We start from the raw sequence: 103,004 nt of genomic DNA on the forward strand, positions 1-103,004 counted from the left end.
GATAAGCGACGCCTGTCGCGTCAGAGGGATGGTGTCGGCAACTTCGCTGCTGTAGTTGGCGCTCGTTGGTGGAGAGACCCTAAGTCGTATCTCACGCAATTCGTGGCGTCGAACTGTGTCGGTGGATNAGTCCAGGAAATCAGGCGCGAGTCGATAAATCTACAAAGACTTCAACTGAACCGAAGATCGAGTAGAGCCCGATTGGGAGTGCGTGAACGTCCGTTAAGGCTTGCGAAGCAGCCGACTATGTTTTTTGGCTCTAACGTCGCTTCCTGGCCGACTACGGACCGGCGTGGCGGGCAGTAGCGGATACAGGTACGGCAACTGTCACACCACGAAGGGGCAGTGGAATTACGCTGAATATCCAGCGGACTCGCAGACTGAGGGAAGCTACCTCTATGAACCCGGTGGGTCGGTTCATATGTTCACCGTCCCGGAGAGCGCAACGGAAACCGCGGAGGGCTTCATGGTCGTTTGTGGCGCGAACGTCATTTTCGAGAATGGCGAATACCAGGCAGTCCGGGACACAGGCGCAATCGAGGAGGGAATCCTTGCTGCAGCAAAGCGCGCAGGACGACCCATCCCGAGGTATATCCGGCCGGCCGGCGGCGATGGCCACCGTGCGGACGCTCGACGATCTGGCGATCTGGGACCGCAATCCGGAGACGGCAAACCGGTGCGCGCAAGCATGGAGCGATGCTGGATTGCCCGCGCGTCCGGTTACGGATCTCGGGGAAGCGGTACGCGACGCCGACATCGTGAGTTGCGTAACGCTTGCGAGCGAACCGCTCATTCGCGCCGACTGGCTTTCGCCGGGAAGCCATCTCGATCTCATTGGCAGTTTCACCCCCGCGATGACGGAGGCTGAGCCTGCCCGTTTCAGCCAGGCGGCGGTTTGGGTCGATACGCAAGAAGCATTGATGAAATCGGGCGATTTGCTGAACGCAATCGAATGCGGCGCCTGGAATCGTGGCCCGCTATATGGCGATCTACAGCAACTTTGCCGGGGGAGCGTGAAAGCGCGAACGACGCCGCAGCAGCGAACCGTCTTAAAGGCAGTGGGTTCAGCCCTCGAAGATCTTGCGGCTGCGAAGCTCGCTTATCGCGCGACTCGCTCACGCTGAGACGGTAGCAACAGCCGGGCGTGCGGTTCGCGGCGTTCCAGCGCCAGTTGATCGACAAAATGGCTGAGGCGGCTCGCGTCTGAAGGCGCTTCTAAAGCGCATCTTGCGGACCGCGCGTCTTGTCATCCTTCTGGTCGATGCCGCGCGCGCGTCCGTCTTCGTAAAGTGAGTGTCGCGCCGCCCGGCCCACTGGCCCGAGGTGTGGCGCGCCACTTCAACGAATCAGTCAGGAGTTCAACCCACCATGTCCCAACCGGTGTTCATTCAGGTCGGCGCGCTTGCCGAAGGTTTCGCGCCCGCGAGCCATATTCTTCAACCCGTGAGCGAGCTCGAAGGCCGCGAGTTCGCGCTGCACTACGAGGACGGCACTGTGGACTCGCTGCGTTTCGCGGGCCCGGATAGCGTCGAAGTGGAGCGCACTCGGGCGGGGGCGGCCTCGCCCGTGCAACCGCGCGAGCGCCACGCGTGCCGTGTCACCTCCGTGCGCGACGGTATTTATTTCGTCGATTACGTGGGCGCGGCCGTGCGCCTGCTCGACGACGAGGGCAAGCCGCGCCCGGCCGCCACGAGCTACGTGCTCGACGTGCGCAGGCAGCTTTGCACAGCCGTGACCGGTACGTTGCCGAGCGAAGCGGAGACGCATATCGACGCGTTCACGCGTGTGGAACGCGGCCTGGAGCTGACGGGCGTACAGGTGCAGTTGCGCCATGGCCGTATCGGTGCGCCCGCTGCCACGGCCGAGGCGCCCCAAACGCGAGCGCCGCTGCATGCCCCGACGCGCGAACTGATCGGCATGCGCAATCTCTACACCTACAGCGTGACGGAGCGCTACGAGCACATCTATCTCAACGACAATTTTTACGCGTGGCAATGCCTAACCGGCGTCGAGGCGGGGCTCGCCGACGTGGACCGCTGCCACATGATCGCCATCGACGCAAAGCTGTACTTGTTCGTCTGGCGCGAAAAGATCGTGCCGACGCTCGGCGTGGTGATGATCGACCTCGAACGCATGAAGACCGACGGCAAGATATTCGGCTACCAGGGCAGCCGTTTCGATGCGCTTTCGAATTTTCCGGTTGGCGCGCATGCGCAGGTGCTCAACGTGACGCGGTATCCGTCATGACGCACGCCACGCTTTATGCGCGCGCCTTCGAAGGCCGGACCGTGCTGGTGACGGGCGGCGCGCAGGGCATCGGGCGGGGCATTGCCGAGGCGTTCGTGCGGTGCGGCGCGAACGTGGCCGTTGCCGACCTCCAGGCGGATGTCGCGCGCGATTGGCTCGCGCAGGAGTGCGGGGGTGGGGCTGAGTCCGGTACGCATCGTGCCTACGCCGTCGACCTCGCGCAGCACGGGGAGGCCGTGGGCCTGGTCGAACGCGTCGAGGCCGACTTCGGCCGCCTCGATGTGCTCGTGCACAACGCCGCGTATTTCCCGCTCACGCCCTTCGATGCCATCACGCCCGCCGTGCTCGAACGCACGCTTGCCGTGAATCTCTGTGCGTTGTTCTGGCTCACGCAGGCCGCCACGCCCGCGTTCGTGCGTCAGGGCGGCGGCCGCGTGCTCGTCACGTCCTCCGTGACTGGACCGCGCGTGGCGTACCCTGGACTCGCGCATTACGCGGCGTCGAAGGCTGGCGTCAACGGCTTTATCCGCGCTGCTGCGCTCGAACTCGCGCCGCAGCGCATCACGGTGAACGGCGTCGAACCCGGCATGATCCGCACGCCTGCGATGGAAAACCTCGGCGACGCCGCCTTGAACGCGCGCATTGCGGCCGCCGTGCCGCTCGGGCGGCTTGGCGAGCCGTGCGATATTGCGGGTGCGATGCTGTATCTGGCTTCGGAGCATGCCGCCTATGTCACGGGGCAGACGATCGTGGTGGACGGCGGCGCGACGCTACCGGAGGCATCGGCGGCGTTTGCGTGACGTCTCGCAGATTCAAGGCGGCTTGCAGGCCGCCTTCAGACGCTTCAGACGCGCCTCAGATGCGCTTCACAGGCGGTCGAAGGCGAGCGTCGGCACATCGACGATCGAGGAGCCGCCATCCGCGACGATCGTCGCCCCGGTCACGATCGACGCAGCGGGCGACGCCAGAAACGCGCAGACGCTGGCGATCTCGGTCGGGCTTGCTGCGCGCCGCAACGGCACATCGGCGCAGACGCGCGCGTAGGCTTCGTCGAGCGTATCGCCGTAGTGTGCAATGAGCGGCTGCATTTCGTCATCGGCCATTGGCGTGCGGACCCAGCCGGGGCATACGGCATTCACGCGCACGCCATGCGGGCCGTAGTCGCGCGCCAGCGAGCGCGTCAGGCCGAGCAAAGCGTGCTTGGCCGTGGTGTAGCCGCAGACGTCCGGGCCAGCCGCGAGCGACGCGATCGAGGCGACCAGCACGATCGCGCCGCGGCGCGCAATCAGTTGCGGCAGGCACGCGCGCGCGCTGACGAACGCAGTGTCGAGATTCGTCCGCATCGCGGCGGCCCATGCCGTGTCGTCGGTTTCGGTGGCGCGGCCCGCGCCGAGGCCGCCTGCGCATGCGATCAATGCGCCGATGCCGCCTTGCGCATCCAGTTGCGCGGTCATGCGCGCCCAGTCGGCGGCTCTCGCGGCGTCGCCGTCCAGGACCAGGCCGCCAGTCTCGGCTGCCACGCGCTCGAGCGGTGCACGCCGGCGTCCGACCAGCGCGACGCGCGCGCCCTGGGCGGCGAAGAGCCGCGCACACGCTTCGCCGATGCCGGTGCCGGCGCCCGTGATGACGACGTGGCCCGGGCCGGCGGTGGAGGGGTGGTTCATGGGGTGTCTCCTGACTGTGTCGATGAACATGGGACGAGCATAGGCCGGGCGCGTCCGGCGGCCTATCGAGCAAAAGGATGACAAGGCGCCCCGCTTCACTCGCGCGGCGTTTGCCGAATAGCGCTCACGCCGTGCAAACGCTTGTGCGTAGCATCGAATGTTGGTCGCACAGCAACAGGAGGACCGATCATGCAGAGGGATACGCAAAGCCATGCAGCGCTCCAGGCGGCGGTCGCCACGCTCGCGGGCATCGTGCGCCCCGGCGCGACGGTTTTCTATCGTATCGGCACCGATCATGCGCCGTCCGGGTTCGAGCTGTTCGGGCTTGCGGAGGCGATGCACCGAACCTGGCTGCAACGCTATTGCTTGCTCGATCCTATGCATCCGTCGCGCTGTGCGCAGCAGCGCGGCAACGTGCTCATGCTCGACTGTGAGTTGCCCGAAGCGCTGCGCGAGGCTTCGGTCTACTGGCTGCGCTTTCTGAAGCCTTACAGGGTTGTCGACGTCATGGAAGTGCTGCTGCGCGAGCAGGGTCGCGTGGCTGCGGCATTCTCGCTGCTGCGCTTCGCACCCGACGTACCCTTCAGCGCCTGCGATATTGAGCGCGCGAACGTGCTCCAGCCGCTGCTCGAAGTCGCGTTGGCCGCTACATGGGGCAGCGAGCCCGCCATGCACGCGCCACAACACGGGATGAACGTTGCGCCGCGCCTCACGCATCGGGAGGAACAGATTGCACGGCTGGTGCGCAACGGTCTTTCCAACAAAGCAATTGCGCGCGACCTCGACCTGTCGCAACCCACGGTCAAGACCCACCTGCTGAGGATGTTTCGTAAAGTGGGCGTGTCGAGCCGCACCGAACTGGTCGGCGCGTTGTTTCTGTAAAGGCAGACTTCCGCTTCGCGCATTGACGTAGTGTCTCCGCACAAACCCTGGCTTTCCCCCTTTGCCCGCGCGGGTTGCCAATTTGTGCTGCCGGACTTCCTTTTTGGCCTCCTACATTTCGTCTCAGCGGCGTGTTGTCGCATACGTCTTCCGCGTATGGCAGCAGCCTGAACGGACACGAGAACGGCTTAATGGAGAGAGATCGAATGAACGTCATAGCGGAGCCTTCAACCTCGACCGAATTGCGTAAAGGCGCACTCGGCTTAGGTTTTATCGTCTTCTTCGTGATTTCCGCAGCCGGACCGCTGGTGGCGATCGCGGGTGGCTTTCCGATTGGCATCATGCTCGGCAATGGCGCCGGCACGCCCGCGCTCCTGATCGCGACGGTGGTGATCCTGCTGATGTTCGCGGCTGGCTACACGGCGATGTCCCGTCACATCACTAATGCGGGCGGCTTTTACGCGTTCACAGCGCGTGGTCTAGGCGGCACGGCGGGCGGCGCTGCGGCATTGCTGGCGCTGCTCGGCTACAACACAATGCAGATCGGTCTGTATGGCATGTTCGGCGCGGTCTCCGCGGGCTTTCTCAGCATGCATCTGGGCATCGACGTGCCATGGTGGGCGTGTTCGCTCGTAGCGATGGCGAGTATCGCCGTGCTGGGCTATCGTCAGATTGATCTCTCCGCGAAGGTGCTCTCGTTGCTGGTCATGGGCGAATACGTGGTCGTGCTGATTCTCGATATCGCCATTCTTAAAGCGGGCGGCGCGCACGGCATCGACGCGGTTTCCTTCAAACCGCATGTGTTCCTTGCCGGGTCGCCTGCGATCGGCTTGCTCTTCTGCTTTGCGAGCTTCATTGGTTTTGAGGCCACGACGATCTATAGCGAAGAGGCGAAAGATCCGAAGCGAACTGTGCCTCTGGCGACGTATATTTCTGTACTCCTGATCGGTGCGTTCTATGCATTTTCTGTTTGGTGCATGATCATTGGCGCAGGCAGCGCCGACGTGGTGAAGACGCTTACCGCACTCTCCGACCCCACGACCTTCCTTTATTCGCTGTCGAGTCGCTACGCCAACGCAACGCTCACCGACGCGATGAGTGTGCTCTTCATCACGAGCGTGTACGCCGGTTTGCTGGCCTTCCATAACTCCGCGTCGCGCTACTTCTACGCAGCGGGCCGTGAAGGTCTGTTGCCGGCCCGGCTTGGCCGCACGCATCCGGTCCATAGCAGCCCGCACGCCGGATCGGTGGTACAGACTGTGCTGGCAGCGGTTGTCGTCCTGATCTTTATCGTCGCCAAGGCCGATCCTGTGCTGACGCTCTTTTCGTGGCTCACGAACGTCGCGACGTTGTGCATCATCGCGTTGATGGCATTGTCTTCTGCGGCGGTCATGGCGTTCTTCAGCCGGCAGCCGTCGAGGGAGGAGAGCGCCATGCGCGTGTGGTTCCTGCCGCTCTTCTCCGGTGTTGCGCTGGGCGCGGTACTGGTTCTGGCCATTATCAATTTCCCGATGCTTACGGGAGCGGGTCCGCTGCTTTCCTACTCTCTCACGGCGCTGCTGCCTGTATTCGCCGTGCTTGGTGTGGTTGCCGCCTCCCGTCTGAAACGACGCGACCCGCGCGCATTCGCGCAACTCGGCAGCTCGAAGCTCTGATTCACACACTCGCCTGGGGGCGCCGGCGTGCGCACCCCGGCGACGTCAACTAACTACAAAATGACCATGAAACGCAAAATCTCCGTCAATGCATTAGCACTACTTACTGTGGGCGCATGCGGCAGTGCCTACGCGCAAAGCAGCGTAACGCTTTATGGAACCGTTGACGCCGGTGTGATCTATTCAACCAACCAGCAGGTGACGCATGCGGACGGCTCGGTGAGCGGAGGGCATGCGGTTCAGATGAGCGGCGGCAATCTCGTGCCGTCGCGTTGGGGGCTGATGGGTTCCGAAGACCTGGGCGGCGGTGTCAAGGCGACGTTCGACCTCGAAAACCAGTTCCTCACCGGAACGGGCGCCATGCTGCAAAGCGGTTCGCTATTCAACCGGCAAGCATGGGTAGGTCTGGGCGATGATCGCTTCGGCACCCTCACAGCGGGTCGCCAATACGATTCGTATTCGGATTTCCTCGGCGTCTATGCATCGAGTAATAGCTGGGCCACGCTCTACGGTGCCCACTTCGGCGATGTCGACAACCTGAACGAGGCGTTCAACTTCAACAACGCGCTCAAATTCACGAGCGCGAACTTTGGCGGATTCACGTTTGGGGGCACGTTCAGCTTCGGCGGACAGGCGGGGGATTTTTCGGCGAAGCGCGGTTACGCGCTTGCCGCCGCCTACAATCACGGCCCGTTTTCGCTCAGTGCCGGCTATCTGTCGTTGAACCAGCCTCTCGATGCAGCATTGGGCGGGCAAACCGGCTACGTCGGCGATTTCGCCTGCACCAACGCAGCCGCGCAGTACTGCCAGTTGCAGAATGCCGAATCGCTGAAGGCATGGGGCGTTGGCGGCTCGGTGGCGATCGACAAGCTTACGCTGGCGGTCGTGTATACGCACACGCGCCTTGAAGACAGCCAGTATTTCGCCAGTGCGACGAATCCGGTTGGCTCCAATGTTTCCTTCGATATCGCCGAACTGAATGCCGTCTATAACCTGAGTCCCGAATGGACGTTGGGCGCGGCATACATCTTCAACAATGCGAAGGTAAGTGGCGGGGGATCGACGCACTTCCACCAGATCAACCTTGGCGCGAACTACGCATTGTCGAAAAGAACGGCATTGTACATGGTGGCCATTGCCCAGAAGTCGTCGGGCGACGGCCTCGGTGTCGACCCGGCGACCGGCGCCAATACCAATTACGCGCAGATCCCCAATCTTGTGAACAGCAATTCCGACCGGCAACTGGCCGTGATGGCTGGTGTCCGCGTGAACTTCTAAGCGGAGCGGTTTGGCCATGCGACGCCCGCGCTGGGCGGGCTATCGCTGCGTGAGGCCACGTGAGGCCACGTCAAGCACGTGAAGTCACGCCGTGCAGCGGTCGCAGGCGTGTTAACGGAATGAGGACCATGCAGGGAGCAACTGCCAACGAACGGGTCGATCGCGCACCGCGCGACGAACTCGGCATTATGCACAGCATCACTGGCCGAATGAGAGGGTTTCTCTACCGACAGCTCAACGATGCGACCTACACCGTGGTGTACGCAACACCGTCGATTGCAGCGCTGACGGGTTATCCGGCATCGGATTTCGTCAATAATGCCGTGAGGACACTGCCTTCGCTGACCGAAAGGGAAGACGAGGCGTACGTGGTCGACATCGTTCGAAAGGCGCTGGCAAACCGGGAACCCTGGACCATCGACTATCGGATCAAGCCTGCCAGTGGCGGCCCGGTGTGGGTGCGCGAAGTGGGGGGCGGGGTATTCGCGGAGACGGGCGAGTTGCGGTACCTGGAGGGGTTCGTCATGGAGGTGCAGGGGGAACGTGCCGCTCGCCTCGCTTCGGAGAGCCGCCTCGCGTCGATGACCGCGGCCACCAATCCGATTCTCGCCGACGTCGACGAAATCCTGAAAACGATCCGCACGCTCTCGATCCTTTCGTTCAACGCAAGAGTCGAGGCCGCGCGTGCGGGCGACGCGGGACGTGGATTTACAGTAGTGGCGTCGGAGATGAAGAGGCTGGCGGACGATACGGACAAGCTCGCCAAGCGGATCTCCGAACGTGTGACGGTGGCACGGCAAGTCCTTGCCACCTCGGTTTCAAATGGCGCTTCGAGATAAAAGGCCCAAGCCGACGTTGGCACTGGCAATTGCCGACTTGTGCTCACGCCCGATGAGCGAGCGGCGCGATGATGGCAGGCGACGCGCTTGAGGTTGAGCGATGGCGCGATGTTCCAGCATCGAGGCGGCACAATGAACAAGGCTTATGGTCGCGTGCAAACGGATGAAGCGTCGGTAGAGGCTGGAATCGTCGATGACGACCTGTTGTTGCACGCTGTTGCGCTCCTGCCCGCCGCTCAAACGGCGATCCCCGGCTGGTTCACCCGGCAGTTGTGCGCCACGCCCGTCATCATCTCCTGGGAAGAAGACGTACCAGACATCCTCCTCAGGTTGCCGCCGAGCTGGAATCTGGTGGAGCCCGCATTCTTCAGGGGATTGCACGACGACGAAGACATCGTCTCAGTCGATCCCCGTTTCTGCAATGGCGTCGACCGGTGCTCCTACGCGGTCGTCGCGCACGACGACGGTGAGCGCTTTGCGCTCCTGATGCTCGTGAACGCCGCCGAGGCTGCGCTGATGACGCATCGGCTCTTCCGCGGGGAACAGCGCTTCGATGCGTGCTTTGGCTACATCAGGTGAGTTGGCCCCTTCGTTGCAGTGCCGGAGTCAGTCCCATCGGACTGCACGGTATCCGCACTATCCCTAAGACCGCGATTGCTTGCCGATCTGTGCTGACGGTCGCCATTTCTGGGCGCTTAAAGTACCTCGAAGGGTCGCGATAGAGGCGACGGGCACTGAAGGAGAAACAGGATGTACCGCATCAAGCGCGGCGAAAGCATCCCGGAAATGGAAGCACTAGGCACGGTCGCTGACCTCGGCGCGACGGTCGTGGAAGGCGACGTTCGGGTATTCGGACTGCTCACGCACGGCTCGCACGACTCGGCGGTGAGTGCCGGCTGGTTCGGCTGCACAAAAGGGCGGTTCGACATGGTGTACCCCTGCACCGAGCAGGCGATCGTGGTGGAAGGCGAAGTCACGCTGCGCAATGGACTCACGGGCGAAACCATGCGCTACGCGCCCGGCGACAGCTGGTTCGTTCAGAAAGGCACGCCGGTTTCATGGGAAGTTCACAGCGAGCGCTTCGTCAAGCACTACTTCGCTGCGGCCTGAACCGGTTCTGTTGGAAGACAGGAGCAGACGAAGGGCTGCTCTGGTTGATTAATGAAATGCGTTTTGACGCTGCAACGCGCGAGCGGGAACTACGATGCACAATGACGAAACTGCTACGTACTATACGGCTACGAAGAAATACGATCTGAGCTTTCCTTCGCTGGAAAACGATATCGAAGCCGACGTTGTCATCATCGGGGGCGGCTTTTCAGGCATCCACACTGCGCTCGAACTGGCCGAAAACGGCGTGACGAACACGGTGGTGCTCGAGGCGCGTTATCTCGGCTTTGGCGGAACCGGCCGCAATGGCGGCCAGGTGATGGCGGGCATCGGTCACGACCTCGACGCCATCAAGAAGGACGTCGGCGAAGACGGTCTGCGCACCATTTTCGAGCTCAGCGATCTCGGGCCGCAGATCATGCGCGAACGCATCAAGCGCTACAACATCGACGCCGATTTTTGCAGCGGTTACGGCTATCTTGCCTACAACGCACGTCAAGCGAAAACGCTGCGGAGTTGGGAAAAGGAATTCAAGTCGCTTGGCAGCCCGTATGAAATTCGCTATGTCGAGGGCGCGGACGTCAAGCAGATCATCGGCTCGGACGTCTATCACGCAGGTCTGCTCCATATGGGCGGCGGCCACGTCCATTCGTTGAACCTGCTGCTCGGCGAAGCCAAGGCCGTGTCGGAAATCTACGGCGTGCGCATATTCGAATACAGTCCCGCGCTGCAGATCACCTATGGCAGTACGGTCCATGTGCGCACCGCGAAGGGCAGCGTCAAGGCGAAGAAGATCGTCTGGGCCTGCGATGGCTTCAACAACAACATTGAGCCGGAACTGCACAAAAGCACGATCAATGTCTATGCGTTCAACTCGATGACTGAGCCCCTGAGCGACGAACTGATCGAGCGCATCAGCCCGATTCGCGGCGCTTATAGCGACATCCGCCCGGTCATCAACTATTACCGCGTCACGAACGAGAACCGGCTGCTGTTCGGCTCGTCCACGTCGCTCGTCGAGCACATTCCCGCCGACCTGAAAACGTGGAACCGCAAGCTGATGCTCGAAGTGTTCCCCTATCTTCAGGACGTCAAGATCGATCTGGCGTGGGGCGGCCCGATGGCTTCGACGCTCAATCTGTTCCCGCAGATCGGCACGCTGCCCGACCGACCCAATGCGTTCTTCGTGCAGGGCTATTCGGGATTCGGTGTTACGCCGAGCCAGATTATCTGCAAGATCCTCACGGAAGGCATTCTCGGCGGGTCGGACCGTTATCGCCTGGTGAGCTCGATCCCGCGCGCGTCGATACGCGGCAAGGACCAATATCGCGCGCTGCTGGTCACGCTGGGCAAGGTGATGCATCAGAGCTCGGGCTACTGGCACGGCCGCCGTTGACCGTCGCCGCAAACATTTACTTTAGAGGAGTCTTTGAACATGAGTCTTGGCGCAATTCAGCAGGGCATCAAAATTTCGGAACTCGAAGCGTGGGGCAAGTTGAGCGACCTCGGAGCGCAAATCCTGGAGGGCGGCGACATCGCGGCATTCGGCAAGATGACCCATGGTGCGCCGACCGATCCCATTTCGGCGGCCTATTTCGGCACGACGAAAGGCAAGTTCCGCCTCGTGTATCCGTTCTCGGAGCAGGCAACCGTAGTCGACGGCCGCATTCGCATCACGGACGAATCGACGGGCGAAACGCGCACGTTCGGGGCCGGCGATTCGTGGTTCGTGACCAAGGGGACGTCGACCGTTTGGGAAGTGCTCTCCGAAGGCTTCGTGAAGCACTACCTCGCATTCGCGTGATGTCCCCTCGGCTGCGTTCAATCTGACACATGGTGCAAGCAAACATGACGAATAACGCCACGGAAGCGGCACGAGCCGCTATCGAACAGTTTCTCGACCGCGACCTCGGTCTCTTCGTCAATGGCGGTCCGCAGCGCGCGCACTCTGAGCGCTGGCTCGACGTTTTCAATCCCGCTACGGGCGAGCGTATCGCGCGCGTGCCCGACGCCGACAGCGTCGACGTGGACCGCGCTGTCGCGAGCGCGCGTGAAGCGTTCGAGCAGCGTCGCTGGAGCGGCTTGCGCCCCGCCGACCGCGAGCGCATCTTGCTGCAGCTTGCCGACGTACTCGAACGGCACGGCGAGGAACTCGCCCAGCTCGAGACCTTGAATCAAGGGAAGTCGATCAACGTTGCGCGCGCAATCGAAGTCGGGGCGACCGTAGAGTACGTGCGGTACATGGCTGGGTGGGCGACGAAGATCCACGGCGAGACGCTCGATGTATCGATTCCGTTCCCGCCGGGCGCGCAATACACGGCGTTCACGCGCAAGGAGCCGGTTGGCGTGGTGGCCGGTATCGTGCCGTGGAATTTCCCGTTAATGATCGCAGTGTGGAAGCTGATTCCGGCGCTCGCCGCGGGCTGCACGGTGGTCATCAAGCCGTCGCCGGAGACGCCGCTCACGGCGTTGCGCCTTGCTGAGCTGGCCATCGAAGCGGGCATTCCGCCCGGTGTATTCAACGTCGTGACGGGTGGGCGCGAATGCGGCGCTGCGCTTGCCGCGCATCCCGGCATCGCCAAGATTTCCTTTACGGGTTCGACGCCCACCGGGAAGCTGGTCGGCGCGGCGGCGGTGCAGAACCTCACTCGCTTCTCACTCGAACTGGGCGGAAAAAATCCGGCGGTGATGCTGGCCGACGTGAACGTCGAGCAGGCCGTTCAGGGCGTGCTGGCTGGCGGCTTTCTCAATCAAGGCCAGGTTTGCGCGGCGGTGTCGCGCGTATACGTACATCGCAGCAAATATCGCGCGATTGCCGATGGCCTCGCCGACATTGCACAGCAGATGAAAATCGGGCCCGGCAGCGATCCGGACGCACAGATCAATCCGCTCGTGTCGGCGGCGCATCGCGACCGGGTGGAACGTCATATCGCGGTCGCGAAGGAAGCAGGTCTTCATTTCCTTGCAGGCGGCGCGACCGTTGAGGGTCCGGGCTACTACGTGCGCCCGACCGTGATTGCCGACGTGCCACCGGATGCTGCGATCATTCGCGACGAGGTTTTCGGTCCGGTAGTCGCGCTCGTTCCGTTCGACGATCCGCAAGATGCGCTGCGGCTTGCCAACGCGTCGCCTTACGGCCTCGCGGCGAGCCTATGGACCAACGATCTGCGCGCTGCCATGAACATGGTGCGGGAGATTGATGCCGGCACGGTATGGGTGAACGCTCACGTGCCGCTCGATCCGAGCATGCCATTCGGCGGGATGAAGCAGTCCGGCATGGGCCGTGAATTCGGCAAGGGCGCTGTCGAGAGCTTTACGGAGACGAAATCCATCTGTATCGCGCACTAATTGTTGCGGACCGACTCTCCCTGGTTTTTTTAGAACTACAATATTACGTTAGCGCTGGCGCTTCAGTGCACTCAGCGTGGATGGGCGCGAAGTGAGCCTGTGGGAGAGTGGGGATGGAATTCAGGGTTCGGGCAACGTCCGATGTGCATGATCATTCATTCGCGGTGAATGGCTGGGAGCAGGTGTACAACCAGCTCACGCCGGGGCGTTTCGAGAGTGTCGTCATGCAGGCGCAGGCGCCCGATTTCCTGTTTTTTCGCGAGTCGACCAATCGGCGGGTCGCGCAAAATGGCGTCGCGCCGCGCGGGCTCTCGTCGTTGGCACTGCCGCTCCAAAGCCCTGTTTCCGGGACGTTCCAGGGGTGCCGGCTCGATGGCTACGCTCTCTGGTTGCTCGGATCCGGCGAGGAGTTTCGCTTCTATACGCCGGAGACGATGCATTATCTCGGCGTTAGCATTCCCACCAGCGACCTGCGCGCGCTCGCGGCAGCGGTGCTAGACGAGAAAGCGGTCAAGCTGCTTGAGCGCAACGTGGTGCCGGTGCCGACCGAAGAGGGCGAACGGGTTGGCGCCGAACTCTCCCGTTTCCTCGATGCATTCCAGCGGCAGCCCGACGCTTTCGAGAATCCCGCAGCGGGCAAGCGGTTTCGCGATGAAATCCTGAGCATGCTGCTGGAACTGTTCAATCCCCATCACGCCGACAAGCGCGACGTCACGCACGCAACTTACACTGAAATTGTTCAGCGCAGCGAGCGCATCCTTGAGGAGCGCGTGGAAGAGCCGCAGACGGTGCTTGATCTGTGTGTGGCGCTGCGTTGCAGCCGCCGTACGTTGCAGACCAGTTTCCAGCGCGTTGCCAACGTGACTCCCATCGAGTATTTACGCTCTGTGCGTTTGAACGGCGTGCGCCGCCTGTTGCGCTCGACCAGCCAGGACGAGCTCATGGTGGGGGATGCTGCGGCGCAGTGGGGTTTTACGCATCCCAGCTACTTCGCGCGCGAGTACCGCGATCTGTTTGGCGAATTGCCGTCCCAGACGCCTCGCAAGGGCTAATCGCCCCGCGAGCGTTAGCTTGACAAAGTTCTATGAGTTGCTTGGCATAACTGATTATCTGGTGGCCGGCCGGGGTCAGCGTAATGAAGCAGCGCTCGCGGCGGACTGCGAGACGAGTGCCGAAGGACCTCTCGAGTGCGAACAGGCAGCCTCGCACCTGCCACTCGGGAATATCAAGCTGACGGGCCGCGACACGCAGGTTGCCCAGTCGTGCTACAGAGAGAAATACCACGAAGTGCTTGATGTCCATTGCGCGCGCTAACGATTTTCCGATGGCCATACTACCTGTGTACTGGTGATCGGTATAAGCACGAATTGGCAATTGGACGCCATAACGATAACGCGGGAGTCGTCAACACATCTCATCACCGTGATCAGCGACACTAGCACGCGCAGAGGGTACGCTCGCCACGTTTCGTCTCTCTTGCCTTTAACATGGCCAGCGTCCTGCCAGCGGTGGAATTGTCCGCGGTCGAGTCATCGGGACGCCTTCCAGTTGACTGAGATCGACCCTTGTCTGTCACTCATTGATTGTCAGCGACTGGCCGCTGTGGATACAAATTCGGACGGACATCTGGCGGGATACACGGCAATAGACGAATGAGTATGATCAAAGCGGCAAGCAGCGTGCAGTCGCACGATTCTGCTCAGAACGCGGCGTCAATATTCAGGTATTAATTCAGCCGCTATCGCATTTTTTCCACGCGATGCCCTCATTTTTTCACTACGTTTACGCGGCATGGCTTACCCTGACACAGGGTTGAAACCGGAGGGACATCTGGACGCTGCTGATGGGTTCGTCTGTATGGCGACGCGTCGCAGCTTCAACTCGCGGCTACGCTCGTTCGCGCTCGTGCGAGTCGTTCGCCGCCGAGCGCGTGAACAAGCACGCACGGTCAGTCGTGCGCATCAACACCGATAAGGAGTCGAAATGTCGGGCCCTGACAGTTATCCCATATGCCGCTCACCTCTGCCTTTGTTTTTAAGTGAGGAAAGCAGGTAGACCTCTGTCGCCGCGCCAATGATCCGCCCGGTCTTCCGTGTCTACTGGCTTTCCACAATAACGCGTCAAGCCAGACGCACGGAGCACAATCATGAACTTCGGCCTCCTCCTGTCGAACCTGCCGCACGTCGACGAAGCACGTGTCCAGTACGACGCGATACTTTCGCTGCAAACGCGGGAACAGCACCGGTTCGCAGCCTTCTGGCGCCGCCTGAAAGCCCTCATGTCCTGAGCAACTGCGGGGCTTCCCACCATACGCGAACTACGCCGTCGGTCAACGACATACATCCCTGAAGCTCACCGCTTTCGGGCGATGGATCAATGCGCTCGCGACGCGCAAAACGCTTAGTCGGATAGTGCGACGACGCCCGCGGCTTCGCCGCACGTAGTCCGCCCAATTGTATGGCTCTTGTGGAGTGAACTGCGGTCATTCGCACTGGACTCGCGCACGAATGTTGATGGCCGAACTCGGAAGGTCGTCGCCCAACGCTGCTCGTCCATCCTACTGCCGCTCCGAACTTCCGCAGTCGACCCGAAGCGGTCCTTCGCGAGCGCCCAAAGCAGTCATTCACCTCGCTCGACGGCGCGTTGTATTTGGTTGATCAGAGTTGCAAGCTCTGGCTTGTCTCCCCACATGTCAAATTCCCGAGTCGCAATCACTCCCATCGTAAGCGGTCCCTGTTTATGCTCCGACGGCTCGCCGGAAATTTGAGCGCGGCACCACCTCAGTTGACGGTAAATGCTCTGCACATTAGGCCATGTAGGGGATAGCATGGGCCCGATGACTGATAGCGCTTCGTCGATCTTGAGCAACAACTCGGTGTTCATCATGTCGGTCAATAAACGCGGGCGCTACTTTACGAAGATACTCGCCGAGCTATCCACATGCAGCGGAAAGCCGTGACTCGCGCACCACGTCGCCAATTGGACGTAGACTGAGTTCCAATACGGACGCGCCCATGTTGGCGCTAGGTCCAGCCAAGCGGGTTCCGTGGGAATGTACACAGAGGGGACCCCCATTGGCATCTCAAGGACGAATTCGCCCAGCGTACAGGAGCAGACTAATTCTTCTTTCCATCGAGGTTGAAAGGTGAAGTCCAAACCTCATTCTCCAGAAATCACGCGGTCAGAACGATTTCAGGCGCAGCCGATTGAGCACATTGAATACGATGTCCGGATCGATTTGCGCGTGGTAGTTGAAGTGCACATATAGCACGTCGGAACGAGAGTCAAGGTCCGAAAGTGTAATGGGCGACACACTTAGCGGTTTGGGGGCGGGCCATTGCTGCGCAATGACGGCGAGTGGACGCCCCGACACGGCAGACCAAGTCGCTTTCCCGCCGGCTACCGAAGGTAGGTAGCTCAATTGCGAAACGTATCGAAGAATGTCAGCGATTGTCCGATCGCTTGAAACACCAAACTCCAGGCGGTGAGGAGCGTCAATATCGTCTCCGGCTGCAACGCTGTCGCGTGTGACGACGATTTTTTTGTTGGGGCCACTGTCAGAGTGCGTCATTTCGACTGAGTTCAATTGTCCGAGAGGCACGCGAAGGTTTTCAAGATGGCAATTGCCTCGGTGAATGTCAAAAAATTCTCCACACTTCGGAGCCAATGAACGAAAAGGGGGCCTGCGAAGGTGTCGTCACATCCAGAATTGAGGGCCATTCGATGCACGGATTGTAGATGTATCGCGGCAAAACGAAGTATCGGGAATGTCTCACATCGACAATAGTCGTCAGTCTTTCGAATTTCCTCTCCATCCAACTGAAGGCAATGAAGTTCGAGCAGTTTGACATCGAGAACATGCAACCCCACGCATAGCCCGGAAACCGGCGACCGGCCACATCGACAACGTGATATGAATCCCCGTGCGGAGGTTCGCCCTGATATCGCAGAGTGATCTCATAGCTGCGATCAGGCGGAGTGAGCAGATAGTCGCCCATGCCAGCCCAATGGCAAAGGTTATCCGCGGTAAACTGGATCTCGCAAGGTTCCATCTGCCTGATTTCCGTCGAAAGCGAAGGTGTTTCACCGGATTGTCGACGATTCACGCCGGTATGTCGAACGACCGGTAGTGGCCGCACTGGGTCCCACGACCGGGCACGCCGCTCGCCTCGGCCGCATCTCACGCAATAGGCATAACCAACCCCAAGCGGTCAGTTAGAATCCTCGAAAGCGGTCGTTCGGTGAAGCACACTGTACGGATAATCAAACCATGTTCACCCCAGAGTTTTCGGCCCGTGATCGACCTGAACATGCTTTGGTCGTCAATCATTTTATCGAGACGGAGGAAGCGCTCAAGCTGAGTCTCGCTTTCGTTCGTGCTCGTATCCACTACGGACGCCAACACGTCCCATCGCCCACAGTGCGTTTTGTGGCGTACTACGATGTGCGCGGGCAAAAGGTTGGGGGCGACCTCGAAGCGCGCTTGACTAACGCTCTTCAGGACATCGCTGAGGTTAAGGTGAAGCGATCATGAGTCTTCAGCTCATAGTTCACTGCGGCAGTGTCGCCGAAGTAGAGACCATGCTTTCTGCGTCCTGCGGCAGCGCTGCCGAAGTATTCGCTATCGATACGGACAACATTGGGGTTTCCATTCCAACGTTGTTGCTGGACTCTGTTGGGGAAGAGAGGATCCGAGCCGCGCTCAGTCATGCACGCGTTTACGATCTCTACTCTGGCATTTGGAATGACGCCACGTGACCGGACATCACATACACCCCGATCTGGATCGTCCCATGGCTGACCGTTCCTAGCCGAGCACAGTCCGGTTGCCGTAAAACAGCCCCTAGCTTGACTATGAAGCGGTATCCCGTTGCACGTAGAAACCCCACACGCCGTTGGAAAGCTCAGTGGCTGCGAAGCAAACTGCCTTTCCAGGAATTGTGATTTCATAGACCCATGCACGATGACGTTCGCTGGGATAAGCAGGGTGCGGAACGACAATGTGTTCCTGAGACACCCGTCGCCAGTTGCTGGCGTGCAACCACGGATTGATGCCATTGATCGAGAGAGGTGCGCCCTCAAATCCAACATGAATTGGCTTCCAGCCGTCGGTAAATTCTTCGGTTAGCATCTTGGTCTTCTGGATTCTCGATTATCTTGCCGACTATCTCGAACGACCGGTTGTGGCCGATCGCGGAAGTAGCCGTCGCGATGTGCCCGGAGGGCCGCATGGGGGAGCGCGCCGGCGCTGACCTGGAGAGACGGCGGCATGACGGGGACGGCCATACGCATTCAGCGGTCTCCGCAGGAAACAGGCGACGCCAGGTCGACCTTCCCGTGATAAGCGGCGTTCTCGAGTCCAACTCGCGTTTTATAACGCTTCGATAAAGTTGTTCTCGGCCACGAACGGGAGAGTGGTACAAGTGTTTATGCGGAGGCACGCGGGCCAGCTTTCGGACGGCTGGTTCCCAAAGCACTACCTCAGTTTCACGGCTCCCGAGAAATGAGGTCGTCCTGCCACAGTCATGCGTCGCACCATGAGCATGACACGTTCGAATTCTGCTGCGTGCTAGGCAAATCTCCGGCGGTCTCACGCGTGAGTTCTGGATCCGGTAGCGCTCGCAGGCATAGATTTCTCGCCTGACAAGCCGGTTACCTTAGTCAATGCTTCGCCTTCCATATCGGGTTCGCCCCGTGTGGACAACATCGCTGTACACAGGACAGGCCTGTGTACAGCGATGTTGTCCACACTCGAGAATTGACGCGCCCGCGTTGCGGGCTTGCCCAAATTAAAAATAAGAGACAAGAGGTTCTGCTACGGGTCGATGGTCTGGCCCTGGCCGCGCGCGGCCGGAGCGTTGGGGTGTGCGGCTGTGGGTGTGGATGTCATTCGGCGGCTCAGTTGCGCTGATCAGCGCCCAGTTGTGGATATTGACGAAGCCGAGGGTACGCCGCTTTAGCGGCGCGTGTCTTGAACGATCGTGACGATGCTGTGCGTCGCCCGCAGCTACACAGCGCGCGCGATCTGCTCGCGCAGCCAGCGATGCGCGGGGTCGCGATGCGGGCGCTCGTGCCAGAGCATGCACATTTCGTAGCCAGGTACCTCGACAGGCGGTTCGACCACGCGCAGCGCAGCGCTTTCGCGTACGAGCCTCCACGGCAGCATCGCCACCAGGTCGCTGCGTTCGAGTACTGAAACGACAAAAAGAAAGTGCGGAACGGAGAGCACGACGCGCCGCGTGAGTCCGGTTTGCGAAAGCGTTTCGTCGGTGATGCCGCGAAATCCGCCGCCATCGGGCGAGACGATCACGTGCTCCAGTGCGCAGAACTGCTTGACGCTCGGACGGCGCTTGAGGCGCGGATGGTCCGCGCGGCCCGCAAGCACGTAGCGCTCGGTGAAGAGCGCGCGCCGGCGCAGGTTCTCGGGTGCGTCGCTGGTGGTATGGAAGGCCAGATCGATTTCGCCCTGCGCCGCCTGCTTCGCGACGCGCGCGGGCGCGAGTTCGACCACGGCAAGGCGCGTATGCGGCGCGGCCTCGCGCAAGCCACGCAGCGCCGGCAACGCGATGGTGGACTCGCCATAGTCGCTCGCGGCCACGCACCAGGTATCGCGGGCGCTGGCCGGATCGAACGGGCTCTCGGGCGCAATTGCCCGCTCGAGCGATTCGAGCGCCTCGCGCAGGGGCTCGCGCAACGCCAGCGCGCGAGCCGTGGGCTGCATGCCGCGTGGGCCTGGCAGCAGCAGTGGATCGCCCAATATCTCGCGCAGCCTCGCCAGATGCACGCTAACCGAGGGCTGCGAGAAGTTCAGGCGTCGCGCCGCGCGTGTGACGTTGTGCTCGGCGAGCAGCACGTCGAGCGTGACGAGCAGGTTGAGATCGAGGCTGCGCAAATTAGCGGACATAATGGCTGGTATTTTCGTTATTCATTTCCACTATAGCAGCCGGGAAACTAAGCTGGGTTCGTACCCGATCACGGAGCCCTCCTATGAATATCCTGCTCGTCTATGCGCATCCCGAACCCAAGTCGCTCAACGGCGCGCTCAGAGACTTCACCGTGCGGCGTCTCGAGGCGGCGGGTCACGCCGTTCAGGTGTCGGACCTCTATGCCATGAACTGGAAAGCGACGCTCGACGCGCAGGACAGTGTCGAGCGCCGGGGCGGCGCGCCGTTCGATCCGTCGCTCGATTCGAAGCACGCTTTCGAGAACGGCCTCCAGGCCGGGGACATCGCGCGGGAGCAGGCCAAGCTCTTGTGGGCCGATACGCTCATCCTGCAGTTTCCGCTCTGGTGGTTCTCCATGCCTGCCATCCTCAAGGGCTGGGTGGAGCGTGTATTCGCGTACGGCTTCGCCTATGGCGTGGGCGAGCACTCCGACGTGCGCTGGGGAAACCGTTACGGCGAAGGTACGCTGGCCGGCAAGCGCGCGATGCTCGTCGTGACGATGGGCGGCTGGGCGTCGCACTACGGGCCTCGGGGCGTGAACGGCCCGATCGACGACATTCTGTTCCCGATCCATCATGGCGTGCTCTATTACCCGGGCTACGACGTGCTGCCGCCGTTTCTCGTGTATCGCACGGGACGCATGGACGAGGTGCGCTATGCGCAAACGCGCGACGCGCTCGGTGCTCGCCTCGATGCGCTGGCAAAGACCGAACCCATTGCGTTTCGCAAGCAGAATGGCGGTGCGTATGAAATCCCGGCGCTCACGCTGCGTGAAGGCGTTGCGCCGGAACGCACGGGGTTTGCCGCGCACGTAGCGTAAGCGTGGGCGGTGGCGCTTGCGGGCTCCGCGAGCGGCCGGGAGACGATCCGCCTAGCGCCCCATGCGCCGGTCGTAGCTGCTCACGACCCGGTGAATCAGCGTGGGGTCGCGTGCGTCGGCGGTATCGAACTTCACGACCACGCTGCCGTCGGATTGCTGGTGCACGTTCGCCGTCACGGTGCCGCCGTCGAGTGTTCCTGCAATCGTGCCCGTGCCGGGGTCCTGCATGGTGATCGTGAGTCCCTCGTCGCGCATCGCGCCCGCTGCGGCGGCGAATGACCGGTCGTAGCTGGCGGGCGTCATGACCACGGTGCCGGGCGGCACCGCATAGTAGGGACATCCCGCCAGTGGCAGCAGGCAGGCACAAACCCCTGCGAACATGAGACCCCTCACGACTGAACCTGCTGTTGAGGAACATTGACGCTCGCCCCGTAGACTCATCACAGTTCTCCCCAATGCGAAATATCGTTCGACATCCTAAAAGCTGACCGCCAGGCCAAACGACACGCCGTGCACGTTGTGGCCAAACACATAGCGGACCATTGCCCGTGTACGGGTGATGATGATGGGATACGTGCTGCTGTCGAGTTCCAGCCCCACCCCCAGCGAGGTCAGTTCGTTGAAGCCGAGCACTCCGGCGCTGTCGCCGAAGTAATGCGAGTAGGCGAACTCCAGCACGTAGCGCACCGGTTTGTCGAGCGCGTGCCAGCCCGTTGGCGCGCGCCAGCGCGTCCAGAGGCTCACTTGCTGCGCCATCGCAGAACCCTGAACGGCTTGCGAACTCCCGCCGAAGCTGCGCAGGTAGATATCGGTTGCGCGCAGTTCCGCATCGATTTCGTAGTTTTCGCGGTAGTGCTCATAGTCGAGCATGAGCGAGCCGCCGTAGCCATACGCGTCCAGATAGCCGTTATTGAGGAACTGGAGATTGCTGTCCGTGACATGGTTGAACAACGTCTGTCCGATTCGCAGATCGCTGGAAACACGGCCAATCGTGCCGTTGATGATCGGGCGAAACACGAGTTCGTTGGTGATGCGGAAGTCCCAGCCAAGCCCCACCGTGCCGCTGAAGGTATTCCACCTCGTGGGCACCGCCCGCGTCTGAGCGCCGTCGGTCGCGATGAACGTCGGGTCGTAGCGGCTATAGGCGAGCGTGCCTTCCATGTACAACGGAAACGACCGGCTCAGCGTGAAGCCGCCGCCTAGCTGTGTCTGCCCGAAGCCCGGGTTGCCGGTGGTGCCGTTGTTGATCGAAAGGGAACTGGTGGTGACGTCCGGCACCGTGGTGTAGGTCATGATGGACAGCACGGCGTCCGCATGCTGCTTGATGTTGCCGCCTATCACGGTCTGGTTGGACAGCTGGCCCGGTACGCTCTGCGCGTGCGCTTGCCACGGCAGCACTGCGGCGAGCATCGCCGCGCCAGTCTTCACTAGCGCTATGCGCAGTGGCAGCCAACGGACGGTGGTGTTCGTCATGTTCGATCCTGCCGGTTCCCTATGCTCGATGGGGTCTGATTGCACCTGTTCGAATTTGCTTAAAGCCTTCTCACGCCCGATTGCGCGCATGGCGTGAGGCCTCCTGCACGCCGCGTACGGCGGCGGCCACGATCAATCCGGTAAACACGAGGCCGATCAGTCCGAGCAGCACCGCGTCGATACGGCCGAACGCGGTGGTCGGCACCACATCGCCGTAACCGATGGTCAGCGCCGTGATCGCGCAGAAGTACACGGTCTCGCCCATCGGAGAAGGGGTGCGGTTCAGCGTCTCCACGGCGCCGCCGAAATAGAACATGCCGATCGTCAGGACGACGAATATCAGTAGCAGCCCGCCCAGAAGCAGACGCATGTACCAGATGGTCCGGCCCGATTCCAGCAGGATTTCGCGCGCTTTCGGGGCATGGTCCGCGCTTGTTGGCGCATTGTTCATGGCGTATTCCTCCTGGGCGTCGCGGTGCCGCGCTGTGCGAGCCGCTCGACTATCTGCAGCATCAGGCACGCGTAAGCGGTAACGGCAAGAAAGAGCGCCATGCGCACGGCGAATGCGCGGTACACATCCTTGCCCGCCACGCTGTCCTGGACCGACTGACCCAGCAGAATGATCATCGTGACGAGACTGTTCAGCCAGAAGCCCGGCGAGTAACGCGTGGGGCGGATGCGATAAAGATTGCGCGCCACGAGCAAGCCGAACAGCAGCATCCAGAGATAGAACATCCAGATATTCACGAAGAGCCTGAGCGCAAACCAGAACGCGACGGCGAGCAGTCCGCCGAGCGCCGTGGAGCCGAGCAGTTCACGCGCCGCGCCGCGTGCCGACGTGGTGCAGCTTTGTCTGCCGAGGCTCACGGACTTCATGATGATCGGCATGTAGCTCGCGGGGTCGTTCATCGCCAGCAGCCAGGCGGGCATGACCACGAGCGCGGCCTGCAAGGCGATGCGCGATGCCATCTCTTGCGGCATGACGCGGGCAGCGGGTTTGGCGCCCGCCACCGCGGCACCGGGCTCGGGAAACAGCGCGTGGCTCACGACCGAGACGAGCACGGCGAGGAGCAGTCCTTTGACGAGCGCACCGACCACCGTGGCGGCGAGTTGCTGGTCGGCCACGCCGGCCGCGGTAATCATCGTGAGGCCTGCCGCGAGGAACGTCGCCACGAGATTGTTGCCGCCGCGCAGGCCGACGCGAAACGCGAGGAAGAGACAGAGGCCGACGAGTAGCACACCCGCGAACGCGTAATCGCGCAGCACTGGGACGAGCAGCAGGCCGCTGCCCGTCGTGAGCGCGACGACCAGTGCGAGAGCGAGCGCCGCCTTGAGCGAAAGCGGCCGGTTTTGCGTCCCCAGCAGAAATACGGCGAGCACCGGCGCGATCACTGGAATCGGAAAGGCGAGCGCGAAGCTGATCGCAAGCGTGAGCGCCGTGCCGGTGGCAACGCGTAGCGCGCGGCGGCCGGGAATCGATGGGCTCGTTTGCATGGACGCCGCTCAGTAGAGGTAGGAGAGCCAGCTCATCACGCGCAGGAACACGCGGCCGAGCGGATTGAGCGGGTTGCCGGCGCTCGGAAACGCCATCACTTCGGCCTGCCCGCCTACGCGAACGTTGTGCAGCCGTGCGCGCTCGTCGCTGTCGAACTCGACGATCACGGGAAAGCGTTGCGCGGGCCGCAGCCAGTCGCGGCTATTCCGCACGGTGGGCAGGGTGCCGGGCGGCGTGCTCTGTCCGACGCTCACGCCATAGCCGATGCTGCGGACGCGTCCGGCGAACACTTCGCCCGGCAGCGCATCCAGCGCGATGGCGACGGGCGTGCCCGCATGGAGGCGGCCCAGATTGTTCTCGGTCATGTCCGCGCTGACCCAGACATCGTGAATGGCGATGAGCGTCATGACCGGATTGCCCGCTGCCGCGAACTGACCGACTTCGGTGCGCAGGTCGGTGATGACGCCGGCCGAACGCGCGCGAATGCGCGTATTGGCGAGATCGAGTTCGGCCTTTTCGAGTGCGCCCGCCGCGCCGCGCAACTGCGCGTTCTCCGCTTCGTTGCCGCCTTGCTGTTCGCGCGCGCGTTCGACTTCGGCCCGGGCGGCTTCGACCTGGCTTTGCGCCTGCTCGTGCGTGGCGCGCGCCACTTCGAGCCGCCGCAGCGAGACCGTGCCCTCGTCTTCGCGGTACAGCCGTTCCAGCCGGTCGCTGTCCTGGCGCGCCTTGACCTCGTTGGCGAGCGCCGCGCGCAATGAGGCTTGCGCCGAATCGATACCGGCGGTGCTCGCGCCGATTTGCCGGCGCGTGGATTCGAGGTCGGCGCGCGCGCGGTCGGCGGCAATGCGGTATTGCTCGTTGTCGATCTCGAACAGCACGTCGCCCGCGTTGACCTCCTGGTTATTGTGCACGAGCACGCGCGTCACGCGTCCCGACACTTCCGCCGCAACGGGCACGACGTAGGCCGCGATGCGCGCCTGTTGCGTATAAGGCGTGAAGCGATCGGCAAGCAGGTACCAGACCAGGCTTGTGACGATCAGGACGACGATCCACTTGAGCGCCTTGCCCGAGGAGTCGGAAGCCGGCGGCACCTCGCGCGGGCTGGAAGGTTCGGACGCGCTGCTCATCGTGTCGGCCCTTGCGGTTGATTGCCAGGACTCTGCGCGGCAGAGGGCGATGCCGGTTCGTCGAGCAGTTCGCCCCAGTCCGTGCGTCGCTGCATCTGGGCGCGGGTAGCAGGATCGATGAGCGGCTGATCCAGATCCCAGCCGCCGTCCACGGCCTTGTACAGCGCAATCAGGCTGCTCACGGCGTTGCCGCGATTGACGACGAATGCGTCCTGCTGCGCAGAGAGTGCGCGCTGCGCGTCGAGCACGCGCTGGAAGTCAGAGTACCCTTCGCGGTAGATCGTATTGGCGAGCGTGAGCGAGCGCTGCGCCGCGCCTTGCGCATCGTGCAGGATGGTGTCGCGCTGCAGTGCCGCGTTCAGCGCCGTTGCCGCGTCGTCGGCCTCGCGCGCCGCGTCGCGCACGGTGTCCTGATACGCAACGATCAATTGCTGCAGGCGGGCATCCTGCACGCGCACATTGTTCGTGATGCGGCCGTGATCGAACAGGTTCCATGTGACGCTCGGGCCGCCCACCACGGCGAGCGTGCTCGGCGCGCCGGTGAGCGAGCTGGCGCTCCACACGAGCGAGCCGACCAGCGAAACGGATGGGTACAGATCGGCCTTCGCCACGCCGATCAGCGCCGACTGCGCGGCCATCTGCTGCTCCGCGGCGCGCACGTCCGGCCGTCGCAGCAACAGCTTCGCGGGCACATCCTGAAGCACGGCGCGGTCGATGAGCGGGACGAAGCCCGCCTTGGCCGGCTGCACGTCGAGCTCCGGCAGCGGGCCGGGCGGGCGCCCGAGCAGCACGCAGAGCGCGTGACGCGCCACCGCGATCTGGCTTTCGAATACGGGAATGCTGCTCAGCGTGCCGAGATACTGGGTTTTCGCTTGCTGGAGATCGAGCTCGTCGGTTTCGCCGCTCTTGAAGAGCTTTTGCGTGATGTCGTAGCTGCGCTTTTGCAGTTGGGCGTTTTCGCGCGCAATCCGCAGGCGCGCTTCGGTCGTGCGCAGCGTGTAATAGGTGTCCGCGACCTGCGCGTGAACGAGCACTAGCGCGTCCTCGCGGTTGTCCTGGGCGGCGAAGAACGAGGCGTCGGCCGATTCGATCGCGCGGCTAAAGCGTCCCCAGAAGTCCAGTTCCCAGCCGATGCTGAAGCCAAGACCGTATTGGAAGTACGCGCCCGAACGCGGGTCGAAACCGTCATGGCGCTTGCGCGCCGAGGCCAGCACGTCGGCGTTGGCCTGCTGCACCTGCGGGTAACGCCCCGCGAGCGCGATGCCGAGCTGGGCGCGCGCCTCGATCACGCGCAAGGCGGCGATCTTCAGGTCGCCGTTGTCCGCGTCGGCCGCGGCAATCAGCTGTTCGAGATTGGCGTCCCCGAATACGCGCCACCATTGCCGCGCGTCGGGTTGCTCGTTGGCTCGTGCCGCGATCGACGTGACCTGCTCGATCGACGCGCTGCTCCAGTGGTCGCTCCAGCTCTCGCGTTGCGGCTGAAAGTCGGGGCCCACGCGCATGCACGCGCCCAGTAGCGTGCTCAGGCAGCAGGCGCCGAGCGGGAGCCAGTAAGGGCGCTCGCAGAGGATCACAGGGCGGCCTCGCGGCTCAAGCCTGCTGCTCTTCTCGTGCGCGTTCGGGTTGAGGCTGGTCTTTCACCCAGCGCCAGAACAGTTGATAGCCAACGGCGAGCATCACCGGACCAATGAAAAGGCCGATCACGCCGCCCGTGACCATACCGCCAATCGCGCCGATCAGCACCACGGGCATGGGCACTGCCACGCCGCGGCCAAGCAGCAGCGGCTTGAGCACGTTGTCGGCGAGACCTGCAACGAACTCGTAGACGGAGAAGACGATGGTCGCCGTGGTGACACCCTGCGTCATGATCACGAAGATAATGACGGGCACGGTGATGAGCGTGGCGGGCAACTGCATGATGCCGATCAGCAGCACGGCCAGCGCGAGCAGGCCTGCGCCGGGAATGCCCATCACGATGAAGCCAACGCCGATCAACACCATCTGGATGAACGCGATGCCGACCACGCCCTGGGCGACCGCGCGAATTGTGGCGGTGCAAAGCTCGGCGATTTGCGGGCCGTTTTCCGGGCCGGAAACGCGCGAAGCGATCAGCACCGTGCTGCGATGGCCCTTGTCGCCATGCGCCATGAGAATGCCCGCAACGATCAGGGCTACGAAGAAAACCAGCAGTGCGGCGCCAAGACCGGTGACCGTGCCGAGCAGCGCGAGACCGGCCGCCTTCAGTTGCGGCGCGAACCGCTGCACGAGACCGGTGATGTCGGTCGACGCCTGCATCCAGAAGTCGTAGACGCGCTGACCGACGATTGGCCAGTGAGCGATCGAGTCGGCGGGAGGCGGGATATGAAACGTGCCGCTCTTCGCGACGCCCATGACATGCTCGATCGAATCGGCCACGGCGACACCGAGCAACCAGGTGGGCGCGAGGATCACGCCGAACGCCACGAGAATGATGAGCGTGGCGATGAGTCCATCCTTGTGAGGGAAGCTGCGCTGCAGCTTCATTTGCAGCGGATAAAGCGTGACCGCGAGAATCACGGACCAGACCATGAGGTCGAGGAACGGGGCGAAGATGCGAAAGCAAAACATCGCCAGGACGGCAATGAGCGCGGCGCGGATCAGGACATCGAGTAAATCCCGGGACTGCGCCTTCGGCGCTGATGTAGTGGGCAGCAGCATCGTCTGTGTCTCCTCGCAGGCCTGGGCGCGCAATTCAGACGCGCCCAGGCTCCTATCGCGCTCCGGCGAGGACCGCCAGAACTCCAGGTATTACGAGAAACTGTCCGCCGACGTCGCGTTCTTTCCTGGCATGACCCCGTGACCGGGAGCACAACTCGATGTTTGCAGTCGCCTGTGAGTTGTGCGGAGCGCTCCGTCGAATTGAGTCTATTACACGCACTGAAAAGGGACAATGAACGTGCGGTCCGCTTTGGACCAGCGAGAAAAGTGGTTAGCAGTGCGCTGAAAATGCCGTCATGCGCGGGCTGCGATGCTGATTCTGATTCCTGTTTGCAGATCTCAATGCCCCGGACCACTCGAAGGCACGCAACTGAGAACGAGCCGATCGCCGTTGCCCGCACCGGGAGCCAGTGCCGCGTTGTGGAATTCATGGCCGCCGCAGCGCCATTCGGCGAGATAGTCGTTGCGACAGCCGCCCGATTGCGCGGCGATCATCGACACCGGATAGCTGCAGGTTCGCAGACCGTCACAGTGCGCGGCGAGATCGCGTGTGACATTGCCACGTGGCGCGCCGCAGTTGCTGCCGTAGGTGCCGGAGACGATAGCGATCGTCGCTTCATTCGCGGCGCTCGCCGCTGAAGCGATGACGCCGCCGCCAGGCCCGACGGTGACCCATGCGAGCGCGAGGGCGATTGCGGCTGGCTTCATGACGCACCTCCCAGGCCGGCGTTAACGCATGCGCGCTGGCGCGGCCCTCAAATCCATGTTTACAGATTAGTGCGGTCGCGCCGAAGGGCAAGACGGTGCCCGGCCATGGTGCGGGGCTTCGCTGCAGTGCACCAGCAGCAGCCACCTGAAGCACACGATTGGTGGCGCGCAGCCGGTTACGGTTTTTCGGGCCGCGCGCGCTGCGTGAACCGTGAAACCCGCGCCAGACGGGCGTTGCGCGGGGCGCGCGGGCTGCCTGCGAGCGGGTGGCATACCTATTGCTTTATGGCTACTGGGGCCAATGAAGGCTCCAATGAATTGCATCATCGTCCCGCCATGCGCGGGATCTTTTGATCGTGCGGGGCAACGGCGTCCCGAAGTGGCACTCCACGGCACAGCGTGCGTGGCGGGTGCGCTTCGGGACGCTTTTTTTATGCGCATCGCGATCGCCGTGGTCTGGCAAACCCCTGGCGACGCGATTTGTACTACTAAAGATGACCATGCGGGAAACGATACCTGACATCTCTGCGGAAATCGTCGGCGAGCTCATCAATCTGGCCGGGCGCCAGCGCATGCTCTCGCAGCGCGTGGTCCTCCATGCGCTGCTCGGCTTGCACGGCGACATGGCCGCGCTCCTCGTCGCGCGCGAATGCCTCGACACGTTTGCGGCTTCGCACGCACGACTGGTCGAGGGTGACGATCATTTTCCCGGCGTGTTCTCGACGGCATTGCGCGAACTCTATTTCGGCGCACGCAAGGCCGACGAGCGCATTCGCGCGTTCACGAAACTCGCCGCGCACGCGTGCGTGTGCCTCGAGCGCTCAGTCCATGCATCGACGGCCGATAGCGGGTGCGAGGCAGCCGTGACGGAACTCACCGCCGCCGCCACGCCGCTGCTCGAACTGCTGCAAGCGCTGACCCAGGCGTACCAGGACGAATTGCGCAGCGTGGAAGCCGCGGCGGCGAAGCGCCAGGCCGGCATCGTCGATGAACTCGCCGCCATTTCCCTGCGCGCGAACATCGTCGCGCTCAATGCACGGGTGGCTGCCGCCCGCGCCGGCCAGTTCGGCCGCGAATTCGCGGTGATCACGGCGGAACTGGCGCACGTGATAGGCGAAATGGACAGGCTCGTGCAGGGCGTGGTCGGCAAGCCCGAAACGCGCAATGGCGCGCCCGAAAGACATTCTGGATTCCGAAATCAACGGATGCATGCCCGCATGGCGGGTTGAGATCCATTACTGGAGAGAACCTCGTGAAAGACCTGGTAAGCTCGCTCAAGAGCGGTAACTGGCGCGCGCTGGTCGCGTGTTTCCTGTATTTCGACACTGGCTTCACGGTGTGGGTGATGTTCGGCCCGCTCGCGCCGTTCATCCAGAAGGACATTGCGATGACGCCGGCCGAACTGGGCCTGCTCGTGGCCGTGCCCGTGCTCGGCGCGGCGATTCTGCGCGTGACGCTCGGCAATCTGTACCAGGCCTACGACGGCCGCCGTGTCGCGCTGATGGGCATCGCGCTTTCCGCCATCCCCGCTGCCGTGCTGTTGATGATGCCGGGCACGCCGTCCTATACCTTGCTGCTCGTGCTCGGCGTGCTGCTCGGCGTGGGCGGTGCCAGCTTCGCCGTGGCGCTGCCGATGGCGGGCAGCAACTATCCGCCGAAGGTGCAGGGCCTCGTGCTCGGCCTCGCCGCGGCCGGCAATATTGGCGCCGTGCTCGACGGCTTCCTCTTCCCGGGCCTCGCCAGCCACTATGGATGGGCGCGCGCCACGGGCGCGGCGCTGCCGCTGCTCGCGCTCGCCGCGACGGCCGTGACCTTCTGGGCCCGCGATCTCGGCCAGAAGTCCGGCAGCGCGCCGCAGGCATTGCGGTCGTTCGGCATCACGCTCGCCGGCTTGATCGCGCTCGTGCTTGCCGTGCATGCCGGCGTGTTCGGCGCGGGCAAGACCGGTGTGCTGCTGCTGCCGGTGTTCGGCGCGCTGCTCGCCATTGGGGTGTTGCCGCGCCACTATCGCGCGGTGCTGACCGAAGGCGACACGTGGGTCGTGATGCTCGTGTACAGCATCACGTTCGGCGGCTTCGTGGGCATGTCGTCCTATGTCTCGACGCTGCTGATTTCCCTCTACCAGGTACCGAAGCTCGAAGCCGGCGTGGTGATGTCGCTGCTCGCACTGACCGGCGCCATGGTGCGCCCGCTCGGCGGCCTTGTCGCGGATCGCATCTCGGGCGTGCGCGCGCTGGTGGTGCTGCTTGCCGCGATCTCGGTGTGCGACTTCGCGTTCGCGCTGTGGATGCCGCCGTTCGCCGCCGGCATTGCGCTGCTCGCGTTCACCTACGTGTGCTTCGGTCTCGGCAACGGCGCAACGTTCCAGCTCGTCCCGCGCCGCTGGCAGGGCCGCACCGGGCTGATGTCGGGCATCATCGGCGCGGCGGGGGGGATCGGCGGCTTCTATCTGCCGGTCATCATGGGCATCGCCAAGGAGAGCACCGGCAGCTACCAGATGGGCTTCGCGACGTTCGGCGTGATCGCTGCGGCCGCATTCGGACTCGTGGTGCTGCATCGCGCACGCTGGCTCGAATGGGCGCTGCCTCAGGAGCCGGAGATGGCAACGGCCGTCGTGCAGGGCGCTCAGGCGAGCGCTAGCAACTGAAGACCTGGGTACTTAGCAGGATGCGGCCCGCGCGCGAGCGACGGGCCGCTAACGCGTTTACGCGCGGCGACGCAGGTCCGCGATACTCGCTTCGCGCGAATGCACGCCGAACGACGCAGGCGAAATGGCGAACGCAGCCGCCTCGCCAATCGCGTTGCCCACGAGGATGATGGCGGGGCTGCCAAGGCCTGCTGCACGCGCGTGCGCCGCAATCGTGCCGAGCGTGCCCGTGACGCGCCGCTCGTTCGCGCTGCCCGCCCACTGCACGACGGCGGCGGGCGTCGCCGTGGGGAGCGCGGCCACGAGCGTTGCGCACAGCGACTCGATGCGGCTCATGCCCATATAGATGGCGAGCGTCATGCCCGTCGCGGCGAGCGCCTGCCAGTCCGGTTCGCTGTGGTCGCGCAAGTGTGCGGTCACGAAGATCACGCCCTGGCAATGGTCGCGATGCGTGAGCGATACGCCGAGTCCCGCGGCGGCCGCGAACGCCGAAGAAATGCCGTTCACGATTTCCACCGTCACGCCCGCGCGGCGCAACGCCGCGAGTTCTTCCCCTGCACGGCCGAACAGCAGCGCGTCGCCGCCTTTCACGCGCACCACGTGCAAGCCGCGGCGCGCGTAGCGCTGCATCAGCCGCTCGATGAACGCCTGCGGCGTGGAGCGGCAGCCGCCTCGCTTGCCCACGCGGATCACGCGGGCCTGCGGCGCGAGCGTGACGATTTCCGGATTCACGAGATCGTCGAGCAGCACGACGTCGGCGCTCGCGAGCACCTTCGCCGCCTTCAGGGTGAGGAGGTCGAGATCGCCCGGACCTGCGCTCACCAGCGTGACCTTGCCTTCGTTGCCCGTCGTCATCGTCGTCTTCCTTTGTATTGCGCGCACCCACGTGGGGAGCGCCATAAAACAAATGGCGTCCGCTCGCCGCTTGCGACGAGGGGACGCCATTGTCCGGTGTGTTCGAAAAGAGGGGCGCGGCGAGCGGTGCGCGAAGCGCGGCCCCAGGGTTGCATGCCCGGCAACGCTGCCGGGCGTCCAGACTCACGCAAGTTCCAGACCAACTTGCACGCGTTCGCGCCGCCCGCCCGCTGGCGGGGCGCACCTGGCCGGGCGCCCCTGGCCGGGCGTACCTAGCCGGCTGCCCCCAATTAACCACGCTGCAACCTGCACGCCCAGGGCGCACAGCGAATGTGCTGCACGGCACCAATCTTGTGCTGGCCTGCATCACGATGCGCGCGCCAGCGAATTGCCAGACGCCCCGTTCGCTAGCCGCCGAAGTCCGCCGGACGGGGCGTTGCGCGGGATGCGCGCAGATTGGCACAGTGCTTGCGTATTGCTTCGCAGCAAGTGCCACGCGAATCAATGGGGATTCGGCCGCAAGCAGTAGCGCGGCGCACAAGGGTTTCGTATTCAGGGCAACGGCGTCCCCCGAATCTGGCTTCGCGCAAGCTGGAATCGCGGGACGCCTTTTTTATTGGCAGGGGCTCATGGTGCAAGCAACGAACGAAGTGAACAGCTCGGCGGCGATGGAGATCGTCGTCGTCGGCCATGGCATGGTGGGCCACAAATTTCTCGAGTGCATCCTTGCGGACGGCGCGCCCAATGCGCGCGTGACCGTGCTCTGCGAGGAGCCGCGTCCCGCCTACGACCGCGTGCACCTCTCCGAATTCTTCGCGGGCAAGTCGGCGGACGATCTCTCGCTCGTGGCGCCTGGCTTCTTCGATCGCGAGAACGTGCGTCTCGTGCTGGACGCCAGGGCGGTGTCGATCGATCGCGAAGCGCGCACCATCGAGGTGTCCAACGGCCAGACGCTTTCGTATGACAAGCTCGTGCTGGCCACCGGCTCCTCGGCGTTCGTGCCGCCCATCGCGGGCAACGATCGCGCCGATTGCTTCGTCTACCGAACCATTGCCGATCTCGAAGCGATGCAGGCGCGCGGTGCGCACGCGAAGTCGGGCGTGGTGGTGGGTGGCGGCCTGCTCGGTCTCGAATGCGCGAAAGCCCTGCGCGACCTGGGCCTCGACACGCACGTGGTGGAATTCGCGCCGCGCCTCATGGCGGTGCAGGTGGACGACGACGGCGGCCGCATGCTGCGCGGCAAGATCGAAGAGCTCGGCGTGAGCGTGCACACGCAGAAGAGCACGCTGGCGATCGTGGACGGAAAAAAGGTGGACGGCGCAACGGCCGCCAACCGCATGCAGTTCGCCGACGGTACGCACCTCGACGCCGACATGATCGTGTTCTCGGCCGGCATTCGCCCGCGCGACGAAATCGCCCGCGCCTGCGGCCTCGAAATCGGCGCGCGCGGCGGCATCGTGATCGACGACCAGTGCCGCACGAGCGACGCGAACATCTACGCCATCGGCGAATGCGCGCTCTGGCAAGGGCAGATCTTTGGTCTCGTCGCCCCCGGTTACGACATGGCGCGCATCGCCGCCAGGGCGCTGGCGGGCGAGGCGTCGAGCTTCGCGGGCGCCGACATGAGCACCAAGCTCAAGCTGATGGGTGTGGACGTGGCGAGCATCGGCGACGCGCACGGCAAGACCCCCGGCAGCCGTTCCTACCGCTACGCCGACGAGCGCCGCCAGGTCTACAGGAAGATCGTGGTGTCCGATTGCGGCAAGAAGCTGCTCGGCGCGGTGATGGTGGGCGACGCGAGCGAATACGGCACGCTGCTGCAAATGATGCTCAATGGCATCGAGCTGCCCGAGTCGCCCGAATTCATGATCCTGCCGCAGGCCGACGGCAAGGCCAAGCCCGCGATCGGCGTGGAAGCGCTGCCCGACGCCGCACAGATCTGCTCGTGCAACAACGTTTCGAAGGCCGAAATTTGTGCGGCCGTGCGCGACGGTGCGACGACCATCGCCGCGGTGAAGGGGGCGTGCAACGCCGGCACGTCGTGCGGCGGCTGCGTGCCGCTCGTCACGCAGGTCATGAAGTCGGAGATGAAGCGCCAGGGGCTCGCCGTCAATAATCACCTTTGCGAGCACTTCCATTACTCGCGCCAGGAGCTGTATCACATCGTGCGCGTGGAGGGCGTCAAGACCTTCGGCGAACTGCTCGCGAAGCACGGCAAGGGGCTGGGCTGCGATATCTGCAAGCCGGCCGTGGGCGGGATTCTGGCGTCCTGCTGGAACGAATTCGTGCTGAAGAAGGAGCACGCGAGCCTGCAGGATTCGAACGACTACTACCTTGCCAACATCCAGCGCGACGGCACGTATTCGGTGGTGCCGCGCATGCCGGGCGGCGAGGTCACCCCGGAAGGCCTCATCGCCGTGGGGCAGGTGGCGAAGAAGTACGGCCTTTACACGAAGATCACGGGTGGCCAGCGCGTGGACCTCTTTGGTGCGCGCGTCGAGCAGCTGCCTTTCGTCTGGGAGGAGCTGATCGCCGCTGGCTTCGAATCGGGGCACGCATACGGCAAGGCCCTGCGCACCGTGAAATCGTGCGTGGGCTCGACGTGGTGCCGCTACGGCGTGGGCGACTCGGTGGGCTTCGCGATCGAACTCGAGAACCGCTACAAGGGTCTGCGCGCGCCGCACAAGATCAAGTTCGGTGTCTCGGGCTGCACGCGCGAATGCGCGGAGGCGCAAGGCAAGGACGTCGGCATCATCGCCACCGAGAAGGGCTGGAACCTCTACGTGTGCGGCAACGGCGGCATGAAGCCTCGCCATGCGGAACTGCTCGCTGCCGATCTCGATCAGGCCACGCTGGTGCGCTACGTCGATCGTTTCCTCATGTTCTACGTGCGCACGGCCGACCGCCTGCAGCGCACGAGCGTGTGGCGAGACAACCTCGAAGGCGGCCTCGACTATCTGATCGACGTGGTCGTGCACGACAAGCTGGGCCTCGGCGCCGAACTCGAAGCGGAAATGCAGCTCGTGGTGGACACCTACGAATGCGAGTGGAAGAAGGCCGTAAGCGATCCCGAAACGCGCCGCCGCTTCCGCCACTTCGTCAATAGTGATGCCGGCGACCAGCACGTCACCTTCATTGAAGAGCGCGGCCAGATTCGCCCGGCTACGCCCGAGGAGCGCACGCAGGTCCCGCAGGCGGCGCCGCAATTCAAGCGACATGAAGCGCTGTCCGGCATTCCCGTCGTCGTCGAAACCGTCTGATTCCCTTTCATCGAACCGAGGAGTACGTAATGAGCAACGAACATAGTCAAGGCAACTGGGTTCCCGTCTGCACGCTCAACGACATCGTGCCGAACACCGGCGTGTGCGCGCTCGTGAAGGGCGAACAGGTCGCCGTGTTCCATGTCGACGACGGCGACGCGCGGGTGTATGCCATCGGCAACTACGATCCGAACTCGCACGCAGCGGTGCTCTCGCGCGGGCTCGTGGGCAGCTTCGGCGAGCGCGTCGTGGTGGCCTCGCCCATCTACAAGCATCACTTCGATCTGTCCACCGGCGAGTGCATCGAAGCGCCGCAGCATTCGGTCAACGCGTTCCCCGCACGCGTGGAAAACGGTCAGGTGTGGATTGCCGCCTGACATGCCGACTGAAGTGACAAAGGTAGTGACAAACGCGCGGCGCGCAGGATGCGCCGTGCGCCCCGAATCTGTTTCTAGCTGATATCGATCGACCGCATGAGCAGCGAGAGCGTAAAGAGCGTTTGCCCGTACTGCGGCGTAGGCTGCGGGATGATCCTGCACGTCGAGGACGGCCAGGTCGCGAAGATCTCCGGCGACGCCGAGCATTCGACCAACTTCGGCCGCCTCTGCACGAAGGGTTCGTCGGCGCACGTGGCGCTGCGCAAGTCGGGGCGCCTCGAGCGCGCCTTCGTACGCCACGCGCGCGACGAGGACCCGGTGCCGCTGCCGCACGCGCAGGCGATCGCCGATACGGCGCGCCGCCTGCGCTCGACGCTCGACGCGCACGGCCCCGACGCGCTCTCGTTCTATGTTTCCGGGCAGATGTCGATCGAGGCGCAGTACCTCGTGAACAAGCTCGCCAAGGGCTTCGTGCGCACCAACAACATCGAGTCGAACTCGCGCCTGTGCATGGCGAGCGCGGGCAGCGGCTACAAGCTCTCGCTCGGCGCGGACGGGCCGCCGGGTTCGTATCAGGACTTCGACCGCGCAGACCTCTTCTTCGTGATCGGTGCAAACATGGCGGACTGCCATCCGATCCTGTTCCTGCGCATGATGGACCGCGTGAAGGCGGGCGCGAAACTCATCGTCGTGGACCCGCGCCGCACGGCGACCGCCGAGAAGGCGTCGCTGTTCCTGCCAATCGCGCCGGGCACCGATCTCGCGCTGCTCAATGGCCTGCTGCACCTGTTGCACAAGAACGGCCACACCGATGCGGACTTCATTGCACAGCACACCGAAGGATGGGACGCGATGCCCGCGTTCCTCGACGACTACACGCCGGAAAAGGTCGCCGAAATCACGGGTCTGTCCGTCGACGACATTCGCCGCGCCGCGCAGATGATAGGCGAAGCGCCCGAGTGGATGAGCTGCTGGACCATGGGCCTGAACCAGAGCACGCATGGCACGTGGAGCACGAACGCGATCTGCAACCTGCATCTCGCGACGGGCAAGATTTGCCGTCCCGGCAGCGGACCGTTCTCGCTCACGGGGCAGCCCAACGCAATGGGCGGGCGCGAGATGGGCTACATGGGGCCCGGCTTGCCCGGTCAGCGCACGGTGCTCGCGGAAGACGACCGCGCGTTCGTGGAAGCGGCTTGGGGTGTCGCGCCCGGCACGCTGCCCGTGAAAGTGGGCGGCGGCACCATCGACATGTTCTCGCGCATGGCGGCGGGCGAGATCAAGGCGTGCTGGATCATCTGCACGAACCCGGTGGCGAGCGTCGCGAACCGGCAAACGGTGGTGGCGGGCCTGAAGGCCGCCGAACTGGTGATCGCCCAGGACGCCTTTCTGGACACCGAAACGAATCAGTACGCCGACGTGCTGCTGCCCGGCGCGCTCTGGGCCGAGGCCGAGGGCGTGATGATCAACTCCGAGCGCAACATGACGCTCATGCAGCAGGCCGTCGAGCCGCCGGGCGAGGCGCTGCCCGACTGGCAGATCATCGCGCGCGTGGCCTGCGAGATGGGTTTTACCGAGGCGTTCAGCTACGCGAGCGCCGCCGAGGTGTTCGACGAGATCACGCGCTTCGCGAACCCGAAGACGGGCTACGACCTGCGCGGCGCGAGCCACGCGAAGCTGCGCGAAACGCCGCTGCAATGGCCCATCGCACCGGATGCCGCGAGCGACCGCAACCCGCTGCGCTATGTGAACGACGGCGTGAGCCAGACGTTCAAGGAAAGCGCCGACGGCACGCGCCCCCGCATCGCTTTCGCCACGCCGCACGGCAAGGGCGTGTTCTTCGCGCGTCCCCATGTTGCCCCTGCCGAGTTGCCCGATGGCACGTTTCCGGTCGTGTTCAACACAGGTCGCCTGCAGCACCAGTGGCACACCATGACGAAGACCGGCAAGGTGCCGATGCTCAACAAGCTCAACCCGGGCCCCTTCGTCGAGATTCATCCCGAGGATGCCGCCGCGCTCGGCATTGCCGCGAAGGATCGCGTGGAAGTGCGCTCGCGCCGCGGCCGCGTGGTGCTGCCCGCCGTGGTGACCGAGCGGGTGCGGCCCGGCAACTGCTTCGCGCCCATGCACTGGAACGACGTGTATGGCGAGGAGCTTTGCGTAAACGCGGTCACGAGCGATGCGGTCGACCCGATTTCCCAGCAGCCCGAATTGAAATTCTGCGCGGTCGCGCTCACGCGCGTCGGCCCGCAAGCCGCGCCGCGCGAGACCGCGCGCGTACCGGACGCCGCCGATGCCGCCGATGCCGCCGATACGCCGGCCACGCTCGACGCCAGCGCGCCGCAAGCCGTCAACCCGTCTCAGGAACTCGACATGTCCCGTATCGATGCCTTTTCGACGCTACTCGGTCTCGACGACGTCGCCGCGCCACAACTGGGCGACGCGCAACGCCAGTATCTCGCGGGCTTTGTCGGCGGCCTGCGCTCGTTGCGGGCGGCCGAGCCCGTTGGCGTGCCGATGCTGCCCGTGCACGCGCCGTTTCCCGCCGACACGCGCGTATGGCTGGACGGCCTGCTGGCGGGCCTGTTCAGCCGCGGCGAGCCCGTCGTGCGTACGCCTGCGCTCGCCGTGCCGGGCGCGCCCGAAGAAAAGCCGCATGGCGTGCGCATCGCCCACACGCGCCCCAAGGTCGTGCTGCTGTGGGCCTCGCAAACAGGCAACGTCGAATCGCTGGTCGAGCAATACGCAACGCAACTGATGGAGTCGGGCTTCGAGATTCGCACGGCCTGCATGGCGGACTACCCGCTTGCGAGCCTCGCCAAGGCGCAATACGTCCTATTGATGACGAGCACGTTCGGCGACGGCGACGCGCCGGACAACGGCGAAGCCTTCTGGAACGCGCTCGCGGCAGACAACGCGCCGCGCCTTGCCTCGCTGCGCTTCGCCGTGCTCGCCTTCGGCGACCGCAACTACGACGCGTTCTGCGGCCATGGGCGCAAGCTCGACGCGCGCCTCGAAGCGCTGGGCGCCACGCGCCTCATGGAGCGCGTGGATTGCGACAGCGAATACCAGAGCGCCGCCGACGCATGGCTCGAGCGCATTGTCGTGCGCATCAAGCAGGAGGACGCGGCGCTGCACGCGGTGCCCGCCGACGGTTCGATTCCCGAGGTGCTACCCGGCTGCGCGGCGACGAAGGCACGTCCAGCCGCCTCGAAGCTGCTCAAGAACGTGCGTTTGAACATGAAGGGCGCGACGAAGGACACGCGCTACTTCTCGCTGGCAACGGGCGAGGCGGGCCTCGACTATGAGGCGGGCGATGCGCTCGGCGTGTGGCCCACCAACTGTCCCGCGCTCGTCGACGAGTTGCTGGACCTCACGCGCCTCGCCGCCGATACGCCGGTCGCCGTGAGTGGCCACGGCGAGATGCGCCTTGGCGAGGCGCTTGGCAAGCACTACGAGATCGCGCGCCCGAACCCCGATGCGCTTGCGTTCATTGCGTCCCGCACGCGCTCACGGGGTCTCGCCGAGATGCTCGACGAAACACGCAAGGGCGATCTGCGCAACTGGCTCTGGGGCCAGCAGTTCGCCGACGTGCTCCACGAATATCCCGTCGACATGAGCGCGCCGGAACTGCTCGGTATGCTCAAGCGCCTGCAGCCGCGGCTCTATTCGATTTCGTCGAGCCCGAAGGCCCATGCGGGCGAAGTGCATCTGACCGTTTCGGCCGTGCGCTACAGCAACGGCCGCCGCGAGCGCAAGGGCGTGGCCTCGACCTTCCTCGCCGACCGTGCGCAGGAGGGCAGCGTCCCGGTGTTCGTGCAGAAGAGCACGCATTTCCGGCCGCCGCGCAACGGCGACGCGCCGATGATCATGGTCGGTCCCGGCACGGGCGTCGCTCCGTTCCGCGCCTTCCTGCACGAGAGGCAGGCGCGCGGCGACACGGGCCGCAACTGGCTTTTCTTCGGCGAGCAGCACGCGGCCACCGACTTCTACTACCGCGACGAACTGGAGCAAATGCGCAAGGACGGCCACCTCGACCGGCTCGACCTCGCGTTTTCGCGCGACCAGAGCGATAAGGTCTATGTGCAGGACCGCATGAGGGAGCAGGGGGCGCAGCTATGGGCGTGGCTGCAGGAAGGGGCGCACCTCTACGTGTGCGGCGATGCGAGCCGCATGGCGAAGGACGTGGATGCGGCGCTCAGGGAGGTGGTGGCGGGCCATGGCGGCATGAGCGCCGAGGCCGCGCACGACTACGTCAGTGCGCTCGGACGGGACAAGCGCTACCTGCGCGACGTCTATTGAAGGGGCGCGGCGCGGCTTCGGTGCGGCTCTGCGAGGAACGGCCGCCTGCGCGCCACGTTTGCAGCGCGCGAAAGCGGCGCGTACGCGCCTGGTCCGTGCGCGCGACGCTTTCATCTTCTTTGCCGAGCCCGGCATACAGGCCGCCCCGGGCGCCTTTGGCCACGACGGGTTCCGGCAGCAGGATGGCGATGAGAAACGTCAGGCACGAGCCTGCGCACACCGCCACCACGCTCATCGAGATCGACTCGAACATCCGTTTGTCCCCCGGTAGAATGGAGTCCGGCGGCCGATGCCGCGCGTACTGCGCACCGCATCGCCGCCATCGCAATCCATTTTGCGCAGGGCGCGCGTCCACGTCCAAGACGATATTCGGATCGTCACGATAAGCGCGCCTTATGAAATAAACCGGAGACACTCGGGAGGCAGCCATCTTGATGCTTCGCTCGATACGCTACGTGCTCACCGTGGCGGAGTTGAAGAATTTCACGCGCGCGGCCGAAGTGCTGCACGTCTCGCAGCCGGCGCTCTCACAGCAGATTCGCCAGCTGGAAAACGATCTCGGCGGCGCGCTGTTCGACCGCAGCGGCCGCGCCATCAGCCTCACCGAATTCGGGCGCGTGTACATCGAACACGCGCGCCAGGCGCTCGCGCATCTCGACGCCGGCAAGCGCGCGCTCAACGAGGTGCGCGATCTCACGCGCGGCCTGCTGCGGCTCGCCTATACCCCGACCTTCGCGGAATATCTGATCGGCCCGGCGCTGCGCGGCTTTCGCGAAGCGCACCCGGCTATCGCGCTCGAGGTGAGCGAGCGCCCGCTCGAAGATATCGAAGGCGGACTCGAGCGTGACGAACTCGATCTCGGCATCGGCTTCACGGATGTGCGCTCCGACGAAATCGAAGTGCGTCCGCTCTTTGCCGAGCACATGGCGCTGCTCGTGGCCACGCGTCATCCGCTGGCGCGCCGCCGCGCGGAGGTGACGGCGGAGCAGCTGGGGGCGATGCCGCTTGCGCTATTGAGCCCCGACTTCGTGGTGCGACGCTTCGCCGATGCCTATTTCCGCGCGCACCAGTTGATTCCGCGCGTGATGCTGCAAGCCAATTCGGTAGGCACGGTGCTCAAGCTCGTGAAGGACGGCACGCTCGCCACGCTGCTGCCTTCGGCGGTGCTGCGCGAGCATCGCGGGCTCGTCACGCTGCCCGTCACGCCGGCGTTGCCACAGCGCACCGTCGCGCTGCTCAAGCGGCGGCGGGCATCGAGCACGCTCGCCGCCAACGCGTTTTCGGACGTGCTGCTCGCGTTGATTTCGCAGGAAGGGCTGGGCGAAGCCTGAGGCGGCCTTTGTTCCTTTCGCTTGCTCAGGGTTGGTCAGACGAAAGCAGGTTGTGGAAGAAGTCCACTGCGTGCTGGCGGGTCGGCATCGTCCCGAGCGTGGCTGCCGGGTCGAGCCCCGAGCGCCGCGCCGCGCCGCTCACGAGACTCTTTTGCAGGTCGTTGAGCGGGCGGGCGAGATTGGTGGCGATGAATCCGGAAGCGGGCGGCGCGGCGATAGCCGGCAGATCGGTGCGCGGCGTGTCTAGCGTGAGCAACGGAGCGAGCGTGGGCGCGGCCGCGACGCGCCGGCTCGCGAGCATGTCGGCGGGCGCGATGCCGAGCCAGTCGCGCAGCGTGGCGAGAATCGACGTGTGATCGTAGGGTGTGGCGCCGGGTGAGCGGAACACGGTGCCCGGTGCGATATACGGCGACACCACGACCGCCGGCACGCGCACGCCAAAGCTGTCGAAGGCGAAGTTCTGGTCGCCCGGGTTGCTCGCGGCATCGGGCGCCACGGCGTTGGCGGGCGGCAGCACGTGGTCGTAGGTGCCGCCGTGCTCGTCGTAGGTGATCATGAGCAGCGTTTCGGGCCATGCGGGCGACGTGCTCAACGCGTGCCAGATGTCGTAGAGAAAGCTCTCGCCCGCATAGACATCGTGTGGCGGGTGCTGGTCGTTGGGATCCAGCAGAAAACGCGGCTCGATGAACGAATACTGCGGCAGCGTGTTGCTCTGGCAGGCAGAGACGAAGTTGCTGAAGCGCTGGAAGTTGGCCTTATATTTCGCATCCCATAACGTCGGGAACATCGTGAGCGTGAGCGAGGGCGCGACGAGCGCAGCGCTGTACACGGCCCAGCTCGCGCCCGTGTCGCCCAGCACGTTGAAGATAGTGCGCACTTGCCAGTCGAACGGGTCCGGCGGCGCGCCGTTGTCGACGTGGCCGTTCGACGTGCCCGCGTGGGCGAAGGCGCGGTTCGGCCAGGTCTGGCTCGGCACAGGGGCGAACCAGGCGTCGCAGACGGCGTATTCGCGCGCGAGCGTCGAGAGCACCTTCAACTGATCGGGGCTGTGGCACTGCATGACCTGGCTTGCGTCCGTCGTCGCGGTCGTTTCGTAGTCTTGTACGAAGCCGGACATGGGCGTTGCGCCTGCCGCGTTGCCGAGCAGTTGCACGCGCACGTTTGCGAACGTCTCCTGCGGATCGGGGTCGGGCAGCGTGGCCGTGGTGGCCGGCGTGGTTGCGGCGATGGTGCCGCCCGCCTTCGTCGGGTTGCTCAGGCCCGCCTTGAGCCCGTCGAATGGCTGTTCCGCGCTGGCGGCGGGCAGGAAATGCGTGGGGCTGCTGCCGTTCGTGTACAAGCCGCCAAGCATTGTGTCGAACGAACGGTTTTCGAACATCACGACAACGACGTGTTTGATGTTCTGCAGGGACATGGGCTCTCTCCGTCACGCGGGTCTGACGCAGAATAGTGGTGCAGGCGGGTGGATTCGGCAAGGTTCGGCAACCCTGAGAAAACGGCCGATGCTTCTCCGGGCGTACCGACTGCCCGCTACGACCGCCGTCGGCCGATCCGGCGGGGCGCCCATGCGTGTGGGATAATCGCAAGCTTTGCCCAGAGCGCAGCTCAAGAGGTTGTTCGCAAGGGCGTGCGTGGGGCCTTTATTCCCGTGGCCCGCTTCCTTTCTGCGATTTTTCTCCTACAGCCACAATGCCCGCATACCGTTCCAAAACCTCCACCGCCGGCCGCAACATGGCAGGTGCGCGCTCCCTCTGGCGCGCCACCGGCATGAAAGACGAAGACTTTGCCAAGCCGATCATCGCGGTCGTCAACTCGTTCACCCAGTTCGTGCCCGGCCACGTGCACCTGAAAGACCTCGGCCAGCTCGTTGCGCGCGAAATCGAAGCCGCGGGCGGCGTGGCCAAGGAATTCAACACGATCGCCGTCGATGACGGCATCGCCATGGGCCACGACGGCATGCTGTATTCGCTGCCGAGCCGCGACATCATCGCGGATTCGGTCGAATACATGGTCAACGCGCACTGCGCCGACGCCATGGTCTGCATCTCGAACTGCGACAAGATCACCCCGGGCATGCTCATGGCCGCCATGCGCCTGAACATCCCCGTGATCTTCGTCTCGGGCGGTCCGATGGAAGCGGGCAAGACGCGTCTCGCGAACCCGGTCACGAAGGCCATCGAGGTCAAGAAGCTCGACCTGATCGACGCCATGGTGATCGCGGCCGACACCAAGTACTCCGACGCCGAAGTGGCCGAAGTCGAGCGCTCCGCCTGCCCGACCTGCGGTTCGTGCTCGGGCATGTTCACGGCCAACTCCATGAACTGCCTGACCGAGGCGCTGGGCCTCTCGCTGCCGGGCAACGGCACCGTGGTCGCCACGCACGCGGACCGCGAACAGCTCTTCAAGCGCGCCGGCCGCCGAATCGTCGAACTCGCGCGCCAGTACTACGAGCAGGAAGACGAGCGCGTGCTGCCGCGCTCGGTGGGCTTCAAGGCGTTCGAAAACGCCATGACGCTCGACATCGCCATGGGCGGCTCGACCAACACCATCCTGCACCTGCTGGCCATTGCGCAGGAAGCGGGCATCGAGTTCGGCATGACCGACATCGACCGCCTTTCGCGCGTCGTGCCGCAGCTGTGCAAGGTCGCGCCGAACACGAATAAGTACCACATCGAAGACGTGCACCGCGCCGGCGGCATCATGGCGATCCTGGGCGAACTGGAGCGTGCCGGCAAGCTGCACACCGACGTGCCGACCGTGCACACGCCGACGCTCGGCGACGCGCTCGCGCAGTGGGACATCACCCGCACGCAGGACGAAGCGGTCAAGACGTTCTACATGGCCGGCCCGGCTGGCGTTCCCAGCCAGGTCGCGTTCAGCCAGAACACGCGCTGGCCGAGCCTCGACTCGGACCGCGCCGAAGGCTGCATCCGCTCGTATGAGCACGCGTTCTCGAAGGAAGGCGGCCTCGCCGTGCTGACCGGCAACATCGCGCTCGACGGCTGCGTGGTGAAGACCGCAGGCGTGGACGACAGCATCCTCGTGTTCGAAGGCACGGCGCACGTAACGGAATCGCAGGACGAAGCGGTGGAGAACATCCTCGCCGACAAGGTCAAGGCCGGCGACGTGGTGATCGTGCGCTATGAAGGCCCGAAGGGCGGCCCCGGCATGCAGGAAATGCTCTACCCGACGAGCTACATCAAGTCGAAGGGCCTCGGCAAGGCGTGCGCGCTGCTGACCGACGGCCGCTTCTCTGGCGGCACCTCGGGCCTCTCGATCGGCCACTGCTCGCCGGAAGCGGCGGCGGGCGGCGCAATCGGCCTCGTACGCGACGGCGACAAGATCCGCATCGACATTCCGAATCGCACGATCAACGTGCTGGTCCCGGACGAGGAACTCGCGCGCCGCCGCGAAGAGCAGAACGCCAAGGGTTGGAAGCCGGCGAAGGCGCGTCCGCGCAAGGTGTCGGCGGCGTTGAAGGCCTACGCCAAGCTCGTGATGTCGGCAGACAAAGGCGCCGTGCGCGATCTCTCGCTGCTGGACGATTGAGATTGCGGGCTTCGCGCCCGTTGATCGGCAGATCAGCATAAAAGCCGCTCCTCGGAGCGGCTTTTTCTTTGGGCTGGCGCATCACGGATTCGCGGGGAATGGGACAGGGGCGCCGGGATTCGGCCACGCCCTGGACTGGACCGTACGTTTGCTTGAAGGTTTCATAACGTTTACGAAAATGTAACGATCGTGCCCTCGGTTGAAAAATTCTGTAACGCTTCGTAATATTGTGATATGTTTCATGACCTCGACCGCTGGTCGAATGCTCGCAAGAGCGTTCGCCTCGGCTGACCGAATGACTGCTCCATGACGTCCCGTGTATCGAAGATCGGTGAGTGAGTTAATTTTTTCTAAGGACTGCGATGCATCTGCGCAGCAAATTCCACCCTCCAGCATTCGGATCGTCATCGGGCGCAAATCGCAACGCCGTCACGGTTGCATCGGTTGCCTCCGCGTTTGGGCCATTCACGAAAACGGATCGCGGTCAATGACACCGATTCCCGAGATTTTCCGCCTGCTGTCCAGGGCTATTCCTGGGAGAAGTCCCGATGCCCTGTTCCGGAAGGGGCGCGTGCTGATGTACGCACTGCTTCACCCGTTTGCAGCACGCGTCTGGTTGAGTGCACTGGCGGCGAACTCCCTGCTTGCCGAGATTGTCGTCCGTAACCGCCGCTATCTTGAACGTCCCTTTCGTCGCTTCGTCCAGGCGGACATGCGTGCCTGCGCGCGTGCCGAGTTACTGTGCGGACATTTTCGGGTCGTGCGGGAACGCTTCGGCGACGATTTGGTGCGCAGTCTTTACCTGAATTCGAAAGACGTGACGTTGGCATCGAGCGGAAGGTACGCCATCGTCGTGAGCGAGCCGCTACGTTGTTGGCGCGAAGGGTTGCTGAGCGTCGCCTGGCGCGACGTGGTCGATCGCGTCGATCTTGCGTGGGCGACTATCAGTTTCGAGTGGCACGCCGAAGCGGGGCAAATCGGAGCGCTTATCGGCGGCTTGCAAGGGCCAGCCGGCGCGGATAGGGAGCGGGTGCGCGAGGCGACGCGCGCATGCCATGGATTGCGGCCCAAGGCTGCTGTCATGGAGGCGGTCTGCGAATTGTCCAGGATGGCAGGGGTAGACGTGCTGACTGGCGTGACGAAGAAGACGCACGTCTCCGATTCCAGGCGGGCTCAGATACACGCGGATTATGATGGCTTCTGGCAGGAACTGGGTGGCGTCGAACGCAATGGGCGCTACGTGCTGCCGCTTCGCCTGCATCACCGTGACCTCAGCGAGGTGCCGTCGAACCGGCGTGCTGCCTTCCGCAGGCGACAGACGCTGATTGCAGATTTACTCGCGCAGATCCCTCGGGCCGTCGACACGGACCGGATTGACGAGGTCACGCCGCCTCATCAGGGTCATGCGGATTCGAGCAAGCAACTTCTGGATCTTGCTGTCGCTCTGGCAACCGATCGTTGTGACCTGGAGCCGGGCATTGCTCTCGAGCAGTGCGAACCGACGCAGGACGATCGGCCGGTTGAGCAAAAACTCGCCGCCTGATATCGGCCGTCACAATCATCAGGGCAAAAAAAATCGAGCCTCCCACAGTAATGTGGGAGGCTCGATTCGTTTGGTGGAACGTCCCCCGCGCAACGCACGGGGGCGGGTTCCATCCCTTACTTCGCAGCGGCTGCGAGTACGGCGTTGAACGTCGCGCTCGGGCGCATGACTTCAGCGAGCTTCGCGAAGTCCGGCTTGTAGTAGCCGCCGATATCGACCGGCTTGCCCTGAACCGCGGCCAGCTCGCCCACGATCTTCTGCTCGTTCTCGGCCAATGCCTTCGCCAGCGGCGCGAAGTGTGCCGCGAGTTCCGCGTCGTCCTTCTGTGCGGCCAGCTCTTGCGCCCAGAACATCGAGAGATAGAACTGGCTGCCGCGGTTGTCCAGCTCGCCGGTCTTCGGCGACGGGCCCTTGTTGTTGTCGAGCAGCTTGCCGGTGGCGGCGTCGAGCGTCTTCGCGAGCAGCTTGGCGCGCGCGTTGTTCGTCTTGATGCCGAGGTCTTCCAGCGAAACGGCCAGCGCGAGGAATTCGCCGAGCGAGTCCCAACGCAGGTGGTCTTCCTGCACCAGCTGCTGCACGTGCTTCGGCGCCGAGCCGCCGGCGCCCGTTTCGTACATGCCGCCGCCGGCCATCAGCGGAACGATCGAGAGCATCTTCGCCGAGGTGCCCAGTTCCATGATCGGGAACAGGTCGGTCAGGTAGTCGCGCAGAATGTTGCCGGTGACCGAGATCGTGTCCAGGCCGCGGATCACACGCTCGAGCGTGTAACGCATGGCGCGGACTTGCGACATGATCTGGATGTCGAGGCCGTTCGTGTCGTAATCCTTCAGGTACGTCTCGACCTTCTTGATCACTTCGTTTTCGTGCGGACGGTACGGGTCGAGCCAGAACACGGCCGGCGTGTCCGAGTTCTTCGCGCGCGTGACGGCGAGCTTGACCCAGTCGCGGATCGGCTCGTCCTTCACGAGGCACATACGCCAGATGTCGCCCTGCTCGACTGGCTGCGTGAGCGCTTCGAGCACTTCGCCCGTGGCGTTGTCGACGATGCGCGCCGTGCCGTCCTGCGTGATCTCGAACGTCTTGTCGTGCGAACCGTACTCTTCAGCCTTCTGCGCCATCAGGCCGACGTTCGGCACCGTGCCCATCGTGCGCGGGTCGAATGCGCCGTTGGTCTTGCAGAAGTTGATGATTTCCTGGTAGATGCGCGCGAACGTGCTTTCCGGAATCAGGCACTTCGTGTCGGCCGGGCGGCCGTCGGCGCCCCACATCTTGCCGCCTGCGCGGATCATGGCCGGCATCGACGCGTCGACGATGACGTCGTTCGGTGCGTGCAGGTTCGAGATGCCCTTGGCCGAGTCGACCATGGCGAGCGCCGGACGGTGCTCGTGGCATGCGTGCATGTCGCGGATGACTTCTTCGCGCTGCGATTCCGGCAGCTTTTCGATCTTCGTGTGGAGATCGACGAGGCCGTTGTTCACGTTCACGCCGAGTTCTTCGAACAGCTTGGCGTGCTTGGCGAACGCGTCCTTGTAGAACGTGCGCACGGCGTGGCCGAACACGATGGGGTGCGAAACCTTCATCATGGTCGCCTTCACGTGCAGCGAGAGCATGACGCCGGTCTTGCGCGCGTCTTCCATCTGGTCTTCGTAGAAGGCCAGCAGGTGCTTCTTGCTCATGAACATGCTGTCGACGATTTCGCCGGCTTGCAGCTTGACCTTCGGCTTGAGCACGATGGTTTCGCCGGCCTTCGTCACGAGCTCCATGCGGACTTCGCGGTCCTTGTCGTTCGTGATCGACTTTTCACCGTGGTAGAAGTCGCCGTGCTTCATGTGCGCGACGTGGGTGCGCGAAGCCATGCTCCACTCGCCCATGCTGTGCGGGTGCTTCTTCGCGTAGTTCTTGACCGCGAGCGGTGCGCGGCGGTCCGAGTTGCCTTCGCGCAGCACCGGGTTCACGGCCGAACCGAGGCACTTCGAATAGCGCTTCTGGATAGCCTTTTCTTCGTCGGTCTTCGGATCTTCGGGGAAATCAGGGACCTTGTAGCCCTTGCCCTGAAGTTCCTTGATCGCGGCGACGAGCTGCGGCACCGATGCGCTGATGTTCGGCAGCTTGATGATGTTCGTTTCCGGCAACTGCGTGAGACGGCCCAGTTCGGCCAGATTGTCCGGCACGCGCTGTTCTTCCGTGAGGAATTCCGGGAACTCGCCGAGGATACGGCCCGCAACGGAGATATCGCTGGTCTCGACGTTCACGCCGGCCGGCGCAGCGAAAGTGCGGATGATCGGCAGAAACGCGCTGGTGGCGAGCAGCGGCGCTTCATCGGTCAGGGTATAGATGATGGTGGGTTGCTGGGTACTCATCGGCTTCTTGGCGGGGTTCAAAAACGGGGTGATAACACCACCGGCTGCGCGCAGTCGGCGAAACACCTGGATTTTGCCTGAATTTGCAGCGGGCCGGGGGCCAAGCGTGCAGGTATTTCATATCGTGGAAAGCGCTTGCGCAATGTTAATTGACCGGAAAGTCGGCGCGTTTGCCTTGATCGGCGGCCCGCGCGCTGAAAACGTTTCCGCGCCGGAGCCCCGTTGCATAAGGCTTTGCGCCGCGATACAGGCGATTCGGTATCGGCTCAGTAGTTTTATGGATCGTACCCTTGATTGACTGTCAAGCTGGTAAAGACCCTTGTGAAAAGAGAAGTGAATCGGGGAGTCTTATATAAGAATTTTGTCCCGCAAGGCTCGCCGACGCCCATCATAATGGTTGCCTTGCTAATCAATTCGTGGTCTCATTCCTCTATGTTCGATCACTGCCTTTACTTCAATTCGTCGGCGCTCGCGCGGCTCGTGGAGCGCGAGTGGAGCGCCGCCTATGCGACGTTCGGCCTCACGCCCGCGCAAGGCTTCGTGCTTCGCGTCGTGCTGGCAAAGCCCGGATGCCTCGCGAGCGATGTCGCGCAGACGCTCGGCATCGCGCGGCCCACCGCGACGCGTCTCGTCGACAACCTGTGCGAGAAGGATTTGCTCGAGCGCCGCCAGGGCGAGGCCGATGGCCGCGAATGGGGACTCTTTCCCACGGCGGGCGGCACGGCGCTCGACGGCCCGATCAACGGCGCGAGCGCCGAAGTCGCGCGGCGCCTGCGTGCGCAAGTGGGCACGGACCTGTTCGAGTCGACGGTCACCGGCATGCGCAAGATCCGCAAGGGACTCGGGTAAGGCGCTCGCGCCTTTTCTAAACATCCAATGATTGTCTTGCTAATCAATAAGGAGAAGAGCGATGAACGAAGCGGCGCTAAAAGGGACGGGGGAGGAAGCCTGGCGTTGGGCGATTGGCGTGGCGATCGCCGGGCTGGCGGTGGGCGGCGTGGTGGCGGCGATTCTCGTCATGCCACGCGCCGTGGAGGCGAACAACCGCGCGTGCGTGAACGCCTACGCCAACGACCTGCACGCGGATCTCGCGGCGTTCGCCCAAGACCCGGCGTGGCAGGCGCAATACGTCGAGGCGCTCACGGCGTGCGCGCGCTGAACGGGCACGCCGCGCGCCGCCACGTTACTTGCGGTTCAGGAACGCGAGCAGGTCGGCGTTGACCTGACCGGCCATCGTCGTGCACATGCCGTGCGGGCCGCCCGGATAGATCTTGAGCGTCGCGTCCTTGACGATCTTCGCGGAGAGCTTGCCCGCATCGTCGATCGGCACGATCTGGTCGTCGTCGCCGTGCAGGATCAGCGTGGGCACGTCGAACTTCTCGAGGTCTTCCGTGTAATCGACCTCGGAGAACTCGTGCACGCAGTCGTGCAGCGCGAGGATGCCGCCCCACATGCCCTGCTGCCAGAACGAGTCGATCACGCCCTGCGAGACCTTCGCACCGCTGCGGTTGTAGCCGTAGAACGGCACGGCCAGGTCCTTGAAGAATTGCGAGCGGTCGTCGATCACGCCCTTGCGGATGCCGTCGAACACATCCTTGGGCAGGCCGCCCGGATTCTTTTCGCTCTTGATCATGATGGGCGGCACCGCGCCGATCAGCACCGCGCCCGAGACGCGCTTCGTGCCGTGGCGACCGATGTAGCGCGCGACTTCGCCGCCGCCCGTGGAGTGGCCGACGAGCGTGGCGTCCTGTACGTCGAGCTTGTCGAGCAGGTCGGCCAGGTCGTCGGCCCAGGTGTCCATGTCGTTGCCCTTGGCGGGCTGATCGGAGCGGCCGTGGCCGCGGCGGTCGTGCGCGATCGTGCGAAAGCCGTTTTGCACGAGAAAGAGCATTTGAGCGTCCCAGGCGTCGGCGGTAAGCGGCCAGCCGTGGGAGAAAACGACGGGCTTGCCGCTGCCCCAATCCTTGTAATACATCGACGTGCCATCGCGGGTGGTGAAGGTGCTCATGGAAACGCTCCAGTTTCTTTTACAGCATCACAAAGCAGGCAGACGCCGGCGCGTCGGCGCGCGCGGTCGCGCTTCGCGCGGCGGTGTGTGGCGGCGTCCAGGGAGGGGCGATGCGGGTGGAACGTGCCGGCACCTGCGCGTCGCGGAAAGAGGCAGGGGGCACGCGGGTCAGTATAGAGAGAACGTCATAGCGATGCCGCGAAGCTGTGCGGCCTGAAATCGGCTCTGCGCCGCGGACGTTTGCAGACGGCTTGTCAGCTTCAACCTCGCCGCGCCCGGCTAGGCGATTTCCGCGCCGACTGCATCGCGCAGATAGTCGCCGAGGAACTCGACAAAACTGCGCAGCTTCGCGGAGAGCTTGTTGCGCTCGAGATAGATCGCGTGAATATCGGCGTTCGGCAGCGCCCAATCCGTAAGCAGCGGCACGAGTTCGCCGCGCTCGACAGGCTCGCCGATTTCCCACTGCGAGCGCACGACGATGCCGCGACCGTCGAGTGCCCAGCGCAGCACGGTGCTGCCGTCGTTGCTCGACAGCGCGCCGTCGACCTTCACGGTTTCCGTGCGCTTGCCCCGCGTGAAGTGCCAGGTGCCATATGCCGAGTCGTTTTCGCGCAGGACGATGCACGCGTGGCGCGTGAGATCGTGCGGCGCCGATGGCTTGCCGTGCCGCGTCAAATACGCCGGCGACGCGCACACGACGCGCCGGTTCTTCAGCAGCAACCGCGCGTTGATGCGCGCGTCGGGCACCTCGCCGAAGCGGATGCCGAGATCGAAGCCTTCTTCCTGAAGACTGAGCGGCCGCTCCGTCAATTGCAGCTGAATCTTCATCGAGGGAAAGCGCTCGATATAGGCGGACACCGCGGGCGCGACATGCGCACGGCCAAAACCAAACGACGCGTTCACGCGCAGCAGCCCGGCCGGTTCGCCGCGGCTGCGCGTGACGAGTTGTTCCAGTTCCGAGAGTTCGTCGAGGATGCGCGAGCCGTTCGCGAGATAAAGCTCGCCTTCCGGCGTGAGAGAAAGACGCCGCGTGGTGCGGTTCACGAGCCGCACGCCAAGCCGCTGCTCCAGTTGCGCGAGCCGCTTGCTCACGGCGGGCGGCGTGACCCCCAGCTCGCGTGCCGCCGCCGCCAGATTGCGGTTGCGTGCTACGAGCGCAAACAGATTCAGATCGGAAAACGCGTCCATCGCGCCGCTCCCTTGGCTTGCATGATTCGTTCCTGAAAGTTACGACCGGATTGCTTTTGCGGAAACCCAATCGCCCAAGGCATCAATTAGACTGCATGCAACCTCGGGAGACAAGCATGTTCGACGGTTTCACTCGCGCTTCGGCAGACATCGATGGCGTTCGCATTCACGCCATCAAGGGCGGACGCGGCCCCGCGCTGCTGCTCCTGCACGGCCATCCGCAAACGCACGCCATCTGGCACAAGGTGGCGCCGACGCTCGCGGAACACTTCACGGTGATTGCCGCCGACCTGCGCGGCTACGGCGACAGCGGCAAACCGCAGGGCACGCCCGACCACGCGAACTACGCGAAGCGCCGCATGGCGCTCGATCAGGTGGCGCTCATGCGCGGCCTCGGCTTTACGTCGTTCGCGGTCATGGGTCACGACCGGGGCGGACGCGTCGCCGCGCGCATGGCGATCGACCATCCGGACGCGGTCGCGCGGCTCATTACGCTCGACGTCGCGCCAACCGTAGCGATGTACGAGCAAACGTCGTTCGAATTCGCGCGCGCTTACTGGCACTGGTTCTTTCTCGTGCGCCCGGCGCCGTTTCCGGAAACGCTGATATGCGCCGACCCCGATCTGTACCTGAAGCAGACCATGGGCGCGCGCAGCGCAGGGCTCGCGCCCTTCGCGCCCGAGGCCTACGCGGAGTATTTGCGCTGCCTCTCGGACCCGGCGACGGCACACGGCATCTGCGAGGACTATCGGGCGTCGATCACCATCGACCTCGAACACGACCGAGCGGATCTGGCGGCGGGCAAGCGCATCAAGTGCCCGTTCTTCGCGTTGTGGGGCGCGCACGGCACGGTTGGCCAGTGCTTTGATCCGTTGGCCGAGTGGCGTAGCTGGAACGCCGGCGTGAGCGGCGCGGCGCTGCCGTGCGGCCACTACCTCGCGGAAGAAGCGCCCCAGTTGCTCCTCGAACGCGTGCTGCCGTTTCTGCAGCGCTGATCCGTTCGTTCGTCATTTTTTAGTCGGGCTTCGTCATGTCCTCACACACGCTTTACCGGAAACTGGTTGATTCGCACACCGTATCGATCGTCGACGCCGAGCACGTTCTGCTCTACGCCGATCTGCACATCATGAACGAGTACACGAGCCCGCAAGCATTCGCGGGCCTGCGTGAGAAGGGCCTGCGCGTGCGCCGCCCGCGCCAGCAGATGGGCGTGGTCGATCACGTGATTCCCAGCAAGCCGGTGCCCGTGGCCGCGCGCACGATCGAGATCGTCGATGCCGCGAAGCAGGCGGCGAATTTCACGCGCAACTGCGTGGAGCAGGGCATTCATCTGTTCGATATCCACGATCCCATGCAGGGCATCGAGCATGTGGTGGCGCCCGAGATCGGTCTGATTCGCCCCGGCATGGTCGTGCTGTGCGGCGACAGCCACACGACGACCTACGGCGCACTGGGCGCGCTCGGGTTCGGCATCGGCACCTCGGAAGTCGAGCACGTATTGGCGACGCAGTCGCTCGTTTATCGCGTCGCGAAGGACATGCGCATCGTGGTGGACGGCGCGCTGCCGCCGGGCACGACATCGAAGGATCTCGTGCTGCACATCATTGCGAAGATCGGCGCGCAGGGCGCGCGCGGCTACGCCGTCGAATATGCGGGCGCAGCGATCGCCGGGCTTTCCGCCGAGGCGCGCATGACCCTCTGCAACATGACCGTGGAGGCGGGCGCGCGCGCCGCGTTGATCGCGCCGGACCGCACGACGCTCGACTACGTGGCCAGCAAGGTCCGCGACCTCGATGCGACGACGCTCGACGCCGCGTGCAGCGTGTGGTCGAAACTGCGTTCCGATGACGACGCGCATTTCGATATCGAGCATCGCTTCGACGCCGCGCGCGTGGCGCCGTACGTGACATGGGGGACGAGCCCGGACCAGGCGGTGCCGGTGGACGGCCGCATTCCCGAGGCAGCCGAAGGCGCGGGCCTCGACGCCGCGACGCTGCACAAGGCGCTCGATTACATTGGCCTCGCCGCAGGCGCGCCGATCGAGGGCACGCCCATCGACCGCGTGTTCATCGGCTCCTGCACGAACGCGCGCATCGAGGATCTGCGCGCCGTCGCTCAGGTCGTGCGCGGCCGCAAGGTGGCCACGACCGTGCGCGCGATGGTCGTGCCGGGCTCGGGCATGGTGCGCGACCAGGCCGAGCGCGAAGGCATTGCGCAACTGCTGATCGACGCGGGCTTCGAGTGGCGCCAGCCGGGCTGCTCGATGTGTCTCGCGATGAACGACGACGTGCTCGCGCCGGGCGAACGCTGTGCGTCGACGACGAACCGCAATTTCGAAGGGCGCCAGGGGCGCGACAGCAAAACGCATTTGATGAGCCCTGCGATGGCCGCCGCCGCCGCGATAGCGGGCCGCATCGTCGACATTCGCAAGGAGCTTGCACATGGCTAAGCCGTTCATGATCTCGGGCGTTGCCGCCCCGCTGCCGGTCAACAACCTCGATACCGACCAGATCATGCCCAAGCAGTTTCTGCTCGGCATCGATAAATCGGGACTCGCGCGCGGGCTGCTGTACGACTTGCGTGTCGACGCCGATGGCCGCGCGCGGGAGACGTTCGTGCTCAATCGCGCCGAATATCGCGGCGCGAAGGTGCTGATCGGCGGCTCGAACTTCGGCTGTGGATCGAGCCGCGAACACGCCGTGTGGGGCCTTCAGCAGGCAGGTTTCGAAGCCGTGATCGCGCCGAGCTATGGCGAGATCTTCTATTTCAACTCGATGAACAACCGGCTGCTGCTCGTCACGCTGCCGCCGCAACAGGTCGAGGCGCTGGTCGCGGAGATCGCGGACGGCGACGACAAGCATGTGTCGATCGATGTCGAAAACGAAGTCGTGATCGCGCCTTCGGGCGAGCGCTACGCGTTCTCGCTGCCGCCGCGCCAGAAGCAGATGCTCGTGGAAGGGCTCGACATGATCGGCATGACGCTGCGCCAGCAGGAAGCGATCGACGCGTTCGAGGCGAAACACTGGGCCGCGCAGCCGTGGTGCCGCATCGACCTGCCGGCGCAGCAGCAGCGCGGTTGAGCACCCGCAGTCAGCCCCTCATTCATAACCAGACCGTTCGCGCGACGCGCGCAACGGCACAGGGGCGCACTCACGCCACGCGCTGCGAGTGCGCCCCGTATGGAGACACCCATGAACATTGCCGCAGTCCATCCGCAGGACGCCGCCGCGCTGGAGCCCAGCGTCGTGCGCAAGGTCTCACGACGCATCACGCCGTTCATCATCGTCCTGTATTTCCTGAGCTTTCTGAACCGCGTGAACGTCGGCTTTGCCGGGCTCACGATGAATCATGACATCGGGCTCACGCAGGCCATGTTCGGCGTTGGCGCGGGGATTTTCTTCGTCGGCTATATCGCGGCCGGCATGCCGTCGAACCTCGCGTTGCAGCGCGTTGGCGCTCGCCGATGGATCGCGCTGCTGATGGTGGCATGGGGTCTGCTTTCCGCGGCCACGGCGTTCGTCACGGGCCCGTACAGCTTCTATACGCTGCGCTTCGTGCTCGGTCTCGCCGAAGCGGGTTTCTTTCCCGGCATCATTCTCTACCTGAGCTTCTGGTTTCCCGCGCGCCATCGCGCATTCGTCACTGCGATGTTCATGACCGCCGCACCGCTCTCGAACATGATCGGCTCGCCGATCTCGGGCGCGCTCATGAGCCTGGAGGGCGTGGCGCATCTGCACGGCTGGCAATGGCTGTTCCTCGTCGAGGGCGCGCCCACTGTGCTGCTCGGGATCGTTTCGTACTTCTATCTGACCGACCGGCCCGAGGACGCGCAGTGGCTCGCGCCCGCCGAGCGCGAGTGGCTGAGCGGCGAAATGCGGCGCGAACGCGAAGCGAAGGCGGCGCAGAGCCAGTCGAGCGTGTGGGGCGCCGTGAAGGACCCGCGCGTGCTGCTGCTCGCGCTCGTCTATGCGGGCACGTCGACCGGACTCTATGCCATCGGCATCTGGGCGCCGATGATCATCCACCGCTTCGGCTTCAGCTACTTCGAACTGGGTCTTGTGAACGCAATTCCGAATCTGTTCGCGGTCGTCACGATGGTGCTCTGGGCGCGCAACTCGGACCGCACGAACGAACGGCGCCTGCACGTTGCGATTGCGTGTCTCGCGGCCGGTATCGGCATGCTGATGTCCGGACACGCCGCCAGCGCCATTGTGCTGATCATTGGGCTTTCGATCGCGAACTTCGGCATCAACGCGGCGAAGCCGCCGCTCTGGAGCATGCCCACGCAGTTTCTCTCGGGTTCTGCCGCGGCTGCGGGCATTGCGATCATCAACGCGATGGGCAGCCTCATCGGCGGCACGATCGGCCCGATGGTGATTGGCCGGCTGCGCGACCTGAGCGGCGACTATTCGCTGGGGCTGTATTTCGTCAGCGCGACGCTGCTCGTCTCGGCGGCGCTCGCGTTTGCGTTCGGCTTGCGCGGCCGAAGAATGCAGCCGCAGCCGTGAAATGAGCGGGCCGGCCCGCGCAGGTTGCGGCGAGGGCCAGAAGAGGCACTGCACGGTTCAGGCATCGCATACCGCGCGATACGCGATAATCGCCCTTTATCGATTCGCGCATCTCTCGTATGTCGACGCCTGAACCGGTCTCGTCCGGGCACTCCTGGTGGGGCGTGCTCGTATTGGCGCTCTCGGCCTTCATCTTCAACACGACCGAATTCGTGCCCGTCGCATTGCTGAGCGCCATTGGCGACAGCCTGCACATGAAGCCGACCGACGTCGGCCTCATGCTGACGATCTACGCGTGGACGGTGGCCGTGGCGTCGCTGCCCCTGATGCTGATGACGCGCAACGTCGAACGCCGCAAGCTGCTGACCTGGATATTCGCGCTCTTCGTCGTCAGCCATATCGTGACCGGTATGGCGTGGAACTTTACGGTGCTGATGGTGGGCCGGATCGGCATTGCCTTCGCGCACGCCATCTTCTGGTCGATTTCCGTCTCGCTGGTGGTGAGGCTCGCGCCGCCCGGCGACAAGAGCCGGGCGCTCGCCATGCTCGGCATGGGCACCTCGATCGCCATGGTGGCGGGCATTCCGCTTGGGCGCGTGATTGGCGAGACGCTGGGCTGGCGGCAGACGTTCTTCGTCATTGCGGGCGCGGCGGCGGTAGCGCTGCTCATGTTGCGCATAATGCTGCCCGTGTTGCCGAGCCAGCAAACGGGCTCGTTCAGCAGCGTGCCCGTGCTGTTCAGAAAGCCGATGCTGGCCTCGCTTTATCTGCTCACGATACTCGTCGTGACCGCGCACTTCACGTCGTATACGTATATCGAGCCCTTCATTCACACCGTGGGCCACGAAAGCAGTCAACGCATCACCTATATCCTGATCCTGTTCGGCAGTGCCGGCATTCCCGCGGCCGTTTTCTTCAATCGCCTTTATCCGCGCGATCCGGCGCAGTTCCTGCAAGTGGCTGTGGTCGCCGTGTGCGTGTGCCTGCTCGTGCTGTTTCCCGCCGCGCTGAGCATCGTCACGTTGTCCGTTCACACGCTGGTGTGGGGCGGGGCGATCGTTTCCTTCGGCCTTGCCATGCAGGCATGGGTGCTCAAGCTCGCGCCCGAAGCCGCGGATCTCGCGGTCTCGATCTATTCCGGCCTCTATAACGTGGGGATCGGCGCGGGCGCGCTGCTTGGCAACCATATTGCCAACGGCTTTGGCGTGTCGTGGGTCGGCAGCTTCGGCGGGGTGGTGGGCGGCCTCGGCGCGGCGGTATGCTGGCTGGCGTTGCGCATGTATGCGCGGGCACATCCTTCAGAGCACTGATGTACTGCGCGCGCCGCCGCCGCGCTGGACTATCACGGCACGATCGGCCTCGAAGCCTGGGCGAGCGGCGACGCCGAACTCGCGCTCCAGCGCTTTCGCGAGGCGTTCACAGTGGCGTAGCGGGCGGCGGCTCGCCTTCTGCGGGAGGAAATGTCAGCACCACGGCAAAGCCGCCCCCGGCGGGAAACGCAAAGTTCACGCGCCCGCCGTGCGCCTTCATCACCGCCTGCACGATGGCGAGCCCAAGGCCCGAGCCCGTCGTGCGCTCCGCGCCTTCCTGGCCGATGCGCTCGAACGGCCGCAACGCGGCGTCCCAGTGTTCGCGTGCAATGCCTCTGCCGTTGTCGGTCACGGTCAGCGTGACGGCCTCCGGCGAGGCGCTCACGGTGACGACGATATCGTCGGCCTTGCCGTGCAGCAGCGCGTTGTGCAGCACATTCGACAGCGCTTCCTGCAGGCTCACCGGGTCGCCCGCGATCCAGACTTGCGGCGCGCTGCTCTCAAACGCGACTTTCACGTCGCGCTCGTCGGCGAGCGGAATAGTGCGGCCCAGCCCTTCCCTGGCGAGCTTCGCGAGGTCCACGCGCTGCAGCGGGACCACTTCCGTGCGATGAATCACCATCGCGTGATTGAGCAACTGGCCGGTGAGCCGGCCCACGTCCGAGCAGGTGGCCCGCAACGCTTCGAGCCTCGCGGCGTGGCGCGCGGGATCGGACTCGGTGCTGAGCAATTCGATCTGCGCGTCGAGCCGTGCGATCGGCGTGCGCATCTGGTGCGCGGCGTCGGCGATAAAGCGCTGCATGGCCGTCATGCGCTCGGCGAGGCGGCCGATCAGCCCGTTGATGGCGCCGATCAGCGCGTTGATTTCGCTTGGCGTGTCGTGCGCCACGGGCCGCAGGTCGGCCGGGTCGCGCGCGGCGATGATCTGCTCGATCTGCGCGAGCGGGCGCAGGCCGCGCCGGATCGCCAGTCCGCTCGCGCCGATGGCGAGCACGCTCATCAGCAGAATCAGCGTCCAGACCTTGAGGCTCATGTCGTTCGTGAGCTGCTGGCGCGCGTGCGTGGTCTGCGCGACCGTGACGAGGGCCCAGCCGGGCGGCCGCGCGTCCGGCATGTAGCGCCCGATGGTCGCCGTGCGCACGCGCTCACCCTGGTAGCGCGCGTTCGCGAATGTCGGACCCTGACGCGCGCGCATCGCGCTCGTCGTATTGGCCGGTCCGGGAAGGTCGCCATAGCCCGCGACGACCAGGCCGCGCGCGTCGATCACTTTGTAGTAGACGACGTCGTAGCGCGAGAGCGTGGAGAGCGCGGCTACCGGCGGATTGAGCGCGAGCACGCCGCCCTGCACGTAGAGGTTTTCGGCGACCTGGATGGTTGCGCCCGCAAGCAGCTGATCGTAGGCACGCTCGGACGCGACGCCCGCGTAATAGCGCGCGATACCCGCGAGCGCCGCCGCGCCCGACGCCACCACCAGCGCAATGAAGAGCAGCGTGCGGCCGAGCAGCGTTTTCGGGAACCAGTCAAAGCGCGGCAATTTGATATCCCATGCCGCGCGCCGTGCGGATTTCGACCGAACTGCCCTGCAGCTTCTTGCGCACGCGCGTGACGTATTGTTCGACCGCGTTCGCGGTCGGCTCGTTGCCGTAGCTGAACAACTGGTTCAGCAGTTCTTCCTTCGGGAAGATACGTTGCGGACGGCTGGCGAGGATTTCGAGCAGCGCGAATTCCTGGCGCGAGAGCGATAGCGGTTTGCCGTCGAGTTCGGCCAGCCGGCTGCTGCGGTGGATGGCGAGACCGCCCAGCCTCACCACATCGTTCGCGTGCCCGCTGTTGCGGCGCAGGAGCGCCTGCACGCGCGCTTCGAGTTCGCGGTAATCGAACGGCTTGACGAGGTAGTCGTCGGCGCCGAGGCCGAGGCCGCTCACGCGGTCGTCGATGGCCGAGCGTGCCGTGAGCAGCAGCACCGGCGTGGTCGAGCCCGCCGCGCGCAGATGGCGCAGGATCTCGAAGCCGTCCATGGCGGGAAGCATCACGTCGAGCACGACCAGGTCGAAGCGCTCCACGCCAAGCAGGCTGTTCGCCGTGGCGCCGTTCGCTTCGAGGTCCACCGCGTGACCGAGGCGCGTGAGGCGGCTGCGGACCGCCGCGCCGATTTCCGCGTCGTCCTCTACCACCAGAATGCGCATGATGCCGTTCCTGCCAAAATCTTCATGGATGCGATTGCGGGTTTTCCCCGAGGTCTACTCTGCGTGTTTCTCAGCATTTTCTCAGACTCGCCCGGTAATCTCGCGAACCATGGAAGATAGAGCGACGTGATTACGACACGAACCACCGGAGACGGCAAGATGCGCGTGAAGGCGCCGCGGCCTTCACCGCGTCGGCGCGCGCTCGTTGCGGCCGGGCTTGGCGCGGCCGCCGTTGCCGCGGGGCTCGCGCCTGCCTGGGTCCGGGCCACGCCGCGCACGGTGCGCATTTCGAAGGGCTACGGCCTGCTGTATCTGCCGCTGCTCGTGATGGAAAAGGCGCGCCTGTTCGAGCGCCATGCAGCCCGCCAGGGGCTCGCGGACGTGAGCGTGGAGTGGGTGAGGCTCGACGGCGGCAATTCGGTCGACGACGCCATGATGGCCGGCACGCTCGACTTCGCCGCCGTGGGCGCGCCCGGCTTCATCGAACTGTGGGCGCGGGCGCGCGGCATACCGAACGTCGAGGTGATCGGCATCAGCGGCCTTTCGGCCACGGCGCTCTCGCTCAACACGAACCGGCCGCAGATCGCGACGCTGCGCGACTTCACGAGCGCCGACCGCATTGCGGTGCCGGGCATTCGCACCTCGCTTTCGGCCGTCGTGCTGCAAATGGTGGCGAGCAAGCTGCTCGGGCCGCAGCACTTCGCGCAGCTCGATTCGATCACCGTCGGCCTGCCGCATCCGCAGGCCATGCAGTCGCTGATCCGGCGCGAGGGCGGCATTACCGCGCATTTCGCCTCGCCGCCGTTCTCGACGCTCGAATTGCAGCAGCCGGGCATCCACCGCGTGGTCAATTCGGTCGACGTGCTCGGGCCGCTCACGCTCGACGTGGTGTTCGCGCCCAAGCGCCTCGTCGATACCGAGCCGGCGCTGGCAAGAGCGTTCCTTCACGCGCTCGACGAGGCGAACCGGATGATCGCGCAGGACAAAGCGGCCGCGGCGCAGATCTATGTCGATTCGTCGGGCTTCGGCGCGTCGCGCGAGCACGTAGTGCAGACGCTCTCTGCGCCGGAGTCGCGCTTTTCGGTCTGGCCCGAGCAGTTGATGGAGTACGTGGACTTTCTGTACATGGTGGGCACGATCAAGGCGAAGCCGCGCACATGGAACGACATGTTCGTGGCGATGCTTGCGGAATTCCGTCCGTCCTAGACATACGCATAGACACAAATAAACGTAGGAGAACAGAGTGAATACAGACACAACCGTCGATCAACAGTCCGCCGAAGAGCGGGATGTCATGTCGAAGATCGCGCGCCGCCTCATGCCGATCCTCGTCGTGATGTTTCTGATCTCGTTCATCGATCGGCAAAACGTCGGCTTCGCGAAGCTGCAGATGGTGCACAGCCTCAACATGACCGAAACGGCGTTCGGCCTGGCGTCGTCGCTGTTCTTCATCGGCTATCTGCTGTTCGAAGTGCCCAGCACGCTCGCGCTGCACCGCTTCGGCGCACGCGTGTGGCTCGCGCGCATCATGCTCACCTGGGGCGTGATTACGGTACTGATGGGCTTCACCACGTCGATGAAAGTGTTCTGCGGCCTGCGCCTTGCGCTGGGCGTGGCCGAAGCCGGTTTCTATCCCGGCGTGATCTACTACCTCACGCTGTGGTTTCCGCAAAGCTATCGCGCGCGCGTGCTCGGCATCTTCACGCTGGGCAGCGCGCTCGCCAACATGCTGGGCTCGCTCGTGGGCGGCTGGCTGCTGAGTCTCAATGGCGTATGGGGTCTCGCCGGCTGGCAGTGGGTGTTCATCGCCACGGGCCTGCCCGCCGTGCTGGTCGGCATCGCCGTGTTCAGGCTGCTGCCGGCGTCGTACCAGGAAGCGCGCTTTCTGAACGAGCGCGAAAAGCAGATCGTGGCGGCCGCGCACGAGCGTGAGAAGCCCGAGCACGCCGAACACGCGCAGCCCTGGAAGGCGCTGCTCGATCCGCGCGTGATGCTGTTCGCGGCGACCTACATGCTGATGTCGACGTCGCTCTACGGCGTGACCTACTGGCTGCCCACGCTCGTGAAGTCGTTTGGCGTATCGAGCAGCGTGAACGGGTTGTTGAGCATGCTGCCGTGGGCGCTGGCGGTATTGCTGCTGCTGTGGCTGCCGTCGAAGCTGCGCCGCGCGAAAAGCATTCTGCGCGCGATGGCGATCGTCGCGGCGCTCGGCACGCTGGGCTTCCTGCTGAGTCTCCTGCTACCTTCCACACCGCTGCGCTTCATCGCGCTCGTGTTCGGCGGCGCGTGCATTCCGCTGCTGTACCCGTGCTTCTGGTCGATGCCGCCGCGCTACTTCACCGGCGCGCGGGCGGCGGCGAGCGTCGCTGCGATCAACTCGATCGGCAATCTCGGCGGCTTCTTCGGCCAGAACCTCATGCCGCTGGCGGGCAAGCTCACGGGTACCGCGTTCGGGCCGATGATCGTGCCGATCGTGTGCCTCGCGGTGCTCGGTCTCGGCGTCTTGGTGGCGTGGGGACGTTCCGGGCGCGCCATGGAGGGCGTGCCGGCCTGAATCTGGCGTGAACCTGGCTTGAGCCTGGTTTGACGGCGGCGCCACGCGTGCGCGATCATGCCGCTTCGGTTGGAAATCTCTGTGACCCCATCGAGCGGAGTCGAACATGAGCCATGAGAGCACGCAGGCGTCGCCGGGTCTTTCGTATTCAGGGACGATCACGTATCGCCGCGCGCTCGTGAACGGCGTCGGCATTTTCTATCGCGAAGCGGGGCCTGTGGATGCACCCACCATCGTGCTGCTCCACGGCTTTCCCTCGTCTTCGCGGATGTTCGACACGCTCATTCCGCTGCTCGCCACGCACTATCACCTGATCGCGCCGGACTATCCCGGCTTCGGGCACAGCGACGCGCCGCCGCCCGCGCAGTTCGCCTATACGTTCGACCATCTCGCGGAATCGATCAACGCCTTGCTCGAGCAACTCGGCATTGACCGCTATAGCTTCTATCTGCAGGACTACGGCGGCCCGGTGGGCTTTCGCATCATGCTGGCGTACCCGGAGCGTCTGCAAACGCTCGTGATCCAGAATGCGAACAGTCACGAAGAAAGCCTCGGGCGCAAGTGGGCGCTGATCCGGGAGTACTGGGCCAACCCGGCGGCGAAGCCCGAAGTCTTCGAGGCGTTCGTTTCGTTCGAAGGCACGCGGTTTCGCCACGCCGGCGACAGCCCGAACCCCGAGCGCTACAACCCGGACACGTGGACGGACGAGTTCGCGTTTCTCAATCTGCCGGGCCAGGCCGAAATCCAGGCCGCGCTGCTTTATGACTACCGCACCAATGTTGCCGCTTACCCGGCATGGCAGGCATGGCTGCGCGCGCATCGACCGCGCACGCTCGTGATGTGGGGCCGCTACGACAGTTCGTTCGTCGCGGCGGCGGGCGCCGCGTATCAGCGCGACCTGCCCGACGCCGAGGTGCATCTGCTCGATGCGGGCCACTTCGCGCTGGATGAAAAAGTAGACGAAATCGCGGCGCTGATGCACGCGTTTCTCGCGAAACACCTGGCGTAGCCGCTCGTCGCGTCCATAGGGCCAGAAAGGGATCGCGATTGTATTTCTGACGGTAACAGTGAATTCAGTCTATGGGCATAGACTTTCGATAGGGCGACCCTAAAATCCACTCTCATGTGAGCGTATTGCGACGCTCGATGTGAGAGGGATTCATGGAGCAGATTTTCAAGGGGACCGTCAGGCTTGCGGGTGTGGCGAGCCGGTCCTGGCCCAAGCTCGCCGTTTCGCTTGCCGCCGCCTGCACGGTGCTCGCGGGTTGCGCGTCGGCTGGCGACGTCACCACGGCGGGCAATCCGGGCACGTACGTCGTTTCGGCGTCCGCAACGGGCGGGCGCCTCGCGTGGGCGCGCGCCCACAAGCGCGCGGTGAGCGAAGCCAACGACTACTGCGAGAGCCGCGGCATGCAAACGAGTCTCGGCATGGAGCACACCGAAGGGCTCGAGGCGCTGCAGCAGCAGGCCTCCGTCATCCGCTTCGAGTGCCATCCCAAGCTTTGAGGCGCGTGCGCCTCAGCGAATCACGAACGTTTCCCGGCGAGCCCCGTACCACTTCGTGACTTCGGAGTGCGCGGTCAATCTGGACGACTTCAGAATCGGGCTCGTGACGCGATACAGCCGGTCCGGGTCGGGCCCGTACATGTAGAGATAGCCGTCGTTGCCGTCGATGTGAATTTCGGTTTCGCCGAGTTCGCCGGCGTCCGCGCGCTTGATGGCACCGGCGAGCCGCTGTTCGAGCGCATGAATCTGGGGGCGGTCGTTCGGGTAGTAGTCGAAATGGACCATCATGGCCGGTCCCGGCGGCTTCTGCGCCGGTTGCGCGGCGGCGCTGCCCGCGGCGAGTGCGATGCCCAGCAACGTGGCGAGTGTTTTCCGGATTTTCGGCATGGGTGGATGGCATCCGCGAGAGAAGCTGCGATGTTCGCATATCGACGGGGCAGCATGGGGCGGCGGTGCTTCGCGTTATGATTGACCCCATCAAAGAAAGGTCCGGCCGGGTAACACCCGGTCCAACCCGGTCCACCCATTCAAGCCGCCAATGGTCACGAAACAAACTACAGGCCCCGCGCGCCGCAGCGCCGGGCCGGGCAAGCGCGCAGCGCTGCCTCCCGAGGAGACCCCAGCCGACGTGGATGCCGCCGGTTCGAATGCCGAAGCGAATCCCGAAGCGGACGAAGAGGGCACGGGCGCATCCACCTATCTCGTGCCGGGCCTCGAGCGCGGCCTGCGCATTCTCGCCGAATTCTCGGCGCGCGAGCCCGTGCTGGGGGCGCCCGAACTTTCGCGGCGCATCGGCATTCCGCGCACGACCACGTTTCGCCTCCTGCAGACCCTCGAAGCGCTCGGCTTCATCGAGCGCGCCAACGGCGACCGGCAATACCGGCTGAGCGTGGCGGTGCTGCGCCTCGGCTTCGAATATCTCAGCTCGCTCGAACTCACCGACTTCGGCACGCCGCTGCTCGAGCGCCTGCGCGACGCGACGGGCCTCAGCACCCATCTGCTGATTCGCGACGGGCGCGACGTGGTGTTCGTGGCGAAGGCGCAAACGCGTGAGCCGATGTTCAGCTCGGTGAAGGTTCACGTGGGCACTCGCTTGCCCGCGCACGCCACCGTGCATGGCCAGGTGCTGATGGGCGACCTCACGCTCGCCGAACTGCGCACGCTCTACCCCGAGAAGCAGCTCGAACGTTACACGGAGCGCACGCCCGCGACCGTCGCCGATCTCTATGCGCGCGTGCGCGAGTTCGCGCAGCAGGGCTATGCAGTGAGCGAAGCGTCGTTTGAAACGGGCATCTCGGTGGTGAGCGCGCCGGTGAGGGATCAGTCGGGCCGTATCGTGGCGGCGCTCACGGCAACCGTGCCGCGATCGGACATCGGCGAGGCCGAGCGTGCACCGCTCGTCGCCGCCGTGTGCGCCGCGGCGATCGACCTGTCGGCGCGGCTCAATTACCGGCCCGCGGCGAGCGACCCCACTGCGGCACAGGCCGCGCGCACCCGCAATTCGCACGCGATCTGAGGCCAGGCTCAGGCACGGCGCCCGAAGGCGCCGCGATCAGAACGAGTGGTGAATGCCCGCGAGCACAATCGCCTGATTACGCCCGCTCGACACGCCCGCGGTGAAAAAGGCCGCCTGGGCTTCGGAGTTGGCGTGTTGGTAAAGCGCGTTCACATAGACCTGCGTGCTCTTCGAAAGCGAATACACGTCGCCGATCATCGCCTGGGTCCAGCGGCGCCCGGACAGCGTGGACGTCGCCGCGCCGCCCACTACGGCGTTGGCCGTCGTGAACTGGTAGTTCGCACCGGCGTCGTAGCTCTGGAACGTGTCGGAGTAGCCATTTGACTGCAGCTTCGTGCGAGTGTAGAGCCCGTGTACGAGCAGCTTGCCGAATGAGTACGACGCGCCCACGCCCATGTTCTCGACCTTGTCGGCGATATACGTGGCCGCCGGTTGACCCTGGAACTCCGTGATGCCGGTAGTCGCTATCGATACCGAGCGGTCGTGCTCGTTCGACCACGACGCGCCGGCCTTGAACGGACCATTAGCATAACTGAGCGAAAAGCTCATCGTTCTGCCGGTCGAAAAGTTCGTGGTATTGCCGAAGCCGAACATCGCGCCCGCCGTGAAGCCGTAAAAGCTCGGCGAACGATATTTGACCGAGTTGTTGTAAGGCACGACGCCCGTATCCGCCAACTGGTCGATGTTGCCCGGGTGGAACGCGTACCAGCTCGCCGCGAGATACGCCGTGCTGAACGGACCGAGTGTGTCGAACGAGAACGGCGTTTGATTGCCCAGCGTGAGCGTGCCGAACTGCTCAGAATTCAGGCCCACATACGCCTGGCGGTTGAACAGCGTGTTGGCCTTCGCCAACGCGCCCGTATTGGTGTAGAAGCCGTTTTCCAGCTGGAAGATCGCCTTGAGGCCCCCGCCCAGATCTTCCTGGCCGCGCAGGCCCCAGCGGTCGGGCTGGGTGTTGCCCTGCTCCATCATCCACTTCGAGTGACCCCCGACGTTGCTGATGTAGGCCACGCCCGCATCCAGACTGCCATAAAGCGTGACGCTGCTTTGCGCCCATGCAGACGAGACGGCGCAAATGCCCGTCAACCCCGCGGCAATGAAATGCTTCAACTTTGGACTCCTGATCGTATGACGAAAAGCCGGGCGAGTTGATCCGGCATCCCCAACCCGCATGGCCAACTCATAGGCAGTGCGCGGCGTGCTTCTGTCGGCAAGCGCTCTCGCGTGGCTCCGTTTGTTCCATATATGGTTAGACGTGCTGCCTATGGAAAGTATAGAGACTCTTGCGAGACGCCAAAACACTTTTTTGGGACGGTGATTCCCCCAGGTGCGGCCCGGCGCCCGGATGCGCCATACGCGCGTAAGTGCACGTGCCGTAAGCGTTTTGGCAACCAGAACGGCACCCTCGGCGACCCTGGCGGTGTCATCTTGCATGCTGCGGTCGGTGTTTTCCCCAGGCACGCCGGATTTCTATTTTTTTCTTCCCGAGACCGTCTCATAATTGACCATACACGAACTACTGTTCCGTATATGGAACACGGTTGAACGGGAAAGGTGACACATGGCTGAAGAATGGCGCTGCGCCGGGCATGCCGGCGATCTGTCCGAAGACGGGCCGCTCGAATACAAACTCGACGGCACGGAGATCGGCATCTACAAGGTGGGCGACGAGATCTACGCGCTGGAAAACGTCTGCCCACACGCTTACGCGTTGCTGACGCAGGGCTTCGTCGATGGCGACACCGTCGAATGTCCGCTGCACGAAGCCGTGTTCCATATCCCGACCGGCAAGTGCCTCAAGGAGCCCGGCGGCCGCGATCTGAAGAGGTACTCAGTGCGGCTCGCCGGTGAAGAAATCCAGATCAAGGTGGAATGACATGCGAGAAGTCCCCGTGAATTTCAATCCGTCGCTCAAGCCCTGGCTCGCGCCGCAGCCGAACAACGTCGCCGGCAAGGGCGTGATCGAACAGCCGGGCGAAGCGCAAAACATGGTGTGGCAAACGCGTAAGGCGGAGCCCACGCAATACGAAAACGACTTCGGCGACGCGCTCGAACAGGTGTTCGAAGCGGGCGCCGCCGAACTCGAGGAAGTCGTGTCGGGCCTGAACCGCATCGGCTTTCGCACGCCCGAAGGCGCAGCCTGGAACGCCGAGCGTCTCGCCGCCGAGTTCCGTTTGCTCGCCGAATGAGCCGGCGCTGCCCACACTGAATACGGAGACCCCACATGACGTCCCCCACGATTGAAGCCGCAGGCGGCGCCGATCCCATCCGCGCTTATCTCGACCGCGGCATCAAGAACTACTGGTATCCCGTCGCCCCGAGCTGGCAGGTGGGCAACGCGCCCATCGGCATCACGCGCCTCGGCGAACAGATCGTGTTGTGGCGCGATCAGGACGGCCAGGTCCATGCGCTCGAAGACCGTTGCCCGCACCGCGGCGCACGCCTGTCCCTCGGCTGGAACCTCGGCAACCGCGTGGCGTGCTGGTATCACGGCATCGAAGTCGATGGCGGCGGCACGGTGCAAAACGTGCCGGCCGTTTCGGCGTGCCCGCTCGAAGGGCAGAAGTGCGTGAAGTCGTATCCGGCGCAGGAGCATGCCGGCGCGGTGTTTCTGTGGTTCGGCGACGAAGCGCACCAGGAAGCCGCCCCGCTGCAATTGCCGGAGGAACTCGTTGGTGAGGAGTACGCAAGCTTTCTGTGCATGTCGAACTGGAAATGCAATTACCAGTACGCCATCGACAACGTGATGGACCCGATGCACGGCGCGTATCTGCACGCCACTTCCCACTCGATGGCCGATGGCGACAAGCAGGCCGACATGCGCGTGCGCAAGACCGAATCTGGCCTCATGTTCGAAAAGGTCGGCCAGCGCGACGTCAACTTCGACTGGGTCGAACTGGGCGAAACCGGCTGCCTGTGGATGCGCCTTGCGATTCCGTACAAGAAGAAGTTCGGCCCGGGTGGCAACTTCGGCATCATCGGCTTCGCCGTGCCGGTGGACGAAAACAACTGCCAGGTCTACTTCTGGCGCACGCGCAAAGTACAGGGCTGGCAGCGCGACGCATGGCGCTTCATGTATCGCAATCGCCTGGAAGGTCTGCATTGGGCCGTGCTGGAGCAAGACCGCTACGTGCTGGAAAGCATGGCGCCGAACGCGCGCGATCACGAATTCCTCTATCAGCATGATGTCGGCATGACGCGTGTGCGCCGCATGCTGCGCCAGCGCGCCCAGCAGCACTTTGCCGAACTCGACGCGCTGCGCGCCCAGCCGGACGCCAACGCACACACCGCCGGGCATGGCCATGCATGACGCTACGTTCGCGGCGCAGGTCGCGCTCGCCGGGCGGCGCGTGGTCGTCACGGGCGGCGCACGCGGTCTGGGCGCGGCGTTCGTGAAGACGCTCGCAACGGCCGGCGCGCGTGTGACCTTCGGCGACGTGCTGGTCGAGGCGGGCGAGGCGCTCGCCCAGCAACTCTCTGCAGCGGGGCACGACGTTGCCTTCGCGCCGCTCGATCTCGCGCAACCGGCAAGCATCGCCGCCTTCGTCGATGCCGCCGCGCAGCGCATGGGCGGCATGGACGCGCTCATCAACAACGCGGCGATCACGAACTCGGGCGGCAAACTCGCGCACGAAGTGAGCGTAGAGACATGGGACGCGGTGATGGACGTGAACGTGCGCGGCACCTGGCTCATGTGCGCGGCAGCACAGCGCTGGCTGCGCGAGTCGGGTCGCGGCGCGATCGTCAACATCGCCTCCGATACGGCACTGTGGGGCGCGCCCAAACTGCTCGCCTACGTGGCGAGCAAGGGCGCCGTGATCGCGATGACACATTCGCTCGCGCGCGAGTTCGGCGCGGACGGCATCACTGTCAACGCCATTGCGCCCGGCCTGACCGAAGTGGAGGCGACGGCCTATGTACCGGCCGAGCGCCATGCGTATTACCTCGAAGGGCGGGCGCTGCGGCGCGCGCAGGTGCCCGAGGACGTGACGGGCCCGGTGTTGTTCCTGTTGTCCGACGCTGCGCGTTTCGTGACCGGACAATTGCTCCCGGTCAACGGCGGCTTCGTGATGAACTGATTTCGTAGAACTGACGATACGTTCGAAAGAACCCAAGGAGAAAACATGGCCGATGCCGATATCGAGCGCAAGTCGTGGGACTGCCCCGCCGACGCGAGCTTTGAAGACTGGATGAACACGCGCGTAGCGCGCTTCGAAACGCGCCGCTACGACTGGGACGCGCTGAAGTTCCAGGCCGACTACGACCCGAAGTACCGCCGCGCGCAGATGCGCTATGTGGGCACGGGCGGCACGGGCGTCGCGAAGGACGTCAACACCGTGCCCGCTGGCGGCTTCACGTTCTCGACCATGGTGATTCCGGCCGGCAACATCGGCCCGAGCCATATCCATATCGATGTCGAAGAAATCTTCTTCGTGCTGCGCGGCAAGATGAAGGTCGTCTGCGAGAAGGACGGCGAGACGTGGGAAGCCGTGCTGGGCGAACGCGACCTGATCTCGGTGCCGCCGGGCGTGTACCGCACGGAAATCAACGTGGGCGAGGAAGACGCGCTGATGTGCGTGATGCTCGGCTCGTCGAAGCCCATCACGCCGACGTATCCGCCCGACTCGCCGCTCGCGAAGATCAAGCGCGAGATGAAGTAAGCGACATAGCCGCAACCCGATCCGAAGCCATGAACGACACGATCCACACGGCATCATCAGCCGCCACGCTCGAAACGCGGCTCGCGCGCTTCGCACTGCATAGTGCGCGGGCGGGCGAGGCCAGCGTGAGTTATCGCGAAGCCGCGGGCGAGGGCGCGGGTGAGGACGATAAGGAGGCGCTGCCGCTCGTGCTCCTGCATGGCATCGGCTCCGGCGCGGCTTCGTGGGTGCAGCAGCTCGAAGCGCTCGGCGGCGCGCGCCGCGTGCTCGCCTGGGACGCGCCGGGTTACGGCGCTTCCACGCCGGTTGCGAGCGCGTCGCCGGTCGCGACGGACTATGCGCGCGTGCTGGCGGACTGGCTCGACGCGCTGCGCATCGCGCGTTGTGCATTGGTGGGCCATTCGCTCGGCGCGATCATGGCCGGTGCGTTTGCCGCCGCGCATCCCGAACGCGTGGCCGGTTTGCTGCTGATCTCGCCGGCCGGTGGCTATGGCGCCGCCGATCCCACCGTGCGCGCGCAAAAGCGTGACGCGCGCCTCGCCATGCTGGCCGAACTCGGTCCGCAAGGTCTCGCGCAACAGCGCAGCGCGAACATGCTTTCGCCGCACGCCGACGACGCCGCACGCGCCTGGGTGCGCTGGAACATGGCGCGCATCGTGCCGCACGGTTACGCCCAGGCCACGCATCTGCTCGCGAACGCCGACCTCGCCGCCGACCTCGCGCGTTGCGTGGGCAAGGTGCCGATGGCCGTCGCCGTGGGCGCGCAAGACGCGATCACGCCGCCCGAGGCCTGCGAGCGGCTCGCACAGATCGCCCATGCGCCGTTTCATACCGTGCCGCGCGCGGGCCACGCGGGTTACATCGAACAACCGCAGGCTTATAGCACGCTGATCGAATCCACGCTGACTCGTACATTCAGTACTACGGAGCTCAAGGCATGACACCCGACGTCGACGAAGACCGCAACGACGCCAGCTACCGCGTGCCGGGTCTGGAGCGCGGCCTGCGCATTCTGACCGAATTCTCGCCGCGCGAGCCGGTGCTCGACGCGCCCGAACTCTCGCGCCGCCTGGGCATTCCGCGCACCACGGTGTTTCGTCTCCTGCAAACGCTCGAATCGCTGGGCTTTCTGGAGCGCGCCGACCGCGACCGCAACTATCGCCTTGGCGTGGCTGTGCTGCGTCTCGGCTTCGAATACCTCAGCTCGCTCGAACTCACCGACCTCGGCCTGCCGTTGATCGAGGCGCTGCGCGACGCGACGGGACTGACCTCGCATATCGTGATTCGCGACGGACGCGACATCGTGTTCGTCGCCAAGGCGCAGAGCCACGCGCCCATTTTCAGCTCGGTGAAGGTCAATGTCGGCACGCGCCTGCCGGCGCATGCCACGACCCACGGCCAGGTGCTGATGGGCGATCTCACCCTCGGCGAACTGCGCGCGCTTTATCCGGAGCCACGGCTCGAACGCTTCACGCCTTCCACGCCGGAGACCGTCGAGGCGCTCTTCGAGCGCATTCGCGAAGACGCCGAGCGTGGCTATGCCGTGAGCGAATCGTCGTTCGAGCGCGGCATTTCGGTGGTGTCGGCACCCGTGCGCAACGACACGGGCCGCATTGCCGCCGTGGTGACGACGACCATCCCGCGCCCCGGCATCGACGTGCAACTGCTCGACGGCGGTTTGATCGAGAAGGTGCGCCACGCGGCCAACGAACTCTCGAAGCGCCTGAACTATCGGCCTCAGAACAGGCCTCAGGCATCCGCAGGCAAGGGTGCGCCCTACATGAAAGCATTGGGGATCAAATGATTCAACTCGATTTGACCGGTCAGGTCGCGGTCGTGACGGGCGGTTCGTCCGGCATTGGCCTCGCCACCGCCGAACTCTTTTTGCGTGCGGGCGCAGCGGTTGCGATCTGCGGCCGCGACAACGATCGCCTCGCGCGCGCCGAACGCGGCCTGCGCGAGCGTTATCCGCAAGGGCAACTGCTCGCGTCGCGCTGCGATGTGCTCGACGCGGGCGAAGTCGCCGCGTTCGCGGCAGAAGTGGAAAAACGCTTCGGCCGCGCCGACATGCTCGTGAACAACGCGGGGCAAGGCCGCGTTTCCACCTTCGCCGATACGTCGGACGAGGCGTGGCGCGAGGAACTCGACCTCAAATATTTCAGCATCATCCGCCCGACCCGCGCGTTTTTGCCCTTGCTGCGCCATGCCGCGAAAGCAGGCAACGCCGCGATCGTCTGCGTGAATTCGCTGCTCGCACTGCAGCCCGAGCCGCATATGGTCGCGACCTCGTCGGCGCGCGCCGGGGTGCTCAGCCTCATCAAGTCGCTCGCCGTCGAACTCGCGCCCGAGCAGATCCGCGTGAACTCGATCCTGATCGGCATCGTGGAGTCGGGGCAGTGGCGCCGGCGCTACGAGAACGACCAGGAGGCGCAGTCCGCGGGCCAGAGCTGGGAAGACTGGACGCAAGCGCTCGCGCGCAAGAAGCACATTCCGCTTGGCCGCTTCGGCCGCCCCGAAGAAGCCGCCCAGGCGCTGTTTTATCTGGCCACGTCCCTGTCGTCCTATACGACGGGCAGTCATATCGATGTATCTGGAGGCGTTGCACGTCATGTCTAACAAAACCACCGTCGGCGAACTGATCGCCGCCTTCCTCGAACAATGTGGAGTCCGAACCGCGTTCGGCGTGATCTCGATCCACAACATGCCGATTCTCGACGCCATCGGGACGCGCGGCAACATCCGCTACGTCGGCGCGCGCGGCGAAGCGGGCGCGGTCAACATGGCGGACGGCCTTGCGCGCGTCTCGGGCGGCCTCGGCGTGGCGTTCACCAGCACGGGCACGGCGGCGGGCAACGCGGCGGGCGCAATGGTCGAGGCGCTCACGGCAGGCACGGCGCTGCTCCATATCACCGGCCAGATCGAAACCGAATACCTCGATCAGGACCTCGCGTACATTCACGAGGCGCCCGATCAACTGAGCATGCTGTCGTCGATTTCGAAGGCCGCGTTCCGCGTGCGTTCGGTCGAGACCGCGCTGCCCACTATCCGCGAAGCGGTGCGTGTGGCGCAGACGGCGCCGAGCGGCCCGGTGAGCGTGGAGATTCCCATCGACATTCAGGCGGCGCTCACCGACTGGCCAACCGATCTCACCGCGCCGCACCTCACGACGCTCACGCACGACGAAGCGCGCGTGGAGCAACTCGCCAGCGAACTCGCGAAGGCGAAACGCCCGCTGCTGTGGCTGGGCGGCGGCACGCGTCATGCGCGCGCCGCGGTGGAGAGGCTCGTTGCGCTTGGCTTTGGCGTGGTGACGAGCGTGCAGGGCCGCGGCGTGCTGCCCGAAGATCATCCGGCCACGCTCGGCGCGTTCAACGTGAGCCCCTCGGTCGAGCGCCTGTACAAGACCTGCGACGCGATGCTGGTGGTGGGCTCGCGCCTGCGCGGCAACGAAACGCTCAAGTACAAGCTCGCGCTGCCGCAGCCGCTCTATCGCATCGACGCCGACGCGCTCGCTGACAATCGCGGCTACCGTAACGCGCTGTTCGTGCATGGCGACGCCGCGCGTGTGCTCGACGCGCTCGCCACGCGCCTGGAAAGCCGCATCAAGGTCGATCCGCAATTCGCCGCCGATATTGCCGAGGCGCGCGAAATCGCCGTGGCGGAAACGGCCAAGGGTCTCGGTCCTTACCGCCGTCTCGTGGAAGCGCTGCAGCGCGCCGTGGGCCGCGATTACAACTGGGTGCGCGACGTCACGATCTCGAACAGCACGTGGGGCAACCGCCTCTTGAAGATCTTCACGCCGCGCGCGGGCGTGCATGCGCTCGGCGGCGGCATCGGTCAGGGCATGCAGATGGCGATCGGCGCGGCGCTCGCGAACGCCGCCGCGAAGACCGTGTGCCTCGTGGGCGACGGCGGCCTGATGGTGAACGTCGGCGAACTCGCAACGGCCGTGCAGGAAAAGGCCAATGTGATGATCGTGCTGATGAACGACCAGTGCTACGGCGTGATCCGCAACATCCAGGACGCGCAATACGGCGGCCGCCGCATGTATGTCGATCTGCACCAGCCGGAGTTCTCGCAGTTCTGCGCGAGCCTTGGCCTCAAGCACTACCGGCTTTCGTCGCTCGACGACGCCGACACGGTGATTCGCGAAGGCATCGCGTTCGAAGGCCCCGTGTTGCTCGAAGTGGACATGAAGGCCGTGGGCAGCTTCGAGACGGCGTTCGCGGGGCCGCCGGTGCGCAAGGAGGAGCCCCAACATGCATAACGGCCACGCCGTGCCGCACGCACCCATCGACATCGCGATGATCGGCTTCGGTGCGATCGGGCAGACCGTGTATCGCGCGGTCGCCGCCGATCCGCTTGTGCACGTCTCGCACGTGATCGTGCCCGAACACCACGCCGCTGCCGTGCGCGAACTGGTGGACGGCGCGGTGGAGGTGGTGTCGTCGGTGCACGCGCTTTCCACGCGGCCGCACTTCGCGCTCGAATGCGCCGGTCATGCGGCGCTCGTCGATCATGTCGTGCCGCTCTTGCAAAGCGGCACGGATTGCGCGGTAGCCTCGATCGGCGCGCTTTCCGATCTCGAACTGCTCGAACGCCTCTCGCACGCCGCCGACGAAGGCGACGCCACGCTCACGCTGCTTTCGGGCGCGATTGGCGGTATCGACGCGCTTTCCGCGGCGAAGCTGGGCGGCCTCGACGAAGTGCTGTACACGGGCCGCAAGCCGCCGCTCGGCTGGCTCGATACGCCCGCGGAACAGGTCTGCGACCTGCGTGCGCTCACGCAGGAGCAGGTGATTTTCGAAGGCAGCGCGCGCGAAGCGGCGCGGCTCTTTCCGAAGAACGCGAACGTGGCGGCGACCATCGCGCTTGCAGGCCTCGGTCTGGACCAGACGACGGTGCGCCTGATCGCCGATCCGGCGGTGGAGCGCAACGTGCACCGCATCGTGGCGCGCGGCGCGTTCGGCGAGATGTCGCTGGAAATGTGCGGCAAGCCGCTGCCCGACAACCCGAAGACCTCCGCGCTCACTGCGTATAGCGCGATTCGCGCACTGCGCAACCGGGCCGCGCGCTGCGTGATTTGAAGCGAACAGATGTGAGACCCCAACGATGACTTCATTCGATACGAGCCTCATCCCGAACAGCGATATTCTGATCGGCGGCGAGTGGCGCCAGGGCCGCGCAGCGCCTTTTTCGAGCCTTTATCCGGCAGACCAGTCGGTGAACATGGTGGTCTCGACGGCGAGCGCCGAAGACGCAAGCATTGCGGTCGAGAAGGCGCACGAGGCATGGAAGCAGGGAGAATGGGCCGGCATGAAGCCGCATCTGCGCGCGCTCGTGCTCTATCGCATCGCCGAGCTCATCATGCAGCGCCACGAAGCGCTCGCGCAGCTGCAGCGCCGCGACAACGGCAAGCCGATCGGCGAAACGCGCGTGCTGGTGGCGAGCGCGGCGAACACGTTCCGCTATTTCGCGGCGTGCCTCGAAACGCTCGACGACGATCTTACGCCCTCGCGCGGCGACTACCTGACGATGAGCGTATACGAGCCGATTGGCGTTGTGGCGGCGATCACGCCGTGGAATTCGCCGATCGCCTCCGACGCGCAAAAGCTCGCGCCGGCGCTCGCGGCCGGCAACGCGGTGGTGCTCAAGCCCGCCGAAGTCACGCCGCTCGCTTCGCTCGCACTCGCACGCATCTGCGAGGAAGCGGGCGTGCCCAAGGGCATGTTGAGCGTGCTGCCCGGCAAGGGCTCGGTGATCGGCGACGTGCTGGTGCGCCATCCGCTCGTGAAGAAGGTGTCGTTTACGGGCGGCACCGAAGTGGGCCGCGGCATCGCGCGCATTGCAGCGGAAAAGCTCATGCCGGTGTCGCTGGAGCTGGGCGGCAAGTCGCCGACCATCGTGTTCGAAGACGCCGATCTCGACCATGCCGTGAACGGCGTGCTGTACGGCATCTTCAGTTCGTCGGGTGAGGCGTGTATTGCCGGATCGCGCCTCTTCGTGCAGCGCCCGATTTACGACGCGTTCATGAAGCGCCTCGTAGAGGGCGCGCGCAAGCTGCGCGTGGGCGACCCGTCGCGCGAGAACACGCAGATGGGCCCGCTCATTACGGCGAAGCACCGCGAGTCGGTGGAACGCTATGTGGCGCTCGGCCTGGACGAAGGCGGCCGGCTGCTGTGTGGCGGCGAGCGCCCGGTGGGCGACGCTCGTGAGAACGGCTTTTTCTATCAGCCGACCATTCTGGAAGGACTCCGGAACAACGCGCGCATCTGCCAGGAAGAGATTTTCGGGCCGGTGCTCGTGGCGATGCCTTTCGACGACGAAGCGGCGTTGATCGAAGAAGCGAACGACAGCGTGTTCGGCCTCGCCGCCGGCATCTGGACGCGCGACTACAAACGCGCGTGGCGCGTCGCGCGCAAGCTCGAAGCGGGCACCGTGTGGATCAACACGTACAAGCTGTTCTCGATCTCCACGCCGTTCTCGGGCTGGAAGGAGAGCGGCATGGGCCGCGAGAAAGGGCGGCTCGGCATTCGTGAATACATGCAGCAAAAGAGCCTCTACTGGGGCTTGAACGACGCACCGCTGCCCTGGGCCAACGCCTGAGGGCGCGTGACCCGCTACGCATGGGACCGCACTGAGCGTGAAAGCGCCAGCTGCGGTCGACAGGAGACAAGCAACATGACGATACTCGGCATCGAACAGATTACATACGGCGTGGCGGACCTCGAAACCTGCCTCCGCTTTTTCGCGGATTGGGGCTTGAAGGAAACCGCGCACGACGAAACGCGCGCTCGCTTCGAAACGCTCAACGGCTGCACCGTGCTCGTGGTCGACGCGAACGATGCAACGCTCCCCGCCGCGTTCGAAGCGGGCCCGACGCTGCGCGAAGTGACGTGGGGCGTGGCCACCCGCGCGGAACTCGACGCGCTGCGCGAACGCCTGAAGGACCAGCCCGGTTACTACAGCGAAGCCGACGCGGTGGGCTGCTTCGACCCGGCCGGCATGGCGATCCGCGTGGAAGTCACGCGCCGGCGCGAGATCGACGTGAAGGGCTCGCCTTCGAACGTCTGGGGGCAGACGCTGCGCGTGGACCAGCCCTCGCCGGTCTATGAGCGCGCGGAGCCGGTGGAAGTGGGCCACGTGGTGTTCTTCACGAACTGCCTGGCCGAGCAGGAAAAGTTCTATCACGAACGGCTCGGCTTCGAGACCTCGGACCGTTATCCGAACCGCGGCGCGTTCATGCGCTGCGCGCCGCACGGTGGCCACCACGACCTGTTCCTGCTCGCGCTGCCCGACGGCAAGAAGGGCCTGAATCACGTGGCGTTCACGGTGCGCGATATCCATGAGGTGTTCGGCGGCGGCCTGCATATCAGCCGCTGCGGCTGGACCACGCAGCTCGGTCCTGGCCGGCATCCGGTATCGTCCGCTTACTTCTGGTACTTCAAAAACCCGGCGGGCGGCCTGATCGAGTATTACGCCGACGAAGACGTGCTCACGCCCGAATGGCAGCCGCGCGATTTCGAGCCGGGCCCCACCGTGTTCGCGGAGTGGGCCGTGGACGGCGGCCTCGACGGCAATACGCGCCGCCAGAAGCACGCCGAAGCGCCGCAAGGCAAGTTCATGACGGAGCGCAAGCCATGAGCGCGATACCTGAAAACGCCACAACGGAGGCACCGCGTACCGTCGTCGTGATCGGCGGCGGCCAGGCCGCGGGCTGGGTCGTGAAGACGCTGCGCAAGGAGGGCTACCAAGGCCGCCTCGTGATGATCGCCGACGAAGTGCATCTGCCGTACGAGCGTCCGCCGCTTTCCAAGGCCGTGCTCGCGGGCGAAGCCGATATCGAAACGGTGCGGATCGCGAAGCCCGATGAATTCGCCGCGCTCAACGTCGAAACGTGGCAACCCGACTGCGCGACGTCCATCGACCGCGCAACGCGCGTGGTGACCACGCGATCGGGGCGCGAAGTGAAGTACGACCGGCTCGTGATCGCCACGGGCGGCGCGGCGCGCAAGCTGCCCGCGAGCGTGGCGAACAGCGCCCATGTGACGTACCTGCGCACGCTGGACGAAGCGCTGGCGCTCGGCGAGCGTTTGCGCAACAGCCAGCGTGTGCTGGTGGTCGGCGGCGGCTGGATCGGCCTCGAAGTCGCCGCGACGGCGCGCAAGCTCGGCGTGCAGGCGACCGTGGTGGAGGGCGCGCCGCGCCTGTGCGCCCGCTCGTTGCCGGAGGAGGTGTCGCGTTTCCTGCTCGATTTGCACCACGCGAACGGCGTGGATGTGCGCCTGAATGCGATGTTGCTCACGCTCGAAGACCGGGCCGAAGGCGGCGTTCGCGCAACCTTCGCGGACGGCAGCACGCTCGACGCCGATTTCGCCGTTGCCGGCATCGGCCTTGCACCGCACACGGCGCTCGCCGTTGCGGCAGGGCTTTCGGTGGACGACGGCATCGTGGTGGACGAATTCGGAGAAACATCGGATTCCTGCATATTCGCCTGCGGCGACGTGGCGAACCATCCGAACGCGTGGCTCAAGCGCCGCGTGCGGCTCGAATCGTGGGCCAACGCGCAGAACCAGGCCATTGCGGCGGCAAAAGCCGTGCTCGGCGTGAAGACGCCGTATGCGGAAATTCCGTGGTTCTGGTCCGATCAGTACGACGTGAACCTGCAGATCCTCGGCGACCTTCCCGCTGGCGTCGCGCCGGTGCTGCGCGGCAGCCTCGAAGAGAAGCGCGCTTCGCTCTTCTTCGTGGAAGACGGCCATCTGCGCGGCGTCATCGCCATCAACGCCGCACGCGAACTCAAGCTCGCGCGCAAATGGATGAGCCAGGGGCGCGCGGTGGATCTCGCCGCCCTCGTCGACACCAGCAAGGCGCTCGCTTAACCCCTCATATACGAGACAACACGGGACGGGATCACAGGCATGAGAACCCTCGATAACTCCATCTGCCATCGCGGCGGCGCCGCCATGTACGAGCCGCTCAGCGACGCGACCGGTGTGCCCCACACGCGCGGGTCGATCATCGCGCGGCTCGAACGGCTGCCGACCAACGCCATGCTGGTGCGCGCGCGTATCCTCATCGGCCTCGCCACGTTCTTCGACGGCTTCGACGTGATCGCTATCGCCGCGACATTGCCGATCCTGATCCAGAAGTGGCATCTCACGCCGTGGGAAATCGGCTTTCTGATCGCGTCGGGCTCGGTCGGGCAGTTGTTCGGCGCGTTTCTGTTCCCGTGGCTCGCGGAACGCCACGGCCGCGTGCGCGCGATTGCCTGGAGTTCGGGCATCATCGGCGTGACGAGCATTGCGTGCGGTTTCGCGCCGAGCTTCGCCGTGTTCGCGGCACTGCGCGTGGTGCAAGGCCTGGGCCTCGGCGGCGAGTTGCCCGTGGCCGCGACGTATATCAACGAGGTCAGCCGCGCACATGGCCGTGGACGCTTCGTTCTCCTCTACGAGATCGTCTTCCCGGTCGGCCTGCTCGCTTCGAACGCGCTGGGCGCGTGGCTCGTGCCGCGCTTTGGCTGGCAGATCATGTACTTCATCGGTGGCATGCCGCTCGTGCTGTTCTTCGTGCTGCGCAAGCTCGTGCCGGAGTCGCCGCGCTGGCTCGCGGAACGCGAACGCGTGCAGGAGGCGGATCGCGCCGTGAGCGCGTTCGAGCGCACCGCGAAGGGTCCGCTCGCGCCGGTCACGAACGCCGCCGAATTCGACGCGCTCGTCGCGCGCCACCCCAAGCGCAGCGTGAAGGACCTGTTCGGACCCGCGTATCGCAAGCGCACGATCGCGGTGGCCATGCTCTGGATCACCTGCGGTTTCATCCAGTACGGGCTGTCCACCTGGCTGCCCACGATCTATCGCAACGTCTATCACGCGCCGCTGCAGCTCGCACTCAATCTCGCGGTCGCGGCTTCGGTGCTCGGCGTGCTCGGTTCGCTCGCTTGCGCGCTGCTGGTCGACAAGGTGGGTCGCAAGCCAGTGGTCAACGTCTCCTTCGTGCTGTGCGCGATTTCACTCGTGCTGGCCGGCGTGTGCCATGCGATGTCGGTCTACGTGGTCGCGACGTTTTGCGCGCTGGCGCTGGGCCTGCTCGCCAGCGGCTTCATCACCGCTTACGTCTACACGCCCGAGTTGTATCCCACGAGCATTCGTGCGCTGGGCTGCGGTGTAGGCGGCGCGTGGCTAAAGGTGGCCGCCATCTTCGCGCCGACGATAGTGTCGAAGACGATGATCGGCGGCAATCTCGACGTGGCGTTCTATATTCTCGCCGCGGTGCCGTTCCTCGCTGCCGTGACGGTGCATTTTCTCGGCATCGAGACGAAGGGGAAGGTGCTCGAGCAACTGGAGGCTTGAGCGGCATACCGCGCTCGGGTTCGCTCACCAGCAACGGCACGCCAGCAATGGCGTGCCGTTTTTTCTTACGCGCCCGGATTGACGGCAGTCGCCAGGCGTCCAGCAAATATTCCATAGATGGAACGAGAATGCATATGTGAATTCGAAAGTGCGGCGCTCAAGTGACCAGAACGCTGAAACAAGCCGAAATTCATAGGTGAAACGGCAAACGCCTGAGTTTCCTCAGTTGAATCTCCCGGCTCAATGAAAGAGACGAACGGCAACTTATTTGGGCCGTCGCGCCATTGCCGGGTATTTTAGGCGCGCCAAGAATTCCACTCATCGCCAACCGCTTGTCACGCGGCAAAAAGGCGGCGAATCTTGGGAGAAAGCGCATGCAATTCACACTGAACGACCGGCTCTTCGAGTTCGAAGGCGATCCGGATACGCCCCTGCTTTGGGTAATCCGCGAGTCCGCGGGCCTGACGGGCACCAAGTACGGCTGCGGCATCGGCGCATGCGGGGCTTGCACCGTGCACCTGGAAGGCGAGGCGACGCGCTCGTGCGTGCTGCCTGTCTCGGCGATAGCGGGCCGCCGTATCACGACCATCGAAGGCCTTGCGCCGCAAACATCGCATCCGGTGCAACAGGCCTGGATCGCGAAGGATGTGCCGCAATGCGGCTATTGCCAGTCCGGCATGGTGATGGCCGTTGCCGCGCTGCTCACGCAGCATCCGCACCCCACCGAGGCGCAGATCGACCAGGGCGTGACGAACCTGTGCCGCTGCGCGACCTATCACCGAATTCGCGAGGCCATTCATGTCGCAGCGAATTCCTGAGTGCGCGCAAGGCGCGGGCGAACCGCCGCGCGAAAGCCGCCGCGATTTCCTCAAGACCGGTCTCGCGTTTGCGGGTAGCCTCGTGCTGCCGCTCGCGTTCAGCGAGCAGGCGACGGCAACGGAGGACGGGACGCGCTTTCGCGAGATCAACGACTGGGTGCGCGTCGATCCGGACGGCCAGACGATCATCGGGCTCTCGCAGGCCGAAGTGGGGCAGGGCGTCTACACCGGCTTGCCGCAGGTGCTGGCCGACGAAATGGACGCCGACTGGCGGCGCGTGAGCGTGCAGTTCGTGACGGGGCGCGACGCGTATCGCATCGCGGCGGCGAACGAGCATCCTCAGCAGTTCGTGGGCGCCTCGATGTCGGTCACGATGTTCACGCAGCGTTTGCGCGTGGCAGGCGCACAGGCGCGCGAGGCGTTTCTCGCGGCGGGTGCGCGGCGTCTTGGCGTGCGGCCCACGCAGTGCTCGACGAAGACGGGCCGCGTGATCCATCTGCAAACAGGGCGTTCGGTCGGCTACGGCGAACTGCTCGCGGACGCCGCGAAACTGCCGCTGAATCCGCAGCCGCGCCTGAAGGCCGGGTCGGCGCGCACGCTCATCGGCCAGCCGTTGCACAAGCTCGACGCACCGGCCAAGGTGAACGGCAGCGCGATATTCGGCATCGACGTGCAGGTGCCCGGCATGCTGATCGGTGCGGTGAAAATGGCGCCCACGCTCAACGGCAAGCCAGGCGCCGTGCGCAACCGTGATACGGTGCGCGCGCTCGCTGGTGTGGTCGAGGTGGTGCAGGCGAAGGACGCCGTGATCGTCGTGGCCAATACCTACTGGCAGGCCAAGAAGGCGTGCGACGCGCTCGACGTACAGTGGGAAGACGGCGGCCCGCCCGCAGACAGCGCGACGATACTTGCAGAGCGCCAGGGCGCGCTGATGTCGGAGCAAGCGGTGGTGGCCACGCGCGTTGGCGACGCGAGCGCGCGGTTCGAAGCCGCGCGTAACGTAAACAGCGCACACAGCGCACACGGAGCGCAGGCAGCAGGGCGGCTGATCGAAGCCGATTACCACACGCCCTATATCGTTCACGCCACCATGGAGCCCGTGAACGCCACCGTGCATGTGCGCGAGCACGACATCGAAGTGTGGGGTCCGATCCAGGGGCAGGACAAGGTGCGCTGGACGCTCTCCGCCATCTTCAAGGTGCTGTCCGACAAGGTGATTGTGAACACAACGTTCCTTGGCGGCAGCTTCGGGCGCAAGTACGTGCCCGACTTCGTGATCCATGCGGCTGTGGCGTCGAAGGCGGTGGGGCGGCCGGTCAAGGTGATCCGTTCGCGCGAGGACGATATTCGCCACGGTTTCTACCGGCCCGGCGTTTCGGCGCGCATGCGCGCGGTGCTCGGTCCCGATGGCTACCCGAGCGCCATGCATCTGCGTGTGGTGGGGCAATCGCTCTACTGGTCGATCAAGCGCGACTACTTCGAAAAGGCGGGCGGCTGGGACGAAACCATGCTCGACGGCCTTTACGATCTCGGCTACTCGGTGCCGGATCTGCTCGTCGATTCGGTGAGCGTCGATCAGCCCATTCCCGTGAGCTTCATGCGCAGCGTGGGCAGCACGTCCAGCGTCTTTTTTCTCGAGAGCTTCATCAACGAACTTGCGCACGCGGCGCGCATCGACCCGCTCGACTACCGCCGCACGCTGCTGCGTGACGATCCGCTCGCGCTGCGCGTGCTCGATCGCACAGCGGCGCGGGCGAACTGGACGCGCAGGCCGGCAGCGGGCGTGTACCGCGGCCTCGCGTACTGCCTCTATACGGGCCGTGGCGGCGCATTCACGACCTACGTCGCCACCATCGTCGAACTGCGCATGGTGGAAGGCCACGCGAAACTCGAACGCGTGGTGTGCGGCGTCGATTGCGGGCAGGCCATCAATCCCACGTTGATCCGCGAGATGGTCGAGGGCGGCATCGGCTTCGCGCTCACCAACACGTTCAAGAGCGAAATCACGTTCAAGGACGGCGCGGTGGTGCAGGAGAACTTCGCCGACTACCCGCTCCTGTATCTCTCGCAGATGCCGAAGATCGAGGTCGAGATCGTGGAGAGCGACCGTGCGCCACAAGGCTGCGGCGAGGTGGCGCTACCGCCAGTCGCGCCTGCCGTGGCCGCCGCGCTGTTCGAAGCGACGGGCGCACGCCTGCGCACCATGCCGCTCGAGCAGCCGCTAGCCTGAAATCGAATCCCAGTTTCATCCCCACAAAAAGGCTTTAATTCATGATTCGTATTCCTTATTTCATCGTGCCGCTCGCGGTTGCCGTGCTCGCCCAGAGTGCGTTTGCCGAGCCCGCCGTGGATATTGCACGCGCGCGCCAGATCGCCACGCAGCACGCCTGCTTCGGCTGTCACGCCGTGGACAAGAAGCTCGTTGGCCCCGCATACCGAGACGTGGCCGCGCGCTACGCGGGCAAGCCGGGCGCGTCGAGCGCGCTCGTCGCGCATATCCAGAACGGTAGCTCGGGGAACTGGGGCGCCATACCCATGCCGCCCAACGCGATCAGCGCGGGCGATGCGCAGATCGTCGCGCAATGGATCCTCGCTGGCAGCAAGAGCGAATGACCGCGCAGATTGCGCCGATCACGCGGAGTTGATGCTGAAGCCGGACTGCGTTGAACGGTCCGGTGTCCATTCAAATAAATAAGTATGACGAAATAAAGGGTTGGAGATCGTGATGAAAAAGGCAATCGTGGCAGCATCGTTCGCGTTCGCTTCGGCGCTCGCGTGGGGCCAGAGCAGCGTGACGCTCTATGGCATCGTGGATACGGGCATCGAGTACTACAACAATACCGCGAAGGGTGGCTCGTTCGTCGGCATGCCCTCGCTCACGGGCGAGGTGCCGTCGCGCTTCGGTCTGCGCGGCCAGGAGGACCTGGGCGGCGGCTACCGGGCCTTCTTCGTGCTCGAAAGCGGCTTCGCGCCCAATAGCGGCGCGCTCAATTATGGCGGGCGCCTGTTTGGCCGCCAGGCGAACGTGGGCGTGAGCAGCGACTACGGCACGCTCACGCTGGGCCGCCAGATGAACATGTCGATGTATGTGCTGTTCAACGCCGACGTGATCGGCCCGTCGATCCATTCGATGGCGAGTTTCGACAGCTATCTGCCGAACGCGCGCAGCGACAACGCCGTAGGCTATCTCGGCAAATTTCATGGCGTGACGATCGGTGGGACCTACAGCTTCGGGCGCGATGCAGCGGGTCCCGCGGGCCCGTCGGCGACGAACTGCGGCGGCCAGCTGGCCGGCGACGCCGTGGCCTGCCGCCAGTACACGATGATGCTCGCCTACGACAACGCATGGGGCGGCGCCGCCGCGTCGTACGACGTGATGTATGGCGGCCCGGGCGCCTCGGCGCCGCTCGTGAGCAGCGCGGATACGGACAAGCGGGTGATCGTGGACGGCTACGTGAAGTTCGGCTCGGCCAAGGTGGGCGGCGGCTGGATTCGCCGCAACACGGCCGCGGCGGAGCATATGCAATCCGATCTCTTTTTTCTGGGCGCAGACTACTACGTGACCCCGGCTTTTTCACTGGACTTCCAGGGGCTGCGCTATATTCTGCGCGATCAATCGAATTCGACCTTGTTCGTCGGCCGCGCGAACTATTTCGTTTCGAAGCGCACGACGCTCTACGCGTCGCTCGGGTACATGCTGAACAGCGCGCTCGCCGCGAACGCGGTAGCCGCCGCCGGCACAGTGCAGACGGGCGCGAACCAGTTTGGCGCGATGATGGGTATTCAGCAACGCTTCTGACGCGGCAGACGCCGCGCAGCGCCACACATTCGGAGGGGACAATGGCGACGGACCTGTTGAGCGCCGCACTGGCGGATCTGCGCGCCGACGCTGTGGTAACGGGACACTTCTCGCTCGCGGCGTCATGGGCGTTCCGCAAGCCGGCGATCGAGGGCGTGATGTTCCGCACGGGCCGCGGCGCGCCGTTTTATGTGATCGTGCAGGGCATGGAGCCGCTTTGTGTCGAGCCCGGCGATTTCGTGCTGCTGCCGCACGGCCACGAACACGTGCTGGCTTCCGCGCCCGACGTTGCGCCCGTCCCCTTCGACGATCTCGCTGCGCGCGCAGGCATTCGCCCGAGCTTCGACACCCCTTTGCGCATCGAGTCGGGCCGCGGCGGCACAGTGTGCGATCTCTACACCGGCATCGTGTTCTACCGCGAGGCGGTGCGCAATCCGCTCTTCTCGGTGCTGCCACCGCTCATTCACGTGCGTGCGAACGACGCCGCGGTTGGCCCGTGGCTCGCGGACACGCTCATGGCCTTTATCCGCGAATCGATGGCCTGCCAGCCGGGCTGGGCCGTTGCGGCCGCGCGCCTCGCCGACGTGCTGTTCGTGCAGTTGCTGCGCGCGCATCTCGCCTCGGCCGTCAGCCACACGGGCTGGTTGCGCGGACTCATGGACCCGCAGGTCGGCCGCGCCGTCGCGCAACTGCACCGGCACCCGGAGCAAGACTGGACCGTCGAGTCGCTGGCGGCGATTGCCGGTATGTCGCGCTCGCGTTTCAGCGCGCGTTTTGTCGAACTGGTCGAGGAAACGCCTATCGGGCATCTCACGTCGTATCGCATGTATATCGCGAGCGGTGCGCTGCGCGATTCGCGGCGCCGGCTCATCGAGATCGCCATGAGCGTGGGCTACGCGTCGGAGAAGGCATTCATTCGCGCGTTCCGGCGCTGGGCGGGCATGGCGCCCAAGCAGTACGCGCGCAGCGTGCGCGATCCGTACGACATCGCGCTGGCCGCGGGTGCGCGCGAAGGCGAAAGCGCGCCGCAAACGCGGTGAGGCGTGGCTTCCCTGCGCGCCGCCATGCGTTCACAACAGCGGCAATGTGAGCCGGATATGCTCGGCAAACGCCGTCGTGAGGAGCGACGGCCGCTTGCGCCCGAACTTGATCGTGATGCCGACGGCCGGCAAGGGCGGCAGCGCGGGGTCGCCATTGAGAATCGCCAGATCCGCCGGAACGGCCGTTTGCGTCATGACGGCGAAGGCCTGGCCCGAACGCACGAGCGCAGTGAGGCCGGCGAGGCTGCTGCTCGCATACGCGACGCGGTAGGCCCTGCCCATGCGTTCCAACGCTTCGCAGGCCGCGATATGGTCGAGCGTGTCCGGATCGGAGAGCGCGAGCGGCAACGGATCGAAGTGGGCGGAGTCGAGTTCGGGCGAGCCGATCCAGACCAGTTGCTCGCGGCGAATGATCTCGTCGTGCGGGCCGTTTGCGTCGGCAAATCCAGTGGCGGTCAACGGCAGCGACACGATGGCGAGATCGACCGCACGCTTGTCGAGTTGTTCGAGAAGGCGCGGCGTCGGAACGCACACGACTTCCACGAGCGCATTGGGATGCTGGCCCGAAAACCGGCGTAGCAAGGAGGGAAGGAACACGGCCGCATAGTCGTCCGGGCAGCCGAAGCGCAGGGTGCCCGACAAGCCCGTGCCGCACAGGTCGGCCATGGCCTCGTCGTGCAGGCGCAGCATGCGCTGGGCGTGCACCAGCAGGCGCTCGCCGGGGTGGGTCAGCGCGACGCCGCGGCCGGTGCGCTGAAACAGCGGCTGATCGACGATCTCCTCGAGCCGCTTGATCTGCTGGCTCAGCGCCGACTGGGTGCGGCCCACGCGTTCGGCTGCACGGCTTAGCGAGCGCACCTCGGCAATGACCGCGAACGAACGCAGCAGATCGATTTCCAGCGGACGGCTCACGATATTAGCCTCTCTTCTAGCTTGCATAAGAACTATTCGATTCTATAAAACCAGAGCGCCGACTAGACTGCAAGGAAAACCCGCCACCCGATGAGGAGAAGCCCGTGTCCAGGAACGACGACGAACAGTTTTGGCGCAACGCGAGGCAGCACCTGATCCGCTATGGCGGCACGTTCGAGCCGATGATCATCGAGCGCGCCCAGGGCAGCTTCGTCTACGACGCCGACGACCGCCCGATTCTCGACTTCACTTCGGGGCAGATGAGCGCGGTGCTCGGTCACAGCCACCCCGAAATCGTCTCGGTCATCAACGAATACGCGGGCAAGCTGGACCACTTGTTCAGCGGCATGCTCTCGCGGCCCGTGGTCGAACTGGCCACGCGCCTCGCCGACGTCACGCCCGACGGGCTCGACCGGGCGCTGCTGCTGAGCACCGGCGCGGAGTCGAACGAGGCCGCCATCCGCATGGCGAAGCTCGTCACGGGCAAATTCGAAATCGTGGGCTTTGCGCAGTCGTGGCACGGCATGACGGGCGGCGCGGCTTCGGCCACCTATAGCGCAGGACGCAAGGGCGTGGGTCCCGCAGCGGTGGGCTCGTATGCGATTCCCGCGCCGTTCACGTACCGGCCGCGCTTCGAGCGCAACGGGCAATACGATTACCTCGCGGAACTCGACTACGCGTTCGATCTCATCGACCGCCAGTCCAGCGGCAATCTCGCGGCCTTCATCGCGGAGCCGATCCTGAGCTCGGGCGGCATCATCGAACTGCCGCCCGGCTATATGGCGGCGCTCAAGCGCAAATGCGAAGAGCGCGGCATGCTGCTGATTCTCGACGAGGCGCAAACGGGCGTTGGGCGCACCGGGATGATGTTCGCGTGCGAGCACGACGGCGTGACGCCCGACATTCTCACGCTTTCGAAGACGCTGGGCGCCGGCCTGCCGCTCGCGGCCGTGGTCACGTCCGCGCAGATCGAGGAAGCCGCGCACGAACGGGGCTTCCTGTTCTACACCACGCATGTGTCCGATCCGCTTCCTGCTGCGGTCGGCCTGCGGGTGCTGGACGTGGTGGCGCGCGACGGACTCGTTGCGCGCGCAAACATCATGGGCGAGCGCTTGCGGCGCGGACTGCTGGATCTCATGGAGCGCTTCGAATGCATTGGCGACATTCGGGGGCGCGGGCTGCTGCTCGGTCTCGAGATCGTCAAGGACCGCCGCACGAAGGAGCCCGCCGACGGCCTTGGCGCAAAAATCACGCGCGAATGCATGAAACTCGGGCTCAGCATGAACATCGTGCAGTTGCCGGGCATGGGCGGCGTGTTCCGCATCGCGCCGCCGCTGACCGTGAGCGAGCAGGAGATCGATCTCGGCGTGGAACTGCTGGGGCAGGCGATCGAGCGTTCGCTCTGAGGACCCGGGTCGTCGCGGCTAGGCCTTGCTGCGCGATCCGGCCGGGTTGACCTGGGGCCGCGCGAGCGCACGTGCGGCGAGCGGCGTGGACATGACGATGGACGTGCGCGTCTCGCCGTAGAGGTTGATGCGCTGGATCAGGCGCTCCAGGTCGGCGACGCTCGTCGCGACGAGGCGAATGACATAGGAGTCAGCGCCAGTCACGTGATGGCATTCGAGCACTTCGGCAATCGCGCCGAGCAGCTTGAGAAACTTCGCTTTCGCGGATTGGGGCACCGTAATGCCGATCAGGGCCGAGATCGGATAGCCGGCGGCGGCCGGATTCACGCGCGCCGTGTAGCCTTCGATCACGCCGGCTTCTTCGAGACGTCTCACGCGCTCCGTGACCGCCGGCACGGAGAGATGCACCTGGCGCGCAAGCTCGGTGTAGGTCATGCGGCCGTTGTCCTGCAACAGCGCCAGTACTTTCCAGTCCAGATCGTCCATCATGGCGAAATGTTTAAGGTGAAAGGCTGATTTTCCCTTAAATCTCGCCTTCTGCGGATAATCTGCGCCGTCTACGATAGTCCCCTATAGGACATGCATTGCGGGGAGAGGGGACATGTTGTTCGTCAAAGCCGTGGCGATGGGCTTTTGCATCGCCGCACCGGTCGGGGCCATCGGCATGCTGTGCATCCAGCGCAGCCTGAGCCGCGGTTTTTACTCCGGCTTCGCGACGGGCATTGGCGCTGCCTGCGCGGATGCGTTTTATGGCTTGCTCGGCGCGCTCGGCGTGGCCGGTATCGTGACGGCGCTGCCGATGCTGACGGTCGTGTTGAAGGCGGCGGGCGGCGCATTTCTGGTGTGGATGGCGTGGACCATCGCGCGCGAGTCGCCCGCCGCGCCGGCCGCCGTACAGGAGACCCAGCGCAGCCCTGTCACGCGGGATTTCCTCACGACGTTTGCGCTGACGCTCTCGAACCCCCTGACCATTTTTTCGTTCATCGCCGCGTTTGCCGCGCTCGGGCCCCTGCCGGCCATGCCAGGCGAGCAGGGCGCGCCGGGAGGGCTTTCGGTGGCGCCGATGGTAACGATGGTGACGGGCGTGTTCGCGGGTTCGGCCGTGTGGTGGCTGTTCCTGAGCGGCGTGACGTCCGCGTTGCGTACGAAGGTGCCGCTCGCGTTTACGCGGGGCATCTCCATGTTTTCCGCCGTTGCGATTGCCGCGTTCGGCGTCGTTCAGATGGTCACGGGTCTCGCGCGGCTCGCTTAAGACGTCGTTTCGAAACGTTCGAGGGCTTGCGCCACTTCCTCGATGTAGGCGTCGGTCAACGCGCAGTCCGTAAGCGCCTGCCTGAGCTGGAACACGTATTCCGCGTTGCTGCCGAGCGGACCATGTGCCTGGGCAATCGCGCGCGCGACAGTCGCGGGGCTCGAATCAGTCTCGTATTGTCGCGGGCAGGTGTTTGCCACGAAGGCGAGGGCGTGCCGCGTTTCGCCCGTGGCGAGCGTCACCGCGGTCCAGGCGGGCGTGTAGGCGCCCGTCAACATCTCGCGGGTCCAGAGGATGTGCAGCTCTTCGTCGAGCGTGGCGGCATCGAGCCGCAGCACCACGCCTTGCGTATCGCCGCCGCGCTCCAGCGCGAGCATGCGGCCGGGGCGCTGCGGCGTGCCGCGCCCGCCGAACAGGCGTATGCAAAAGCTCCGGCGCCAGCCGTGCAGCGTGGCGTACGCGCGCTGATCGAAGTGCGAGAGCGGATTCCACATGAGCGAGCCGTAGCCGAACACCCAGACCTCTGCGCCGGCGGGGCGCTTCGCCATCGTATCGGCGAGCGACTGGGCGATCTGGGCTTGCGTCCAGAGAATTTCCGGCGGGAGATGGCTGAAACTCTCGAGAAACGCACCGGAGCGAATGGCGTCCCTGTTTAGCATGGCGTTGACGGGTGAGTGGAGGCTACGTCACGAAGTATGCGGTCGGCGCGTGCGTGGATAAAGTGGCTGGAACGCGATGCTGCGTTCAACTGGGGACGACAATCGGGTGATGCCGGTCCGGCAGCGAAGCGGAGCAATCAATCACTCGACGGGGCATAGCCAAGCTCGCGCTGGTGACGAATCGAGAGGACTACGACGCGCGTACCGGAGTGGGCATACAGGATCACGTGCGATCGCAGCACATATTCACGGAAATCGGGAACGCCAGCTTCGATTGCCAGACGCTTCAGCTTGTCGAGGCGCGTCTGCCCCTCAATGGTTTGCGCCGCAAGGAAGCCGGCTGGACGGCCAAGTTCTGGATGAATCATCACGAGATCGCGGAAGCGAAAAATCTGCTCCCAAAGTTCATCCATTCGCTGCGGAGCCGACGACGAGTCCTGCTCCAGCATGAATTCGCTGATTGCTTCGAGGCGCTTTGCGAACGTTTCGGCAAAATCGACCCGGATCATTTCCGCGGCTCAGCGCGACGTCGCATCGACTCCCGCATGTCCTCCAGAGACTGTGTGCGCCCGGCGAGCGCGTCCTTGAGTCCCTTCTCGGCGTCGTCGATCATGATCAGCCGCCCGTACTCGGCCTCGAGGGCATGATAGAAGTCGAGCTTTTTCGCATCGACGAGCGCGACGAACGCCGCGCCATTCTTCGTCAGGACCTTTTCGGCACCGGCGACCACGTCTTCCGCCAGTTCGGTGAGCCGCGCGCGTGCTTCGCTGATCGGCACGACGTCCTTGGCACGAATAGACATAAACGTCTCCATTACAAAATTCGTTAACGAAAACATACACACCGAAGGATGCCTGGTCAAGCCACGCTCCGTACTTCCCCCAGGATCGCGCCGCCAATGATAACGCTACCATTCACCCCATCACGTCACCGGGTGGCGCGACCGGCGCCCCGGCCTTCGACGGCTTTTTTTATCCGTCGAAATGGTAGCGTTATCATGGAGAACACCTTGTCCCAAGTTCGCAAGAAGCCCGAAGACCTGCGCAGCTACCGCTGGTACGGCGTCAACGACCTCCGCTCGTTCGGCCACCGCTCGCGTACGGCGCAGATGGGCTATCACTCGTCCGATTACATGGGCAAGCCCGTCATCGCCGTCGTGAACACGTGGAGCGAGATCAACTCGTGCCACACCCACTTCAAGCAGCGCGTGGAGGAGGTGAAGCGCGGCATCTGGCAGGCGGGCGGGTTTCCGGTCGAGATGCCGGTCATGACGCTGGCCGAGCCGTTCCAGAAGCCCACCACCATGCTCTACCGCAACTTCCTCGCGATGGAGACGGAGGAACTGCTCAAGTCGTATCCGTTCGACGGCTGCGTGCTGATGGGCGGCTGCGACAAGACCACGCCGGGTCTCCTGATGGGCGCGATCAGCATGGACCTGCCCGCCATTTATCTGCCCGCCGGGCCGATGTTGCGCGGCAACTGGAACGGCCGCACGCTCGGCAGCGGCTCGGACACGTGGAAGTACTGGGCGGAACTGCGCGCGGGCAAGATCACCGAAGACGAGTGGAAGGGCATCGAGAGCGGCATTGCGCGCTCGCCCGGCCACTGCATGACGATGGGCACGGCCTCCACGATGACGAGCGCGACCGAAGCGCTCGGCCTCACGCTGCCCGGCTTCTCGTCGATTCCCGCGGTGGATTCGCGTCACGCGCAGTATGCGTCGCTCACGGGGCAGCGCATCGTCGAGATGGTCTGGACCGACCAGAAGCCCTCGGACATCCTCACCGCGAAGGCCTTCGACAACGCCGTGACCACGGTGCTCGCGATGTCGGGTTCGACCAACGCGATCGTGCACCTCGTGGCCGTGGCGCGCCGCGCGGGCATCGATCTGACCACGGCGCGATTCGACGAACTCGCGCGCGTGACGCCGGTGCTCGGCAATATTCGCCCCGCCGGCCAGTATTTGATGGAGGACTTTTATTACGCGGGCGGCCTGCGCGCGCTGCTCGTGGAACTGGGCGACCTGATCGACGGCACGCAGATGACCGTGAACGGCAAGACGCTCGGCGAGAACATCGCGGGCGCGGAGATCTTCAACGACGACGTGATCCGTACGCGCAGCAATCCGCTCGTCGCGCGCGATGGACTCGCCGTGCTCACGGGCAATCTCGCGCCGGACGGCGCGGTCATCAAGCCCGCGGCGATGGAGCCGCATCTGCTCAGGCATCGCGGCCCCGCGGTGGTGTTCAAGGACTACAACGACATGGCCGCGCGCATCGACAGCGACGATCTCGATGTGAGCGCCGACTCCGTGATCGTGTTGCAGCACGCCGGCCCGGTTGGCGCGCCGGGCATGCCCGAATGGGGCCAACTGCCGATTCCGCAGAAACTGCTCAAGCTCGGCGTGCGCGACATGCTGCGCATTTCCGACGCGCGCATGAGCGGCACGAGCTACGGCGCGTGCGTGCTGCACGTCGCGCCCGAATCGTTCGTGGGCGGGCCGCTCGCGTTCGTGAAAGACGGCGACGTCATCGAACTCGACGTCGAGGCGCGCCGTCTGCATCTGCATGTGAGCGACGCCGAAATGGCCGCGCGCAAGGCGGCGTGGACGCCGCCGAAGCGGCCGTTCGAACGCGGTTTCGGCGTGTTGCATCAATTGCACGTGACGCAGGCGAACAAGGGCTGCGATTTCGATTTCCTCGAAACGCCGGCCGCCACGCCGTGCGAAGCCCACGGCGCCGAACCGGAAATTCACTAATCCCCATCATTGAAGACATCACCGATCATGACCGCACCGAATCCGCCAGTCAGCGAAGCCGCGCTCGAACAACTGCGTCACGTGAGCACCGCCACGCTCACGACCCAACTCTTCAAGCGCGGCCTGCGCAATGTGTTTCTGCAGGGCGTGGCGCCGCTCGTGAAGCCTGAGCCGGGCACGCCGAATCTCGTCGGCCCGGCGTTCACGCTGCGCAATATTCCGGCGCGCGAGGACCTCGACCACGTGGGCGTGTTCCAGAATCCGGACCACCCGCAGCGCAAGGCCGTGGAAACCGCACCCGTGGGCAGCGTGCTCGTGCAAGATTGCCGGGGCGACCGCACGGTGGCTTCGGTGGGCTCGATTCTCGCGTTGCGCCTCGCGAAGCGCGGCGTGGCGGGGATGGTCTCGGACGGCCCCGTGCGAGACAGCGGCACGATCGCAGCGCTTGGCCTGCGGATCTGGTGCGCGGGGGCGAGTGCGCCGCTCAATCTCGCGAAGCATCACGCCGTGGATCTGAACGTGCCGATCGCATGCGGCGGCGTGCCCGTTTATCCGGGCGATATCGTCGTGGGCGATGCCGACGGCGTCGTGATCGTGCCGCACGAAATGGCCGAGGAAGTGGCGCGCGACGCCACCGAGCAGGAGCGGCTCGAGGCGTTCATCACCGAGCGCATCGAGTCAGGACTGGCACTGCGCGGCACGTATCCGCCCAACGAGGAAACGCTGGCGGCGTATCGCGCATGGTGCGAGCAGCAGGCAAAATAACCCGCGCAGCACGCAGGACGATACCGATAAACAGAGGCCCGCGCGCGACGCGGGCTCAGGAGACAACGTGAACGATGCCACCGCAGCGATCGACGAGCCGCGTCTGATCAACCGCATGGGCTGGCGGCTGATGCCGCTGCTCGGCGTGCTCTACCTGGTCGCGTATATCGACCGCTCCAACATCGCGTTCGCGAAGTTGCAGATGCTCGGCAGCCTCGGGCTTTCCGAAGTCGCGTACGGGCTTGGCGCGTCGCTCTTTTTCATCGGCTATCTGCTGTTCGAGGTGCCGAGCAATGTGCTGCTCCACAAGTACGGCGCGCCGCGCTGGATGGCGCGCATCATGTTCACGTGGGGCGTGGTCACGATTCTGCTCGCCTTCACGCGCAACGCCACGATGTTCTACATCCTGCGCTTTTTGCTGGGCGCGTCCGAAGCCGGGCTCTATCCAGGCGTGATCTACTACCTCACGCTGTGGTTCCCGCAGCGCCACCGCGTGCGCATGCTCGGTTACTTCACGGTGGGCAGCAGCCTCGGCAACATGATCGGCGCGCCGATCTGCGGCTGGCTGCTCGACAAGGGCGGACTGTTCGGCCTGCAAGGCTGGCAGCTCGTGTTCGTGGTCACCGGCATTCCATCGGTACTGCTCACGATTGTCGTGCTGTTCCTGTTGCCGCAGGCGCCGCAGAAGGCGACGTTCCTCTCGGAAGGCGAGAAGCGCTGGCTCACGCACACGCTCTCGACCGAGAGCGCGGCCGCGCGCAGCCAGTCGCGCCACGGCTCGGTGCTCAGCGTCTTCACGGAGCCGCGCGTGCTCGGCATGGCGTTCTACTACATGATGCTGTCGATCTCCGTGTACGGCGTGAGCTATTGGCTGCCTACGCTCGTAAAGGGCTTTGGCGTGACCAATACTACCAACGGGCTGCTCAACATCATTCCCTGGCTGCTCGCGACGATTGTGCTCGCCACGCTGCCTTCGCGGCTGCGCGCGAGCAATCATGCGACTGTCGCGATGCTGGTGTCGTCGCTGCTCGGCATGGTGTTCTTCGTTTCATCGGTCTTTCTGCCGGGCCATGCGCTGCGCTTCGCCGCGTTATGTCTTGGTGCGCCGTGCATGTATCTGCTGATTCCGTGCTTCTGGACGCTGCCGCCCAAATTCCTCTACGGCGCGCGCGCCGCGGCGGGCATCGCGGCGATCAATTCGCTCGGCAATATCGGCGGCTTCATCGCGCAAAATCTCGTGCCGTTCGTGAAGCAGGCAACGGGCAGTACGCGCATGCCCATGCTCGTGCCCGCCGCATGCATGGTGATCTTCGCGATCGTGACCGCCATGATCCTGCGCCGTGGCGACCGCATGCCGCAAACCGTCGACGGCGCGCCCCTGCCGAACAACGCGCGCTAGCCGGCGAGGCGGTTTCGCTACAATAGCCGCGCATTGCCCACCTCCGTTCAAGTTCATGTCGACCATCAAACCCGCTCCGAGCATCGAACACGCGGACGCCACCGTGCGCGCGAAGCGCACGCGCGGCGGGCCCAAGGGCCTGCGCATCACCGACGTGGCCGCGCAGGCGGGCGTCTCGCCCATCACGGTTTCGCGCGTGTTCAACAATCCGGAGTCGGTTGCGCCGGAGACGCTGGAGCGCGTGCGGCAGGTCGTGCAGAAGCTGGGCTACGTGCCGAACCGGCTGGCGGGCGGTTTGTCGTCGGCGCGCTCGCGGCTCATCGCGGCCATCGTGCCGACCGTTTCGCACTCGCTGTTTTCGGAAACTATCCAGGTCTTCAGCGAGACGATGTCGCGCGCGGGTTACGAGGTGCTGCTCGCGTTGAGCGGCTATAGCGCGTCGAACGAAGAGAGCCTGCTCGATACGGTATTGAGCCGCCGCCCCGAAGGCGTGCTGCTCACGGGCGTCGCGCATACCGATTCGTTGCGCGAGCGCCTGAAGAACGTCGGCATTCCCGTGGTCGAAACGTGGGACATGACCGATACGCCGATCGACATGCTGGTGGGCTTTTCCCACTACCAGATCGGCGCCGCGGTGGCGGCGCATTTGCTCGCGCGCGGCGCCCGCCGTCCCGCGCTCATCTCCGCCAACGACGCGCGCGCGCTCGCGCGGCGCGCTGGCTTTCGCGAACGGCTCGCGCAGGAAGGCATCGAGGACGTGCCCGAAGAACTGGTCGCGCCGCCCAGTTCGGTCGCGCACGGCAAGCGTGCGCTGCCGCCCTTGCTTGCACGCGCGCCGGATATCGACGCCGTGTTCTGCGGCTCGGATCTGCTCGCCATCGGCGCGCTTGGCGCTGCGCGCCAGATGGGCGTGCAGGTGCCCTCGCAACTGGCGATCTGCGGTTTCGGCGATCTGGAGTTCGCGACCGAAACCACACCGCAGCTAACGACGGTGCGCGTGGAGGGCACCCGCATTGGCGTGAACGCTGCGCGTTTTCTGCTCGACCGCCTGAGTGGAGGAAGCGGCGTGAGCGAGCCTCGCGCGCTCGATGTGGGGTTCACGATCGTGGCGCGCGAATCGGCTTGAGTCGCCTCGTGTAGCCCTCAAGCTGCGGCGGCGTTTTCCAGTGTCCGCACAGGCGCACTGCGCGGACTCGCAATGCCAAAATGGGCTGCCAGCATATCGACCACGTTATCCGCCATACCGGTGCGCGTTTCTTCGGTAGCCGAACCAATATGCGGCGTGAGCACGACGCGCGGGTTGTCGATCAGTGCCTGCGGCACGTGTGGCTCGTGCTCGAACACGTCGAGCGCCGCCCCTGCGAGCCGCTGCGCATCGAGCGCGGCGATCAGCGCCTTCTCATCCACTACGGGGCCGCGCGCAATGTTGATGAGAAAGCCTTGCGGCCCGAGCGCGTCGAGCACGGCCGTATTCACCAGATGATGCGTTTGCGGTGTCAGCGGGCAGGTGAGGATCAGCATGTCGCTATCGGCCGCGAGACGCGTGACGTCGTCGTAGTACGGCAGATCGACGCTCTTGCGGTTCGGCCCGTAATACGCGACTTGCGAGCCGAACGCCTTGAGCCGCTTCGCGATGGCCGCGCCGATCATGCCGAGCCCGACAATGCCGACCTTCATGCGCGAGACCGAGCGGCCGAGCGGCAGCGCGCCGTGCTCCGGCCACTTGCCGGAGCGCACATACGCGTCGGCCTGCACGATATCGCGCGTGAGCGCGAGCGCGAGGCCGATCGCGGTGTTCGCGACATCCTCGGCCAGCACGTGCGAGGCATTCTCGATGCGGATGCCGCGCGCCTGCGCGCTTTTCACATCGAGGTTGTCGAGCCCGGCGCTGTAGCTCGCAATGATCTCCAGCGCGGGCAGGGCGTCGAGAAACGCCGCGTCGATCTTCGTCTTGCGCAGCGCAATGCCGCGAATGGACGCGCCATGTTGCGCGAGGAACGCAGCGGCTTCGCGCGGCGCCTTCGGCAGATCGAGCATCGTGAAGAGCGACGCGAGTTCGGCCTGAGTGCGTGCCGGCAATTCGGCTGCGTTGAGAATGATGGGTTTTGCCATGATGAGTCGATGAATCCTTGCTTCGTTTGATGCGTGCGTTCGCGTGCTCAGCTGACTTTCACGCGCTCGATGCGGCCCATGAACACGAGATAAACCAGCGCCGCGACCACGCAGTGTGCCGCGACAAAATAAAGACCGGCCTTGTAGCCGCCCGTTGCCTGCACGATATAGCCGAACACGATAGGCGTGACGATGCCGCCGATATTGCCGATGCAATTGAAAATCGCGCCGGCAAGGCCCACGGCTTCACGCGGCGCGGTATCGCACGCAATGGCCCAGGTGCCCGCGCCGGCTGCGGCGCCTTTGCCGAAGAAGGCGACCGTCATCAGCAGGACGATGACGGTGTTGCTCTCGGTGAACGCCGAGAACACGATGCAGCAGCCCACGGCCATGCCGACGATATACGGCGTCTTGCGCGCCCACGACACGCTCCAGCCGTGCCGGATCAGCGCGTCCGAAATCGCGCCGCCCGCAATGCCGCCGAGAAAACCCGCGATGGCGGGCAGCATCGTCGCGAGACCGGCCTGCATGACGTTCATGCCGCGCGCCTGCACGAGGTAGATCGGAAACCACGTGATGAAAAAATAGCTCAGCGCGATGACGCAATACTGGCCGATATACGAGCACCAGAGCATGCGGTTGCCGAGCAGCATACGCAGCGTCTTGCCGGATACGGCGGGGCGCGACTGGCGCTCGAGCTTCGAGTCGATGTCGATCATCGCGCCGCCCGCTACGAGGCGGTCGAGTTCGGCGGGCGAGACACGCGGGTGCTTGCGCGGTTCGTGCATCACGAGCGCCCAGATTCCGGCGCTGGCAATGCCGATCAGGCCGAGCGCGAAGAACGGCGCGGGCCAGCCGAACTTGCTGGTGAGCCAGCCCGCGAACGGCGAGAAGATCGCCACGGCGAAATACGATGCGGACGCAAACAACGACGTGGCGAAGCCGCGCTCTTCCTTGGGGAACCACATGACGGTCACGCGGCTGTTGGCGGGGAAGCTGGGCGCTTCGATCAGCCCGAGCGCGAAGCGCAAGGCGAACAGCAGGCCCAGCGCCACTGACATATCGGTCGTGACCCTGCCGACGAAGCCGACGAGAATCGTGGCGAGCGACCACAGGATCAGCGTGGCGGCGTACATGACTTTCGTGCCGACGCGGTCGAGCAGCAGGCCGCCGGGGATCTGGCCGACCACATAGGCCCAGCTGAACGCCGAGAGCACGTAGCCGAGCTGAATATGGTTGAGCCCGAATTCTTTTGCTATGCCGGGCCCGGCAATCGAGAGGATCGCGCGGTCTGCGTAGGCGACCGTCGCGAGCAGCAGGATGGCGGCCAGAATCGTGAATCGCGTGCGGGTGGCGCGGGTGGCTTCCGTCGCTTCCGTGGCGGCAAAGCCGGCGGTCCTCTGCGTTGACATCGATGTCTCCAGTCCCGTGCTCGAAGCCGCGGGTATCATTATCGATCCGTACCCGCAAGCATCGTCTCAATGCCGGGGCAGATTGACTGTATTTGACGCACCGCGCCAGTACGCGTCAATCTTGATTGAGCGAATCAACCAGGCAAACCCAGGAAAACTAGTGGAAATCTGGATGACACAGGAGGAGGCCTGTCACGCGCTGGGCGTGCGCAAGCAGACGTTGTACGCGTACGTGAGCCGCGGGCGCATCGAAGTCCGGTGGGACCCGGAGCACGCAAGCCGCAAGCTGTACCGCGCTTCGGACGTCGCGGCGCTCAGGAAGAAGCGCGACCTTGGCCGCGCCCACAAGAGCATCGCGGCGAGCACGATGGCGTGGGGCGAGCCCATCATCAACACGCGCATTTCCACGATCACACGGGGGCGGCTTTACTACCGCGGCCACGATGCGATCGACCTCGCGAGCCGGGCGACGCTCGAAGACGTGGCTCGATGCTTATGGGAAACGGACGCGGCGCCGGTCTTCCCCACGTTCCACGACGACGTGAACGTACCCGAGGGCGCGCCGCCGCGCGCGCGGGTATATGCGTCGATCGCGCTGGCCGCGGCGCAGCCGCGTGCAAGCGGCGCGCTCGACGCTGCACGGTTGAATGACGAAGCGGCCTGCCTCGTGGGCCGCTTCGCGAGCGCCTTCGTCGGGCCGGGCGAGATTGGCCGCTTCGGCGCAAGCGGCGCACTGCATGCGCGTCTTGCGCGTGCGTGGCGGTGCGAAGCGCAGGCGGACTTGCTGCGGCGTGCGCTCGCGTTGCTCGCGGACCAGGAATTGACGACATCGGCGTTTGCGGCACGCGTGGCGGCGTCGACGGGGGCGTCGCTCGGCTCGTGCATGCTCGCGGGCCTGGCCGCATTCGCCGGGCCCTTGCATGGCGACGCCGCGCTGCGCGTGCAGGCGCTGCTCGGTGATGTGCGCGCGATGGGGGTGGCTGGCGCGGTCGAGCGCTGGTTGAAGGCGAACGGGCCGTTGCCGGGTTTCGGTCACGAGTTGTACCCGCAAGGCGACCCGCGCGCGGCGGACCTGCTCGCGGCGTTCGATGTGCCGGACGAGGTGCGCGCGCTGATCGAGTACGTTCGCGTATCGCGCGGTCTCGCGCCGACGATCGACATCGCGCTCACCGCGCTTGCCAGCTATTGCCGCTTGCCGGAAGACGCTGTGTTCGCGATATTCGCCATTGGGCGGAGCGTGGGCTGGATGGCGCACGCCATCGAGCAGATGACCAGCGGCACGCTGCTGCGGCCGCGGGCCAACTATATCGGACCTGTTGGCGCGGGTGCCGCGCGAGGCGCCGGGAATCATCAGGAGTATTGACGACTGCGCAAGCGGTCGCGTCCATGCCCGGCGCGGCCGCTTGCATCCAGCACTCAATGACCCAGCCCGCTCGCGGCGATCTGCTGCTCGACGTACTGCGCGAACAGCGAATGCGTGTGCGTGGTCGGGTGAAGGTCGTCGGCGAACATATAGGTCTGGTCGGCATTGGCCGCGACGTAGGTGGCGGGCGAGCAGAGCAGCGAGGTGTTGTCAGGCGTTTTCGAAGGGTCGCACGCCTGGGCCGTGTTGGACACGGTAAATCCGTTCGTCTGAAAGTTCGCGACGAGCTGCGTGATCCAGGTGTAGGAATCGACTTCGATGACCTTGCCTTGCAGGCCATCCGTCTGCAACGCGCCGTTCAACGTCGAGTTGAAGAGCTGCGAGAGCTGGGTCAGGTTCGCGCCGCCGTCGGCCGAGGTGATGCCCTTGGGCGAGAGACCGATGTTCGGCACGTTGACCACCACGACATGCGTGGCGCCGGCCTGCACGATCTGCCCGACGATTTGTGCGAGCGTCGTGGCGGCAGTCTGCACGACCGTGTTGGCCGTAGGCGGGTTGCCGGCGCGCAGCACATCGTTTGCGCCTGCCCAGACCAGCACGAGCTGGCCGGAGTTGAAGGTGCCGTGAGCGGAGATATAGCTCGACACCTGCTGATTGACCGGCATTTCGATATTGCCGATCACGTCCGAGAGGAAGTCGTACTGGTTGGCCGGCGTGGCGACCGTCGAGCCACCCTCTGCGTAGCCGAAGCCGCCTTGCGCGCTCAGCTTGTGATCGAGGCCGACAGTGTACGCGGCGTTCAGGCTGTCCCCATAATATTGCGCGACATCCTGCGACCAGACCTGACCGGGGTTGGTCGTGAACCGCCCGCCGCCCACGGCGCCCGCAAGCGGCGCGTAGGTCCCGACATCGGAAAGGCTGTCGCCGAACGAGACGACCTGCAGCTTGACGCCGCCCGCCGGCGTGCTGGTGCCGCTGCCCGAGCCTCCTCCTCCTCCGCCGCCACCGCCGCCGCCGCACGCCGCGAGCAGGAAAATCAGTCCGGCGGAAATTGCCACCCGGATCCGGGTATCGATCGTTGCCATTGTGCCCCCCTTACCGCTTGACGCGATTGCGCCCGCGACCGGATAGGGCGGGCCTAAGAGGGCTAGCAAAAAGAATGCGCGGAGCCTACAAATGGCTGACTTGAATGCCAGGGATGGCGTGAGGCGTTAAAGAACCAGCGTTTCGAGCCGGTTGCCGCCCAGCGCTTTCGCGCTGTAGAGCGCGGTGTCGGCGGCGGCCAGCAGGTCGGAGAGGGTGGACGCTTCGTGACCATGCTGCGCGAGGCCGATGCTCACCGTGGCGCGTATGGCGACGCCATCGACCTTGTTCATGGCGGTTTGAGCGAAACGCCTGGCGATCGCTTCGCCCACCGCTTTGGCGCGCACGCGGTCATGGCCCGGCAGCAGGGCGGCGAACTCTTCACCGCCTATGCGCGCGAGGATCGCCTCGGGTCCCATGGCGCTGCGGGCGATGTCCGCGAACGTCTTGAGGACTTCATCGCCGGTCTTGTGGCCGTAGCGATCGTTGATGGTCTTGAAGTGGTCGAGATCGAAGGCAAGCAGCGAAACCGGCTGACGCGCCCCGGGCTGACGCGCCCCGGGCTGGCGCGCCCCGATCTCGCTCATCACGCGCTCGCCTTCTTCGAAGAACCAGCGGCGGTTGCCAAGGCGGGTCAGGTAGTCCGTCTGCGACTCGCGCAACAGCTGCCCATGCGTTTCCTCGCGGATCAGCTTGATCAGGGCCATGGGCAGAACGATCGAATACAGCACGCCTTCATACATCGTGATCTTGCTGACTAGCGCGACAAAGCTGTCCCCATAGCGGCTCCCCAGCAACGGGAGGACAAACGTCCGGAACACGTAAAAGAGCGCGTGGAATCCCGTGACGAACGTCGCGACGTGGCGCGATTGCCCCCCTTTTATGCCGTCGCCGCGCAGCAGCTCGCGCGAGGTCATGGCGCTCACCAGCGCAATGGGAAGCGCGCTCGCGTAGTACCACATGGCCTGCGGATGCCGTGCGCCCCATGTGGCCCATGTCAGCGCGATCAACGCGAGCAGGGCGATCGAGCCCGCCCGGTATTGCCGCCCGTTCAGCGTCGCGACGCCGTGCAGAACCAGCAGATAGCCGGCCATGATGACGAGGTTGCTGAGGGCGGAGCCCCATACGCCGGGCAGATCGGCGCGCACGAGCACCGCGGCGCAGCCGGTTGCGAGGGTGGCGTAGCCCCCGGCCAGTATCCGCAATGCCTTGCTGCGCGCGGGATGCGTACGATGCTCCCAGAGCGTCATCAGGGAACTGGCTAGCAGGGTCCCGATCAGGAGAAAGTAGATGGTAAGTAGATCGACGTGCATCGCTGGCGTGGGGCTTCTACGCCGGTACATCGCGGCGAACGCGCATTTTACGCCGAAACTTAATACCGCGATGCTCGTTCCCTGATTGTCCGCCGCGTGCCCGCAGCGTGCCGGGCCGGCTTCACGCGTCGCGCCACGCCTCGATGCGTTCTGTATCGAGCCCGAACTGGTCGAGCGCGCGGCTCACCGAATGATCGACCATTGCCTGCAGGCTCGCGGGCTTCGCGCAGAACGCGGGCACCGGCGGGAACACCACCGCGCGCTTGGGGTTGGTATTGTGCCGCGGACGCTTGCGCGGTTTGGGCTTGAAGGTGCGGTGTTTAAACCGCTTGCGATGGCGAATGGGTTTAGTGAAGTGGTGATCGCTACGCGGGCGTACGATCGGTCGGCAGGGACGCAGGCGTTGCTTGAGATGGTTGCGCAGGGGCGCGGGTGATAATGTGATCAGGAGTGCGATGGAGTTTTTTGTTTTGCTCAGGGTTGTGCTTTTGGCCTTTCCTTTTGTTCGCGTCGGTATGCAGGCGTTGCCCCTGTGCGGGGCGGCACCTACTTTTCTTTGCCAGCGGCAAAGAAAAGTAGGCAAAAGAAAGCCGCTCAAACCGCTAGCGCCTGCCAC

At 64.7% G+C, this 103,004-nt stretch carries 96 protein-coding genes and 1 pseudogene; 63 read left to right on the forward strand and 34 right to left on the reverse strand.

What is annotated here, in order from left to right:
• Positions 1-551: 551 nt before the first annotated feature.
• The 3 genes from A3CW_RS48135 (at position 552) to A3CW_RS0131505 (ending at position 3,047) form a co-directional block, all read left to right on the forward strand.
• Positions 552-1,124 (forward strand): hypothetical protein, encoded by a 573-nt coding sequence (locus A3CW_RS48135; protein ID WP_245623789.1) that lies wholly within the window; start codon positions 552-554, stop codon positions 1,122-1,124.
• Between the two features lie 244 nt (positions 1,125-1,368).
• Positions 1,369-2,247: a MoaF C-terminal domain-containing protein gene (locus A3CW_RS0131500; protein ID WP_028207124.1), complete on the forward strand. Its 879-nt coding sequence runs from the start codon at positions 1,369-1,371 to the stop codon at positions 2,245-2,247.
• Entirely contained in the window at positions 2,244-3,047 is an 804-nt protein-coding gene (locus A3CW_RS0131505; protein WP_028207125.1) for an SDR family oxidoreductase, read from the forward strand. The genes A3CW_RS0131500 and A3CW_RS0131505 overlap by 4 nt, the downstream gene beginning before the upstream one ends.
• 66 nt (positions 3,048-3,113) lie before the next feature.
• On the opposite strand, the gene A3CW_RS0131510 is transcribed toward A3CW_RS0131505, so the two are convergent.
• Positions 3,114-3,911 (reverse strand): SDR family NAD(P)-dependent oxidoreductase, encoded by a 798-nt coding sequence (locus A3CW_RS0131510; protein ID WP_028207126.1) that lies wholly within the window; start codon positions 3,909-3,911, stop codon positions 3,114-3,116.
• Between the two features lie 189 nt (positions 3,912-4,100).
• Between A3CW_RS0131510 and A3CW_RS0131515 the strand changes: the two genes are divergently transcribed.
• From A3CW_RS0131515 to A3CW_RS0131560, 10 genes are all read left to right on the forward strand, one after another.
• A complete protein-coding gene (locus tag A3CW_RS0131515; protein WP_051481837.1) occupies positions 4,101-4,793 on the forward strand; it encodes a helix-turn-helix transcriptional regulator in 693 nt (230 codons plus the stop codon).
• A gap of 206 nt (positions 4,794-4,999) precedes the next feature.
• Positions 5,000-6,448 (forward strand): APC family permease, encoded by a 1,449-nt coding sequence (locus A3CW_RS0131520; RefSeq protein ID WP_028207128.1) that lies wholly within the window; start codon positions 5,000-5,002, stop codon positions 6,446-6,448.
• A gap of 66 nt (positions 6,449-6,514) precedes the next feature.
• A complete protein-coding gene (locus A3CW_RS0131525) occupies positions 6,515-7,726 on the forward strand; it encodes a porin (protein WP_028207129.1) in 1,212 nt (403 codons plus the stop codon).
• Positions 7,727-7,854: 128 nt separating this feature from the next.
• A complete protein-coding gene (locus A3CW_RS48140) occupies positions 7,855-8,565 on the forward strand; it encodes a methyl-accepting chemotaxis protein (protein WP_161782961.1) in 711 nt (236 codons plus the stop codon).
• Between the two features lie 132 nt (positions 8,566-8,697).
• Entirely contained in the window at positions 8,698-9,144 is a 447-nt protein-coding gene (locus A3CW_RS48145; RefSeq protein ID WP_051481839.1) for a hypothetical protein, read from the forward strand.
• Between the two features lie 171 nt (positions 9,145-9,315).
• Positions 9,316-9,675, forward strand: a complete 360-nt coding sequence (locus tag A3CW_RS0131540; protein ID WP_028207130.1) for a cupin domain-containing protein — start codon at positions 9,316-9,318, stop codon at positions 9,673-9,675.
• A 94-nt stretch (positions 9,676-9,769) separates the two neighbouring features.
• Positions 9,770-11,071, forward strand: coding sequence for an NAD(P)/FAD-dependent oxidoreductase (locus A3CW_RS0131545; protein WP_028207131.1), 1,302 nt, complete (start codon positions 9,770-9,772; stop codon positions 11,069-11,071).
• A gap of 39 nt (positions 11,072-11,110) precedes the next feature.
• A complete protein-coding gene (locus A3CW_RS0131550) occupies positions 11,111-11,479 on the forward strand; it encodes a cupin domain-containing protein (protein WP_028207132.1) in 369 nt (122 codons plus the stop codon).
• 44 nt (positions 11,480-11,523) lie between these two features.
• Positions 11,524-13,023, forward strand: a complete 1,500-nt coding sequence (locus tag A3CW_RS0131555) for an aldehyde dehydrogenase family protein (protein WP_028207133.1) — start codon at positions 11,524-11,526, stop codon at positions 13,021-13,023.
• A gap of 113 nt (positions 13,024-13,136) precedes the next feature.
• Entirely contained in the window at positions 13,137-14,075 is a 939-nt protein-coding gene (locus A3CW_RS0131560; RefSeq protein ID WP_028207134.1) for a helix-turn-helix domain-containing protein, read from the forward strand.
• On the opposite strand, the gene A3CW_RS54590 is transcribed toward A3CW_RS0131560, so the two are convergent.
• Positions 13,996-14,355, reverse strand: a complete 360-nt coding sequence (locus tag A3CW_RS54590; protein WP_081771895.1) for a LysR family transcriptional regulator — start codon at positions 14,353-14,355, stop codon at positions 13,996-13,998. The two genes, A3CW_RS0131560 and A3CW_RS54590, sit on opposite strands and share 80 nt — an antisense overlap.
• Positions 14,356-15,169: 814 nt before the next feature.
• On the opposite strand from A3CW_RS54590, the gene A3CW_RS53440 reads away from it, so the two are divergent.
• A complete protein-coding gene (locus tag A3CW_RS53440) occupies positions 15,170-15,310 on the forward strand; it encodes a hypothetical protein (protein WP_169739126.1) in 141 nt (46 codons plus the stop codon).
• 332 nt (positions 15,311-15,642) lie between these two features.
• On the opposite strand, the gene A3CW_RS54595 is transcribed toward A3CW_RS53440, so the two are convergent.
• A complete protein-coding gene (locus tag A3CW_RS54595) occupies positions 15,643-15,909 on the reverse strand; it encodes an immunity protein Tsi6 family protein (RefSeq protein ID WP_028207136.1) in 267 nt (88 codons plus the stop codon).
• Positions 15,910-16,204: 295 nt separating this feature from the next.
• Positions 16,205-16,594, reverse strand: a complete 390-nt coding sequence (locus tag A3CW_RS52600) for a hypothetical protein (RefSeq protein ID WP_154678084.1) — start codon at positions 16,592-16,594, stop codon at positions 16,205-16,207.
• 699 nt (positions 16,595-17,293) lie between these two features.
• Between A3CW_RS52600 and A3CW_RS0131590 the strand changes: the two genes are divergently transcribed.
• A complete protein-coding gene (locus A3CW_RS0131590) occupies positions 17,294-17,557 on the forward strand; it encodes a hypothetical protein (protein WP_028207137.1) in 264 nt (87 codons plus the stop codon).
• The gene (locus A3CW_RS0131595) at positions 17,554-17,781 is read left to right on the forward strand and encodes a hypothetical protein (protein ID WP_028207138.1); all 228 of its coding nucleotides are present in this window, start codon (positions 17,554-17,556) and stop codon (positions 17,779-17,781) included. Before A3CW_RS0131590 ends, A3CW_RS0131595 begins: the two co-directional genes overlap by 4 nt.
• 94 nt (positions 17,782-17,875) lie before the next feature.
• On the opposite strand, the gene A3CW_RS52605 is transcribed toward A3CW_RS0131595, so the two are convergent.
• Together A3CW_RS52605 and A3CW_RS0131600 are read right to left on the reverse strand one after the other, a co-directional pair.
• A complete protein-coding gene (locus A3CW_RS52605) occupies positions 17,876-18,154 on the reverse strand; it encodes a hypothetical protein (protein ID WP_154678085.1) in 279 nt (92 codons plus the stop codon).
• An 876-nt stretch (positions 18,155-19,030) separates the two neighbouring features.
• The gene (locus A3CW_RS0131600) at positions 19,031-19,927 is read right to left on the reverse strand and encodes a LysR family transcriptional regulator (protein ID WP_035514548.1); all 897 of its coding nucleotides are present in this window, start codon (positions 19,925-19,927) and stop codon (positions 19,031-19,033) included.
• Between the two features lie 83 nt (positions 19,928-20,010).
• Between A3CW_RS0131600 and A3CW_RS0131605 the strand changes: the two genes are divergently transcribed.
• Positions 20,011-20,787 (forward strand): NAD(P)H-dependent oxidoreductase, encoded by a 777-nt coding sequence (locus A3CW_RS0131605; RefSeq protein ID WP_028207140.1) that lies wholly within the window; start codon positions 20,011-20,013, stop codon positions 20,785-20,787.
• Positions 20,788-20,838: 51 nt separating this feature from the next.
• Here the strand turns inward: A3CW_RS0131605 and A3CW_RS0131610 are convergent, their stop codons facing one another.
• The 8 genes from A3CW_RS0131610 to A3CW_RS0131645 form a co-directional block, all read right to left on the reverse strand.
• Positions 20,839-21,168, reverse strand: coding sequence for a hypothetical protein (locus A3CW_RS0131610; RefSeq protein WP_028207141.1), 330 nt, complete (start codon positions 21,166-21,168; stop codon positions 20,839-20,841).
• A gap of 96 nt (positions 21,169-21,264) precedes the next feature.
• Positions 21,265-22,197, reverse strand: coding sequence for a hypothetical protein (locus A3CW_RS0131615; RefSeq protein WP_154678086.1), 933 nt, complete (start codon positions 22,195-22,197; stop codon positions 21,265-21,267).
• A gap of 133 nt (positions 22,198-22,330) precedes the next feature.
• On the reverse strand, positions 22,331-22,711 hold the full coding sequence (locus A3CW_RS0131620; protein WP_028207143.1) for a potassium channel family protein: 381 nt from the start codon (positions 22,709-22,711) through the stop codon (positions 22,331-22,333).
• Positions 22,708-23,754 carry a DUF2955 domain-containing protein gene (locus tag A3CW_RS0131625; protein WP_028207144.1) on the reverse strand — a complete coding sequence of 349 codons (1,047 nt, stop codon included), beginning with the start codon at positions 23,752-23,754 and terminating at the stop codon, positions 22,708-22,710. The genes A3CW_RS0131620 and A3CW_RS0131625 overlap by 4 nt, the downstream gene beginning before the upstream one ends.
• A gap of 9 nt (positions 23,755-23,763) precedes the next feature.
• The gene (locus tag A3CW_RS0131630) at positions 23,764-24,882 is read right to left on the reverse strand and encodes an HlyD family secretion protein (protein ID WP_028207145.1); all 1,119 of its coding nucleotides are present in this window, start codon (positions 24,880-24,882) and stop codon (positions 23,764-23,766) included.
• Positions 24,879-26,456, reverse strand: a complete 1,578-nt coding sequence (locus A3CW_RS0131635) for a TolC family protein (protein ID WP_081771897.1) — start codon at positions 26,454-26,456, stop codon at positions 24,879-24,881. Before A3CW_RS0131635 ends, A3CW_RS0131630 begins: the two co-directional genes overlap by 4 nt.
• Before the next feature lie 16 nt (positions 26,457-26,472).
• Positions 26,473-27,579, reverse strand: a complete 1,107-nt coding sequence (locus A3CW_RS0131640; protein WP_051481841.1) for an AI-2E family transporter — start codon at positions 27,577-27,579, stop codon at positions 26,473-26,475.
• A 339-nt stretch (positions 27,580-27,918) separates the two neighbouring features.
• Positions 27,919-28,287 carry a hypothetical protein gene (locus A3CW_RS0131645; protein WP_051481842.1) on the reverse strand — a complete coding sequence of 123 codons (369 nt, stop codon included), beginning with the start codon at positions 28,285-28,287 and terminating at the stop codon, positions 27,919-27,921.
• A 500-nt stretch (positions 28,288-28,787) separates the two neighbouring features.
• Between A3CW_RS0131645 and A3CW_RS0131650 the strand changes: the two genes are divergently transcribed.
• Complete coding sequence (locus tag A3CW_RS0131650; protein ID WP_245623790.1) at positions 28,788-29,516, forward strand: type IV pili methyl-accepting chemotaxis transducer N-terminal domain-containing protein; 729 nt, start codon at positions 28,788-28,790, stop codon at positions 29,514-29,516.
• A 23-nt stretch (positions 29,517-29,539) separates the two neighbouring features.
• On the forward strand, positions 29,540-30,934 hold the full coding sequence (locus A3CW_RS48150) for an MFS transporter (RefSeq protein WP_035514550.1): 1,395 nt from the start codon (positions 29,540-29,542) through the stop codon (positions 30,932-30,934).
• A gap of 57 nt (positions 30,935-30,991) precedes the next feature.
• Here A3CW_RS48150 and cobA read toward each other — a convergent pair whose 3' ends face one another.
• A complete protein-coding gene (gene cobA, locus A3CW_RS0131660) occupies positions 30,992-31,789 on the reverse strand; it encodes a uroporphyrinogen-III C-methyltransferase (protein WP_028207150.1) in 798 nt (265 codons plus the stop codon).
• A 668-nt stretch (positions 31,790-32,457) separates the two neighbouring features.
• On the opposite strand from cobA, the gene nirB reads away from it, so the two are divergent.
• From nirB to A3CW_RS0131675, 3 genes are all read left to right on the forward strand, one after another.
• Positions 32,458-35,049, forward strand: a complete 2,592-nt coding sequence (gene nirB / locus A3CW_RS0131665) for a nitrite reductase large subunit NirB (RefSeq protein WP_028207151.1) — start codon at positions 32,458-32,460, stop codon at positions 35,047-35,049.
• A 29-nt stretch (positions 35,050-35,078) separates the two neighbouring features.
• Positions 35,079-35,426, forward strand: a complete 348-nt coding sequence (gene nirD / locus A3CW_RS0131670; protein WP_028207152.1) for a nitrite reductase small subunit NirD — start codon at positions 35,079-35,081, stop codon at positions 35,424-35,426.
• Between the two features lie 96 nt (positions 35,427-35,522).
• On the forward strand, positions 35,523-39,728 hold the full coding sequence (locus A3CW_RS0131675; RefSeq protein WP_028207153.1) for a bifunctional nitrate reductase/sulfite reductase flavoprotein subunit alpha: 4,206 nt from the start codon (positions 35,523-35,525) through the stop codon (positions 39,726-39,728).
• Here the strand turns inward: A3CW_RS0131675 and A3CW_RS0131680 are convergent.
• The gene (locus tag A3CW_RS0131680; protein ID WP_028207154.1) at positions 39,682-39,981 is read right to left on the reverse strand and encodes a hypothetical protein; all 300 of its coding nucleotides are present in this window, start codon (positions 39,979-39,981) and stop codon (positions 39,682-39,684) included. The genes A3CW_RS0131675 and A3CW_RS0131680 overlap by 47 nt on opposite strands.
• A gap of 181 nt (positions 39,982-40,162) precedes the next feature.
• On the opposite strand from A3CW_RS0131680, the gene cynR reads away from it, so the two are divergent.
• Positions 40,163-41,059 (forward strand): transcriptional regulator CynR, encoded by an 897-nt coding sequence (gene cynR / locus A3CW_RS0131685; protein ID WP_211254105.1) that lies wholly within the window; start codon positions 40,163-40,165, stop codon positions 41,057-41,059.
• A 25-nt stretch (positions 41,060-41,084) separates the two neighbouring features.
• On the opposite strand, the gene A3CW_RS0131690 is transcribed toward cynR, so the two are convergent.
• Positions 41,085-42,473, reverse strand: coding sequence for an alkaline phosphatase family protein (locus tag A3CW_RS0131690; protein WP_028207156.1), 1,389 nt, complete (start codon positions 42,471-42,473; stop codon positions 41,085-41,087).
• A 275-nt stretch (positions 42,474-42,748) separates the two neighbouring features.
• Here A3CW_RS0131690 and ilvD point away from each other — a divergent pair, with 275 nt between their 5' ends.
• Both ilvD and A3CW_RS0131700 read left to right on the forward strand, forming a co-directional pair.
• Positions 42,749-44,608, forward strand: coding sequence for a dihydroxy-acid dehydratase (gene ilvD, locus A3CW_RS0131695; protein ID WP_028207157.1), 1,860 nt, complete (start codon positions 42,749-42,751; stop codon positions 44,606-44,608).
• A 487-nt stretch (positions 44,609-45,095) separates the two neighbouring features.
• Complete coding sequence (locus A3CW_RS0131700) at positions 45,096-46,151, forward strand: VirK/YbjX family protein (protein ID WP_028207158.1); 1,056 nt, start codon at positions 45,096-45,098, stop codon at positions 46,149-46,151.
• Between the two features lie 116 nt (positions 46,152-46,267).
• Here A3CW_RS0131700 and A3CW_RS0131705 read toward each other — a convergent pair whose 3' ends face one another.
• The gene (locus tag A3CW_RS0131705; RefSeq protein ID WP_028207159.1) at positions 46,268-48,511 is read right to left on the reverse strand and encodes an NADP-dependent isocitrate dehydrogenase; all 2,244 of its coding nucleotides are present in this window, start codon (positions 48,509-48,511) and stop codon (positions 46,268-46,270) included.
• A 432-nt stretch (positions 48,512-48,943) separates the two neighbouring features.
• Here A3CW_RS0131705 and A3CW_RS0131710 point away from each other — a divergent pair, with 432 nt between their 5' ends.
• The gene (locus A3CW_RS0131710; protein ID WP_028207160.1) at positions 48,944-49,360 is read left to right on the forward strand and encodes a MarR family winged helix-turn-helix transcriptional regulator; all 417 of its coding nucleotides are present in this window, start codon (positions 48,944-48,946) and stop codon (positions 49,358-49,360) included.
• Positions 49,361-49,421: 61 nt separating this feature from the next.
• Entirely contained in the window at positions 49,422-49,670 is a 249-nt protein-coding gene (locus A3CW_RS0131715) for a hypothetical protein (protein WP_028207161.1), read from the forward strand.
• A gap of 24 nt (positions 49,671-49,694) precedes the next feature.
• Here A3CW_RS0131715 and A3CW_RS0131720 read toward each other — a convergent pair whose 3' ends face one another.
• Together A3CW_RS0131720 and A3CW_RS0131725 are read right to left on the reverse strand one after the other, a co-directional pair.
• Entirely contained in the window at positions 49,695-50,519 is an 825-nt protein-coding gene (locus A3CW_RS0131720) for an alpha/beta fold hydrolase (RefSeq protein ID WP_028207162.1), read from the reverse strand.
• Positions 50,520-50,798: 279 nt separating this feature from the next.
• Positions 50,799-51,707, reverse strand: coding sequence for a LysR family transcriptional regulator (locus A3CW_RS0131725; protein WP_028207163.1), 909 nt, complete (start codon positions 51,705-51,707; stop codon positions 50,799-50,801).
• Positions 51,708-51,823: 116 nt separating this feature from the next.
• Here A3CW_RS0131725 and A3CW_RS0131730 point away from each other — a divergent pair, with 116 nt between their 5' ends.
• From A3CW_RS0131730 to A3CW_RS0131750, 5 genes are all read left to right on the forward strand, one after another.
• Positions 51,824-52,702: an alpha/beta fold hydrolase gene (locus A3CW_RS0131730; RefSeq protein WP_028207164.1), complete on the forward strand. Its 879-nt coding sequence runs from the start codon at positions 51,824-51,826 to the stop codon at positions 52,700-52,702.
• 35 nt (positions 52,703-52,737) lie between these two features.
• Entirely contained in the window at positions 52,738-54,156 is a 1,419-nt protein-coding gene (gene leuC, locus A3CW_RS0131735) for a 3-isopropylmalate dehydratase large subunit (RefSeq protein ID WP_028207165.1), read from the forward strand.
• A complete protein-coding gene (gene leuD / locus A3CW_RS0131740) occupies positions 54,149-54,787 on the forward strand; it encodes a 3-isopropylmalate dehydratase small subunit (protein ID WP_028207166.1) in 639 nt (212 codons plus the stop codon). Before leuC ends, leuD begins: the two co-directional genes overlap by 8 nt.
• A gap of 111 nt (positions 54,788-54,898) precedes the next feature.
• A complete protein-coding gene (locus A3CW_RS48155) occupies positions 54,899-56,215 on the forward strand; it encodes an MFS transporter (RefSeq protein WP_051481843.1) in 1,317 nt (438 codons plus the stop codon).
• Between the two features lie 119 nt (positions 56,216-56,334).
• Entirely contained in the window at positions 56,335-57,525 is a 1,191-nt protein-coding gene (locus A3CW_RS0131750) for a sugar transporter (protein ID WP_028207167.1), read from the forward strand.
• A gap of 106 nt (positions 57,526-57,631) precedes the next feature.
• Here the strand turns inward: A3CW_RS0131750 and A3CW_RS0131755 are convergent, their stop codons facing one another.
• Positions 57,632-59,059: a sensor histidine kinase gene (locus A3CW_RS0131755; RefSeq protein ID WP_028207168.1), complete on the reverse strand. Its 1,428-nt coding sequence runs from the start codon at positions 59,057-59,059 to the stop codon at positions 57,632-57,634.
• Positions 59,046-59,711 carry a response regulator transcription factor gene (locus tag A3CW_RS0131760; RefSeq protein ID WP_028207169.1) on the reverse strand — a complete coding sequence of 222 codons (666 nt, stop codon included), beginning with the start codon at positions 59,709-59,711 and terminating at the stop codon, positions 59,046-59,048. The genes A3CW_RS0131755 and A3CW_RS0131760 overlap by 14 nt, the downstream gene beginning before the upstream one ends.
• Positions 59,712-59,870: 159 nt before the next feature.
• Between A3CW_RS0131760 and A3CW_RS0131765 the strand changes: the two genes are divergently transcribed.
• From A3CW_RS0131765 to A3CW_RS0131780, 4 genes are all read left to right on the forward strand, one after another.
• Positions 59,871-60,917, forward strand: a complete 1,047-nt coding sequence (locus A3CW_RS0131765; protein ID WP_028207170.1) for an ABC transporter substrate-binding protein — start codon at positions 59,871-59,873, stop codon at positions 60,915-60,917.
• An 88-nt stretch (positions 60,918-61,005) separates the two neighbouring features.
• Positions 61,006-62,265 carry an MFS transporter gene (locus A3CW_RS0131770; RefSeq protein ID WP_407669784.1) on the forward strand — a complete coding sequence of 420 codons (1,260 nt, stop codon included), beginning with the start codon at positions 61,006-61,008 and terminating at the stop codon, positions 62,263-62,265.
• A 106-nt stretch (positions 62,266-62,371) separates the two neighbouring features.
• Entirely contained in the window at positions 62,372-63,274 is a 903-nt protein-coding gene (locus A3CW_RS48160) for an alpha/beta fold hydrolase (RefSeq protein WP_035514553.1), read from the forward strand.
• A gap of 152 nt (positions 63,275-63,426) precedes the next feature.
• Positions 63,427-63,771, forward strand: a complete 345-nt coding sequence (locus A3CW_RS0131780; RefSeq protein WP_051481844.1) for a hypothetical protein — start codon at positions 63,427-63,429, stop codon at positions 63,769-63,771.
• Between the two features lie 12 nt (positions 63,772-63,783).
• Here the strand turns inward: A3CW_RS0131780 and A3CW_RS0131785 are convergent, their stop codons facing one another.
• Positions 63,784-64,158, reverse strand: coding sequence for a hypothetical protein (locus A3CW_RS0131785; protein WP_245623791.1), 375 nt, complete (start codon positions 64,156-64,158; stop codon positions 63,784-63,786).
• Between the two features lie 151 nt (positions 64,159-64,309).
• On the opposite strand from A3CW_RS0131785, the gene A3CW_RS0131790 reads away from it, so the two are divergent.
• Positions 64,310-65,287, forward strand: a complete 978-nt coding sequence (locus A3CW_RS0131790; protein ID WP_028207174.1) for an IclR family transcriptional regulator — start codon at positions 64,310-64,312, stop codon at positions 65,285-65,287.
• 36 nt (positions 65,288-65,323) lie between these two features.
• Here A3CW_RS0131790 and A3CW_RS0131795 read toward each other — a convergent pair whose 3' ends face one another.
• Entirely contained in the window at positions 65,324-66,397 is a 1,074-nt protein-coding gene (locus tag A3CW_RS0131795) for a porin (RefSeq protein WP_028207175.1), read from the reverse strand.
• Positions 66,398-66,848: 451 nt separating this feature from the next.
• Here A3CW_RS0131795 and A3CW_RS0131800 point away from each other — a divergent pair, with 451 nt between their 5' ends.
• From A3CW_RS0131800 to A3CW_RS48165, 19 genes are all read left to right on the forward strand, one after another.
• Complete coding sequence (locus A3CW_RS0131800) at positions 66,849-67,163, forward strand: non-heme iron oxygenase ferredoxin subunit (protein WP_028207176.1); 315 nt, start codon at positions 66,849-66,851, stop codon at positions 67,161-67,163.
• A 1-nt stretch (position 67,164) separates the two neighbouring features.
• Complete coding sequence (locus A3CW_RS0131805) at positions 67,165-67,476, forward strand: recombinase-like helix-turn-helix domain-containing protein (protein ID WP_028207177.1); 312 nt, start codon at positions 67,165-67,167, stop codon at positions 67,474-67,476.
• Between the two features lie 35 nt (positions 67,477-67,511).
• The gene (locus A3CW_RS0131810) at positions 67,512-68,597 is read left to right on the forward strand and encodes an aromatic ring-hydroxylating dioxygenase subunit alpha (protein WP_028207178.1); all 1,086 of its coding nucleotides are present in this window, start codon (positions 67,512-67,514) and stop codon (positions 68,595-68,597) included.
• Positions 68,590-69,366 (forward strand): SDR family oxidoreductase, encoded by a 777-nt coding sequence (locus A3CW_RS0131815; RefSeq protein WP_028207179.1) that lies wholly within the window; start codon positions 68,590-68,592, stop codon positions 69,364-69,366. The genes A3CW_RS0131810 and A3CW_RS0131815 overlap by 8 nt, the downstream gene beginning before the upstream one ends.
• Before the next feature lie 45 nt (positions 69,367-69,411).
• Positions 69,412-69,948 carry a cupin domain-containing protein gene (locus A3CW_RS0131820; RefSeq protein ID WP_028207180.1) on the forward strand — a complete coding sequence of 179 codons (537 nt, stop codon included), beginning with the start codon at positions 69,412-69,414 and terminating at the stop codon, positions 69,946-69,948.
• 29 nt (positions 69,949-69,977) lie between these two features.
• Positions 69,978-70,889, forward strand: coding sequence for an alpha/beta fold hydrolase (locus A3CW_RS0131825; RefSeq protein ID WP_028207181.1), 912 nt, complete (start codon positions 69,978-69,980; stop codon positions 70,887-70,889).
• Positions 70,886-71,752, forward strand: a complete 867-nt coding sequence (locus A3CW_RS0131830) for an IclR family transcriptional regulator (RefSeq protein ID WP_028207182.1) — start codon at positions 70,886-70,888, stop codon at positions 71,750-71,752. The genes A3CW_RS0131825 and A3CW_RS0131830 overlap by 4 nt, the downstream gene beginning before the upstream one ends.
• Complete coding sequence (locus A3CW_RS0131835; RefSeq protein WP_028207183.1) at positions 71,749-72,564, forward strand: SDR family oxidoreductase; 816 nt, start codon at positions 71,749-71,751, stop codon at positions 72,562-72,564. The genes A3CW_RS0131830 and A3CW_RS0131835 overlap by 4 nt, the downstream gene beginning before the upstream one ends.
• Complete coding sequence (locus tag A3CW_RS0131840) at positions 72,557-74,215, forward strand: thiamine pyrophosphate-binding protein (protein WP_028207184.1); 1,659 nt, start codon at positions 72,557-72,559, stop codon at positions 74,213-74,215. The genes A3CW_RS0131835 and A3CW_RS0131840 overlap by 8 nt, the downstream gene beginning before the upstream one ends.
• On the forward strand, positions 74,208-75,035 hold the full coding sequence (locus A3CW_RS0131845) for an aspartate dehydrogenase (RefSeq protein ID WP_028207185.1): 828 nt from the start codon (positions 74,208-74,210) through the stop codon (positions 75,033-75,035). The genes A3CW_RS0131840 and A3CW_RS0131845 overlap by 8 nt, the downstream gene beginning before the upstream one ends.
• A gap of 25 nt (positions 75,036-75,060) precedes the next feature.
• Positions 75,061-76,554, forward strand: coding sequence for an aldehyde dehydrogenase (locus A3CW_RS0131850; RefSeq protein WP_028207186.1), 1,494 nt, complete (start codon positions 75,061-75,063; stop codon positions 76,552-76,554).
• Positions 76,555-76,629: 75 nt separating this feature from the next.
• Positions 76,630-77,592 carry a VOC family protein gene (locus A3CW_RS0131855; protein WP_028207187.1) on the forward strand — a complete coding sequence of 321 codons (963 nt, stop codon included), beginning with the start codon at positions 76,630-76,632 and terminating at the stop codon, positions 77,590-77,592.
• Positions 77,589-78,830, forward strand: coding sequence for an NAD(P)/FAD-dependent oxidoreductase (locus tag A3CW_RS0131860; RefSeq protein WP_051481845.1), 1,242 nt, complete (start codon positions 77,589-77,591; stop codon positions 78,828-78,830). The genes A3CW_RS0131855 and A3CW_RS0131860 overlap by 4 nt, the downstream gene beginning before the upstream one ends.
• A 39-nt stretch (positions 78,831-78,869) precedes the next feature.
• Entirely contained in the window at positions 78,870-80,297 is a 1,428-nt protein-coding gene (locus A3CW_RS0131865; RefSeq protein WP_028207189.1) for an MFS transporter, read from the forward strand.
• A gap of 374 nt (positions 80,298-80,671) precedes the next feature.
• Positions 80,672-81,115: a (2Fe-2S)-binding protein gene (locus A3CW_RS0131870; RefSeq protein WP_028207190.1), complete on the forward strand. Its 444-nt coding sequence runs from the start codon at positions 80,672-80,674 to the stop codon at positions 81,113-81,115.
• Positions 81,096-83,345, forward strand: a complete 2,250-nt coding sequence (locus tag A3CW_RS0131875; protein ID WP_028207191.1) for a xanthine dehydrogenase family protein molybdopterin-binding subunit — start codon at positions 81,096-81,098, stop codon at positions 83,343-83,345. Before A3CW_RS0131870 ends, A3CW_RS0131875 begins: the two co-directional genes overlap by 20 nt.
• A gap of 41 nt (positions 83,346-83,386) precedes the next feature.
• A complete protein-coding gene (locus tag A3CW_RS0131880) occupies positions 83,387-83,728 on the forward strand; it encodes a c-type cytochrome (protein WP_035514556.1) in 342 nt (113 codons plus the stop codon).
• Between the two features lie 112 nt (positions 83,729-83,840).
• Positions 83,841-84,914 (forward strand): porin, encoded by a 1,074-nt coding sequence (locus A3CW_RS0131885; RefSeq protein WP_028207193.1) that lies wholly within the window; start codon positions 83,841-83,843, stop codon positions 84,912-84,914.
• A 41-nt stretch (positions 84,915-84,955) separates the two neighbouring features.
• On the forward strand, positions 84,956-85,954 hold the full coding sequence (locus tag A3CW_RS48165; protein WP_051481846.1) for an AraC family transcriptional regulator: 999 nt from the start codon (positions 84,956-84,958) through the stop codon (positions 85,952-85,954).
• Between the two features lie 30 nt (positions 85,955-85,984).
• On the opposite strand, the gene A3CW_RS0131895 is transcribed toward A3CW_RS48165, so the two are convergent.
• Positions 85,985-86,893, reverse strand: a complete 909-nt coding sequence (locus A3CW_RS0131895; RefSeq protein WP_211254107.1) for a LysR family transcriptional regulator — start codon at positions 86,891-86,893, stop codon at positions 85,985-85,987.
• A gap of 77 nt (positions 86,894-86,970) precedes the next feature.
• Here A3CW_RS0131895 and A3CW_RS0131900 point away from each other — a divergent pair, with 77 nt between their 5' ends.
• Complete coding sequence (locus tag A3CW_RS0131900) at positions 86,971-88,272, forward strand: aspartate aminotransferase family protein (protein WP_028207195.1); 1,302 nt, start codon at positions 86,971-86,973, stop codon at positions 88,270-88,272.
• Between the two features lie 18 nt (positions 88,273-88,290).
• On the opposite strand, the gene A3CW_RS48170 is transcribed toward A3CW_RS0131900, so the two are convergent.
• Positions 88,291-88,758, reverse strand: a complete 468-nt coding sequence (locus A3CW_RS48170) for an Lrp/AsnC family transcriptional regulator (protein WP_035514558.1) — start codon at positions 88,756-88,758, stop codon at positions 88,291-88,293.
• Positions 88,759-88,873: 115 nt separating this feature from the next.
• Here A3CW_RS48170 and A3CW_RS0131910 point away from each other — a divergent pair, with 115 nt between their 5' ends.
• Positions 88,874-89,524, forward strand: coding sequence for a LysE family translocator (locus A3CW_RS0131910; RefSeq protein ID WP_028207196.1), 651 nt, complete (start codon positions 88,874-88,876; stop codon positions 89,522-89,524).
• Here the strand turns inward: A3CW_RS0131910 and A3CW_RS0131915 are convergent.
• The 3 genes from A3CW_RS0131915 to A3CW_RS0131925 form a co-directional block, all read right to left on the reverse strand.
• Positions 89,521-90,183: a gamma-glutamylcyclotransferase gene (locus A3CW_RS0131915; protein WP_028207197.1), complete on the reverse strand. Its 663-nt coding sequence runs from the start codon at positions 90,181-90,183 to the stop codon at positions 89,521-89,523. The genes A3CW_RS0131910 and A3CW_RS0131915 overlap by 4 nt on opposite strands.
• 137 nt (positions 90,184-90,320) lie before the next feature.
• Positions 90,321-90,692 (reverse strand): type II toxin-antitoxin system RelE/ParE family toxin, encoded by a 372-nt coding sequence (locus A3CW_RS50375; protein ID WP_051481847.1) that lies wholly within the window; start codon positions 90,690-90,692, stop codon positions 90,321-90,323.
• Complete coding sequence (locus A3CW_RS0131925) at positions 90,689-90,985, reverse strand: type II toxin-antitoxin system prevent-host-death family antitoxin (protein ID WP_028207198.1); 297 nt, start codon at positions 90,983-90,985, stop codon at positions 90,689-90,691. The genes A3CW_RS50375 and A3CW_RS0131925 overlap by 4 nt, the downstream gene beginning before the upstream one ends.
• Positions 90,986-91,180: 195 nt before the next feature.
• Here A3CW_RS0131925 and araD point away from each other — a divergent pair, with 195 nt between their 5' ends.
• The 4 genes from araD to A3CW_RS0131945 all read left to right on the forward strand — a co-directional run bounded on the left by araD (position 91,181) and on the right by A3CW_RS0131945 (position 96,231).
• Positions 91,181-92,941 (forward strand): L-arabinonate dehydratase, encoded by a 1,761-nt coding sequence (gene araD, locus A3CW_RS0131930; RefSeq protein ID WP_028207199.1) that lies wholly within the window; start codon positions 91,181-91,183, stop codon positions 92,939-92,941.
• Between the two features lie 27 nt (positions 92,942-92,968).
• Complete coding sequence (locus A3CW_RS0131935) at positions 92,969-93,706, forward strand: ribonuclease activity regulator RraA (protein ID WP_028207200.1); 738 nt, start codon at positions 92,969-92,971, stop codon at positions 93,704-93,706.
• A 115-nt stretch (positions 93,707-93,821) separates the two neighbouring features.
• Positions 93,822-95,105, forward strand: a complete 1,284-nt coding sequence (locus A3CW_RS0131940; RefSeq protein ID WP_407669785.1) for an MFS transporter — start codon at positions 93,822-93,824, stop codon at positions 95,103-95,105.
• Between the two features lie 55 nt (positions 95,106-95,160).
• The gene (locus A3CW_RS0131945; RefSeq protein ID WP_028207202.1) at positions 95,161-96,231 is read left to right on the forward strand and encodes a LacI family DNA-binding transcriptional regulator; all 1,071 of its coding nucleotides are present in this window, start codon (positions 95,161-95,163) and stop codon (positions 96,229-96,231) included.
• A gap of 17 nt (positions 96,232-96,248) precedes the next feature.
• Here the strand turns inward: A3CW_RS0131945 and A3CW_RS0131950 are convergent, their stop codons facing one another.
• Both A3CW_RS0131950 and A3CW_RS0131955 read right to left on the reverse strand, forming a co-directional pair.
• Entirely contained in the window at positions 96,249-97,217 is a 969-nt protein-coding gene (locus A3CW_RS0131950) for a 2-hydroxyacid dehydrogenase (RefSeq protein ID WP_028207203.1), read from the reverse strand.
• 47 nt (positions 97,218-97,264) lie between these two features.
• Positions 97,265-98,629, reverse strand: a complete 1,365-nt coding sequence (locus A3CW_RS0131955) for an MFS transporter (RefSeq protein WP_028207204.1) — start codon at positions 98,627-98,629, stop codon at positions 97,265-97,267.
• 172 nt (positions 98,630-98,801) lie between these two features.
• Between A3CW_RS0131955 and A3CW_RS48180 the strand changes: the two genes are divergently transcribed.
• The gene (locus tag A3CW_RS48180; RefSeq protein WP_035514578.1) at positions 98,802-99,992 is read left to right on the forward strand and encodes a citrate synthase family protein; all 1,191 of its coding nucleotides are present in this window, start codon (positions 98,802-98,804) and stop codon (positions 99,990-99,992) included.
• A gap of 53 nt (positions 99,993-100,045) precedes the next feature.
• Here the strand turns inward: A3CW_RS48180 and A3CW_RS0131965 are convergent, their stop codons facing one another.
• The 3 genes and pseudogenes from A3CW_RS0131965 to A3CW_RS53655 all read right to left on the reverse strand — a co-directional run.
• The gene (locus A3CW_RS0131965; RefSeq protein WP_028207205.1) at positions 100,046-101,077 is read right to left on the reverse strand and encodes an SGNH/GDSL hydrolase family protein; all 1,032 of its coding nucleotides are present in this window, start codon (positions 101,075-101,077) and stop codon (positions 100,046-100,048) included.
• 126 nt (positions 101,078-101,203) lie between these two features.
• The gene (locus A3CW_RS0131970) at positions 101,204-102,388 is read right to left on the reverse strand and encodes a GGDEF domain-containing protein (RefSeq protein ID WP_028207206.1); all 1,185 of its coding nucleotides are present in this window, start codon (positions 102,386-102,388) and stop codon (positions 101,204-101,206) included.
• A 121-nt stretch (positions 102,389-102,509) separates the two neighbouring features.
• Positions 102,510-103,004 (reverse strand): annotated as a pseudogene (locus tag A3CW_RS53655) (hypothetical protein); the annotation flags it as partial.

It is taken from the genome of Paraburkholderia nodosa DSM 21604, from assembly GCF_000519185.1.
Taxonomy (GTDB): Bacteria; Pseudomonadota; Gammaproteobacteria; order Burkholderiales; family Burkholderiaceae; genus Paraburkholderia; species Paraburkholderia nodosa.

Bases quoted from the DNA above. Each gene is read 5' to 3' on its own strand.
- A3CW_RS0131500 (WP_028207124.1), top strand. From the start codon at position 1,369: ATGTCCCAACCGGTGTTCATTCAGGTCGGCGCGCTTGCCGAAGGTTTC.
- A3CW_RS0131505 (WP_028207125.1), top strand. From the start codon at position 2,244: ATGACGCACGCCACGCTTTATGCGCGCGCCTTCGAAGGCCGGACCGTG.
- A3CW_RS0131510 (WP_028207126.1), bottom strand. From the start codon at position 3,911: ATGAACCACCCCTCCACCGCCGGCCCGGGCCACGTCGTCATCACGGGC.
- A3CW_RS0131515 (WP_051481837.1), top strand. From the start codon at position 4,101: ATGCAGAGGGATACGCAAAGCCATGCAGCGCTCCAGGCGGCGGTCGCC.
- A3CW_RS0131520 (WP_028207128.1), top strand. From the start codon at position 5,000: ATGAACGTCATAGCGGAGCCTTCAACCTCGACCGAATTGCGTAAAGGC.
- A3CW_RS0131525 (WP_028207129.1), top strand. From the start codon at position 6,515: ATGAAACGCAAAATCTCCGTCAATGCATTAGCACTACTTACTGTGGGC.
- A3CW_RS48140 (WP_161782961.1), top strand. From the start codon at position 7,855: ATGCAGGGAGCAACTGCCAACGAACGGGTCGATCGCGCACCGCGCGAC.
- A3CW_RS48145 (WP_051481839.1), top strand. From the start codon at position 8,698: ATGAACAAGGCTTATGGTCGCGTGCAAACGGATGAAGCGTCGGTAGAG.
- A3CW_RS0131540 (WP_028207130.1), top strand. From the start codon at position 9,316: ATGTACCGCATCAAGCGCGGCGAAAGCATCCCGGAAATGGAAGCACTA.
- A3CW_RS0131545 (WP_028207131.1), top strand. From the start codon at position 9,770: ATGCACAATGACGAAACTGCTACGTACTATACGGCTACGAAGAAATAC.
- A3CW_RS0131550 (WP_028207132.1), top strand. From the start codon at position 11,111: ATGAGTCTTGGCGCAATTCAGCAGGGCATCAAAATTTCGGAACTCGAA.
- A3CW_RS0131555 (WP_028207133.1), top strand. From the start codon at position 11,524: ATGACGAATAACGCCACGGAAGCGGCACGAGCCGCTATCGAACAGTTT.
- A3CW_RS0131560 (WP_028207134.1), top strand. From the start codon at position 13,137: ATGGAATTCAGGGTTCGGGCAACGTCCGATGTGCATGATCATTCATTC.
- A3CW_RS54590 (WP_081771895.1), bottom strand. From the start codon at position 14,355: ATGGCCATCGGAAAATCGTTAGCGCGCGCAATGGACATCAAGCACTTC.
- A3CW_RS53440 (WP_169739126.1), top strand. From the start codon at position 15,170: ATGAACTTCGGCCTCCTCCTGTCGAACCTGCCGCACGTCGACGAAGCA.
- A3CW_RS54595 (WP_028207136.1), bottom strand. From the start codon at position 15,909: ATGATGAACACCGAGTTGTTGCTCAAGATCGACGAAGCGCTATCAGTC.
- A3CW_RS52600 (WP_154678084.1), bottom strand. From the start codon at position 16,594: ATGACGCACTCTGACAGTGGCCCCAACAAAAAAATCGTCGTCACACGC.
- A3CW_RS0131590 (WP_028207137.1), top strand. From the start codon at position 17,294: ATGTTCACCCCAGAGTTTTCGGCCCGTGATCGACCTGAACATGCTTTG.
- A3CW_RS0131595 (WP_028207138.1), top strand. From the start codon at position 17,554: ATGAGTCTTCAGCTCATAGTTCACTGCGGCAGTGTCGCCGAAGTAGAG.
- A3CW_RS52605 (WP_154678085.1), bottom strand. From the start codon at position 18,154: ATGCTAACCGAAGAATTTACCGACGGCTGGAAGCCAATTCATGTTGGA.
- A3CW_RS0131600 (WP_035514548.1), bottom strand. From the start codon at position 19,927: ATGTCCGCTAATTTGCGCAGCCTCGATCTCAACCTGCTCGTCACGCTC.
- A3CW_RS0131605 (WP_028207140.1), top strand. From the start codon at position 20,011: ATGAATATCCTGCTCGTCTATGCGCATCCCGAACCCAAGTCGCTCAAC.
- A3CW_RS0131610 (WP_028207141.1), bottom strand. From the start codon at position 21,168: ATGTTCGCAGGGGTTTGTGCCTGCCTGCTGCCACTGGCGGGATGTCCC.
- A3CW_RS0131615 (WP_154678086.1), bottom strand. From the start codon at position 22,197: ATGCTCGCCGCAGTGCTGCCGTGGCAAGCGCACGCGCAGAGCGTACCG.
- A3CW_RS0131620 (WP_028207143.1), bottom strand. From the start codon at position 22,711: ATGAACAATGCGCCAACAAGCGCGGACCATGCCCCGAAAGCGCGCGAA.
- A3CW_RS0131625 (WP_028207144.1), bottom strand. From the start codon at position 23,754: ATGCAAACGAGCCCATCGATTCCCGGCCGCCGCGCGCTACGCGTTGCC.
- A3CW_RS0131630 (WP_028207145.1), bottom strand. From the start codon at position 24,882: ATGAGCAGCGCGTCCGAACCTTCCAGCCCGCGCGAGGTGCCGCCGGCT.
- A3CW_RS0131640 (WP_051481841.1), bottom strand. From the start codon at position 27,579: ATGCTGCTGCCCACTACATCAGCGCCGAAGGCGCAGTCCCGGGATTTA.
- A3CW_RS0131645 (WP_051481842.1), bottom strand. From the start codon at position 28,287: ATGAAGCCAGCCGCAATCGCCCTCGCGCTCGCATGGGTCACCGTCGGG.
- A3CW_RS0131650 (WP_245623790.1), top strand. From the start codon at position 28,788: ATGCGGGAAACGATACCTGACATCTCTGCGGAAATCGTCGGCGAGCTC.
- cobA (WP_028207150.1), bottom strand. From the start codon at position 31,789: ATGACGACGGGCAACGAAGGCAAGGTCACGCTGGTGAGCGCAGGTCCG.
- nirB (WP_028207151.1), top strand. From the start codon at position 32,458: ATGGAGATCGTCGTCGTCGGCCATGGCATGGTGGGCCACAAATTTCTC.
- nirD (WP_028207152.1), top strand. From the start codon at position 35,079: ATGAGCAACGAACATAGTCAAGGCAACTGGGTTCCCGTCTGCACGCTC.
- A3CW_RS0131675 (WP_028207153.1), top strand. From the start codon at position 35,523: ATGAGCAGCGAGAGCGTAAAGAGCGTTTGCCCGTACTGCGGCGTAGGC.
- A3CW_RS0131680 (WP_028207154.1), bottom strand. From the start codon at position 39,981: ATGTTCGAGTCGATCTCGATGAGCGTGGTGGCGGTGTGCGCAGGCTCG.
- cynR (WP_211254105.1), top strand. From the start codon at position 40,163: ATGCTTCGCTCGATACGCTACGTGCTCACCGTGGCGGAGTTGAAGAAT.
- A3CW_RS0131690 (WP_028207156.1), bottom strand. From the start codon at position 42,473: ATGTCCCTGCAGAACATCAAACACGTCGTTGTCGTGATGTTCGAAAAC.
- ilvD (WP_028207157.1), top strand. From the start codon at position 42,749: ATGCCCGCATACCGTTCCAAAACCTCCACCGCCGGCCGCAACATGGCA.
- A3CW_RS0131700 (WP_028207158.1), top strand. From the start codon at position 45,096: ATGACACCGATTCCCGAGATTTTCCGCCTGCTGTCCAGGGCTATTCCT.
- A3CW_RS0131705 (WP_028207159.1), bottom strand. From the start codon at position 48,511: ATGAGTACCCAGCAACCCACCATCATCTATACCCTGACCGATGAAGCG.
- A3CW_RS0131710 (WP_028207160.1), top strand. From the start codon at position 48,944: ATGTTCGATCACTGCCTTTACTTCAATTCGTCGGCGCTCGCGCGGCTC.
- A3CW_RS0131715 (WP_028207161.1), top strand. From the start codon at position 49,422: ATGAACGAAGCGGCGCTAAAAGGGACGGGGGAGGAAGCCTGGCGTTGG.
- A3CW_RS0131720 (WP_028207162.1), bottom strand. From the start codon at position 50,519: ATGAGCACCTTCACCACCCGCGATGGCACGTCGATGTATTACAAGGAT.
- A3CW_RS0131725 (WP_028207163.1), bottom strand. From the start codon at position 51,707: ATGGACGCGTTTTCCGATCTGAATCTGTTTGCGCTCGTAGCACGCAAC.
- A3CW_RS0131730 (WP_028207164.1), top strand. From the start codon at position 51,824: ATGTTCGACGGTTTCACTCGCGCTTCGGCAGACATCGATGGCGTTCGC.
- leuC (WP_028207165.1), top strand. From the start codon at position 52,738: ATGTCCTCACACACGCTTTACCGGAAACTGGTTGATTCGCACACCGTA.
- leuD (WP_028207166.1), top strand. From the start codon at position 54,149: ATGGCTAAGCCGTTCATGATCTCGGGCGTTGCCGCCCCGCTGCCGGTC.
- A3CW_RS48155 (WP_051481843.1), top strand. From the start codon at position 54,899: ATGAACATTGCCGCAGTCCATCCGCAGGACGCCGCCGCGCTGGAGCCC.
- A3CW_RS0131750 (WP_028207167.1), top strand. From the start codon at position 56,335: ATGTCGACGCCTGAACCGGTCTCGTCCGGGCACTCCTGGTGGGGCGTG.
- A3CW_RS0131760 (WP_028207169.1), bottom strand. From the start codon at position 59,711: ATGCGCATTCTGGTGGTAGAGGACGACGCGGAAATCGGCGCGGCGGTC.
- A3CW_RS0131765 (WP_028207170.1), top strand. From the start codon at position 59,871: ATGCGCGTGAAGGCGCCGCGGCCTTCACCGCGTCGGCGCGCGCTCGTT.
- A3CW_RS0131770 (WP_407669784.1), top strand. From the start codon at position 61,006: ATGTCGAAGATCGCGCGCCGCCTCATGCCGATCCTCGTCGTGATGTTT.
- A3CW_RS48160 (WP_035514553.1), top strand. From the start codon at position 62,372: ATGAGCCATGAGAGCACGCAGGCGTCGCCGGGTCTTTCGTATTCAGGG.
- A3CW_RS0131780 (WP_051481844.1), top strand. From the start codon at position 63,427: ATGGAGCAGATTTTCAAGGGGACCGTCAGGCTTGCGGGTGTGGCGAGC.
- A3CW_RS0131785 (WP_245623791.1), bottom strand. From the start codon at position 64,158: ATGCCGAAAATCCGGAAAACACTCGCCACGTTGCTGGGCATCGCACTC.
- A3CW_RS0131790 (WP_028207174.1), top strand. From the start codon at position 64,310: ATGGTCACGAAACAAACTACAGGCCCCGCGCGCCGCAGCGCCGGGCCG.
- A3CW_RS0131800 (WP_028207176.1), top strand. From the start codon at position 66,849: ATGGCTGAAGAATGGCGCTGCGCCGGGCATGCCGGCGATCTGTCCGAA.
- A3CW_RS0131805 (WP_028207177.1), top strand. From the start codon at position 67,165: ATGCGAGAAGTCCCCGTGAATTTCAATCCGTCGCTCAAGCCCTGGCTC.
- A3CW_RS0131810 (WP_028207178.1), top strand. From the start codon at position 67,512: ATGACGTCCCCCACGATTGAAGCCGCAGGCGGCGCCGATCCCATCCGC.
- A3CW_RS0131815 (WP_028207179.1), top strand. From the start codon at position 68,590: ATGCATGACGCTACGTTCGCGGCGCAGGTCGCGCTCGCCGGGCGGCGC.
- A3CW_RS0131820 (WP_028207180.1), top strand. From the start codon at position 69,412: ATGGCCGATGCCGATATCGAGCGCAAGTCGTGGGACTGCCCCGCCGAC.
- A3CW_RS0131825 (WP_028207181.1), top strand. From the start codon at position 69,978: ATGAACGACACGATCCACACGGCATCATCAGCCGCCACGCTCGAAACG.
- A3CW_RS0131830 (WP_028207182.1), top strand. From the start codon at position 70,886: ATGACACCCGACGTCGACGAAGACCGCAACGACGCCAGCTACCGCGTG.
- A3CW_RS0131835 (WP_028207183.1), top strand. From the start codon at position 71,749: ATGATTCAACTCGATTTGACCGGTCAGGTCGCGGTCGTGACGGGCGGT.
- A3CW_RS0131840 (WP_028207184.1), top strand. From the start codon at position 72,557: ATGTCTAACAAAACCACCGTCGGCGAACTGATCGCCGCCTTCCTCGAA.
- A3CW_RS0131845 (WP_028207185.1), top strand. From the start codon at position 74,208: ATGCATAACGGCCACGCCGTGCCGCACGCACCCATCGACATCGCGATG.
- A3CW_RS0131850 (WP_028207186.1), top strand. From the start codon at position 75,061: ATGACTTCATTCGATACGAGCCTCATCCCGAACAGCGATATTCTGATC.
- A3CW_RS0131855 (WP_028207187.1), top strand. From the start codon at position 76,630: ATGACGATACTCGGCATCGAACAGATTACATACGGCGTGGCGGACCTC.
- A3CW_RS0131860 (WP_051481845.1), top strand. From the start codon at position 77,589: ATGAGCGCGATACCTGAAAACGCCACAACGGAGGCACCGCGTACCGTC.
- A3CW_RS0131865 (WP_028207189.1), top strand. From the start codon at position 78,870: ATGAGAACCCTCGATAACTCCATCTGCCATCGCGGCGGCGCCGCCATG.
- A3CW_RS0131870 (WP_028207190.1), top strand. From the start codon at position 80,672: ATGCAATTCACACTGAACGACCGGCTCTTCGAGTTCGAAGGCGATCCG.
- A3CW_RS0131875 (WP_028207191.1), top strand. From the start codon at position 81,096: ATGTCGCAGCGAATTCCTGAGTGCGCGCAAGGCGCGGGCGAACCGCCG.
- A3CW_RS0131880 (WP_035514556.1), top strand. From the start codon at position 83,387: ATGATTCGTATTCCTTATTTCATCGTGCCGCTCGCGGTTGCCGTGCTC.
- A3CW_RS0131885 (WP_028207193.1), top strand. From the start codon at position 83,841: ATGAAAAAGGCAATCGTGGCAGCATCGTTCGCGTTCGCTTCGGCGCTC.
- A3CW_RS48165 (WP_051481846.1), top strand. From the start codon at position 84,956: ATGGCGACGGACCTGTTGAGCGCCGCACTGGCGGATCTGCGCGCCGAC.
- A3CW_RS0131895 (WP_211254107.1), bottom strand. From the start codon at position 86,893: ATGCAAGCTAGAAGAGAGGCTAATATCGTGAGCCGTCCGCTGGAAATC.
- A3CW_RS48170 (WP_035514558.1), bottom strand. From the start codon at position 88,758: ATGGACGATCTGGACTGGAAAGTACTGGCGCTGTTGCAGGACAACGGC.
- A3CW_RS0131910 (WP_028207196.1), top strand. From the start codon at position 88,874: ATGTTGTTCGTCAAAGCCGTGGCGATGGGCTTTTGCATCGCCGCACCG.
- A3CW_RS0131915 (WP_028207197.1), bottom strand. From the start codon at position 90,183: ATGCTAAACAGGGACGCCATTCGCTCCGGTGCGTTTCTCGAGAGTTTC.
- A3CW_RS50375 (WP_051481847.1), bottom strand. From the start codon at position 90,692: ATGATCCGGGTCGATTTTGCCGAAACGTTCGCAAAGCGCCTCGAAGCA.
- A3CW_RS0131925 (WP_028207198.1), bottom strand. From the start codon at position 90,985: ATGTCTATTCGTGCCAAGGACGTCGTGCCGATCAGCGAAGCACGCGCG.
- araD (WP_028207199.1), top strand. From the start codon at position 91,181: ATGGAGAACACCTTGTCCCAAGTTCGCAAGAAGCCCGAAGACCTGCGC.
- A3CW_RS0131935 (WP_028207200.1), top strand. From the start codon at position 92,969: ATGACCGCACCGAATCCGCCAGTCAGCGAAGCCGCGCTCGAACAACTG.
- A3CW_RS0131940 (WP_407669785.1), top strand. From the start codon at position 93,822: ATGGGCTGGCGGCTGATGCCGCTGCTCGGCGTGCTCTACCTGGTCGCG.
- A3CW_RS0131945 (WP_028207202.1), top strand. From the start codon at position 95,161: ATGTCGACCATCAAACCCGCTCCGAGCATCGAACACGCGGACGCCACC.
- A3CW_RS0131950 (WP_028207203.1), bottom strand. From the start codon at position 97,217: ATGGCAAAACCCATCATTCTCAACGCAGCCGAATTGCCGGCACGCACT.
- A3CW_RS0131955 (WP_028207204.1), bottom strand. From the start codon at position 98,629: ATGTCAACGCAGAGGACCGCCGGCTTTGCCGCCACGGAAGCGACGGAA.
- A3CW_RS48180 (WP_035514578.1), top strand. From the start codon at position 98,802: ATGACACAGGAGGAGGCCTGTCACGCGCTGGGCGTGCGCAAGCAGACG.
- A3CW_RS0131965 (WP_028207205.1), bottom strand. From the start codon at position 101,077: ATGGCAACGATCGATACCCGGATCCGGGTGGCAATTTCCGCCGGACTG.
- A3CW_RS0131970 (WP_028207206.1), bottom strand. From the start codon at position 102,388: ATGCACGTCGATCTACTTACCATCTACTTTCTCCTGATCGGGACCCTG.